The 114,441-nt window shown below is 60.2% G+C and carries 103 protein-coding genes (2 of these 103 cut by a window edge); 52 read left to right on the top strand and 51 right to left on the bottom strand.

What is annotated here, in order from left to right:
• Window positions 1–1,035 carry the 3' portion of a 4-aminobutyrate--2-oxoglutarate transaminase gene (gene gabT, locus ACNQ62_RS02595; protein ID WP_197145863.1) on the top strand. Its footprint begins 360 nt before the window's first position, so 1,035 of the gene's 1,395 nt are visible here — the last part of the coding sequence; the start codon falls outside the window, past its left edge; the stop codon is at window positions 1,033–1,035.
• A 70-nt stretch (window positions 1,036–1,105) separates the two neighbouring features.
• On the opposite strand, the gene ACNQ62_RS02590 is transcribed toward gabT, so the two are convergent.
• Complete coding sequence (locus tag ACNQ62_RS02590; protein ID WP_418094129.1) at window positions 1,106–2,722, bottom strand: FMN-binding glutamate synthase family protein; 1,617 nt, start codon at window positions 2,720–2,722, stop codon at window positions 1,106–1,108.
• 445 nt (window positions 2,723–3,167) lie between these two features.
• On the opposite strand from ACNQ62_RS02590, the gene ACNQ62_RS02585 reads away from it, so the two are divergent.
• From ACNQ62_RS02585 to ACNQ62_RS02560, 6 genes are all read left to right on the top strand, one after another.
• The gene (locus ACNQ62_RS02585) at window positions 3,168–4,127 is read left to right on the top strand and encodes a TAXI family TRAP transporter solute-binding subunit (RefSeq protein WP_005850616.1); all 960 of its coding nucleotides are present in this window, start codon (window positions 3,168–3,170) and stop codon (window positions 4,125–4,127) included.
• Between the two features lie 123 nt (window positions 4,128–4,250).
• Window positions 4,251–7,019 carry a TRAP transporter permease gene (locus tag ACNQ62_RS02580; RefSeq protein WP_418094128.1) on the top strand — a complete coding sequence of 923 codons (2,769 nt, stop codon included), beginning with the start codon at window positions 4,251–4,253 and terminating at the stop codon, window positions 7,017–7,019.
• Between the two features lie 167 nt (window positions 7,020–7,186).
• On the top strand, window positions 7,187–8,293 hold the full coding sequence (locus tag ACNQ62_RS02575) for a carbon-nitrogen hydrolase family protein (RefSeq protein ID WP_009825643.1): 1,107 nt from the start codon (window positions 7,187–7,189) through the stop codon (window positions 8,291–8,293).
• Window positions 8,294–8,376: 83 nt separating this feature from the next.
• Entirely contained in the window at window positions 8,377–11,115 is a 2,739-nt protein-coding gene (locus ACNQ62_RS02570) for an aminotransferase class I/II-fold pyridoxal phosphate-dependent enzyme (protein WP_005850610.1), read from the top strand.
• Between the two features lie 23 nt (window positions 11,116–11,138).
• Window positions 11,139–12,599 carry a biotin carboxylase gene (locus ACNQ62_RS02565; RefSeq protein WP_005850608.1) on the top strand — a complete coding sequence of 487 codons (1,461 nt, stop codon included), beginning with the start codon at window positions 11,139–11,141 and terminating at the stop codon, window positions 12,597–12,599.
• A gap of 18 nt (window positions 12,600–12,617) precedes the next feature.
• The gene (locus ACNQ62_RS02560; protein ID WP_074636581.1) at window positions 12,618–13,592 is read left to right on the top strand and encodes a C45 family autoproteolytic acyltransferase/hydolase; all 975 of its coding nucleotides are present in this window, start codon (window positions 12,618–12,620) and stop codon (window positions 13,590–13,592) included.
• Window positions 13,593–13,658: 66 nt separating this feature from the next.
• Here ACNQ62_RS02560 and ACNQ62_RS02555 read toward each other — a convergent pair whose 3' ends face one another.
• Window positions 13,659–14,219 carry a type 1 glutamine amidotransferase domain-containing protein gene (locus ACNQ62_RS02555; protein ID WP_064217270.1) on the bottom strand — a complete coding sequence of 187 codons (561 nt, stop codon included), beginning with the start codon at window positions 14,217–14,219 and terminating at the stop codon, window positions 13,659–13,661.
• Between the two features lie 166 nt (window positions 14,220–14,385).
• Here ACNQ62_RS02555 and ACNQ62_RS02550 point away from each other — a divergent pair, with 166 nt between their 5' ends.
• The 7 genes from ACNQ62_RS02550 (at window position 14,386) to ACNQ62_RS02520 (ending at window position 23,355) form a co-directional block, all read left to right on the top strand.
• Complete coding sequence (locus ACNQ62_RS02550; RefSeq protein ID WP_005850602.1) at window positions 14,386–15,033, top strand: paraquat-inducible protein A; 648 nt, start codon at window positions 14,386–14,388, stop codon at window positions 15,031–15,033.
• Between the two features lie 11 nt (window positions 15,034–15,044).
• Window positions 15,045–15,650 (top strand): paraquat-inducible protein A, encoded by a 606-nt coding sequence (locus ACNQ62_RS02545; RefSeq protein ID WP_009825638.1) that lies wholly within the window; start codon window positions 15,045–15,047, stop codon window positions 15,648–15,650.
• On the top strand, window positions 15,643–17,727 hold the full coding sequence (locus ACNQ62_RS02540) for an MlaD family protein (RefSeq protein WP_235208543.1): 2,085 nt from the start codon (window positions 15,643–15,645) through the stop codon (window positions 17,725–17,727). The genes ACNQ62_RS02545 and ACNQ62_RS02540 overlap by 8 nt, the downstream gene beginning before the upstream one ends.
• A 3-nt stretch (window positions 17,728–17,730) precedes the next feature.
• Window positions 17,731–18,294: a PqiC family protein gene (locus ACNQ62_RS02535; RefSeq protein ID WP_005850596.1), complete on the top strand. Its 564-nt coding sequence runs from the start codon at window positions 17,731–17,733 to the stop codon at window positions 18,292–18,294.
• 218 nt (window positions 18,295–18,512) lie between these two features.
• Window positions 18,513–20,648, top strand: a complete 2,136-nt coding sequence (locus ACNQ62_RS02530; protein ID WP_418094127.1) for a GumC family protein — start codon at window positions 18,513–18,515, stop codon at window positions 20,646–20,648.
• Between the two features lie 112 nt (window positions 20,649–20,760).
• Window positions 20,761–21,774, top strand: a complete 1,014-nt coding sequence (locus tag ACNQ62_RS02525; protein ID WP_418094126.1) for a hypothetical protein — start codon at window positions 20,761–20,763, stop codon at window positions 21,772–21,774.
• An 18-nt stretch (window positions 21,775–21,792) separates the two neighbouring features.
• Window positions 21,793–23,355: a substrate-binding domain-containing protein gene (locus tag ACNQ62_RS02520; protein WP_037965569.1), complete on the top strand. Its 1,563-nt coding sequence runs from the start codon at window positions 21,793–21,795 to the stop codon at window positions 23,353–23,355.
• 3 nt (window positions 23,356–23,358) lie between these two features.
• On the opposite strand, the gene ACNQ62_RS02515 is transcribed toward ACNQ62_RS02520, so the two are convergent.
• The 4 genes from ACNQ62_RS02515 to dnaK all read right to left on the bottom strand — a co-directional run bounded on the left by ACNQ62_RS02515 (window position 23,359) and on the right by dnaK (window position 28,021).
• Window positions 23,359–23,946, bottom strand: a complete 588-nt coding sequence (locus tag ACNQ62_RS02515; protein WP_418094125.1) for a hemerythrin domain-containing protein — start codon at window positions 23,944–23,946, stop codon at window positions 23,359–23,361.
• Window positions 23,947–24,010: 64 nt separating this feature from the next.
• Complete coding sequence (gene radC / locus ACNQ62_RS02510; protein ID WP_418094124.1) at window positions 24,011–24,772, bottom strand: RadC family protein; 762 nt, start codon at window positions 24,770–24,772, stop codon at window positions 24,011–24,013.
• 106 nt (window positions 24,773–24,878) lie between these two features.
• On the bottom strand, window positions 24,879–26,036 hold the full coding sequence (gene dnaJ / locus ACNQ62_RS02505) for a molecular chaperone DnaJ (RefSeq protein WP_005850586.1): 1,158 nt from the start codon (window positions 26,034–26,036) through the stop codon (window positions 24,879–24,881).
• 77 nt (window positions 26,037–26,113) lie between these two features.
• Window positions 26,114–28,021: a molecular chaperone DnaK gene (dnaK, locus tag ACNQ62_RS02500; RefSeq protein WP_005850585.1), complete on the bottom strand. Its 1,908-nt coding sequence runs from the start codon at window positions 28,019–28,021 to the stop codon at window positions 26,114–26,116.
• 208 nt (window positions 28,022–28,229) lie between these two features.
• Here dnaK and ACNQ62_RS02495 point away from each other — a divergent pair, with 208 nt between their 5' ends.
• On the top strand, window positions 28,230–28,832 hold the full coding sequence (locus ACNQ62_RS02495) for an alpha-ketoglutarate-dependent dioxygenase AlkB family protein (RefSeq protein ID WP_037942528.1): 603 nt from the start codon (window positions 28,230–28,232) through the stop codon (window positions 28,830–28,832).
• 2 nt (window positions 28,833–28,834) lie between these two features.
• On the opposite strand, the gene ACNQ62_RS02490 is transcribed toward ACNQ62_RS02495, so the two are convergent.
• Window positions 28,835–29,659 carry an ABC transporter permease gene (locus ACNQ62_RS02490; RefSeq protein ID WP_005850582.1) on the bottom strand — a complete coding sequence of 275 codons (825 nt, stop codon included), beginning with the start codon at window positions 29,657–29,659 and terminating at the stop codon, window positions 28,835–28,837.
• A 112-nt stretch (window positions 29,660–29,771) separates the two neighbouring features.
• On the opposite strand from ACNQ62_RS02490, the gene cysQ reads away from it, so the two are divergent.
• The 8 genes from cysQ to ACNQ62_RS02450 all read left to right on the top strand — a co-directional run bounded on the left by cysQ (window position 29,772) and on the right by ACNQ62_RS02450 (window position 38,874).
• The gene (gene cysQ, locus ACNQ62_RS02485; RefSeq protein ID WP_418094123.1) at window positions 29,772–30,569 is read left to right on the top strand and encodes a 3'(2'),5'-bisphosphate nucleotidase CysQ; all 798 of its coding nucleotides are present in this window, start codon (window positions 29,772–29,774) and stop codon (window positions 30,567–30,569) included.
• A complete protein-coding gene (locus ACNQ62_RS02480) occupies window positions 30,569–31,369 on the top strand; it encodes a 3-deoxy-manno-octulosonate cytidylyltransferase (RefSeq protein ID WP_418094122.1) in 801 nt (266 codons plus the stop codon). The genes cysQ and ACNQ62_RS02480 overlap by 1 nt, the downstream gene beginning before the upstream one ends.
• A 281-nt stretch (window positions 31,370–31,650) precedes the next feature.
• The gene (galU, locus tag ACNQ62_RS02475) at window positions 31,651–32,550 is read left to right on the top strand and encodes a UTP--glucose-1-phosphate uridylyltransferase GalU (protein WP_005850578.1); all 900 of its coding nucleotides are present in this window, start codon (window positions 31,651–31,653) and stop codon (window positions 32,548–32,550) included.
• 24 nt (window positions 32,551–32,574) lie between these two features.
• Entirely contained in the window at window positions 32,575–33,558 is a 984-nt protein-coding gene (galE, locus tag ACNQ62_RS02470; protein WP_009825625.1) for a UDP-glucose 4-epimerase GalE, read from the top strand.
• The gene (locus ACNQ62_RS02465) at window positions 33,555–34,592 is read left to right on the top strand and encodes a glycosyltransferase family 2 protein (RefSeq protein WP_418094121.1); all 1,038 of its coding nucleotides are present in this window, start codon (window positions 33,555–33,557) and stop codon (window positions 34,590–34,592) included. Before galE ends, ACNQ62_RS02465 begins: the two co-directional genes overlap by 4 nt.
• 171 nt (window positions 34,593–34,763) lie before the next feature.
• Window positions 34,764–35,750 (top strand): glycosyltransferase family 2 protein, encoded by a 987-nt coding sequence (locus ACNQ62_RS02460; protein ID WP_009825623.1) that lies wholly within the window; start codon window positions 34,764–34,766, stop codon window positions 35,748–35,750.
• Window positions 35,747–37,444: a beta-1,6-N-acetylglucosaminyltransferase gene (locus ACNQ62_RS02455; RefSeq protein WP_418094120.1), complete on the top strand. Its 1,698-nt coding sequence runs from the start codon at window positions 35,747–35,749 to the stop codon at window positions 37,442–37,444. Before ACNQ62_RS02460 ends, ACNQ62_RS02455 begins: the two co-directional genes overlap by 4 nt.
• Window positions 37,445–37,446: 2 nt before the next feature.
• Window positions 37,447–38,874 (top strand): sulfotransferase family 2 domain-containing protein, encoded by a 1,428-nt coding sequence (locus ACNQ62_RS02450; protein ID WP_418094119.1) that lies wholly within the window; start codon window positions 37,447–37,449, stop codon window positions 38,872–38,874.
• Window positions 38,875–38,880: 6 nt separating this feature from the next.
• Here ACNQ62_RS02450 and ACNQ62_RS02445 read toward each other — a convergent pair whose 3' ends face one another.
• The 15 genes from ACNQ62_RS02445 to pcaF all read right to left on the bottom strand — a co-directional run bounded on the left by ACNQ62_RS02445 (window position 38,881) and on the right by pcaF (window position 51,372).
• Window positions 38,881–39,345 carry a PTS sugar transporter subunit IIA gene (locus ACNQ62_RS02445; protein WP_005850566.1) on the bottom strand — a complete coding sequence of 155 codons (465 nt, stop codon included), beginning with the start codon at window positions 39,343–39,345 and terminating at the stop codon, window positions 38,881–38,883.
• 42 nt (window positions 39,346–39,387) lie between these two features.
• Window positions 39,388–39,954, bottom strand: coding sequence for a ribosome hibernation-promoting factor, HPF/YfiA family (hpf, locus tag ACNQ62_RS02440; protein ID WP_005850565.1), 567 nt, complete (start codon window positions 39,952–39,954; stop codon window positions 39,388–39,390).
• Between the two features lie 249 nt (window positions 39,955–40,203).
• Complete coding sequence (gene lptB / locus ACNQ62_RS02435) at window positions 40,204–40,962, bottom strand: LPS export ABC transporter ATP-binding protein (protein WP_005850564.1); 759 nt, start codon at window positions 40,960–40,962, stop codon at window positions 40,204–40,206.
• A complete protein-coding gene (locus ACNQ62_RS02430; RefSeq protein ID WP_289079532.1) occupies window positions 40,962–41,456 on the bottom strand; it encodes an LptA/OstA family protein in 495 nt (164 codons plus the stop codon). Before ACNQ62_RS02430 ends, lptB begins: the two co-directional genes overlap by 1 nt.
• The gene (gene lptC, locus ACNQ62_RS02425; RefSeq protein WP_304950846.1) at window positions 41,453–42,061 is read right to left on the bottom strand and encodes an LPS export ABC transporter periplasmic protein LptC; all 609 of its coding nucleotides are present in this window, start codon (window positions 42,059–42,061) and stop codon (window positions 41,453–41,455) included. The genes ACNQ62_RS02430 and lptC overlap by 4 nt, the downstream gene beginning before the upstream one ends.
• 6 nt (window positions 42,062–42,067) lie before the next feature.
• Entirely contained in the window at window positions 42,068–43,030 is a 963-nt protein-coding gene (locus ACNQ62_RS02420) for a KpsF/GutQ family sugar-phosphate isomerase (protein ID WP_037942545.1), read from the bottom strand.
• Window positions 43,027–43,641 carry a ribonuclease D gene (locus ACNQ62_RS02415; protein ID WP_005850559.1) on the bottom strand — a complete coding sequence of 205 codons (615 nt, stop codon included), beginning with the start codon at window positions 43,639–43,641 and terminating at the stop codon, window positions 43,027–43,029. Before ACNQ62_RS02415 ends, ACNQ62_RS02420 begins: the two co-directional genes overlap by 4 nt.
• A gap of 55 nt (window positions 43,642–43,696) precedes the next feature.
• Window positions 43,697–44,467, bottom strand: a complete 771-nt coding sequence (locus ACNQ62_RS02410) for a PaaX family transcriptional regulator C-terminal domain-containing protein (protein ID WP_184583613.1) — start codon at window positions 44,465–44,467, stop codon at window positions 43,697–43,699.
• Window positions 44,457–46,481: a phenylacetic acid degradation bifunctional protein PaaZ gene (gene paaZ, locus ACNQ62_RS02405; protein WP_418094118.1), complete on the bottom strand. Its 2,025-nt coding sequence runs from the start codon at window positions 46,479–46,481 to the stop codon at window positions 44,457–44,459. Before paaZ ends, ACNQ62_RS02410 begins: the two co-directional genes overlap by 11 nt.
• Window positions 46,482–46,491: 10 nt before the next feature.
• Window positions 46,492–47,556 (bottom strand): 2Fe-2S iron-sulfur cluster-binding protein, encoded by a 1,065-nt coding sequence (locus ACNQ62_RS02400; RefSeq protein WP_418094117.1) that lies wholly within the window; start codon window positions 47,554–47,556, stop codon window positions 46,492–46,494.
• Window positions 47,557–47,559: 3 nt separating this feature from the next.
• Window positions 47,560–48,027, bottom strand: a complete 468-nt coding sequence (paaD, locus tag ACNQ62_RS02395; RefSeq protein ID WP_418094116.1) for a 1,2-phenylacetyl-CoA epoxidase subunit PaaD — start codon at window positions 48,025–48,027, stop codon at window positions 47,560–47,562.
• On the bottom strand, window positions 48,021–48,743 hold the full coding sequence (gene paaC, locus ACNQ62_RS02390; RefSeq protein ID WP_418094207.1) for a 1,2-phenylacetyl-CoA epoxidase subunit PaaC: 723 nt from the start codon (window positions 48,741–48,743) through the stop codon (window positions 48,021–48,023). The genes paaD and paaC overlap by 7 nt, the downstream gene beginning before the upstream one ends.
• Window positions 48,744–48,796: 53 nt before the next feature.
• Window positions 48,797–49,141, bottom strand: a complete 345-nt coding sequence (gene paaB, locus ACNQ62_RS02385; protein WP_418094115.1) for a 1,2-phenylacetyl-CoA epoxidase subunit PaaB — start codon at window positions 49,139–49,141, stop codon at window positions 48,797–48,799.
• A gap of 5 nt (window positions 49,142–49,146) precedes the next feature.
• Entirely contained in the window at window positions 49,147–50,139 is a 993-nt protein-coding gene (gene paaA, locus ACNQ62_RS02380; RefSeq protein ID WP_037942555.1) for a 1,2-phenylacetyl-CoA epoxidase subunit PaaA, read from the bottom strand.
• Window positions 50,140–50,169: 30 nt separating this feature from the next.
• Window positions 50,170–51,372: a 3-oxoadipyl-CoA thiolase gene (pcaF, locus tag ACNQ62_RS02375; RefSeq protein ID WP_340270256.1), complete on the bottom strand. Its 1,203-nt coding sequence runs from the start codon at window positions 51,370–51,372 to the stop codon at window positions 50,170–50,172.
• A gap of 252 nt (window positions 51,373–51,624) precedes the next feature.
• On the opposite strand from pcaF, the gene serB reads away from it, so the two are divergent.
• Window positions 51,625–52,500 (top strand): phosphoserine phosphatase SerB, encoded by an 876-nt coding sequence (serB, locus tag ACNQ62_RS02370; RefSeq protein WP_005850546.1) that lies wholly within the window; start codon window positions 51,625–51,627, stop codon window positions 52,498–52,500.
• A 62-nt stretch (window positions 52,501–52,562) separates the two neighbouring features.
• Here the strand turns inward: serB and ACNQ62_RS02365 are convergent, their stop codons facing one another.
• Entirely contained in the window at window positions 52,563–53,543 is a 981-nt protein-coding gene (locus ACNQ62_RS02365; RefSeq protein ID WP_418094114.1) for an asparaginase, read from the bottom strand.
• Between the two features lie 179 nt (window positions 53,544–53,722).
• Between ACNQ62_RS02365 and ACNQ62_RS02360 the strand changes: the two genes are divergently transcribed.
• The 3 genes from ACNQ62_RS02360 (at window position 53,723) to ACNQ62_RS02350 (ending at window position 56,024) form a co-directional block, all read left to right on the top strand.
• The gene (locus ACNQ62_RS02360; RefSeq protein WP_005850544.1) at window positions 53,723–54,253 is read left to right on the top strand and encodes an invasion associated locus B family protein; all 531 of its coding nucleotides are present in this window, start codon (window positions 53,723–53,725) and stop codon (window positions 54,251–54,253) included.
• A gap of 192 nt (window positions 54,254–54,445) precedes the next feature.
• On the top strand, window positions 54,446–55,621 hold the full coding sequence (gene rlmN / locus ACNQ62_RS02355; protein WP_064217291.1) for a 23S rRNA (adenine(2503)-C(2))-methyltransferase RlmN: 1,176 nt from the start codon (window positions 54,446–54,448) through the stop codon (window positions 55,619–55,621).
• A gap of 190 nt (window positions 55,622–55,811) precedes the next feature.
• Window positions 55,812–56,024 (top strand): hypothetical protein, encoded by a 213-nt coding sequence (locus ACNQ62_RS02350; protein ID WP_005850541.1) that lies wholly within the window; start codon window positions 55,812–55,814, stop codon window positions 56,022–56,024.
• 14 nt (window positions 56,025–56,038) lie between these two features.
• Here the strand turns inward: ACNQ62_RS02350 and ACNQ62_RS02345 are convergent, their stop codons facing one another.
• Window positions 56,039–56,890, bottom strand: coding sequence for a TIGR00730 family Rossman fold protein (locus ACNQ62_RS02345; protein WP_168593084.1), 852 nt, complete (start codon window positions 56,888–56,890; stop codon window positions 56,039–56,041).
• Window positions 56,891–57,042: 152 nt separating this feature from the next.
• Between ACNQ62_RS02345 and dapD the strand changes: the two genes are divergently transcribed.
• The 8 genes from dapD (at window position 57,043) to ACNQ62_RS02305 (ending at window position 64,554) form a co-directional block, all read left to right on the top strand.
• Window positions 57,043–57,870 carry a 2,3,4,5-tetrahydropyridine-2,6-dicarboxylate N-succinyltransferase gene (gene dapD, locus ACNQ62_RS02340; RefSeq protein WP_005850539.1) on the top strand — a complete coding sequence of 276 codons (828 nt, stop codon included), beginning with the start codon at window positions 57,043–57,045 and terminating at the stop codon, window positions 57,868–57,870.
• A 61-nt stretch (window positions 57,871–57,931) separates the two neighbouring features.
• Complete coding sequence (locus ACNQ62_RS02335; RefSeq protein ID WP_005850538.1) at window positions 57,932–58,186, top strand: GlsB/YeaQ/YmgE family stress response membrane protein; 255 nt, start codon at window positions 57,932–57,934, stop codon at window positions 58,184–58,186.
• A 61-nt stretch (window positions 58,187–58,247) separates the two neighbouring features.
• The gene (locus ACNQ62_RS02330) at window positions 58,248–58,586 is read left to right on the top strand and encodes a hypothetical protein (protein WP_005850537.1); all 339 of its coding nucleotides are present in this window, start codon (window positions 58,248–58,250) and stop codon (window positions 58,584–58,586) included.
• A 139-nt stretch (window positions 58,587–58,725) separates the two neighbouring features.
• Window positions 58,726–59,871 (top strand): succinyl-diaminopimelate desuccinylase, encoded by a 1,146-nt coding sequence (gene dapE, locus ACNQ62_RS02325; RefSeq protein WP_037965521.1) that lies wholly within the window; start codon window positions 58,726–58,728, stop codon window positions 59,869–59,871.
• Window positions 59,868–60,290: a GNAT family N-acetyltransferase gene (locus ACNQ62_RS02320; protein ID WP_005850535.1), complete on the top strand. Its 423-nt coding sequence runs from the start codon at window positions 59,868–59,870 to the stop codon at window positions 60,288–60,290. Before dapE ends, ACNQ62_RS02320 begins: the two co-directional genes overlap by 4 nt.
• Window positions 60,287–60,889, top strand: a complete 603-nt coding sequence (locus tag ACNQ62_RS02315) for a TIGR04282 family arsenosugar biosynthesis glycosyltransferase (RefSeq protein ID WP_418094113.1) — start codon at window positions 60,287–60,289, stop codon at window positions 60,887–60,889. Before ACNQ62_RS02320 ends, ACNQ62_RS02315 begins: the two co-directional genes overlap by 4 nt.
• A gap of 3 nt (window positions 60,890–60,892) precedes the next feature.
• The gene (gene rnr, locus ACNQ62_RS02310; RefSeq protein ID WP_418094112.1) at window positions 60,893–63,172 is read left to right on the top strand and encodes a ribonuclease R; all 2,280 of its coding nucleotides are present in this window, start codon (window positions 60,893–60,895) and stop codon (window positions 63,170–63,172) included.
• A gap of 122 nt (window positions 63,173–63,294) precedes the next feature.
• A complete protein-coding gene (locus ACNQ62_RS02305; protein ID WP_418094111.1) occupies window positions 63,295–64,554 on the top strand; it encodes a lytic murein transglycosylase in 1,260 nt (419 codons plus the stop codon).
• A 79-nt stretch (window positions 64,555–64,633) separates the two neighbouring features.
• Here the strand turns inward: ACNQ62_RS02305 and ACNQ62_RS02300 are convergent, their stop codons facing one another.
• The 6 genes from ACNQ62_RS02300 to ACNQ62_RS02275 form a co-directional block, all read right to left on the bottom strand.
• A complete protein-coding gene (locus ACNQ62_RS02300; protein WP_168592350.1) occupies window positions 64,634–65,812 on the bottom strand; it encodes an ABC transporter permease in 1,179 nt (392 codons plus the stop codon).
• Between the two features lie 4 nt (window positions 65,813–65,816).
• Entirely contained in the window at window positions 65,817–67,484 is a 1,668-nt protein-coding gene (locus tag ACNQ62_RS02295) for an ABC transporter permease (RefSeq protein ID WP_005850527.1), read from the bottom strand.
• Between the two features lie 100 nt (window positions 67,485–67,584).
• A complete protein-coding gene (locus ACNQ62_RS02290) occupies window positions 67,585–68,700 on the bottom strand; it encodes an extracellular solute-binding protein (protein ID WP_009825599.1) in 1,116 nt (371 codons plus the stop codon).
• A gap of 111 nt (window positions 68,701–68,811) precedes the next feature.
• Window positions 68,812–69,912 (bottom strand): ABC transporter ATP-binding protein, encoded by a 1,101-nt coding sequence (locus ACNQ62_RS02285; protein ID WP_005850522.1) that lies wholly within the window; start codon window positions 69,910–69,912, stop codon window positions 68,812–68,814.
• Between the two features lie 360 nt (window positions 69,913–70,272).
• Window positions 70,273–71,703, bottom strand: coding sequence for an aspartate aminotransferase family protein (locus tag ACNQ62_RS02280; RefSeq protein ID WP_289081358.1), 1,431 nt, complete (start codon window positions 71,701–71,703; stop codon window positions 70,273–70,275).
• Between the two features lie 121 nt (window positions 71,704–71,824).
• A complete protein-coding gene (locus ACNQ62_RS02275; RefSeq protein WP_005850518.1) occupies window positions 71,825–72,505 on the bottom strand; it encodes a GntR family transcriptional regulator in 681 nt (226 codons plus the stop codon).
• 146 nt (window positions 72,506–72,651) lie between these two features.
• Here ACNQ62_RS02275 and ACNQ62_RS02270 point away from each other — a divergent pair, with 146 nt between their 5' ends.
• From ACNQ62_RS02270 to ACNQ62_RS02245, 6 genes are all read left to right on the top strand, one after another.
• A complete protein-coding gene (locus tag ACNQ62_RS02270; protein WP_418094110.1) occupies window positions 72,652–73,737 on the top strand; it encodes a polyamine ABC transporter substrate-binding protein in 1,086 nt (361 codons plus the stop codon).
• Window positions 73,738–73,829: 92 nt separating this feature from the next.
• The gene (locus ACNQ62_RS02265; protein ID WP_064217298.1) at window positions 73,830–74,957 is read left to right on the top strand and encodes an ABC transporter ATP-binding protein; all 1,128 of its coding nucleotides are present in this window, start codon (window positions 73,830–73,832) and stop codon (window positions 74,955–74,957) included.
• A 2-nt stretch (window positions 74,958–74,959) separates the two neighbouring features.
• Window positions 74,960–75,835 carry an ABC transporter permease subunit gene (locus tag ACNQ62_RS02260; protein WP_418094109.1) on the top strand — a complete coding sequence of 292 codons (876 nt, stop codon included), beginning with the start codon at window positions 74,960–74,962 and terminating at the stop codon, window positions 75,833–75,835.
• The gene (locus ACNQ62_RS02255; protein WP_009825592.1) at window positions 75,832–76,653 is read left to right on the top strand and encodes an ABC transporter permease; all 822 of its coding nucleotides are present in this window, start codon (window positions 75,832–75,834) and stop codon (window positions 76,651–76,653) included. The genes ACNQ62_RS02260 and ACNQ62_RS02255 overlap by 4 nt, the downstream gene beginning before the upstream one ends.
• Window positions 76,654–76,665: 12 nt before the next feature.
• Entirely contained in the window at window positions 76,666–77,994 is a 1,329-nt protein-coding gene (locus ACNQ62_RS02250) for an NAD(P)/FAD-dependent oxidoreductase (RefSeq protein WP_418094108.1), read from the top strand.
• A 60-nt stretch (window positions 77,995–78,054) separates the two neighbouring features.
• Window positions 78,055–79,374: a UDP-glucose dehydrogenase family protein gene (locus tag ACNQ62_RS02245; protein WP_418094107.1), complete on the top strand. Its 1,320-nt coding sequence runs from the start codon at window positions 78,055–78,057 to the stop codon at window positions 79,372–79,374.
• Window positions 79,375–79,421: 47 nt separating this feature from the next.
• Here the strand turns inward: ACNQ62_RS02245 and ACNQ62_RS02240 are convergent, their stop codons facing one another.
• Window positions 79,422–80,321 (bottom strand): rhodanese-related sulfurtransferase, encoded by a 900-nt coding sequence (locus ACNQ62_RS02240; protein WP_289081356.1) that lies wholly within the window; start codon window positions 80,319–80,321, stop codon window positions 79,422–79,424.
• Between the two features lie 102 nt (window positions 80,322–80,423).
• On the opposite strand from ACNQ62_RS02240, the gene pncA reads away from it, so the two are divergent.
• Window positions 80,424–81,020: a bifunctional nicotinamidase/pyrazinamidase gene (gene pncA, locus ACNQ62_RS02235; protein WP_418094206.1), complete on the top strand. Its 597-nt coding sequence runs from the start codon at window positions 80,424–80,426 to the stop codon at window positions 81,018–81,020.
• Here the strand turns inward: pncA and ACNQ62_RS02230 are convergent.
• Window positions 81,007–81,666 (bottom strand): MarC family protein, encoded by a 660-nt coding sequence (locus ACNQ62_RS02230; protein WP_005850509.1) that lies wholly within the window; start codon window positions 81,664–81,666, stop codon window positions 81,007–81,009. The genes pncA and ACNQ62_RS02230 overlap by 14 nt on opposite strands.
• 124 nt (window positions 81,667–81,790) lie before the next feature.
• Here ACNQ62_RS02230 and pncB point away from each other — a divergent pair, with 124 nt between their 5' ends.
• Window positions 81,791–83,083: a nicotinate phosphoribosyltransferase gene (gene pncB / locus ACNQ62_RS02225; RefSeq protein ID WP_009825586.1), complete on the top strand. Its 1,293-nt coding sequence runs from the start codon at window positions 81,791–81,793 to the stop codon at window positions 83,081–83,083.
• A gap of 87 nt (window positions 83,084–83,170) precedes the next feature.
• Here the strand turns inward: pncB and ACNQ62_RS02220 are convergent, their stop codons facing one another.
• From ACNQ62_RS02220 to ACNQ62_RS02195, 6 genes are all read right to left on the bottom strand, one after another.
• Window positions 83,171–83,716: a hypothetical protein gene (locus ACNQ62_RS02220; protein WP_037942593.1), complete on the bottom strand. Its 546-nt coding sequence runs from the start codon at window positions 83,714–83,716 to the stop codon at window positions 83,171–83,173.
• A 202-nt stretch (window positions 83,717–83,918) separates the two neighbouring features.
• On the bottom strand, window positions 83,919–84,341 hold the full coding sequence (gene arfB, locus ACNQ62_RS02215) for an alternative ribosome rescue aminoacyl-tRNA hydrolase ArfB (protein WP_005850506.1): 423 nt from the start codon (window positions 84,339–84,341) through the stop codon (window positions 83,919–83,921).
• Between the two features lie 332 nt (window positions 84,342–84,673).
• Entirely contained in the window at window positions 84,674–85,294 is a 621-nt protein-coding gene (locus ACNQ62_RS02210) for a queuosine precursor transporter (protein WP_037954002.1), read from the bottom strand.
• A 92-nt stretch (window positions 85,295–85,386) separates the two neighbouring features.
• Window positions 85,387–86,253 carry an esterase-like activity of phytase family protein gene (locus ACNQ62_RS02205; RefSeq protein WP_168592340.1) on the bottom strand — a complete coding sequence of 289 codons (867 nt, stop codon included), beginning with the start codon at window positions 86,251–86,253 and terminating at the stop codon, window positions 85,387–85,389.
• A 2-nt stretch (window positions 86,254–86,255) separates the two neighbouring features.
• Window positions 86,256–87,191, bottom strand: a complete 936-nt coding sequence (gene mepA / locus ACNQ62_RS02200) for a penicillin-insensitive murein endopeptidase (protein ID WP_418094106.1) — start codon at window positions 87,189–87,191, stop codon at window positions 86,256–86,258.
• Window positions 87,188–88,561: an MFS transporter gene (locus tag ACNQ62_RS02195; protein WP_418094105.1), complete on the bottom strand. Its 1,374-nt coding sequence runs from the start codon at window positions 88,559–88,561 to the stop codon at window positions 87,188–87,190. The genes mepA and ACNQ62_RS02195 overlap by 4 nt, the downstream gene beginning before the upstream one ends.
• A 201-nt stretch (window positions 88,562–88,762) precedes the next feature.
• On the opposite strand from ACNQ62_RS02195, the gene ACNQ62_RS02190 reads away from it, so the two are divergent.
• From ACNQ62_RS02190 to yaaA, 4 genes are all read left to right on the top strand, one after another.
• Window positions 88,763–89,089, top strand: a complete 327-nt coding sequence (locus tag ACNQ62_RS02190) for a BLUF domain-containing protein (protein ID WP_235183734.1) — start codon at window positions 88,763–88,765, stop codon at window positions 89,087–89,089.
• Window positions 89,090–89,191: 102 nt separating this feature from the next.
• Window positions 89,192–89,479, top strand: a complete 288-nt coding sequence (locus ACNQ62_RS02185; protein ID WP_005850500.1) for a YggT family protein — start codon at window positions 89,192–89,194, stop codon at window positions 89,477–89,479.
• 109 nt (window positions 89,480–89,588) lie between these two features.
• Window positions 89,589–91,634, top strand: coding sequence for a DNA helicase RecQ (recQ, locus tag ACNQ62_RS02180; protein ID WP_184583589.1), 2,046 nt, complete (start codon window positions 89,589–89,591; stop codon window positions 91,632–91,634).
• Between the two features lie 29 nt (window positions 91,635–91,663).
• Entirely contained in the window at window positions 91,664–92,443 is a 780-nt protein-coding gene (gene yaaA, locus ACNQ62_RS02175) for a peroxide stress protein YaaA (RefSeq protein WP_184583588.1), read from the top strand.
• Here the strand turns inward: yaaA and ACNQ62_RS02170 are convergent.
• From ACNQ62_RS02170 to ACNQ62_RS02150, 5 genes are all read right to left on the bottom strand, one after another.
• Window positions 92,428–94,569, bottom strand: a complete 2,142-nt coding sequence (locus ACNQ62_RS02170; protein WP_418094104.1) for a response regulator — start codon at window positions 94,567–94,569, stop codon at window positions 92,428–92,430. The two genes, yaaA and ACNQ62_RS02170, sit on opposite strands and share 16 nt — an antisense overlap.
• A gap of 103 nt (window positions 94,570–94,672) precedes the next feature.
• The gene (locus ACNQ62_RS02165; RefSeq protein ID WP_418094103.1) at window positions 94,673–96,715 is read right to left on the bottom strand and encodes a hypothetical protein; all 2,043 of its coding nucleotides are present in this window, start codon (window positions 96,713–96,715) and stop codon (window positions 94,673–94,675) included.
• Window positions 96,712–99,474 carry a DUF4159 domain-containing protein gene (locus ACNQ62_RS02160; RefSeq protein ID WP_418094102.1) on the bottom strand — a complete coding sequence of 921 codons (2,763 nt, stop codon included), beginning with the start codon at window positions 99,472–99,474 and terminating at the stop codon, window positions 96,712–96,714. The genes ACNQ62_RS02165 and ACNQ62_RS02160 overlap by 4 nt, the downstream gene beginning before the upstream one ends.
• Entirely contained in the window at window positions 99,471–100,355 is an 885-nt protein-coding gene (locus ACNQ62_RS02155; protein WP_418094101.1) for a DUF58 domain-containing protein, read from the bottom strand. Before ACNQ62_RS02155 ends, ACNQ62_RS02160 begins: the two co-directional genes overlap by 4 nt.
• On the bottom strand, window positions 100,352–101,359 hold the full coding sequence (locus ACNQ62_RS02150) for an AAA family ATPase (RefSeq protein ID WP_168592333.1): 1,008 nt from the start codon (window positions 101,357–101,359) through the stop codon (window positions 100,352–100,354). The genes ACNQ62_RS02155 and ACNQ62_RS02150 overlap by 4 nt, the downstream gene beginning before the upstream one ends.
• Before the next feature lie 70 nt (window positions 101,360–101,429).
• Between ACNQ62_RS02150 and ACNQ62_RS02145 the strand changes: the two genes are divergently transcribed.
• Both ACNQ62_RS02145 and ACNQ62_RS02140 read left to right on the top strand, forming a co-directional pair.
• Entirely contained in the window at window positions 101,430–102,008 is a 579-nt protein-coding gene (locus ACNQ62_RS02145; protein WP_418094100.1) for a DUF1285 domain-containing protein, read from the top strand.
• Window positions 102,009–102,057: 49 nt separating this feature from the next.
• Window positions 102,058–102,813: a hydroxypyruvate isomerase family protein gene (locus ACNQ62_RS02140; RefSeq protein ID WP_418094099.1), complete on the top strand. Its 756-nt coding sequence runs from the start codon at window positions 102,058–102,060 to the stop codon at window positions 102,811–102,813.
• A gap of 24 nt (window positions 102,814–102,837) precedes the next feature.
• On the opposite strand, the gene polA is transcribed toward ACNQ62_RS02140, so the two are convergent.
• The 3 genes from polA to ACNQ62_RS02125 all read right to left on the bottom strand — a co-directional run bounded on the left by polA (window position 102,838) and on the right by ACNQ62_RS02125 (window position 106,615).
• On the bottom strand, window positions 102,838–105,636 hold the full coding sequence (gene polA / locus ACNQ62_RS02135; protein ID WP_418094098.1) for a DNA polymerase I: 2,799 nt from the start codon (window positions 105,634–105,636) through the stop codon (window positions 102,838–102,840).
• Between the two features lie 119 nt (window positions 105,637–105,755).
• Window positions 105,756–106,385, bottom strand: coding sequence for a TIGR02117 family protein (locus ACNQ62_RS02130; protein ID WP_418094097.1), 630 nt, complete (start codon window positions 106,383–106,385; stop codon window positions 105,756–105,758).
• A gap of 50 nt (window positions 106,386–106,435) precedes the next feature.
• Complete coding sequence (locus ACNQ62_RS02125) at window positions 106,436–106,615, bottom strand: zinc-finger domain-containing protein (protein ID WP_005850479.1); 180 nt, start codon at window positions 106,613–106,615, stop codon at window positions 106,436–106,438.
• Window positions 106,616–106,800: 185 nt separating this feature from the next.
• Here ACNQ62_RS02125 and gpmI point away from each other — a divergent pair, with 185 nt between their 5' ends.
• From gpmI to ACNQ62_RS02110, 3 genes are read left to right on the top strand one after another with little or no spacing between them, the layout of a single operon-like run.
• Window positions 106,801–108,318, top strand: a complete 1,518-nt coding sequence (gpmI, locus tag ACNQ62_RS02120; RefSeq protein WP_418094096.1) for a 2,3-bisphosphoglycerate-independent phosphoglycerate mutase — start codon at window positions 106,801–106,803, stop codon at window positions 108,316–108,318.
• Window positions 108,315–109,445: a murein hydrolase activator EnvC family protein gene (locus tag ACNQ62_RS02115; protein ID WP_132997825.1), complete on the top strand. Its 1,131-nt coding sequence runs from the start codon at window positions 108,315–108,317 to the stop codon at window positions 109,443–109,445. Before gpmI ends, ACNQ62_RS02115 begins: the two co-directional genes overlap by 4 nt.
• A gap of 3 nt (window positions 109,446–109,448) precedes the next feature.
• Window positions 109,449–110,786, top strand: coding sequence for a S41 family peptidase (locus ACNQ62_RS02110; RefSeq protein WP_418094095.1), 1,338 nt, complete (start codon window positions 109,449–109,451; stop codon window positions 110,784–110,786).
• A gap of 81 nt (window positions 110,787–110,867) precedes the next feature.
• On the opposite strand, the gene ACNQ62_RS02105 is transcribed toward ACNQ62_RS02110, so the two are convergent.
• The 5 genes from ACNQ62_RS02105 to ACNQ62_RS02085 form a co-directional block, all read right to left on the bottom strand.
• Window positions 110,868–112,130 carry a TrkH family potassium uptake protein gene (locus tag ACNQ62_RS02105; RefSeq protein WP_418094205.1) on the bottom strand — a complete coding sequence of 421 codons (1,263 nt, stop codon included), beginning with the start codon at window positions 112,128–112,130 and terminating at the stop codon, window positions 110,868–110,870.
• 77 nt (window positions 112,131–112,207) lie between these two features.
• Window positions 112,208–112,870, bottom strand: a complete 663-nt coding sequence (locus tag ACNQ62_RS02100) for a potassium channel family protein (protein ID WP_005850470.1) — start codon at window positions 112,868–112,870, stop codon at window positions 112,208–112,210.
• A gap of 73 nt (window positions 112,871–112,943) precedes the next feature.
• A complete protein-coding gene (locus tag ACNQ62_RS02095) occupies window positions 112,944–113,315 on the bottom strand; it encodes a hypothetical protein (RefSeq protein ID WP_132997826.1) in 372 nt (123 codons plus the stop codon).
• Window positions 113,316–113,324: 9 nt separating this feature from the next.
• A complete protein-coding gene (locus ACNQ62_RS02090; RefSeq protein WP_037942621.1) occupies window positions 113,325–114,098 on the bottom strand; it encodes a DUF6478 family protein in 774 nt (257 codons plus the stop codon).
• Window positions 114,099–114,191: 93 nt separating this feature from the next.
• Window positions 114,192–114,441 carry the end of a hypothetical protein gene (locus tag ACNQ62_RS02085; protein WP_037965461.1) on the bottom strand. 347 nt of this gene lie beyond the right edge of the window, so 250 of the gene's 597 nt are visible here — the last part of the coding sequence; its start codon lies off the right edge, out of view; it ends in the stop codon at window positions 114,192–114,194.

Raw genomic sequence — 114,441 nt, 5'->3', positions numbered from 1 at the left:
CTGGCGGAAAAGCTGAACGCGCTGGCCCCCGGTGACGCGCCCAAGAAAACGCTGTTGGTGACAACCGGTGCCGAGGCGGTGGAAAACGCGGTCAAGATCGCGCGGGCTGCAACTGGCCGCCCCGGTGTGATCGCTTTTACCGGCGGCTACCACGGGCGCACGCTGCTGACGCTGGGGATGACGGGTAAAATCTCTCCTTACAAAAAAGACGTTGGTCCCTTCCCGTCCGATATCTTCCGCGCGCCTTTCCCATCGCCTCGCGACGGGATCACGGTCGAGGATGCGATCACCGGCCTGAAGAACCTGTTCCTGACCGATGCGCAGCCCGAACGTGTGGCCGCCATCATCATCGAGCCCGTCTTGGGCGAGGGTGGGTATACCCCTGTGCCGTTCGAGATGATGCACCAGCTGCGCGAAATCTGTGACCAGCACGGTATCATGCTGATCGCCGACGAAGTGCAGGCGGGCTTTGGCCGGACCGGCAAATGGTTTGCCATCGAACACTCCGGCGTTACCCCCGATCTGATCACCGTCGCAAAGTCGATGGCGGGTGGCTATCCACTGGCGGGTGTGATTGGCCGCGCTGATGTGATGGACGCGATGATCCCCGGCGGGTTGGGTGGCACCTACGGCGGCAACCCCGTCGCCTGTGCCGCAGCGCTTGCCGCGATCGAGGCGATTGAGGAAGAAGGCCTGCTGCAGCGGTCGCTGGACATGGGGGAACACCTCAAGGCGCGCTTTGCCGAGATCGGCGCACGCTCTGCGCCTTTCCGCATGTGGGATATCCGCGGTCTGGGTGCGATGGTCGCGGTCGAGTTTGTGACCGACTTTGACACCGCGACACCGGACGGTGATTTCACCAAACGTGTTATTGCCCACGCGCTCAAGCGCGGTCTGCTGCTGCTGAGCTGCGGCATGCAGGGCAACGCCGTGCGTGTGATGGTGCCGCTGACCGCGTCGGATGAGATCATCGAAGAGGGGCTCGGGATTTTCGAAGCCTCCGTCGCTGCCGCGGTCGCCGAAGAAGCAAAGTAAGCTCTGTAATCAAAATGAAAGGCGCGCCGGGAAACCTGCGCGCCTTTTGTGTTGCCGGTCTTGGGCGCGTTTAATCAAACGGTACAAAGCTGTCGGCCTGCGCCCGCGCCCAACGGGTTTTATTGCCGTTATAGTCGGGCGATTGATCATCCAGCAGATAGCCTTCGGGCAGGTAGCCATAGACCTGATCACCCTGCACCATGCTGTTATCGCTTTGCCGCATCATCATATGGCGGGGCAGGAAATCGCTGGGGTGCTCTAGGCCGGCGGCGCCTGTCATCTCGCCCAAGGCCATCAGCGTATTGCGGTGGAACCGCGCGACACGCTGGCTTTTGTCATCCACATCCAGGGCGCGTTGGCGCGTGGGGTCTTGGGTCGCGACGCCGACGGGGCAGTGATTGGTGTGGCACGCTTGCGCCTGGATACAGCCCACCGCAAACATGAACCCGCGGGCGGAATTGCACCAATCCGCGCCCAAAGCCAGCGCACGGGCGATATCAAAGGCTGATACGACCTTGCCCGCCGCGCCCAGTTTCACCTGATCGCGAATACCGGCACCGCGCAGGGTGTTGTGCACAAAGGTCAGCCCCTCGACCATCGGCATGCCGACGTGGTTGGCGAATTCAAGCGGGGCAGCGCCCGTGCCGCCTTCGGTGCCGTCGACGACGATAAAGTCAGGCACGATCCCGGTGTCCAGCATCGCCTTGACCATACACATGAATTCACGCTGGTGGCCGATGCACAGCTTGAACCCCACAGGCTTGCCGCCCGACAGATCGCGCAGCTTGCCCAGAAACTCCATCATCTGAACAGGAGAGGTGAACGCCGAATGGGCAGCGGGCGAGATACAGTCGTGCCCCATCGGGATGCCCCGTGCCGCCGCGATCTCGGCACTGATCTTCGACGCGGGCAGCATGCCACCATGACCGGGTTTGGCACCCTGGCTCAACTTAAGCTCGATCATCTTGATCTGGTCGCTTGCGGCCTGCTCCTTGAATTTGTCGGGGTCAAACTGCCCGTCTTCTGTGCGGCAGCCAAAATAGCCCGACCCGATTTCATAGATCAGATCGCCGCCCCCCTCGCGGTGATAGCGGCTGATCCCGCCTTCGCCGGTGTCATGGGCGAACTGGCCCATCTTGGCCCCCTTGTTCAGGGCGCTGATCGCATTGGCCGATAGCGACCCAAAGCTCATCGCCGAGATATTGTAGATCGACGCATCATAGGGCTGCTTGCAGTCCTTGTTGCCGATGGTCACGCGAAAATCCGTGTCGGTGATATGGACCGGCTGGACCGAATGGGTGACCCATGAATACCCCGCATCATAGACCCGCATCCGCGTGCCAAAAGGCCGCGCGTCTTCCACGCCTTTGGCGCGTTGATAGACCAGCGACCGGTCATCACGGCTGAAGGGTTCTTCGTCCTGATCGGATTCAATCAGATACTGCCTGATTTCCGGGCGGATACCTTCAAAGAAAAACCGCATGTGTCCCAGCACCGGATAATTGCGCAGGATCGAATGTTTGGTCTGGATCAGGTCGTACACCCCCATCACCGCGAGGACGCCGAAGATCACTGATGGAAGGACCATCCACCACGACCACAGCGCTGTGAGCATCGCGAAGGCGCCGAAAAGGACGATGACAGTCGCAAAAAGGCCAAAGCGGCCGAGGGATTTGAGTGCTTTCATGTGGGGCTCCTGCTGGCGCGTCTGGGTCGAAAATCGCTGCTTTTTCGGTTATATAGCACAAATAACCCGAAAGTACCGCGCGGCGAAGGCAGATGTCCGGCGCATATTCCGGCCCGCAGTTTTGATTTTGTGCCGCTGCGCGCTAGTATTTTTAGGCACGGGATTGGGGGAAGTGAAATAAATATGGAAAATCAGTTTATTACATCGTTTTTCGCGTTGCGATTTACCATACGCGTCCACTAAATGACGGGTGCCATGTGTACCGCATAGTGAAAATAATTCATGATTTCACGCCGCGATTCGCACAGGGTCAGAGCATTATTTCGGGGAAAAATCGCAATAAATCAGCTTGTTTTGCTTCGGAATATCTGCGCTCATTTCAACCATGACGGAGAGCATGCGCATCAATGACGTGTGTTCAGACAATTAAGTTGGGAGACTTCAAATGACTATTTTCAAGTCCATCGCCATCGCCTCTGCACTGGTCGCGGGTACCGCCGCCACCGCGCAGGAGAAATTCATCACCATCGGGACCGGCGGCCAGACCGGCGTCTACTTTGTCGTGGGTCAATCGATCTGCCGCTTGGTAAACCGTGACAGCGCCAAAACCGGCCTGAAATGTACCGCTCCGTCCACCGGCGGTTCCATCGCCAACATCAACGCCATCAAGGCGGGTGACATGGACATGGGTGTTGCCCAGTCCGACTGGCAGTTCCACGCGTACAACGGGTCTTCGCAGTTCGAAGGCGACAAGTTCGACAAAGAGCGCGCGGTCTTCTCTGTACACGCCGAACCCTTCAACGTCATCGCGCGTGCCGATTCCGGCATCGAAAGCTTTGACGACCTGAAAGGCAAACGCGTCAACGTCGGTAACCCCGGTTCCGGTCAGCGCGCCACGATGGAAGTCGTTCTGGATGCCAAAGGCTGGACCATGGATGACTTCGCGCTCGCATCCGAGCTGAAGCCAGCCGAGCAGGCCGCCGCTTTGGGCGATAACAAGGTCGACGCGATCATCTACACCGTGGGACACCCCAACGGGTCGATCCAGGAAGCCGTGTCCACCGTTGACGCCAAGCTGGTGCCGGTTGAAGGCGAAGCGATCGACAAGCTGGTCGCCGATAACCCCTTCTACGCATACTCCACCATCCCCGGTGGCATGTACAAAGGCACCGACGCGGATGTGAAAACATTCGGCGTGAAAGCGACCTTTGTGACCTCCGCTGATGTGGATGAAGAAGTCGTGTACGAAGTTGTAAAAGCTGTGTTCGACAACTTTGACCGCTTCAAAAAGCTGCACCCCGCGTTTGAGAACCTCAAAGAAGAAGAGATGATCAAAGACGGTCTGTCCGCCCCTCTGCATGATGGTGCGGCGAAGTACTACAAAGAGCGTGGCTGGATTGAATAAGCCCGCCGCTTGACCATTCGCGAACGCGAGGACAGCCTCGCGTTCGCATCCTGCGGCAACGACCGCAGTCGACCGACAATAAACGTGCACCCGTCCTGATACGGGGCCACCAAGGGGACGAAGATGTCACAGAACGATCAACACCAAGCCGCCGCTGTAGAAGCCGAAGCCGCCGGAAAAGGCGGGCTGAGCCAAAGCGAACTGGATGAACTTGTCGCGTCTTCGGACACGGGTGGCAGGTCAGCGACCGGAAGCGTTGGCGTCTTTCTGGCGTTGACTGCGCTGGCGTGGTCGCTGTTCCAGCTGTGGATCGCCTCCCCGCTTCCTTTTGTTTTCGGCTGGGGTGTTTTTAACGACACCGAAGCCCGGTCAATCCATCTGGCCTTTGCTATTTTCCTTGGCATCGCCGCCTTCCCCGCCGCGCGCACCAAGGTACAACTGGGGCTGGGGATTATCGTGCCCGTCGTGCTGGCCTATCTGTTCATGGTCGCGGCCAAAGACGGCACGCCGACCTGGTGGATCCCGCTGGTCGCCATCGCCATTGTCGCAACCGTTGTGCTTGGATCGCCCAAAGACCGTATCCCCTTGTGGGAATGGGCCTTGGCGCTGGTTGGCGCGGCGGCTGCGTTGTATCTGTTTGTGTATTATCGCGAAATCTCGGGCCGTGTCGGTGCGCCGAACATGCAAGACACGGTCGTTTTCGTGATCGGCATCATGATCCTGCTAGAGGCAACGCGCCGCGCCCTTGGACCTGCGCTGATGATCGTTGCGTCGGTCTTCCTTGTCTACAACGTCTTGGGCCCGATGATGCCGGATATCATCGCGCATAAGGGTAACTCGCTTTCCGAGATCGTGAACCACCAGTGGATCACCACCGAAGGTGTGTTCGGCATCGCGCTTGGTGTGTCGACGTCTTTCGTATTCCTCTTCGTCCTGTTCGGCGCGCTGCTGGATAAGGCCGGTGCCGGTAACTATTTCATCCAGGTCGCCTTCAGCATGATGGGTCACATGAAAGGCGGGCCTGCGAAGGCTGCTGTTGTGTCCTCTGCCATGACGGGGCTGATCTCTGGCTCATCCATCGCCAACGTCGTGACCACGGGGACATTTACCATTCCACTGATGAAAAAGGTGGGGTTCAGTTCTGAAAAGGCCGGCGCGGTCGAGGTTGCGTCTTCGGTCAATGGTCAGATCATGCCGCCCGTCATGGGGGCCGCGGCCTTCCTGATGGTTGAATATGTGGGCATCCCCTATTTCGATGTGGTGAAACACGCGTTTCTGCCCGCGGTGATCTCTTACATCGCGCTGGTGTATATTGTGCACCTCGAAGCGCTGAAGGCCGGTATGGTCGGGTTGGAACGCCCCTATACGCCCAAGCCGATTGTGCAGCGCTTGCTGGTGTCCGCCTTTATCATCGCCTGCATCTGCGCGCTGAGCTTTGCTGTCTACTATGGCATGGGCTGGCTGCGTCCTGCCTTCCCCAACAGCGCGGGCTATATCATCTTTGCCTCGCTGACCGCGGTTTATGCCGGTCTGCTGTATATCGGGTCGAAGGAAGAGCCGCTGGTACTGGATGATCCGAACGAGCCGGTGACGCGTCTGCCCTTGCCCGGTCCAACGGTGCGGTCGGGCCTGCACTTTATCCTGCCGATTGTCGTTCTGGTCTGGGCCTTGATGGTGGATCGTCTGTCCCCTGGCCTGTCGGCGTTCTGGGCCACGACCTACATGATCTTTATCCTCGTGACACAGCGCCCGCTGATGGCGATTTTCCGGGGCGAAAGCCAGTTTGCCAATGATGTGGTTGCGGGGGTGCGTGACCTGATCGACGGCTTGGTCGTCGGGGCGCGCAATATGATCGGTATCGGTATCGCCACGGCGACCGCCGGTATCATCGTGGGCGTTGTCAGCCAGACCGGCGTTGGCTCGGCGCTTGCCGATGTGGTCGAGGTTCTGTCGGGCGGCAATATCCTTGCGATCCTGTTCCTGACCGCGATCCTGTCGCTGATCCTTGGGATGGGGTTGCCGACAACGGCGAACTATATCGTTGTGTCGGCCCTGCTGGCACCTGTCATTGTGACACTGGGGCAGCAGAACGGTCTGATCGTGCCGCTGATCGCCGTTCACCTGTTCGTATTCTACTTTGGCATCATGGCTGATGTGACGCCTCCGGTCGGGCTGGCGAGCTTTGCCGCCGCGGCTGTGTCTGGTGGGGATCCGATCAAGACCGGTGTCGTCGCGTTCTTTTACAGCTTGCGGACGGCGGCGCTGCCGTTCCTGTTCATCTTCAACACCGAACTTCTGCTGATTGATGTGACGATGGTGCAGGGTATATTCGTCTTCATTGTCGCGACCTTTGCGATGCTGTTGTTTGCAGCGGCGACCCAGGGCTGGTTCCTTGCGCGGAACCGCTTCTACGAGACGATTGCCCTCTTGCTGATCGCCTTTACCCTGTTCCGGCCCGGTTTCTGGATGGATATGGTCTTTCCGCCTTATACCGAAGAAGCACCGGCCGAGATTGTGCAGGCCGCGGCCGACACACCGCTTGGGGAGGATCTGCGCCTGCGCGTCGCGGGTATCAATGATCTGGGTGATCCGATCGAATTTGTCGCCCTTCTGCCCATCAAAGAAGGCACCACGGGCGAAGAACGGCTGGAGGCTGCCGGCGTGATCACCCGTGTCGAGGGCGACCAGATGTTCATCGACGACGTTCTGTACAACTCTGCCGCGCAATCGGCGGGTCTGGATTGGGACCAAGAGGTGCTGCGCGTGCTCAAACCCGTCGCAACCCCAAGTAAATACTGGATGTTTATCCCTGCGCTGTTGTTGCTGGCCCTCGTGGTCGTCATGCAACGGGGCCGCAATGCACGTGCGGCCCGCAAAGCAGCGGTGGTGTAACAGATTAGTTTGTGCATGTTACGCATAGAAGCCATGCAAATGACGGTGGGTTCGCCATCACGTCACGTGTTTAATATTCCCAACAATGGGAGTATGGACTTGTCACCTTGGGCGTATGGGCGGAGTATTTCCGGCCCCTTCCGCCCGTTTGGACGGAGTGACAAGTTATGACACCTTTTGCGATTGCAGGCGTGCAGATGTACGTCAACGCGCTGGAGTCCAACGTCGATGGCATGATCCAACGGCTGGACATCCTGATGGCGCGTTTTCCCTGGACCCAGATGGTCCTGTTTTCCGAGCTGGCCCCCTTTGGCCCGCTTGACCGGTTTGCATTGCCCCCCGAGAATGAAACGCTCGAGGTGTTTCAGGCCGCTGCGCGCAAGCACCGTGTCTGGCTGATCCCCGGCTCCATGTTCCTCAAGAATCCCGAGGACGGGCGCGTGTACAACACCGCCGTGGTGATCAACCCCGAGGGCGAGATCATCCGCCGCTACGCCAAGATGTTCCCGTTCCGGCCCTATGAATCCGGCATCGCGGCGGGTACCGAATTCTGTGTCTTCGACGTGCCGGAAGTCGGGCGTTTCGGCTTGTCGATCTGCTATGACATGTGGTTCCCCGAAACCACGCGCCAGCTGACCAGCCAAGGCGTCGAGGTTCTGCTGACACCTGTTCTGACGGGCACCACCGACCGTGACGCAGAGCTGGCGATTGCCCGCGCGACCGCGGCGCAGTTCCAGTGCTATGTCTTTGCAGTCAACGGCTTGGGCGCAGGTGGCGTCGGCAAATCGCTGGTCGTCGATCCGACATCGATGGTCCTGCACCAGTCCGCCGGTCAGGAAGACATGTTCCCGATCGAAGTCGATCTGTCGATGGTGCGTCGTCAGCGCGAAACCGGCATGAAGGGTCTGGGGCAGGTGCTTAAATCCTTCCGCGACCGGTCTACCGACTTCTCGATCTATGACCGTTCCAGCGGGACGGACGCCTATCTGAACACGCTTGGTCCGCTTGAGGTGCCCCATCAGGGGACCCGCGCCGGTCTGCACGTCGATGTGCCCGCGCAGCGGGTACCGGACGCGCCTGTGTTTAAAGGGCATGAAACAACGACACCTGCGGTTCAGCCGGGCTTTGCCCCCGAACCGCTACCAAATCCAACGGCGGGGACTGCCAATATCACGGCCCCTGCCGAAACACCTGTGGCTCCGGCTGCAGCGACACCAAATCCACCCGTAAAGCCCGGTGATCTGCCGGGCAGCGGGCCGACATCTAGCGGCTAGGCTGCGGCGTTCAGGTCCGGCGCTTTTCAAAAGTGCCGGACACCGGGATGCAGCGGTCGACCGCCCAAAGCGGAGTACGATTGATGCATTCTATGAACGATTATTCGTCGGCAATTCAGCTGAGGTCCGACCGATGGAGCGCGCTGCGTGAAGCGGCGAGCGGCCTGACCCGCGCCACCACAGCCAAGGAAATCGAAGCCCTGCGCAGCAAATGCGCTGCGCTATTTGACTCCCTGTCGCTGATCGAACCCTATTGGGCCTTTCCGGGCATGGCGGCGTTCGAACACCTGCAACGGATGCTGAATAACAACAGCTTTGACGACATGGCCTTTGCGGTGAACCGCATCACGCGGGCGCTGACAACAGGGGCCTATCGCCGTCGCACCATCCCGCTGGAACGCGACAGCATCGATCACGACGAACATGACGACGAGGCGATGCTGTCCCCCGAGGCGCGGGCGCTGACCAAACCGTATTTCGAAGTGCTGATCGTCGATGATGTGAACGACCAGCAAGAGCGCTGGCTGAAATCCAACGTCAGCCGGATGCGCCGCCCCGAAGACCCGTTCCACTACGAAGCCGTGGTGGTCAAATCCATCGAAGACGCGCTGATCGCGGTGCTGTTCAACCACAACATCCAAGCCATCGTTGTGCGCCCGGGGCTGACGCTCAAGTCCAAGATGGACGAGACGATACTGGTCCGCTACCTCGCCCGCGCTGGTGGGCAGGAGGAGATCGACAAGCTCCAGCCCGAGAACTACGGCCCCGAGCTTTGCCGTATGATCGCCAAGGTCCGCCCCGAGCTCGACGCCTATCTGGTGACCGAACGGTCGGTCGAGGATATCGCGGGTCTGGATCTGGGGATCTGCCGTCGGGTCTTTTATAACCAAGAAGACTTTATGGAGCTGCATCTGAACATTTTGCGCGGGGTGCAGGCGCGGAACAAATCGCCCTTCTTCACGGCGCTTGTCGAATATTCCAAACAGCCCACGGGCGTTTTCCACGCGATGCCGATCAGCCGCGGCAAGTCGATCACGCGGTCGCATTGGATTCAGGACATGGGCGCGTTCTACGGGCCGAACATCTTTTTGGCCGAAACCTCTGCCACCTCGGGCGGGCTGGACAGCTTGCTTGAACCGCACGGGCCGATCAAAGAGGCGCAAGAGCTTGCCAGCCGCGCCTTCGGGTCCAAGCAGACGTTCTTCGCCACGAACGGGACATCGACTTGCAACAAGATCGTGGTGCAGGCGTTGGTGCGACCCGGTGACATCGTGCTGGTCGACCGCGACTGCCACAAATCCCACCACTACGGGATGGTGCTGGCGGGGGCGCAAGTGTGCTATCTTGATAGCTATCCGCTGAATGAATATTCGATGTACGGTGCTGTGCCCCTGCGCGAGATCAAGCATCAGCTTCTGGCGCTCAAGGCCGCGGGCAAGCTGGATCAGGTGCGCATGTTGCTGCTGACAAACTGCACCTTTGACGGGCTGGTCTATAACGTCGAACGGGTGATGGAGGAATGTCTGGCGATCAAGCCTGACCTCATTTTCCTGTGGGACGAGGCGTGGTTCGCTTTTGCCCGTTTCAACCCGACCTATCGCCAGCGTACGGGCATGAACGCCGCCAATACGCTGCGCGCGCGGTTCAAGTCGGACGACCACCGCATCGCCTATGAAAAGCAGCAGGCTGAACTAAAGGATGCCGACGACGAGACGCTGCTGAACACGCGTTTGATCCCTGCGCCGGATTCGCGGGTGCGGGTCTATACCACGCAATCGACCCATAAAACGCTGACCTCCCTGCGGCAGGGGTCGATGATTCACGTGAATGATCAGGACTTTAAGGGCGAGGTCGAACAAAGCTTCCACGAAGCCTATATGACCCATACCTCGACCTCGCCGAACTACCAGATCATCGCCTCGCTGGATGTGGGGCGACGACAGGTAGAGCTTGAAGGCTTCGAATTCGTGCAGCGCCAGATCGAGGCCGCTTTGTCCATGCGTCGTGCGATTGCAGACCACCCGCTGCTGAGCAAATACTTCAAGGTGCTGACAGCGGGCGACATGATCCCCGAGGAATACCGCGAAAGCGGGGTGACCAGCTATTACCATCAGGAACAGGGCTGGACCGATATGTGGGACTGCTGGGAGAAGGACCAATTCGTCCTTGATGCCAGCCGTGTGACGCTGCTGGTCGGCGGGACGGGCTGGGACGGTGACACGTTCAAGACCGATATCCTGATGGATAAATACGGCATCCAGATCAACAAGACCTCGCGCAACACGGTCTTGTTCATGACCAATATCGGCACCACGCGGTCCAGCGTCGCCTATCTGATCGAGGTGCTGGTCGAGATCGCGAAATCGCTGGATGACCGTCTGGATGACGCCAGCAAGATGGAGCGTCGGTCTTTCGACAACCGCGTCGCCAACCTGATGGAGAACTACCCGCCGCTGCCGGACTTCAGCCGCTTTCACGAGGCCTTCCGCAACGACGATGTCACCTCCGAAGGGGATATCCGCACGGCGTTCTTCCTCGCCTATGACGAGAAGAACACCGATTACCTGGAGCTGAACGGCACGCTGAAAGAGGCGATGGACGCCAACCAGACGGTCGTGTCCGCCAGCTTTATCATCCCCTATCCCCCCGGCTTTCCCATCCTTGTCCCCGGACAGGTGGTAAGCCAGGAAATCCTGTCGTTCATGCGGAATTTGGACGTCAGCGAAATCCACGGTTACCGCCCCGATCTGGGGCTGCGCGTCTTTACGGATGCGGCGCTGAAACGGGTGCGCAAGAAAAACCTGTCGTCTTCACCTGACTAAGATTAAGCAAAGGACCAAATATCATGACAACGACTGTTCTCAAGAATATCTCGGAAATTCGCCGGTTCTTTCACCGTAACGAAGACCCTGTTTACTTTATCTCGGCCACGAACTTTAACCTTCTTGGTCTCGATGAGTGGGTGAAAAACTTTAAGTATATCTGCTACATCGACTGCTACGGCGGCAAGCACCCCAATGTGTTCTGCCCCTCGGAACAGCCCCACGCTGAATTCCAGAGCATCGAAGACATCAACAACTATCTGTTGCAGCACAAAGAAGTCATCGATTTCGTCAAGCGGCGCGGTGGCAAGCCCAAGTTCGTGTTCCTGATGTTCGACGAGGAAACCGAACGCCTGTCGAAAGAGCTGGGGGCGGATGTCTGGTTCCCCAAGGCCAAGCTGCGCCAAAAGATGGACAACAAGATCGAAACCGTGCGTATCGGCAACAAGGCCGGTGTGCCGTCGGTGCCGAACGTGCTGGCCGAGGTCAAGGATTACGAAGACCTCAAGAAGACCTGCGAGAAGGCCGGGATTGGCCACGATCTGGTGCTGCAATCCGCCTTTGGCGACAGCGGCCACACGACGTTCTTTATCAAGTCCGAAGCAGACTTCCGCCGTCATGAATCCGAAATCGTAGGCGAGGGCGAGATCAAGATCATGAAGCGGATCGACTGTCGCGGTTCCGCGATTGAGGCTTGTGCCACCAAGGAAGGCACGATCGTTGGCCCCTTGATGACCGAATTGGTCGGGTTCAAGGATCTGACGCCCTATCGCGGGGGCTGGTGTGGCAATGAAATCCTGTCGACCGCCTTCCCGCCCAAGGTCCGCCAGAAAGCGCGCGAGCTGACCTATAAGTTCGGCGAACAGCTGCGCAAGGAAGGCTATCGCGGTTATTTCGAGCTCGACTTCCTGATCGACAAAAAGACCGGTGACATCTGGCTGGGCGAGCTGAACCCGCGCATCACGGGCGCGTCGTCGATGACAAACCACGCCGCCTTTGCCCACGCGGATGCGCCCTTGTTCCTGTTCCACCTGCTGGAATTCAGCAAGAAGAAGTTCAATCTGGATGTAGAAGAGTTGAATAACCGTTGGGCCGACCCCGAGATGATCGACGGTTGGAGCCAGATGGTGATCAAACATACCGAAGACAGCGTCGATATCTGCACCGAAGCGCCCGAAACGGGCATTTACAAGATGCTGGAAGATGGCCGCGTTGTGTTCGACCGTTTCGATTATCACCGTCGCGCCGTGGAATCCGAGAACGAAGCGTTCTTCCTGCGCATCCTGCAACCGGGTGATTACCGCTATGAAGGGGCCGATATTGGCATCCTTGTGACCCGCGGTCGGTCGATGACGAAGTCTTTCCAGTTGAATGAGCGCGCGAAAAAGTGGATTCACGGGATCAAGCAATCGGTGAACGGTCGTCCTCTGCCCGTTGCAGAGGCGGGTCCGGCGATGTCTGATCCGGCGTTCAAAATCCTCTAAGCACCGAAAGGGCAGCACATGCTGTGGCGTGCCATTTCAGAAGAATTGCCCGGTCCCAAATGGGCCGGGCTTTTCGCCGAATATTGGCCCTTCTACCGTAAATGGTGGCTGAAGGAGGGCGAGCCCGCGCGCCCGACCTATGCCGAATGTCGTCGTGCGCTCAAGGCGCATATGCCTGACCTTATCCCGCTGTACGAAGATCTATGTGATCAGGCGGGCGGGGGTGATCTGGCGGCAAGGTTCCTGAGCTTTTACTGCCCGCCGCCCTATCTGTCGGGATGCAGTCAGGCGGTTTGGGGCGGCAAGGAACCTGTCATGGTGCGCAACTATGACTATAACACCAACGCTTTCGACAGTCTGGTGCTGCACACCGGCTGGAAGGGGCGCCGCGTGATGGGCACCTCTGACGGGTTGTTCGGGCTGGTGGACGGGGTGAACGACGCGGGGCTGTCTATATCGCTTACCTTTGGGGGCCGTCGTGTGGTGGGGGTGGGCTTTGGCGTGCCGCTGATCCTGCGCTATGTGCTGCAAACCTGCGAGACTGCCGAGCAAGCGGGCGAAATTCTGGCACGTGTGCCGACCCACATGAGCTATAACGTCACCGTGCTGGACCGCAAACGCAAGTATCTGACGGCGCTGATGGCACCGGACCGGCCTGCAATCATCACCAAGGCAGCGGTGGCGACCAACCATCAGGAAAACGTCGAATGGATCAGCCATGCGCGCTTTACGGCGACGGTTGAACGCGAAAGATATCTGCTGCAACGGTTGCGGTTTCACCGTGATCCGGAAGAGAAATTCATCAACACGTTCCTGAAACCGCCGCTGTATTCGCACCAGTTCAACGCAGGTTTCGGAACGCTTTATACCGCTGTCTATCGACCCCGCAAACGCGAGATGGAGCATCGCTGGCCCGGAACCGTCTGGCATCAGAAGCTGGACGCGTTCGAGGAAGGGTCGCGCAACGTCCTGATGCCGGGGGTTGTGGCGTAACTCTATCCCTGCGCACGAAAAAAGGCGGGACACATGCCCCGCCTTTGTGGTTCGCTGTCGCCGGATTTAAGCGGCTTTGCGGTTGTGTTCACCTTCTTCGACTTCCTCGACGATCTTGGCGATAAACGCATCCAGATCTTCCGGGGAGCGGCTGGTGATGATGCCTTGGTCCACGACGACTTCGCTGTCCTCGTAATGCGCACCGGCGTTTTTCACATCCGTCGCGATCGAGGCGTAGGAGGTTGCGGCGCGGCCCTTGATGATGCCAGCTTCGATCAGCAGCCAAGGGGCGTGGCAGATCGCGGCAACGGTCTTGCCTGCGTCAGCAAAGCTTTTGATCAGCGATACGGCGTCCTTGTTGGCGCGCAGCAGGTCGGGGTTGATCTGACCGCCGGGCAGGACAATCGCGTCATAGTCATCAACAGTGACATCCGACAGGGCTTTATCGGCAGCAACTGTGTTGCCCCAGTCGTCCTTGTCCCAGCCCTTGATGTCTTTGCCATCAGGGGTGGCAACATGCACCGTGGCCCCTTTGGCTTTGAGGTCATTCAACGGGCGCTCCAGCTCGGATTGCTCGAAACCATTGGTGGATAGGATCAGAATTTTCGCGTCTGTGATCTGTGTCATTAGAAAGCTCCTTTCATCTTCGCTATCTTCACCGACACAACAAAGACACCGCGCGAATGTTCCAGCGCTGGAACCTGCATTGACGGGATTCCGCCGATACCCAGAATGAATTTTTCGTGTCCAGAATTCGATACACACGGTTTGTGATCTCCTTTATACCAAGGGGATGAAAGACACTGTCGACCCTGCACCATCCGTCAATCTGGAGGAGATCATCGTCTGCCCCCAATGCGACGCCGTGTATCACCTCAAGGTGCCCAAGGTCGGCGAGAAGGCGGTGTGCGAACGGTGCCATACCGTGTTGATCGAACCGCGCAAAAAAGCGGGGCTGAAGATCATTGCCATCGCCATTGCCACCTTTGTTCTGATCCTTGGCGCGACGTTCTTTCCGTTTCTGGATATTGATGCGGCGGGCAACAAGAACTCTGTCTCTGTGATGGACGCGGCGCTGGCGTTTTCCAGCGGGCCGCTTTTGCTGCTGTCGCTGGCGACGGCTGCCTTGATCATGCTGGTGCCCTTGGCGCGGGTGATGCTGACGCTTTATGTGCTGGTGCCCATCGTGCTGGACCTGCCGCCCGCACGCCACGCAATGCAGGCGTTCCGCCTGTCGCAAGCGTTGCAACCGTGGTCGATGGCCGAGATTTTCGCGCTTGGCTGTGCCGTGGCGCTGGTGAAGATTGCCGATCTGGCAACTGTGGGGTTTGGGCCAGCTTTCTGGATGTTTTGTGGTTTGGTTGTTCTGATTGTGGCGCAGGACAAATTCATGTGTAAATGGTCGGTATGGAATTCGCTGGAAAATCCCAAAAAATCCTAAGCGCCCGCGAAATGGGGTTGGTGGCCTGCACACGGTGTACCCGTGCGTGGCCTATCGGCACGCCTGTCTGCCAACGCTGCGGCCACAAGATGCTGTCGCGCGACTTTGGCAGTATGCAGCGGGTCTGGGCGTTCTGGGTCGTGGGGCTGATGTGCTATATCCCCGCCAATATGTACCCGATGCTGAAAACGCGGACCCTGTTTCAGGTGGATGAAAGCACCATCGTCGGCGGTGCGGTCGAACTGGCGCATCACGGCTCCTACGGTATTGCCTTTATCATCCTGCTCGCGTCGGTCGCGATCCCGCTGGCCAAGTTCTGGGCAATCGCCTATCTGGCGGTCAGCGTTAAGACGCGTAATGCCGCGGCACATCGGTCGCGCCATGTGATGTATGAAATTGTCGAGTATATCGGCCGCTGGTCTATGATCGATATCTTTGTGGTTGCGATCCTCTCGTCGCTGGTGCAACTCAAAACCCTTGCGACCATTAACCCCGGCCCTGCGAGCATGTTTTTCGCCTTGTCGGTCATTTTTACCATGCTTTCTGCACAGGCCTTCGACTCCAGACTGATCTGGGACACGAATGCTTTCGATGGGGACCCCGATCAACATGTCTGACACGCCACCCGAGGTTAAGGTTAAATCCGCGCGCAAACTGTTCCTGAGCAGCGCGTCGATCGTCTGGATCATTCCGATCCTGGCGTTGGTTGCGGCTTTGGGCGTTGCGTTCAGCAGCTATAATTCCCGCGGTCCTGTGATTTTTGTCGAATTTGACAAAGGCGCCGGCATCAAGGCGGGCGAGACCGAATTGCGTTACCGTGACGTGACCGTTGGCCGGGTCGAGGAAGTCGGCTTTACCACCGGTCTGGGCAAGGTCGTCGCGTCGATCCGCGTGGACAAGAATGTGGCCCCCTTTATCGACGCCAGCGCGTCCTTCTGGATCGTCCAGCCCGAGGTTTCGGCGCAGGGGATCTCGGGGTTGGGTACGGTGCTCAGCGGCGTCTATATCGAGGGCAGCTGGAATGACGAAGTGGGCGATTTTGCCGAACGGTTCGTCGGGTCGGATTCGCCACCGCTGATCCGCGCCGGGCAATCCGGTCTGCAAATCGCCTTCCGCACCGTTGGCAACGGCACCCTGACCGATGATGCCCCGATCCTGTATCGTGGGATCGAGGTTGGCCGTTTGGGCAAGGCAGAGATCGCCCCACGCGGGAACTTTGCCATCGTAGAGGCGCTGATTTACGAAGAGCACCGCAACCTGATCAACAGCAGCACACGCTTCTGGGACAGCTCTGGTTTCAGCCTCTCCCTTGGGCCAGGTGGTGCCGAGATCGACTTTCAGTCCATTGCGACGCTTATCGGGGGCGGGGTGACGTTTGATACATTCGTTTCCGGCGGCGACCGCGTGCAAGACGGCACCGTCTTCGACATTTTCCCAAGCAAGGAAGACGCCCGCAGCGCGGTTTTCAACGCCTCGGAAGTCGAGCCGCTGCTGATCAACGTGATCTTTGACGAAAACGTTTCCGGACTGGCCGTCGGCGCCCCTGTCGAGCTGAGCGGTCTGAACATCGGCGAGGTCGACTCCCTTGCCGGTATCGTGGATTACGACCAGTTTGGTGACAGCCGCGTGCGGTTGAACGTGACGCTGGCCATCCAGCCCGCGCGGCTTGGCCTGCCGGGGGATGTATCTGCCGAAAGCGCGCTGGCGTTCTTGCAGGACCGTGTTGTGAACGGTTTGCGCGCGCGGCTTGCCTCTGCCAGCCTGTTGACTGGTGGTTTGAAGGTTGAACTGGTGGTGGTCGAAGACGCGCCAAGCGGGCGTCTGGTGGCCGCGGGCGAAAACTTTCCTGTTATGCCGACGACCAAGAACGAAACATCAGATGCCGCTGCCACTGTCGAAGGTGTCTTTAGCCGTATCAACAACCTGCCCATCGAAGAGCTGTTGAACAGCGCCATCGGTCTGATGAATTCGCTACAGGCTTTTGTTGGCAGTGACGAGCTGCAACAGACCCCGCGCGATGTCCGCACGTTGATCAACGAGGTCACGGGGCTGGTATCGTCGGACTCGGTGCAGAATATCCCCGTATCGCTGAACGCCACGCTGCTGCGTGTCGAGACGCTGGTCGCGACACTCGAGGAAGAGCAGATGGCGAAACGTCTGCTGGATGCGGTCGACTCCGTCTCGGAAGCCGCCACATCCTTCAGCACCTCGACCGAGGGCGTGCCCGAACTGGTCGAAGAGATGCAGGCCGTCGCCGCCAAGGCAAGCGAGCTGGAACTGCAACAGCTGGTGGACGAGTTGACCGCGCTGACCCGCTCTGCCGATCAGGTGATTGGTACACCGGACGCCGTGGCGCTGCCCGGATCGCTGAAAAACGCCCTGGACGAGCTGAACTATACACTGCAAGAACTGCGCGAAGGCGGCGCGGTCGAGAACGTGAACCAGACGCTGGCATCCGCGCGTAACGCGGCGGATAATATCGCGGTGTCGGCACAAGACCTGCCACAGATCGTGAACCGTCTGTCGACCCTGTTCACGCAGGCAGAGCGTACAATTGAAGGGTACAACAAGGGTGATCAGATCAGCCGTACCGCACAAGAAACCATGCGCGATATCCAAAAAGCGGCCGATGCGCTTGCATCCTTGGCGCGCACCATTGAACGTAACCCCAATTCATTGTTGCTGGGACGGTAAAATATGAACGTTGTAAAAAGTATCGCAAGCCTTGGTCTCGTGGCCTTTCTTGCCGCTTGTGGATCCGCAGATCGCTATGCCGTGGACATGCCCCCGGTCACAGAGCAGGTGAGCATCCGCTTCAACTCGGTCGAAGTGCGTGACGTATCGCTGCCCAGCTATGCGGCTGCCGATGAAATCCACGTACGCAAATCGAACGGCACGTTGGTGAGCTCTTCCGACGAACTTTGGGCGGATTCACCCGAACGGGCCGTCGCCTTGGAATTGAGCGAGAACCTGTCGCGCCTCACCAACCGCCGGATCGCATCCGAGCCTTGGCCATTCGAAGCCTATCCCGATGCCCGGCTTGAGCTGCGGTTCAGCGAATTGCTGGCCGCTGAAACAGGCCAGTTCCGCGCTTCGGGCCAGTATTTCGTAGCCGTATCCACCGGTGGAAGCGAACGATCGGGGTTGTTTGACCTGACCGTGGCTTTCGACCCCAAGGGGGGTCCGGCTGCCATAGCGGCGGCACGGGGGCAACTGATCCTTGATTTGGCCAGCTATATCGCCAAGAATGGACTAAAGTGACGTAATTCCAGCGCGATTTCCCGATAGGGGAAAATTTTATACGACTTTTGATTGAATTTTTTTCATAAGGATTTAGCAAGGCCGCCATCACCCTTTGGGCGCAATCGCATAACAGGCAGACCTTCTTCATCTCATGCCCGTTGACGCTACCTGCGATACCGCGGGCATCTTGCCTGATACATTACTTTTGCCAGTTCTGGCCATGATCAACGGACCACATGCATATGATGAACCAAAGCCAATCGAACTTTTCCGGGCCCAGGGACGAAGATGACGACACCATCGATCTTGGCGCGCTGATTGGTACGTTGTGGCGCGGCAAACTGATTATCGCTGCTGTCACACTGATTTTCATGCTGCTGGCGGGGTACTATGCCTATGGCGTGGCTGTGCCGACCTATCGATCCACCGCGGTTGTGGTGCTGGACACCAAAGAAGACAGTATCGTGGACCTGCAGGCCGTGGTTGGCGGGTTCTCGGGCGATAGCACCGAGGTCAATACAGAGGTTGAGGTACTGCGGTCCCGTGGGTTGGCGGGCAAAGTTGTCGACCGGCTGAACCTGATTGATGACCCCGAGTTCAACGGCGAACTGCGCGAACCATCCATGATCGGTGGCATGGTCTCTGGCCTCAAGGGGATGCTTTCTTCGGGGCCACCCGAAGAAGAGTTGGACCCTGAACTTCAGAAAGCCAAAACCCGCGATGCGGTTGTGCAGGCTTTGCTGGACAAGGTCTCGGTTTCTAACATCCGCCAAAGCCTTGTGTTCAACGTCACGGCTGAAACGGAATCTCCGGTTAAATCTGCCCAGATCGCGAATACGATTGTTGAACTGTACATCTTGAACCAAATCGAAGTGAAATTCGAGGCGACGGAAAAAGCGACTGAATGGCTAAGCAACCGTGTGTCCGAGCTTCAGATCGAGCTTGAGAATGCCGAGAAGAAAGTATCCGAATTTACAGCGCGCACCCAACTGGTTTCGATCGAGGGCCTGCAAGCGCTCGAGCGTCAGATTAAAGAGCTGCGTGACCGCATTGATGGTGCCGCCTTGACCCGCGAGGCGCTTGAAACACGCCTTGCTGACCTAGAGGCCGCGCAGACGCCGGATGAAAAGCTCGACGCGGCGCAAGACGCCGCACTGACGCGTATCTTTAGCAACGGGCTGTCGTCGGAAACGAACCAGACGGCATTTGACCTGCGGTTTGACACGGTGATGACACGGGTTCGGGCTGATCTTGTGCGCAGCACGCAACAGCTCGAGGCGCTGCGCAACTCGGAAAAAGAGCTTGGGGAGCAGCTGGCCTCGCAAGGGCAAGACCTGATTGAGCTGCAACAGCTGACCCGTGAATCCGAAGCAACGCGTCTGCTGTATGAATATTTCCTGACCCGCCTCAAAGAGACCTCTGCCCAAGAAGGCATCCAGAAGGCCGACAGCCGCATGCTGTCGAGCTCGGTCGTGCCAAATTCACCAAGCGCGCCGAAGAAATCGCAGATCATTGCGCTGGCGATGATCCTCGGGGCGATGGTCGGCTCGGGGCTCGTACTGCTGCGCGAATTCAAAACCCGCACGTTTCGCACCGCGAACGAGCTTGAGCAACACACCGGCTATACCGTGATCGGGCAGATCCCGCTGATCCCTTCGCGTCACCGCAAGGACACGCTCAAGTATCTGTCGGACAAGCCGACGTCTGCCGCCGCCGAAGCGATCCGCAACCTGCGCACCTCGCTGATGCTGTCGAACCTCGACAAAAAGCCGCAGGTCATCGTATCGACCTCGTCCATCCCGGGGGAGGGTAAAACCACCGTCTCGCTGTCGCTGGCGAAATTCCTGTCCGGTCTGGGCAAATCCGTCCTGCTGGTCGAAGGCGATATCCGCCGCCGCACGCTGAATGAATACTTCCCCGATATGCCGCGCAATGGTATCGCGTCTGTCCTGAACGGCGATGTGAAATTTGCCGATGCCATCCATACGCCTGACGGTTTTGGCGCGGATGTTCTGGGCGGCGAAAAGACCAATGTGAACGCGGCGGATATCTTCTCCTCCGATCGGTTCAAATCCTTCATCTCCGAGATGCGCGATCAGTATGACTTCATCATCATCGACACGCCGCCTGTGTTGGTTGTGCCGGATGCACGTATCATCTCGCAGAATGCCGACGCGATCCTGTTCTCTGTGAAATGGGACAGCACGAACAAGGGGCTGGTCGAGGAATCCATGCGCTTCTTCCACAACTCGAACCAGCGGATCACTGGTCTTGTGCTCAGCCAGATCGATGAGAAGGGCATGAAGCGCTATGGCTATGGCGGCGAATACGGTGCCTATGGGGCCTACGGCAAGGGCTATTACGACAGTTAAGCAAGGCTTGGGCATGCCTCAAAACTGCCCAAATCTTTCCCCTCAAGGGACATAACAGGGCCGCTCTGCTAGGCGATATTCATTGGGAAGTTATCCCAGTGAGGACCCTCAGATGGCACGTATGAAAGAGATCGCGACAGCTGCTGGCACGCTCGCCTGCGCTTTGGGCATCGGCTACGTGATGCAAAGCTCTGACGCTGCGACAGCCCGCTATGGCTCTGACGCCGCTGTGAAAGAGCAAGAGCTGCGCCGGCTAAGCAACGAGAATGCCGTGCTCGAGGTCGAAGACATCGTCCTCACCTCGGCCGAGTTCAATGCAGCCCCGCTGGAGCCCACGGTGGAGCTGCCCGATTCTGCTCCCGTCATGTTGGCCGCTGCAAGCGCGGACGAACCGATCTCTCGCCCAGTTTCCGCCCCAATTGCGACGGAACCAGCGGCCACACAGACCTGCGATATCACCGCGAACGCGCGCCCCGTCGCGGCAGCTATGGTGAACCTGACACTGGCGGCACCCTGCATGCCAAACGAACGGATCACAGTGCATCACAGCGGCATGATCTTTACCCAAACCACATCTGACACCGGCGCGCTGGACATTACCGTTCCGGCGCTTGCGCAGGATGCGACCTTCGTCATTGCTTTCGGAAACGGCGAAGGCGCGATTGCGGATGCGAAGATCGACGATCTGGCCGAATTTGACCGCGTGGTTCTGCAATGGAAGGGCGACACCGGTTTCCAGATGCACGCCCGCGAATTCGGGTCCGACTACGATGGTTCGGGCCATGTCTGGGCTGGCAAGCCGCGCAGCGTTGCCTCCGCGATCACCGGTGAAGGCGGATTTATGACTGTGAACGGCGACCTCAGCGCGGCAGAGCCACTGGTGGCCGAGGTGTACACATTCCCCGCTGCGATGGAAAACGCCGATGCCCGCGTTGCGCTGACGGTGGAAGCCGAAGTGATCCAGGCGAACTGCGGCCAGGAGATAGAGGCGCAATCGATCGAACTGCTTGGCGATGCCACGCTTAGAACGCGCGACCTAAGCGTCGCAGTGCCGGATTGTGATGCGATCGGCAGCTTTCTTGTGTTGAATAATCTGCTCCAAGACATGAAGGTTGCGGGACACTAACGCAACGCTTGGGGTCTTATGATCACGATTATACGTGCGGCGGTTCTCGCCGCACTTTTCTTATGTTCGGCGACGCTGTCCGCAGGGGCGCAGGATGTCGCGCTGTCCTCTCGTGATGGCAAGATTGAACTAAGCGGCACCTTGCTGGGCTTTGATGGCGAGTTCTACCGCGTCGAAACCGAATATGGCGAGCTGACGGTCGACAGCACCGGCGTTCAATGCGAAGGGCCGGGCTGCCCCAATCTGGACCCTTTCGTCGCCGAGCTGCAGCTTTCGGGTTCGGCCACGATGGGCGAAGTGTTGATGCCTGCCTTGATCGACGGGTTTGCGCAGCGCAACGGCTATACCGCTGTGCGCGAGGATGAAGACGAACACCGCTTTACCTACCGGTTGATCGACGAAAAAAGTGAACAAACCGTTGCACTGTTCATGTTTCGGGCCAGCAACAGCGACGAAGGCTTTGCCGATCTTCTGGCCGATGAGGCGGATATCGTGATGTCCCTGCGCGAAATGCGCCCTGAAGAGCGGGTCCGCGCGCGCGAGGCGGGGTTGGGTGATATGACGGGCCTGAACCGCAGTCGCGTGCTGTCGCTTGATGCTGTCGTGCCGGTGGTGTCGGCCTCGAACCCGGTTAAGCAGATTTCTCCGTTGATGTTGGCGCGGGCCTTTGCGGGGAAGGTGACCAACTGGCAGGCGCTTGGCGGGCCGGACGCACCCATTGATCTGCATCTGCCCGATACCAGCAGCGGGCTGGCACAAGCGATCAGTGATCAGGTGATGCGGCCCGCGACGCTGAAGTTCACCGACAATATCACCCGCCATGCCCGCCCTGCCGATCTGGCGGAAGCGGTGGCAAACGACAGTTTCGCGCTTGGCATCACCAGCTATGCAGAACAGCGTGACACCGATGTGTTGACGCTCTCTGGCAGCTGTGGCTTTGCGCTCGATGCCTCGCGCCGCACCATCAAGACCGAAGATTACCCGCTGACCGCGCCGATGTTTCTGTATTTTCCGGCCCGCCGTCTGCCACAGGTGGCGCGAGAATTTCTGGCCTTTACCCGCAGCCCTGCTGCGCAGATCGTGATCCGGCGCGCGGGGTTTGTGGATCAGACGCCCGAGGAGATCCCCGTCGAGGATCAGGGCAACCGATTTACAAACGCGATTGCTGTCGCGGGGCCCGAAATCACGCTTGAGGAACTACAGCGGATGAATGCAGCGTTGAAGCCCATGGCGCGGCTGTCGACCTCTTTCCGGTTCGAGGCGGGATCGGTGCGTCTGGATGCACAATCGCGGTCAAACGTGCAGCAACTCGCCCGCGCGCTCGAGGTGGGGCAGTACGACGCGCGCCGTTTGTTGTTCGTGGGGTTCAGTGACGGGCAGGGCGCGTCTTTCGCCAACCGTGACATCGCGCTGCGTCGGGCAGAAGCCGTGCGGCAAGCGGTGATTACCGCGGCGGTGACCGCCAATCTGGAACGTGTGACGCTGGATCTGGACGCCTTTGGCGAGGCGATGCCAATGGCCTGTGATGATACCGCATGGGGGCGTCAGGCCAACCGGCGGGTAGAGGTCTGGGTGCGCTAAACCCTAGCGAAACTGGGGCGGGGCGTATTTCAGCAGCACCGGCACGACCAGTTCTTCCTCGTCGATCAGATGGCGTTTCAGCATGGGTTTGAACGCATCCAGCCGCTGTTTCATGGCCGCGGTACTGTCGAGGAAACCTGCCGCGTCCCCCTCATGGCGCAGGACGGTATTCGCTGTCTCGGCTAGATCGTTCAAAATACCATCAAGACTGTGGTGGTCGCGATCCAAAATCTCGAACCCCTGCGCCGCACCTTGGTCAAGCTGCGCCATCACCGGAAAATACTGGGCATCCTCGATATGGTGGTGACCGTGCAGCTCGTTGATCAGCATCCCGCCGAAACGCGACAGTTTGCGTTTGTAGGTCTCGGGCGGCTCGACGCGGTCCATCGCCAGTTGCGCGTCCCCCTCCATCTGGTCCAGCAGACGGCGGAACATCATATGACGATCCAACCAGAACGCGATCAGGCGGGAGTAATTCGGGTTCTCCTCCCAACCGTCGCGCGGGAAGGCTTTGATCAACGCACGCAGCGGATCGGGCAAGCCATCGCGCTGCATCAGGGAAAGCGGGTCGGGGGGCGGCGTATTGGACATAGGCCAAAGCTAGTGCCGAGGGGTGATCCGGTAAACTGCGCAAATTCGAACACGACAGTTGCGCTTATAAGTACCCTTCGCTGCGAAAACTAAGCTCGCGTGATTTGCCGATGATCAGATGGTCATGCAGGGTCAGCCCAAGGGCGCTGCAGGCTGCGAAAATCTGCTGCGTCATGTCGATGTCGGCTTGCGATGGGGTAGGGTCGCCCGAGGGGTGGTTATGCACCAGAATAAGCGCGCTGGCGTTCAGCTCAAGCGCGCGTTTGGCGACCTCTCGCGGGTAGACGGGGACGTGATCGACAGTGCCCTTGCCCTGTTCCTCATCGCCGATGACGACGTTCTTGCGGTCCAGATAAATGACGCGGAACTGTTCGGTTTCGCGGTACGCCATCGTGGTGTGGCAATAATCAAGCAGAGCGTCCCAGCCTGAGAGCACATGCTGCCGCATCACCCTTGAACGCGCCATACGGTGGGCTGCGGCTTCAATCACCTTAAGCTCGACAATCACCGCGTCGCCCACGCCCGAGATATCCTTAAGCCGTGGTTCAGGCGCGGTGATCACGCGGTTGAAGTCGCCGAACCTGTCCATCAGCGCACGGGCCAGCGGTTTGACATCACGGCGCGGGATGGCGCGGAAAAGCACCAGTTCAAGCAGTTCATAGTCCGGGATCGCTGCGGCACCGCCCTGCATAAAGCGTGCGCGCAAACGTTGTCGGTGATCCGCTATATACGAAGGCTGTTTGCCCGATGCGGGCGGTGCGGGCACCGCTTCGTCCCCCAGAAAGGGCAGGCGCGGGTCGGAGAAGTGAGCGTTGTTGCGTCCCATTGGCCCAGCTTGCGGCCAAAGAGGTTATCATCCCGTTAACGTGGGCAGGGGCAAAAACAAAAAGGGCGGAGCCTGCGCCCCGCCCGATGCTTTGTATGCTCAGGTGTTACCCTTTCATCGAATCCCAGAAGGATTTCACCGACGAAAAGAAGCTGCTGCTTTCAGGATTGTTGTTGGAGGATTCCTTTTCGAACTCCTGCAACAATTCCTTTTGGCGGCTGGTCAGGTTCACCGGCGTCTCGACTGCCAGTTCGATGATCATATCGCCCGTACCACCCCCACGCAGCGGGGGCATGCCCTTGCCGCGCAGGCGCATCTGGCGACCGGACTGGCTGCCCGCCGGGATTTGCACGCGGCCACGGCCACCGTCGATCGTTGGCACCTCGATGCTGCCCCCAAGGGCGGCGGTGCTCATCGACACGGGAACGCGGCAGAACAGGTTTGGCCCGTCGCGTTCGAACAGCTTGTGGTCCTGCACCTCGATAAAGATGTACAGATCACCCGACGGCCCGCCGCGCATGCCTGCTTCGCCTTCGCCGGCCAGACGGATACGTGTGCCGGTTTCAACGCCCGCAGGGATGTTGACCGACAGCGCACGGTCTTTTTCAACACGCCCGGCACCGCGGCAGGATTTACAGGGGTTCTTGACGATCTGACCCATGCCCGAACAGGTCGGACAGGTGCGTTCGACCGTGAAAAAGCCCTGTTGAGCACGAACCTTGCCCATACCGGAACAGGTGGGGCAGGTGGTCGGCTCTGCGCCGCCTTCTGACCCGGAACCGTTACAGGAATCGCAGGCCACAGAGGTGGGCACGTTGATCGACTTCTGCATGCCCCGATACGCATCTTCGAGCGTAATCCCGAGGTTATAGCGCAGATCGGCGCCGCGCGCGGCACGGCGTCCGCCGCCGCCCCGCTGGCCACCCATGAAGTCGCCGAACAGGTCGTCAAACACGTCAGAGAACGCCGAAGAGAAGTCGCCCTGACCGCCGCCGCCAAAGCCGCCGCCACGATGGCCACCGCCACCGCCCATACCCCCTTCAAAGGCCGCATGACCATACCGGTCATAGGCGGCTTTCTTTTCGGGGTCTTTCAGGACTTCGTAAGCTTCGTTCGCTTCTTTGAACTGGGCTTCGGCATTGGGGTTGTCGGCATTGCGATCGGGGTGCAATTCCTTGGCTTTGGTGCGGTAGCCCTTTTTGATCTCGTCGGCAGAGGCACCTTTAGCGACGCCGAGCGTCTCGTAGTAATCACGTTTGGCCATGAATTAGCTCCTACGCTGGAACGTGACGGGCCGGCCCGGCAAGCGGACCGGCCCCTTCAGTGGTTCCGTGGGCGTGCTTACGCGCGCTTGTTATCGTCCAGATCTTCGAAATCGGCATCGACGATATCGTCGTCACCTTCGGGTGCATCCGCAGCCGGGGCAACGTCTTCGTTTTCGTCCTGAGCCGCCTTGTAGATGGCTTCGCCCAGTTTCATCGCCGCTTCGGTGACGTTCTGGATACCGTTGTTGATCTTATCAACATTGTCGGTCGCCAGTTCGTCGTTCAGTGCAGCAATGGCCAGTTCGATCGCTTCGACGGTGGTCGGGTCAACCTTGTCAGAATGCTCTTCCAGCGACTTCTCGGTCGAGTGGATCAGCGATTCCGCCTGGTTTTTCGCCTCGATCAATGCGCGGCGCTCTTTGTCGGCGTCGGCATTTTCTTCGGCGTCTTTCACCATCTTTTCGATATCCGCATCGGACAGACCGCCGGACGCCTGGATCGTGATCTTCTGCTCTTTGCCTGTGCCTTTATCCAGCGCGCCTACGGCAACAATACCGTTTGCGTCGATGTCAAAGGTCACTTCGATCTGGGGCATGCCGCGGGGTGCGGGTGGGATGCTTTCCAGATTGAACGCACCAAGGATCTTGTTGTCCGCAGCCATTTCACGCTCCCCTTGGAAGACGCGGATGGTCACGGCGCTTTGGTTATCCTCGGCGGTCGAGAAGACCTGCGACTTCTTCGTCGGGATCGTGGTGTTGCGGTCGATCAGACGGGTGAACACGCCACCCAGCGTTTCGATACCAAGGCTCAGCGGTGTCACGTCCAGCAGAACAACGTCTTTGACGTCGCCTTGCAGAACACCGGCCTGAATGGCCGCACCCAAGGCAACAACCTCGTCAGGGTTCACACCCTTATGGGGCTCTTTGCCGAAGAACTTGGTCACTTCCTCGATGACGCGCGGCATACGTGTCATACCGCCGACCAGAACGACTTCGTCGATCTCGGATGCGGATACACCGGCATCTTTCAACGCGGCTGCGCAGGGCTTCATCGACGCTTTGATCAGGTCACCAACCAATTGCTCCAGCTTGGAGCGGGTCAGCTTCATCACCATGTGCAGTGGCGAGCCATCTTTGCCCATCGAGATGAACGGCTGGTTGATCTCTGTCTGGCTTGCGCTGGACAGTTCGATCTTGGCCTTCTCTGCCGCTTCTTTCAGACGCTGAAGCGCCATCTTGTCTTGGGTCAGGTCGACGCCGTTGGTCTTTTTGAATTCATCCGCAAGGTAGTTCACGATGCGCATGTCGAAGTCTTCACCACCCAGGAACGTGTCACCGTTGGTGGATTTCACTTCGAACAGGCCATCGTCGATCTCAAGGATGGTCACGTCGAATGTACCGCCGCCAAGGTCATAGACCGCGATGGTTTGCGTGTCTTTCTTGTCCAGACCATACGCCAAGGCCGCCGCTGTCGGTTCGTTGATGATCCGCAGTACTTCCAGACCGGCAATCTTGCCCGCATCTTTGGTCGCCTGACGCTGAGCGTCGTTAAAGTAGGCAGGCACAGTGATCACGGCCTGGGTGACTTCTTCGCCCAGATAGGATTCCGCTGTTTCCTTCATTTTGCCAAGGATGAACGCAGAGATTTGCGAGGGGGAGTATTTCTCGCCCTTGGCTTGTACCCATGCGTCACCATTCCCACCGTCCATGACGGTGAAGGGCAGGTTCTTTTTGTCCTTGGCCAGATCCGCGTCGTCATTGCGACGGCCGATCAGGCGTTTCACGCCGAAAATTGTGTTGTCTGGGTTGGTAACCGCTTGCCGTTTGGCAGGCTGCCCAACCAGACGTTCGTCGTCTGTGAACGCAACGATGGAGGGCGTGGTGCGCGCGCCTTCGGCGTTTTCGATAACGCGAGGCTGGCTGCCGTCCATGATGGCGATACAGCTGTTTGTCGTTCCTAGGTCGATACCAATAACTTTGGCCATGTTTGATCCCTCTTTTACTCAAGGCGATGACACGAAGCGCAGGCCCGTTGTGGCACCTTTGCCCCGATCTTTTTCACCAAAGGCCGGATGCCTTTAGCGGTTCTCGGCGTATATAAGGAGCAGATATGGACCCTGCAACCGTTGCATGAGAAAGGAGAGGCGGATTCTGCGTGGATTTTTCGCGAAAGCAGGCAAGAAGGGCGTTTAGATGACGATATTGCGGTTACGCGGCTTCGAAATTCACAAATCATACCTTACGTTGTCGGCGCAGCGCGGGCTGCTGGATGCTGTGCGCGGCGTGGTCAAACAGGTGCCGTTCTTCCGCCCCGTCATGCCAAGCGGGCAGCAGATGTCGGTGCGTATGACCTCCGCGGGGGACTACGGCTGGCTGTCCGATACGCAGGGCTATCGCTATGCGCCAACCCACCCCAACGGCACCCCGTGGCCTGCGATCCCGCCCGAGGTATTGGCGATCTGGAATGACCTGACGGGGCTAGAGCGGCAGCCGGAGTCCTGCCTTATCAACTATTACGCGTCAGACGCGAAGATGGGCCTGCATCAGGACAAGAACGAGACGGATTTCCGCTGGCCGGTCGTGTCCATCTCGCTTGGCGACGAAGGAATGTTGCGCGTCGGCGGTCAGAAGCGCGGTGGCAAAACCGACAGCCTTTGGCTGCAATCGGGCGATGTCGTTGTCATGGGCGGTGAGGCACGGCTGAACTATCACGGGATCGACCGCATTCGTGCGGGGTCTTCGACGCTGTTGCCCAAGGGCGGGCGGATCAACATCACACTGCGGGTCGTGACCTGAGCCTAGCGTCGCGCGCTCCAGCTCGCGGAGGCGTGTTTACGGGTGTAGAATTCACCCATCAGCCCGATCACCATCAGGACCACACCGACCCAAACCGCATATTCCCAGTTACTGTAGCGCGGGTTGTAGTTGATAAACGCATAACCGCGCGCCTGGTCGATGACGTGGAACAAGGGGTTCCAGTCAAACATGGCCAGCATGAAGGAGGGCAGCGAATTGGCCAGAAACATCTTGCCCGAAGCGATCATATTCGCCCGCTGGTAAATCGTCGTGAAGATCTGTGTAAAGGCCGGTGCCCAGGGTTTGATCGCTAGCAGCACCATCCCCACGGCCACGCCCGTAAACCACGCGATCATCAGCATGAACATCACGCCCGACGGGTCGTAGATCACCACCGGGTTGAAGGCCAGGTGATAGACCGACATGATCAGGATCAGCGATAGCATCTGAATATACAGCGCGCCCAAGGCCGCCGCAGCCAGTGCGATCATCGTGGTCATCGGCGCGTGTTTCATCATCGCACTCGCCGGTCCCTCGGCAGCGGCGACGGCGGCAACCGTTTTGGTGTGCACCATGAACAGAAAGATGCCGGTCATGATGTAGATCACGAAATCGCCCCGAATGGCCGCCCCGCGCATCCCCAGAACCGAGAACATGACATAGAACACGCCAACAAAGATCACCGCTTGCAGGATGTTGATCCCGATGGCGGCAAAGGCATTGTTGTGCTGCTTGCGCACAGAGCGCACGACGGAGTGGTAGACGAGTTCAAAGAAGTTAACGGCCGAGCGGAAATTGCCCGTGTTGGTGCGCCTTGGTTGAAACATCGTAAAGCCTCTTTGTGACGTACCCTCGCACGGAATTCTTGCTGTTCCGTCAAGGCGCAATCATAAGGGGTTTGCGCAAAGTAATCAACGAAACTGAAAAGGCCGCGACATTATGGATTATGAGCAACTGGTAACGGTGATGCGCCGTTTGTCGATCGAAGCAGGCGACAAGATCATGGAGATTTACGGCGCGGATGATTTCGAGGTCAAAACCAAATCCGACGAAAGCCCTGTGACCATTGCCGACGAAGCGGCGGACAAGATCATCTCGGAGGGGCTGCGCGCGGCGTTCCCTGATGTGATGCTTGTCACGGAAGAGCAGTCGGCCACCCATTCGGCATCGGGCGATACATTCCTGATCGTGGACCCGCTGGACGGCACGAAAGAGTTCATCAACCGTCGGGGCGATTTCACCGTGAACATCGCGCTGGTCGAAGGCGGCGTGCCGACACGCGGTGTGGTCTATGCCCCCGCCCGTTCGCGCATGTTTTTCACGCTGGCCGATGGCAGCGCGGTCGAGGAAACCGGCGATTTCCCCAAAGACAGCATGGGCCCTGTGCAGCCGATATCAGTCTCTACGCCGGATAATGCCGCGCTGATGGTCGTCGCGTCCAAGTCGCACCGCGATCAGGCGACCGATGACTACATCGCGAAATACAATGTGCGCGACATGAAAAGCGCGGGCTCGTCGCTGAAGTTCTGCCTGATCGCCACGGGCGAGGCGGATCTTTACCCTCGGGTCGGGCGCACGATGGAATGGGACACGGCTGCAGGCCACGCGGTTCTGACCGGCGCTGGTGGGGCCGTTGTGCGCTTTGACGACCTGACCCCGCTGACCTACGGCAAAGCCGATTTTGCCAACCCCTTCTTTATCGCCCATGCACCGGGCGTTGATCTGAAAGCCTCCTGATGTCGGTCCTTATTGTCATTCCCGCCCGCTATGCCTCCACCCGCTATCCGGCGAAACCGCTGGCGCTGTTGACAGGGGCGAGCGGTACGGCACGCAGCCTGATCGAACGCAGCTGGCGTGCTGCCTGCGAGATTCAGGGCGTCGACAAGGTCGTTGTGGCCACCGATGATGATCGCATCAAGGACGCCGCCGAAGCCTTCGGGGCCGAGGTGGTGATGACCTCGGTCGACTGTGCCAACGGGACAGAGCGTTGCGCCGAAGCCCATGCGGTTCTGGGCGGTGGCTATGACATCGTGGTGAACCTGCAAGGCGACGCGCCGCTGACACCACATTGGTTTGTCGAAAGCCTTGTGCAGGGTCTGCAAGGCGACCCTGATGCCGGTATCGCGACGCCGGTATTGCGCTGCGATGGCACGGCGTTGAACGGGCTGCTGGCCGACCGCAAAGCGGGTCGGGTGGGGGGCACCACCGCCGTTTTCGCTGCGGATCATGCGGCCATGTATTTTTCAAAGGAAGTCGTGCCGTTCACGTCGAAAACCTATGAGGATACCGATGCCACGCCGGTGTTTCACCACGTGGGCGTCTATGCCTATCGCCCCGACGCGCTGGCGGCCTATCCGTCATGGAAGGTCGGCCCGCTTGAACAGCTTGAAGGGTTGGAGCAGCTGCGCTTCATGGAAAACAGCCACAAGGTGCTCTGCGTCGAGGTCGAGGCCAAGGGCCGCCAGTTCTGGGAGCTGAACAACCCCGAAGATGTGCCAAAGATCGAAGCGATGATGGCCGAGATGGGGTTGGCGTAATCGCACCGCCCCACCGCCATCGCCAATATTGCGGCGGGGCGTGCAACCTGTAATGAATAAAGCCACAGCGATCCGGCGTTCTGATTTATTTAACGAAAACGACGGATAAGGCGCAAAGATGTGCAAGCTGCGGCATAAAGGAGCTTTTGACCGCAAAATCAGCAAGAAGCCGCCATATTTTAGGCGCTGCCCATATTTAGGGCTGGCAGCATGGTGGTTTGCAATTCAATGAGCGCTAACTCGGTTATCCGCACGTAAATGTATAAAGGCGACGATTTCACATGGCTAAGAAAGTAACAAAAGCGATTTTTCCGGTGGCAGGTTTGGGAACGCGGTTTTTGCCCGCGACAAAGTCTGTCCCCAAAGAGATCATGACCCTGGTCGATCGCCCGCTGGTGCAATACGCCATCGACGAGGCCCGCGCGGCGGGCATCAAGGAATTCATCTTTGTCACCTCCCGCGGCAAGGGCGCGCTGGAAGATTACTTTGATCACTCTCCCGTGCTGGAGCAGGAACTGCGCTCCAAGGGCAAGACAGAGCTGATGGAGATCCTGAAAAGCACCAATATGGACAGCGGTGCCATCGCCTATATCCGCCAACACAAAGCGCTTGGTCTGGGCCACGCGGTATGGTGCGCCCGTCGTCTGATCGGCAATGAACCCTTTGCGGTGATGCTGCCCGATGACGTGATTGCTGCCGATAAGCCCTGCCTGCAGCAGATGATCGAAGCCTATAACGAGACCGGCGGCAACATGGTTGCGGCGATGGAAGTGAACCCTGAAAAATCCTCCTCCTACGGGATGCTGGACATCGACGAGGGCCAAACCGATGGCGAGCTGGTCAAGGTGAAGGGCATGGTCGAAAAGCCCAAAGCCGAAGACGCGCCGTCGAACCTTGCCGTAATCGGCCGCTATATCCTGTCGCCGAACGTGCTGAAGAACCTGAACCAGCTGAAGTCCGGCTCGGGCGGGGAAATCCAGCTGACCGACGCCATCGCAGCAGAGCTGACCCAAGGCAATGATGTCTATGGTTACCGCTTCAAGGGCCAGCGTTTCGACTGCGGTTCCAAGTCCGGTTTCCTGCAGGCGACCGTGTCCTTCGGGCTGGCACGTGAAGAGCTGCGCGATGATCTGCGTGCGTATCTGCAAGACATCATGCAGGGTGAAACCGCAGCGCAATAAGCGCAGGACGATAGGGACGGGCGTATGGCGAATATCTTGGTCACCGGCGGCGCGGGCTATATCGGGTCGCACGCGTGCAAGGCGCTGGCCGCCGCAGGGCATACCCCCGTCACCTTCGATAATCTGGTCACCGGCTGGCGTGACGCAGTAAAATTCGGCCCGTTCGTGCAGGGTGACCTGCTGAACCGCGCCGAGATTGACGCCGCGTTTGAACAATACCAGCCGGTCGCCGTCATGCATTTTGCCGCGCTTAGCCAAGTGGGCGATAGCATGAAACAGCCCGGCACCTATTGGCGCAACAACGTCGAAGGGTCGCTGAACCTGATCGAGGCGACGGTCGCCGCAGGCTGCAAACACTTCGTCTTTTCGTCCACCTGTGCGACCTATGGCGATCAGGACAATGTCGTGCTGGATGAAAATAGCGCGCAGCACCCGATCAATGCCTACGGGGCCTCCAAGCGCGCGATCGAAGATATCCTGCGCGATTTCGAGGCGGCTTATGGCCTGCAAAGCGTGATCTTCCGCTATTTCAACGTAGCCGGTGCCGACCCCGAGGGGGAGGTGGGCGAATTCCACCAGCCCGAGACACATTTGATCCCGCTGATGCTGGACGCCATCGACGGCAAACGGGATGCGCTGACGATCTTTGGCACCGATTACGATACGCCCGATGGCACCTGCATTCGTGATTATGTGCATGTCTGCGATCTGGTGGATGCCCATGTTCTGGGGCTGAACTGGCTGCGAGAGGATAAGGGCAGTCGCGTGTTCAATCTGGGCACCGGCACCGGGTTTTCCGTGCGCGAGGTTGTGGAACACAGCCGCGAGGTCACCAACCGCGCCGTCCCCATGACCGAAGGCGACCGGCGACCGGGCGATTGCACCAAACTGGTCTCGGGCTCGGTCCGCGCCGAGACAGAGCTGGGCTGGCGGCCCACACGGTCGACCCTGCAGCAGATGATCACCGACGCGTGGAGATGGCACCAGACCGGCCACTATAGCGCATGACCGACAGCGCCGCTGTTCCCGCGTCGCGAGGGGCCCGGCTATGGGGTGCCTATCGGATGCGGTTGAAACGGCGGCGGCTGCTGTGGCGTGCTTTGCGGTCGCGGAATCAGTTGAAAGCGCCAACGCGGCCCGCCATTCCGCGCGATGGCGTGCTCGCCTTTGTCGTGCTGCGCAACGAGGCCGCGCGGCTTCCGTATTTTCTGGATCACTACCGCGATCTTGGCGTCGCGCATTTTCTGATGATCGACAATGGCAGTGACGATGGCAGTACCGAAATGCTGGCGGCACAGCCCGATGTGACCCTGTGGCAAACCTCTGCCAGCTATCGCGCGTCGCGGTTCGGGCTGGATTGGCTGAACTGGCTGCTGTGGCGGCATGGGCACGGGCGCTGGTGTCTGACCGTCGATGCGGACGAGCTGCTGGTCTATGACCAGATGGAGACGCGGAAGCTGCCCGCATTGACCGATCAACTTGAACGTAAAGCGCGCAAAGGGTTCGGCACGCTGATGCTGGATATGTTTCCGAAGGGCCCATTGGGCGCGCAGTTTTATGCCCCCGGCCAAGACCCGGCGCAGGTGCTGGATTGGTTCGACCCCGCCCCCTATCGGGCAGTACGTCAGTGGCCGCTGAACAACCTTTGGGTGCAGGGTGGTGCCCGCGAACGGGTTTTCTTTGCCGATCGTCCCAGCCAGTCACCGACGTTGAACAAGATACCGCTGATCCGCTGGCATCGGCGCTATGTCTATGTGAATTCGACCCACTCCCTCCTGCCGCCCGCGCTGAATGACATCTACGATGGGCCGGGGGGGGGGGAGGCCTCGGGGGTGTTGCTGCACAGTAAGTTCCTGCCAGAGATCATTGCGAAGTCCCGTCAGGAAAAGGCACGGGGGCAGCATTTTCACAACCCAGCACAGTTTGACGGTTACTATGACCAGATCGCTGACGCCCCCGATCTGTGGCATGCAGACGCGCGGCGCTATACCGGGCCGGCGGATCTGGAAGACTGCAACCTGATGCGCAGCCCCTGGGCCTGAATTTCCCGGCCTGCCCGTCATTCCGGCAACGCGTAACTGTTTCAAAGTACGTTGTTTATGAACACGGCCCATGACATATTGGCTTGGAACCTGATGGAATGAAGGCCCTAGGCCGGCAGGGCATTCCGCGCAGGGTATGGAGAACACGTGAGCCTTTGGGATTCTTACAAGATGCGCGTGCGGCGCAAGCGGCGGTTGATCCGGGCGCTGCGCAAGTCGTCCGAGCTGACACATGTTCAGGACAACACCAGCGCCATCCGTCCCGATGATGTCTTGCTTGTCTGCACCATGCGGAACGAGAAAATCCGGCTCCCGTATTTCCTGGAGTATTATCGAGAGCTGGGGATCAACCACTTTCTCTTTGTCGATAACGGGTCCGACGACGGCAGTGCCGATTACCTGCGCGGGATGAAGGATGTCTCTGTCTGGCATACGGATGCCAGCTATCGGCGGTCGGGGTTCGGTGTCGACTGGATGAACTACCTCAAACGCAAATACGCGCACGGGCATTGGGTGCTGGTGGTCGATCCGGATGAATTCTTTGTCTATCCGTTTTGCGATACGCGGCCGGTTCAGGCGCTGACCGACTGGCTGGATAACTGCGAGATCCGCAGCTTTGGCGCGATGCTGCTGGATGTCTACCCCAAGGGACGGCTGGGGGATGAACCCTATCAAGAGGGGCAGAACCCGATGGAGATCGCATCGTGGTTCGACAGCGGCAACTACGCGATCTCGCGCAATGCCAAATATGGAAACCTGTGGATACAGGGCGGGCCGCGTGCGCGGGTATTTTTCAAACACAAGCCCGCCAAGGCCCCCGCGCTGAACAAGGTGCCCTTGGTCAAATGGGACCGGCGCTATGCCTATGTCAGTTCCACCCATATGCTGCTGCCGCGCGGGTTGAACCGTGTCTATGACGAATGGGGCGGAGAGAAAGCATCAGGCGTGCTGCTACATGCCAAATTCCTGGATACCTTTAGCGCCAAGGCGGCAGAGGAGCTTGTGCGCGGCCAGCACTATGCCAAATCCATCGAATACAAGACCTATGCCAACAACCCCGACCAGAACCCGCAGCTGTGGGGCAAGTGGTCCGAGAAATATATCAACTGGCGCCAGCTCGAGATTCTGGGGCTCATGTCCAAGGGGAACTGGGCATGAGCGTCGGGATCGTCATGCTGGTGCACACCGCCCTTGGCCGCGCTGAACAGGTCGCGCGACATTGGGCGGCGGCGGGCTGTCCGGTGGTGATCCACGTCGATAAATCGGTGCCACGCCAGACCCATGATGCTTTTGTGCAAGCGTTGGCGGATGTGCCCGCGCTGGTGTTCAGCAAAAGATACCGTTGCGAATGGGGGACATGGGGGCTGGTGGCCGCCTCGCAAACCGCGTCCGAGATGATGCTGAACCGCTTTCCGGATGTGCGCCATGTATATCTGGCATCGGGGTCATGCCTGCCGCTGCGTCCGGTGAAAGAGCTGATCGACTATCTTGCCGCCCGCCCGCGCACCGATTTTATCGAAAGCGCCACTACAGCCGATGTGCCCTGGACCGTCGGCGGGCTGGACGAAGAACGTTTTACCATGCGTTTTCCCTTTTCGTGGAAACGGCGGCGCTATCTGTTCGACAAGGCGGTGGCTGTGCAGCGCTTTATCGGGCTCAAGCGGCGTATCCCCAAGGGGGTCGTGCCGCATATGGGGTCGCAATGGTGGTGCCTGACGCGGCAAACCCTGTCGGCGATCCTGCAAGACCCGAAACGCACCGCCTACGACGCCTATTTCCGCCACGTCTGGATACCGGATGAAAGCTACTTCCAGACGCTCGCGCGGCTGTATTCGACCCAGATCGAAAGCCGGTCGCTGACCCTGTCCAAGTTCGATTTTCAGGGCAAGCCGCATATCTTTTACGACGATCACCTCCAGCTTCTGCGGCGGTCCGATTGCTTTGTCGCGCGCAAGATATGGCCCAAAGCGGACAGGCTCTACGAGGCGTTCCTCACCGATGAGGCGGGTGCCATGAAGCGGACAGAGCCGAACCCCGGCAAGATTGACCGTGTCTTTGCCAAAGCGGTTGAACGGCGTACGCGGGGGCGGGCGGGGCTCTATATGCAAAGCCGCTTCCCCAATGAAGATTGGGAAAATGGCGTCACCGCCGCGCCCTATTCCGTGTTTCAGGGATTTGTCGAGCTGTTCGAGAACTTTGAACCCTGGCTCACCAAATCCACCGGCGCGCGGGTGCATGGCCATCTGTTCGCACCGGATCGCGTGCATTTTGCCGATGGGCAGAACTCGATCAACGGGGCGCTGAGTAATAGCGCTAAGATACGCGACTATGACCCCAAGGCGTTTCTGACCAATCTGATCTGGAACACCCGTGGCGAACGTCAATGCTTCCAGTTCGGCCCGCAGGACAATCAGGATATCGTCTGGAACATCGCCAAGGATCCGAATGCGCAGGTGTCGGTGATCACCGGGGCTTGGGCCGTGCCGCTATTCCGGTCCAATCAGGATTTCGCCGACATTCGCCGCACCGCCGCCGCGCTGCAAAAGATCGAAAGCGAACATATGAAGGTGCTGCGGTCGCATTACGCCAAGGCGCGGGTGCGTATCTGGACGATGGCCGAATTCATCGAAGCCCCGATGGAGCCGCTGCAAAGCATTCTGGACGAGATCGGGCAGGTCAAAACAGGTCGTCTGTCCGAGGTGCCAAAGATGGCGGATCTCACCGGCTTTGGCCAATTCCTGCAGAACCTCAAGAACCAGGGGATGCACCCCTATCTGATGGGCGACTTTCCTGTTGAACGTGGCATGTTGGCCCCCCAGAAACCGCCGCGCAAACCCTATCTGGTGCAATAAATATGAGTTCTAAATTCAAAAGCTTTGTCGTCTTTGCCGAAATGCGCACGGGCTCCAACTTTCTGGAGAGTAACCTGAACGCCTTTGACGGGATCACCTGCCACGGCGAGGCCTTCAACCCGCATTTTATCGGCTACCCCAAAAGCACCGAGATTTTGGGCATAGACCAGCAAACACGGGACGACGACCCGACAAAGCTGCTGGTTGCGATACGCGACAAGACCAAGGGCATCGGCGGGTTTCGCTATTTCCACAACCACGACCCGCGCGTTCTGGATCCGCTGCTGGAAGACGACACCTGCGCCAAGATCATCCTGACGCGCAACCCTGTCGAAAGCTACGTCAGCTGGAAGATCGCGCGCAGCACCGGTCAGTGGAAATTGACGGATGTGAAAGCGCGGAAAAAGGCGCAAGCCGTCTTTGACGAAGAAGAATTCTCGGACCACCTAGAGGCGCTTCAGGCGTTCCAGCTGACACTGTTGAACCGGTTGCAGAAGCTGGGGCAGACGGCGTTTTACGTGGCCTATGAGGATCTGCAAAGCGTCGAGGTGATGAACGGTCTGGCGCGGTATCTGGGCGTGGATCACCCGCTAGAGGCGTTGGATAAAAGTCTGAAAAAGCAGAACCCCGACCCGATCTCGGCCAAGGTCAGCAATTATGACGATATGCTGGATGCGCTTGGCCGGATGGATCGCTTCGACCTGACCCGCACCCCGAATTTCGAACCCCGCCGCGGGCCGGTGGTGCCGTCCTATGTCGCGGCGGCCGAAGCTCCGTTGCTTTATTTGCCCTTGCGCAGCGGGCCAGAGCCGCAGGTGCTGGACTGGATGGCGGCGCTGGATGGTGTCGGGCGGGACAAGCTGCAAACCAAGTTGAACCAGAAACAGTTACGCCAATGGAAGCGCCGGCATCCCGGTCACCGCAGTTTCACTGTGCTGCGGCATCCGGTGGACCGTGCGCATGACGCGTTCTGCCGGCACATCGTGACCACGGACAAAGGCAGCTACCCGCAGCTGCGCACGACGTTGATCAACCGCTACAAGCTGCCGCTGCCGAAAGGCGAACCGGACAACAGCTATGACGCCGAAGCGCATCGCGCGGCGTTCAAGGCGTTTCTGACTTTCCTCAAAGGGAATCTGAACGGGCAGACAGCAATTCGTGTGGATCAGGCGTGGTGCACGCAGGCGCAGGCGGTACAGGGTTTCGGCGAATTCGCCTTGCCCGACCGGATCATCCGCGAGGATGAGCTAGCCGCAGAGCTGTCAGCCTTGGCGCAAAGCGTCGGGGTGCAACCGCCCGCAGCCTTGCCCGCACGACCCGCAACCCACCCCTATGCGCTGGCCGACATCTATGATGACGACATCGAAAAACGCGCATCCGACGCATACCAGCGGGACTATATGATGTTCGGGTTCAAAAGCTGGGGGTAGCGCCGCTTAGGCGGCCTGCGTTGCCTGTGCTTCGGTCAGGATCGCGTAAAGCGTGGCAGGGTCCGGGTTGGCCCGCAGCTTAGAGCAGACAGAGGCATTGCGCAGTGTACGCGACACCAGCGCCAGCGCCTTGAGGTGTTCGACACCCGCGCTTTCAGGGGCAAACAGGGCAAAGGCGATATCGACCGGCTGGCGGTCGACCGCGTTGAAATCGATCGGCTTGTCGAGAAGCACAAAGGCGCCCAGCACATTGTCCAGACCTTCAAGCCGCGCGTGGGGCAGCGCGACCCCGTGGCCCACGCCTGTCGGACCAAGGGATTCGCGCGTCATCAAGGCTTCGACCACCGCGGCGGCTTTCAAGCCGTAAGCATTATGCGCCAGCTCCCCGATATCGTGGAGCAGGCGTTTCTTGCTTGAGGCCGATGTGAGGACTTTGACAGCCCCCGGCTTTAGGAGTTTCGCAAAATTCATTCTGCTCGCTCTGTTCTCGGCCGCTGATGGGTCCGGTTTGTGTTACGACGGATCGATCCAGCCGATGTTGCCGTCATCGCGACGGTAGACAACGTTTACGCCTTCTTGACCGTCTTTGCGGAAGACCACGACAGGCGTTCCCGAAATTTCCATCTGCATCACAGCTTCACCCACAGACAAGGTCGCGATCTTGGTCTGCATTTCCGCGATGATCATGGGTTGGAGTGTTTCGGGTTCCTGCGCGTCTGAATCGCTTTCTGAGGCGAGGATATACGAGGATGCACCGAAAAGTTCAACCGGTTGCGCACGCTCGCGATGGTGATCTTTCAACCGTCGCTTGTAGCGCCTTAGCTGCTTTTCCATCTTTGCTGCACATGAATCGAAAGATCCATAGATATCAGTAGCATGCGCTTTCGCTGACGCCGTAAGGCCAGTCGATAGGTGCACCGTCGTTTCGCAGACGAACTCGTGACCGGATTTGGAAAAGATGACATTCGCGTCCGTCGGACGCTCAGCATACTTCTGGACAGCTTCGCCCAATTCCGTTTTCACATGCGTTTGCAGGGCTTCGCCGATGTCGATTTGTTTGCCACTGATTTGGTACCGCATAAATTCTCCTTGTTCTTATGATCCGGACAACACCATAGGCCGCATAAAATGCGGTAAAGGCGGGGTCAGATGCGGGTGAATGACGATGCGACGAGTTTGAGAGACACCATCCCTTTGGGAAGGGGGGGATGCAGCACAAACATGATACGCCGTCTCGCCATAGTCCTATTGAGCGCGTGATTGGGCCGCGTTGTCAAATGAATCCGGCGCATGGATGTGCGGAAACTAGCGCAATATGTCTGTAGTTGATTAGGAAATGCGGAAGTTATCGCCCAGGTAGACCCGGCGCACATTCTCGTTCTGCACGACCTCTTCGGGGGTGCCGGACATCAACACAGTACCTTCGTGCAAGATGTAAGCACGGTCCACAATATCCAATGTTTCCCGAACGTTATGGTCGGTGATCAGCACGCCGATGCCGCGCTTTTTCAGATCGGCAACCAGATGGCGGATGTCATCCACCGAAATCGGGTCCACGCCCGCAAAGGGCTCGTCGAGCAGCAGGTATTTGGGATCGGCCGCCAGACAACGGGCGATTTCCACGCGGCGACGCTCCCCGCCTGACAGGGCCAAGGCCGGCGCACGGCGCAGGTGTTCGATGGAAAATTCCGACAGCAAGGCTTCAAGCCGTTCACGCCGCCCGCGCGCGTCAGAGATAGAGATATCCAGAATCGCCGAGATATTGTCTTGCACGCTGAGCCCGCGAAAGATGCTCATCTCTTGCGGGAGGTAGCCGATGCCAAGCTGTGCGCGGCGATACATCGGCAGGGTGGTGACGTTCTTGCCATCAATCGTGACAGTGCCGCCCTCGGGCATGACCAGCCCGGCCACGGCGTAAAACGTGGTCGTCTTGCCGGACCCGTTCGGCCCCAGCAGGGCAACAACCTCGCCCCGGTTCAGCTCCATCGAGAAGTCGCGGATGACAGTTTTCTTGCGGTAGGATTTACGCAGGTGTTCGATACGCAGACCGCTTGCGCCATCCGTGACCGTCAAATTCGGGGAAGACATCAGTTGTTGCTGCCCGTTTGCAGGATCGTTTTCACGCGGCCGGACATCTGCGCCGTGCCGTCCGACAGCTTGACGCTCATCGTGTCAGAGCTGAGCGCATTGCGCCCTTGGGTCAGCAGCACGTTCCCCGACATCACGATCGTGCCCGTGTCGATGTCGTAATCCGCGCGCTCTGATTCGGCGGCGTCCTTGCCCGAGACAAGGGTCACACCTCCTGTCGCTTCAAGCCGCGCGATGCCTTCGGCCTCTGCACGGTACACAACCAGAACGCGTGCGGCGGACAGGCGCATCTCGCCCTGACCGATCAGCACATTCCCAGTGAAAACAGCCGATCCATCCCCTTGATCGACGGACAGGTTGTCGGCGGTCACCTCGACGGGCAGGCCGGTATCCTGACGGATCGACCCAAAGGCCACATTGGTCCCTTGTGCGGCGATTGGCATCGCGGAAAGGAGCAGGAAAACGGGCAGCAGTAGGTGTTTCACGTACGTCACTCTGATTTGGATTTCGGTTTGTATATCAGCTTCACCCGGTTTGTGAAAACCAATTGGGGGGCGGTTTGATCATCTGTTTGCGTTATCGACATGGCACCAGCCTCCAGCGTACCACCTGGGGTAGTGCCGTGGACCGCGCCCGGCGACTGGATATTCAGCCCCGACAGGTCTGACGTGATCTTTTCGCTTTGCAGCCGGTATCCGGTCGAGGTCGTCAGGATCACCTTGCCCAGCAGATCGGCCACGTCCTCGGCGATGTCAAAATCGGCGAGATCCGATTGCAGGCGAAAGGTCGATCCCTCGGGGGTGTTGATCGTCGCACGCAGGTTTTCGGCGTGGTTCATGCCGGTCTGCCCGTCGGGGCGGGTGAGCACATCGGCATAGAACGACAGCTCGTCCCCCTCTGACGTTGCGCCGGTAAAGAAGGGGCCGGTAATCTGCTGGTCGCGCAGGCGATCTTGCACCTCTTTCTCGGCAAAGGGGATGGCCTGCCCGGGATCAATCGCGCGCGACAGCAGGAACAGGGTCGACAGCAGGCCAAGCGCTGCCAAGGGGAACAGCACCTTGAGCCAAGAGATCAGCCTTGTGTAACGGTCCCCCTGCATCGCGCGCTAGCCCAGACCGACGCGTAGGCAGTCGTGGATATGCAGCAGACCTGCGGGGATGTCCCCTTGGGCGGGGTCCAGCACCAGCAGACAGGTGATCTTGCGGGCGTTCATGATGCCCACAGCCTTTTCCGCCAGCGCGTCGGGTGCGACGGTGACAGGGGTCGGCGTCATGACCTCGCGCGCAGTTTTGGACATCAGCCCGTCCAGGTGACGCCCCAAATCGCCGCTGGTGATGATACCGGCCAGCGCGCCGTTGCTGTCGGTGACAATCACCACGCCAAAGGATTTACTGCTCATCGCCATCAGCGCGTCGGACATCGGGGCATCGACCTGCACCAGCGGAAGCGCATCGCCCGTGTGCATCAGATCAGCGACGCGGCTAAGCCGTGCGCCAAGTTTGCCACCGGGGTGGAATTCGCGGAAATGTTCGGCGGTGAAGGCGCGGTTTTCCATCAGGGCAATCGCCACAGCATCCCCCATCGCCAGTGTCATCGTGGTCGATGTCGACGGCACCACGCCGGTCCCGCAGGCCTCTGCCAATTGCGGCAGTTCCAGCACCACGTCGCATTGCGCGCCAAGGCTGCTTTGCGCGCGGCTGGTGATGCCGATCAGCGGGATGGAAAAGCGCCGCGAATAGGCGATCAGATTGGCCAGCTCCGGCGCTTCGCCCGAGTTCGAGATCGCAAGCACCACATCATCGCCAGTGATCATCCCCAGATCGCCGTGGCTTGCCTCGGCAGGGTGGACGAACTGCGCGGGCGTGCCCGTGCTTGCCAGCGTCGCGGCGATCTTTTTGGCGATATGGCCGGACTTGCCGATGCCGGTGACAATCACCCGCCCACGGGTCGCGACCAGCAGGTCGATCGCCTGACGAAAACGGTCGTCCAGACTGTCGGCCAGTTGTTCAAGCGCTTGTGCTTCGGTGCGGATGACGCGGCGGGCGGTATCTAGGAAAGGTGTGGTCATGCGTGTGCAAAAATATCCGTTTCGGGCCAGCCGTCCAAATCGAGTTGGGCACGGGTTGGCAAAAATTCAAAGCACGCTTGCGCGAGCTCGATGCGTCCTTCGCGGATCAACATCTGGTTCAGCACGTCCCGCAGCTTGTGCAGGTGCAGCACGTCCGAGGCGGCATAGTCGATCTGCGCTTTGGTCAGCGTCTCGGCACCCCAATCGCTGGATTGCTGCTGTTTGGAGATATCGACGCTCAGCAGTTCTTGGCAGAGTTTGGCAAGCCCGTGGCGGTCGGTATAGGTGCGCACAAGTCGGCTGGCGATCTTGGTGCAATAGACCGGCGCGGCCTTGGCCCCAAAGGTGTTCAGCAAAGCCGCGATGTCAAACCGGCCATAGTGGAACAGCTTGAGCACATGCGGGTCTTCAAGCAGGGCACAAAGATTAGGGGCCTCGGTCTGGCCCTTGGCGATCTGGACCAGATGCGCGTTCCCGTCACCGCCGGACAACTGCACCACACACAGCCGGTCACGGTGCGGATGCAGCCCCATGGTTTCGCAATCTATCGCGACCATCGGTCCAAGGTTCAGCCCGTCGGGCAGGTCATTTTGGTAAACTGTATTTGTCATGCCCTCCCTATATCCCGACGGCGCGCGTTGGGAAAGCATCGCTTTCTGCGCGGCCTCAGGCGGTGGCGATTTCCGGCAGGTCGGGGCGTGGGTAGGCCGCGAGCAGGGCAGCAACCCTTTGATGCGCGACCAGACCGGCCCAATCATCGCGGATCAGCGGACGCGGCAGCGCGGGGTGCTTCAGCGCAAGGCGGCGCCAATTATGCACGATCAGGCAGCGCAGGGTCGCAATTTGCAACGGCGTCAGCGTGTCGGCACCGGCAAGGTCGCGCGTGACATGGTGCAAGGCGTCTGACAGCTGCGCATAGCTTTCGGCAAGGGAGGCAGGCTCTAGCTGGCGCTTCATCCAGTCGGGGGCAGCCTGACCGGGCAGCATGGCCGCGTCTTTGGGCACAGGCAGGGAGGCGTCCCCGACATATAGGCGCGGCATCAACGTGGTGAATCCCGCCTTTTCCAGCGCGCCGGTCTCGGCGTCATCTGTCACGACCATTTGCCAGTGCTCGGGCAGATCGTCAGGGGTGGCGTAGATCCGGCCACTGGCCGCCTGACTCTGGGCGCGGCCTTCGGGGGTCAGGCTGTGATGGCTGATCCGCCCGTGTTTCTCGGACGCGATCCATTTGTCCTTGCGCAAACGATGCAGAGCCACGCGCGCGGCCTCGGGACGGACGTCCATCGCCGACATGATCGCCGACAGCACCGGCCCGCCGATGATCTGCCCTTCCTGTCGGGCCAGATCACCAAAGAGACTGATCATCAAAGACCAGACGCGCTGGCCGCCAAGGTCTTTCAGTGGGGCGATCGCAAGGTCAAAGTCGTCAATAGGCATTCATCGTCAGCAATTCATACTCGGCCACGGCGGCATCATCCTGATTGGTCAGGGTCACGTGCCAGCGTACCTCACCGTATTCGTCATTGCGAGGCGTCTTTGCCTTGACACTGAGCCGGACCTTGATGCTGTCGCCCGCCTGCACCGGTGCCATAAAGCGCAGGTTGTCCAGCCCGGTATTCGCCAGCACAGGGCCGGGGTCAGGCTGCACGAACAGCCCTGCGGCAAAGCTCAGCAGCAGATAGCCATGGGCAACACGGCCCGGAAAGAACGGGTTCGCCTTGGCGGCGGCGTCATCCATATGCGCGTAAAACGTATCACCGGTGAAATGAGCGAACGTCTCGATATCCTCCAGCGACACGGTGCGGCTGGCAGAATTGAACGTCTCGCCCAAATCCAGCGCGCCAAAGCGGCGGGTGAACGGGTGGTCGCGGTCCGAAATCTCGGTCGCGCCGGGCACCCATTGCTTGCCGATGGCGGTCAGAATATCGGGGCTGCCCTGAATGGCGGTGCGCTGCATGTAATGCATGACACCGCGCACGCCGCCCAGTTCCTCGCCGCCGCCTGCACGCCCCGGCCCCCCGTGGACCATATGGGGCAGGGGGGCACCGTGACCCGTCGCCTCGGCCATCGAGTCGCGGTTGTTGAAATAGAGCCGCCCGTGAAACGCGCCTGCGCCCATGACCATGTCGCGTGCGGTCTCGCCGTCGCGGGTGATGATGGAGGCGACCAGCGACCCTTTGCCTTTGTTCAGCAGCGCGATGGCGTGATCGGTGTCGCGGTAGGGCATGATGGTGGATACAGGGCCAAAAGCCTCGGTGTCGTGCACATGCGTGGCGGCATCGGGATCGGCGCAGTGGAACAGCATCGGCGGGACAAAGGCACCTTTCTGCGCATCCGCACCCTCGACAGCAAAGGCGTCGGGGTCGCCAAAGACACGCGTCGCCTCTGTCCCGATCAGGGCGGCTTTCTCCATCACATCACGGCGCTGCGATTGCGAAACAAGCGCGCCCATTTTCGTGCCTTCAAGACGGGGATCGCCGATGGTGACTTTGGCCAGCCGGTCCGACAGCGCGGCGATCAGCGCATCCACATGGGGTTGCGGTACCATGATCCGGCGGATGGCGGTACATTTCTGCCCCGCCTTGGCCGTCATCTCGCGCTGGACCTCTTTCACAAACAGATCAAACTCGGGCGTGCCGGGGCCCGCATCAGACCCTAACACAGAGGCATTGAGACTATCCTGTTCAGACGCAAAGCGAACCGAGCGTTCGACCAACGCAGGGGTGCTGCGCAGTTTCAGTGCCGTTTCAGCAGAGCCGGTAAAGCTAACTACATCCTGACAATCGAGGTGGTCCAGCATATCGCCCAAGCCCCCCGTCACCAATTGGATCGCGCCGTCTGGCAGAATACCGGATTGGATCATCAGGCGGAAACAGGCCTCGGTCACCTGACAGGTGGTGGTGGCGGGTTTGACGATGGCAGGCACCCCGGCCAGCAGCGTCGGGGCGAGCTTTTCCAACATGCCCCAAACGGGGAAGTTGAAAGCGTTGATATGCACCGCAACGCCCTGCAGCGGCGTGCAGATGTGGCGGCCCATGAACTGACCCGCGCGGCCCAGCTGTTCGACGGGACCGTCAAGATAAACCTGATCATCCGGCATTTCGCGTCGACCCTTGGCGGCGTAGACCTGCATCGTACCGATCCCGCCATCCACGTCGATCATGTGGTCAGCCTGCGTGCCGCCTGTGTCGAACGACAGCTCGTACAGGCTCTGTTTATGGTCATTGAGGTAGAGCGCGACGGACTTGAGCATCCGGGCACGGTCGTGAAAGGTCAGCTTGCGTAGGGCAGGGCCGCCGATGTCACGGGCATAGGCCAGCATCGTCTGAACCTGCAGCGCTTCATTGCCGGCTTGGGCGATCACATCGCCGGTGATAGCACTTGCGATGTTGCGTGCACCGGCACCGGGGTTTATCCATTGTCCGGCGGCAAAGCTTTGGATATCGCGCATATTGGGCCCCTTAGTGATGGTCGTAGTCAATGAAAAGCGTGTCGCTCAGCGGATAGCTTTGGCAGCTCAGCCGGTATCCGCGTTCAACTTCGTAGTCCTCCAGCGCGTGGTTCGACAGCATCTCGACCTCGCCTTCGGTGACCTTGCACATGCAGGTCGAACAGACCCCCGCCTTGCAGGCAAAGGGCGCATCAAGGTTATTCTCTAGCGCGGCATCTAGCACCGACTGCCCCTTGGCCATGGTAAAGCTGTGCTGCGCGCCGTCGATTGTCACGGTCACCTGCGTTTGCGCCTGACCTTCGTTGCGCTTGGCCATTTCCTGTTTCGCCAGACGGCCCTGTTGGCTTTCGTTGAACAGCTCGAACTTGATCTGGTCAGGCTCTAACCCGTGGGTTTTCAGGGCATCCGCGATGGCCAACATCATCGGCTCCGGCCCGCAGATAAAGGCCATGTCCATGTCCGACACGTCGATCCACGTCTTGAACAACTCGGCGCATTTATTCTGGTCTACACGGCCGGTGAACAGGTCGATGTCCTGCCCGCTTTCCAGCATGTGGATGACGCTCAACCGGCCCATATAGCGGTTCTTGAGATCCTCCAGCTCTTCGCGGAACATGATCGTGTTCACAGCGCGGTTGGCATAGACCAGCGTAAAGGTCGATTTGGGCTCGCGTTTCAGCACCGTCTTGAGGATCGACAGCACGGGCGTGATCCCCGACCCGCCTGCAAAGCCAAGGTAATTCCGCGCGCGATCAGGCTCTAACCCGGCGGAAAACGTGCCTTGGGGGGGCATGGCATGCAGCGTATCCCCGACCTTCAACACCTCGTTCGCAAAGGTAGAGAAGGCGCCGCCATCGACCCGCTTGATCCCCACTTGCAGCACGCCGTCGTCCAGACCGGCGCAAATCGAATAGTTGCGGCGCAGCTCGGTCCCGTCGAAATCCTGTTTGAAGGTCAGATACTGACCCTGTTTAAAGGCAAACGCCTGCGGGTCTTCGGGTTGCAGGGTCAAGACCACCGCGTCGCGGATGGTGCGGTGAATATCAGTCACTAATAAGGGGAGGAATTGGCTCATGGGTCAGATACACTTAAAATAATCGAAGGGTTCCAGACAGTCGGTGCAGCGCCATTGCGCCTTGCAGGGGGTCGATCCGAACTGGCTGATCTTTTCCAGATGCGTCGATTGGCACCGGGGGCAGCGTTCGGGGCCACCTGCGGGTTGGGGCGGGGCGATGCCGTAGCTTTCCAGCTTGGCGCGGCCCGCGTCGGTCATCCAGTCAGAGGTCCAGGCAGGCGAAAGTTGCCGCTTTAGAGACAGTTTTTCGATCCCGTGCCCGCGCAATGCCGTTTCGATATCAAGGTTGATGATCGTCGTGGCAGGGCAGCCGGAGTAAGTCGGCGTCACCGTGACCTCTAGCGTGTCATCCTGCCATTGCACATCGCGGATGATCCCCAGGTCGGTCAGCGAGATTACCGGAATCTCGGGGTCCGGCACGGCGTGGAGCCAGCCCCAAATCGTCTCTAACGAAGGCTTTTCGACTACCATGTCGCATCCGGGTAGGCGCGTTGCAGCCATTGCATCTGCGTCAGCATATGCCCCAGATGTTCCGAATGGCGTTTACCGGATTTGCCGCCGCGATGGCCGAAATCGCTTTTGGGCCGTGTTAGCGTGGCGGCGGTGAAGACATCGTTCACCAAGGTATCATAGGCGGCGCGCAGGGACGCAGGGTCGGGCGCGATGCCCGCTGAGACCATAGCCTCGTCCACAGCGTCCGCGACGAACATTTCCCCGACATAGGGCCACAACAGGTCCAGCGCGTTCTGCATGCGGCGGTGGCTTTCCTCGGTGCCGTCGCCAAGGCCGATCACTGTGTCTGTCGCGCGCTCCAGATGGTAGGTCACCTCTTTGCTCGACTTTTCCGCGATGGCCGCGATCTGTGCATCGCTGCTTTCCATCAGGGCGGTCAGCTGCGACAGGTGCCATGCGTCAAACAGGAACTGGCGCATGATCGTCTGGCCGAAATCGCCGTTGGGCTGTTCGACCAACAACAGATTGCGGAAATCCCAGACGTCACGGTGAAAGGCCAGCCGATCTGCATCGCGACCGGCATCTTCGACCTTACCCGCCAGATCCAGCCAAAGCGTGGTCTGGCCGATCAGATCCAGCGCGGTATTCGCCAGCGCGATGTCTTCCTCCAGCACAGGGGCGTGGCCGCACCATTCCGAGACGCGGTGTCCCAGAACAAGGGTGTTATCCCCCATCCGGCATAGAAATTCGAACAAATCGCCTTTGTTAGGGTCTACATTCGCCGTGCTCACATCGCCCCCACTTCGTCTGGAATGTCAAAGAAGGTGGGGTGGCGGTAGACCTTGTCGTTGGCGGGCTCGTACAGCGGGCCTTTTTCCTCGGGCGAGGAGGCGGCGATATGGGCGGCCTCGACGACCCAGATGCTCACGCCTTCGTTGCGGCGGGTATAAACATCGCGGGCATTCTTGATCGCCATTTCGGCGTCAGCGGCGTGAAGCGACCCGACGTGGCGATGGCTCAGCCCGTGCTGACCGCGAATGAAAATCTCGAACAGGGGCCATTCATCGGCGCGCGCCTTGCCGTGGTCGACCGCTTGGGTGCCGGGGTAGGGTCTTGCTTCTGGGCTGCTCATCTTGCTTACTCCGCTGCCAGTTTCGCGGCGCGTTTCTTCGCCGCATGTGCCATCAAACCGTCCCGCACCCACGCGCCGTCGTCCCACGCCTTGTTGCGCGCGGCGAGCCGTTCGGTATTGCAGGGGCCATTGCCCTTGAGCACGTCAAAGAATTCGTCCCAATCGGGTTGGGTAAAGTCGTAATGCCCGCGTTCCTCGTTCCATTTCAGATCGGGGTCGGGAACGCTGAGGCCCAGATATTCGGCCTGCGGGACACATTCATCGACAAACTTCTGACGCAGCTCGTCGTTGGAGTTCATCTTGATCTTCCACGCCATCGATTGCGCCGAATGGACAGAGTTTTCGTCCGACGGGCCAAACATCATCAGCGCGGGGCCCCAGAAGCGGTTGAGCGCGTCCTGCGCCATCTTGCGCTGCGCGTCTGTGCCCTTCGCCATCTTCATCATGATGTCGTAGCCTTGGCGCTGGTGGAACGATTCCTCTTTGCAGATACGCACCATCGCGCGGGCATAGGGGCCGTAGGATGTGCGTTGCAACGGCACCTGATTCATGATCGCGGCCCCATCCACGAGCCAGCCGACAGCCCCCATATCGGCCCATGTCAGGGTCGGATAATTGAAGATAGAGCTGTATTTCATTTTGCCCGACAGAAGGTCGCGGGTCAGCTGGTCACGGCTGACCCCCAGTGTTTCGGCAGCACAATAGAGATACAGACCGTGGCCTGCCTCGTCCTGCACCTTGGCGAGCAGGATCGCCTTACGCTCCAACGTCGGGGCGCGGGTGATCCAGTTGCCTTCTGGCAACTGGCCCACGATTTCCGAATGCGCGTGCTGGCCGATCTGCCGGATCAGGTTCTTGCGATACCCCTCTGGCATCCAGTCTTTCGGTTCGATCTTGCCGCCCGCATTTATCCGTTCCTGAAAGGCGCGTTCCTGCGGATCCATCTCTTCGAGAGATTTGACACCTTGGCCGGTGGATTTGATCATCTGTGCATACATCGTTCAGATCCTTTCAGGGGGATAATTGCGTTAAGCGCGTTCGAGGATGATAGCGACGCCTTGGCCGACGCCGACACACATGGTGCACAGCGCATAGCGGCCGCCTGTGCGTTTCAACTGCAGGGCTGCGGTCATGACCAGACGGGCACCGGACATCCCCAGCGGGTGACCGATGGCAATCGCGCCGCCGTTGGCATTCACATGAGGCGCATCATCCGCCACGCCAAGCGCGCGCAATGTGGCGATCCCTTGCGACGCAAATGCTTCGTTCAGCTCGATCACATCCATCTGGTCGATGGTCAGACCTGCGCGGGCCAGGACTTTCTGGCTGGCAGGAACAGGGCCGATGCCCATGACGCGCGGTTCAACACCGGCGGCAGAAATACCGACAACGCGTGCAATCGGGGTCAGCCCGTGCTGCGACGCCGCCGCCTCAGAAGCCATCAGCATCGCCGCCGCGCCGTCGTTGACGCCAGAGGCATTGCCCGCGGTCACGGTCAGGTCGGGGCCGTTGATCGGGCGCAGCTTGGTCAGCGCGTCAATCGTGGTGCCGGGGCGCGGGTGTTCGTCGCGGTCAAAGACAATCGGGTCGCCCTTGCGCTGCGGGATCGACACGGGGGTGATCTCGTCGGCGAAAACACCGGCCTTGTCCGCCGCTTCCCAGCGGTCCTGACTGCGCTTGGCAAAGGCGTCCTGATCTTCGCGGCTGACATCATAATCCGTTGCCACGTTGTCGCCGGTTTCGGGCATGGATTCGACGCCGTATTGCGCCTTCATCTTGGGGTTCACAAAGCGCCAGCCAATGGTGGTGTCATAGACAGCGTTGTTGCGCGAGAAGGCGGTTTCCGCCTTGGGCATCACGAAAGGCGCGCGGGTCATGCTTTCGACACCGCCGGCAATCGCCAGATCCATGTCGCCGGCCTTGATCGCACGGGCCGCGACGCCGACCGCATCCATGCCAGAGGCACACAGACGGTTGATCGTTGCACCGGGCACATCGACCGGCAGGCCGGCCAGCAGGGCCGCCATACGGGCCACGTTACGGTTGTCTTCGCCGGCCTGGTTGGCACAGCCAAAGATCACGTCATCGATTTTGGACCAATCCAGATCAGGATTGCGGGCCATCAGTGCGGCAATCGGTGCCGCTGCCAGATCATCGGCGCGGACCGATGACAATGCGCCGCCAAAGCGGCCGATGGGTGTGCGCTGCGCGTCACAAATAAAAGCGTCCATGAAAGTCTCCCTTGGTTGACGAGCGTAGGGATAGTCGCGATTCGACGCAACTTAAATGTTACCTGACATTTTTCAGTTTGCATATTTTGTAACATAAAGGCGGACAGGATAACGCGCAAGGCGGTCTGTTCGGGCCGCTTGGGCAAGGCGCGCAACCTTCCCCCGCAGGAGCGCTGGAACAGGGGTGGAAACCCCGTTAAAACAATGCGCAAGATGCGCCCCAGACTGATTTGACCCGAACGGACCTGACCCATGCATAGTGTGACCCTTCTAACCTCTCCTCAACGCCCGCAGCTTGAGGCGTCTCTGGTCGATGCGGTGCGCAACGCATGGGGCGGCGGGGATGCGGTCTGGCTTGCTCCGGACGAGGCGGCGGGCTTTGACATGAAGCGGATGCCGGGCAATCGCTGGGATGTCTGGGCCGAATGTCAGGGGATGGGGGTCGATCTGGTGATCACCCCGTCGGAAGGCCGCCGCAAGAAGATGCTGCTGGCGGATATGGACAGCACCATGATCCAGCAGGAGTGTATCGACGAGCTGGCAGATGAAGCCGGGGTCGGGGACCGCGTGAAAGATATCACCGCCCGCGCCATGAACGGAGAGCTTGATTTCAACGCCGCCCTGCGCGAACGGGTTGGTCTGTTAAAAGGGTTGGACGAGGCGGTGATCACCCGCGTGCTGGCCGAACGGATCACCCATATGCCCGGCGGCAAGACCCTGATCGCCACGATGAAGGCAAATGGTGCCTATGCGGCGCTTGTGTCGGGTGGTTTCACGGCGTTCACCGCCGCCGTGGCAGAGGCGCTTGGCTTTGACGAGAACCGCGCGAATACGCTGATCGCATCGGATGGCGTGCTGACGGGCGACGTCGGCGTGCCGATCCTGGGCAAACAGGCCAAGGTCGATGCGCTGGAACAGATCACCGCGCGCCTGGGGCTGTCAGAGGACGACGTGATTGCCGTGGGCGACGGGGCAAACGATCTGGGCATGCTGGCGCGCGCGGGCATGGGCGTGGCGCTGCACGCCAAGCCCGCCGTGGCGGCGGAATGTGATGTGCGGATCAACTTTGGCGATCTGACGGCGCTGCTTTATGTGCAGGGGTACGCCAAGGACGAATTCGTCATCTAGGCGCGGAAGCTGCATGGGGCGCTGCCCCATACCCCGGGATTTTTAACCATTTGGAAGCGATGTTACGCAAAGCCAGCGGCAGGCTTGAGCGTGCCCGTGATGATGCCGCGCCGGTTTTCTATCGGGGCATTGCGGTATTTCAACGCTTCGGGGTGGTTCGGGTCGAGCGCGCCGAGTTTGACCAGGATCGAGGTGATCGCGCATTCGGCCGCGCGTTTGGTGCCACAGGCCGCCTTGAGTGCCACGCCGGTGTTCTGATCCGGCAGGATCGCGATGAAGAACCCCTCGGCCCCGGTCTTGAGCGCGACCTTGCCGTTCATCGCGCGCATCAGATTGGTGCAGGCGCGGGTCTCGCCGGCGACAAGGTCGGGGTGCAGGCGCATGGCCTGATGCAGCCGAGCCTCGGCCGACCCATCGGGAGCAGCGGCGAAATGCGCCATGGCGCGGGCCATACCGTGTAGCGTAGTTGCAAAATTCGGGACAGAGCAGCCGTCGATCCCGAAGCCGGGCGAGGTGGTGCCGGTCACACGCTCGAACGCCTCGAGACAGGCGCGTTGCACGGGGTGGTCCGGCTTTTCGTAATCCGCGCCGCCGCCCATATGGGCGTTGACCGACAAGAAGCCCGCGTGTTTGCCGGAACATTCATGGTGGATCTGGCAAGGCTGCGTGCCGGAACACACCAGTGCATTGCGCGCGGCCTCGTCCCCGGGAAGTGCCGTGCCGCAGCGAAAGGCGCTGTCGTCCAGCCCCAACGTCTTGAGCCAGTCAGAGATGATGCCCACATGCAAATCCGCCGCCTGATGGGACGCGCAGGCCAGCGCCAGATGTTGGGGCCCAAGGCCATAGGCATCGGCGGCACCGGACTGGATCAGGGGCAGCGCCTGGATCATCTTGGCAGAGGAGCGCGGCAGGATCACCGTGTCGGGATCGCCCCAAGTCTGCAGGATCTGACCGCTGCTGTCACAGACCACCGCATGACCCGAATGCACGCTTTCCAGAAACGGACCACGCCAGATTTCGGCAAAGGGGGCTGCTTGGGTCATGAATTATCCTTTTCGTTGGCGAATTCCTGCCAATCAGGGTTTCGTGTGTCGCCTGTTTGCCGTTATTATGCTTGTTGACGAGAGAAATACAGTTCCTTTGATCAAGAGCGCCTCCCGAAGGGCTGCCATTGGGGAATTGTTGTGATGTTGAGGTTAATGGCGGCTGGAGGCCCAGGTAGATGATGAACTTTAGGACGATTGGTTTTGCGGCGGCGCTGGCGGGTCTGAGCGCAGGCAGCGTTTTCGCGCAAGCGCAAAGCACGAACCGCGTGGCAGCAGAGACGGACTGGAGCGTATTCGTCGAGGACAACCCGACCGAATGCTGGGGCGTGTCCACGCCGAAAGAATCCGTAAACTCCCGCGATGGTCGCGTTGTGGCGGTGAACCGTGGCCAGACCCTGCTGATGGTCTTTTACCGTCCAAGCGCGGGGGCCAAGGGGCAGGTGGCCTTTACCGGCGGCTATCCCTTTGCTTCGGGGTCGACGGTCAACATGAACATCGGCGGCACCACGTTCGAGCTGTTCACCGAAGGCGAATGGGCCTGGCCTGCGACCACCGAGGACGACAACAAGATCATCGCCGCGATGAAACGTGGCGCGGATGCAAAGCTGACGGGCCGTTCCGGGCGTGGGACGCAGACCGAGGACACGTTCTCGCTTCTGGGGTTCACGGCTGCGGTTGAAGATGCGGCCAAACGCTGCGGCGGCTAGGTTTTTCCGCCTGAACTGATCGCGAAGCCCTGCCATTGGCGGGGCTTTTTCATACCAAGGGTTTGGTCGATAAAGCGGCCATGACGGGCGAAGCTATGCACTCAGCCCGGCCCAGCAATGCGGCGTTTCCTTTTGATTTAGGGAAAAATCCCTATATAGAGCGCTCAAACCCCTGCACACCGGAGAATCCCCATGTCTGCGACCGCGCCGATTACTCAAGATGTCATGACCATTCCGCGTAAGCAGGCGGAGGGGCCGGTGAACCTTGTCGGGTTGACCCGTGATGCCATGCGCGCCGCGTTGATCGCGGAAGGCACGCCGGAGAAACAGGCGAAGATGCGTGTGGGACAGATCTGGCAGTGGATCTATCAATGGGGCACCCGCGATTTTGCCGATATGACCAATCTGTCGAAAGCCTTCCGAGCCGAGCTGGCCGAGAAGTTCGTGATCGAGGTGCCCGAGGTCGTGACCAAACAGGTGTCCGAAGACGGCACGCGCAAATATCTGGTGCGCATTGCGGGCGGCCATGAGGTCGAGGTGGTGTATATCCCCGAAGAGGGGCGCGGCACCTTGTGCGTCAGCTCTCAGGTCGGCTGCACGTTGACCTGTTCCTTCTGTCACACTGGCACGCAAAAGCTGGTGCGCAACCTGACCGCGGCCGAGATTATCGGGCAGGTGATGGTGGCGCGGGATGATCTGGGCGAATGGCCCGTGCCCGGTGCGCTGACCGATGCGCCGCGGCTATTGTCCAACATCGTGCTGATGGGCATGGGCGAGCCGCTTTATAACTTTGAAAACGTGCGCGACGCGATGAAGATCGCGATGGACCCCGAGGGGATCCAGCTGTCGCGCCGCCGGATCACCTTGTCGACCTCCGGTGTTGTGCCGGAGATCGCGCGCACCGCCGAAGAGATTGGCTGCCAACTGGCTGTATCTTTCCACGCCACCACGGACGAGGTGCGCAACAAGTTGGTGCCGATCAACAAACGCTGGAACATCGCCGAGCTGATCGAGGCGCTGCGGGCCTATCCCAAGGTCAGCAACTCCGAACGGATCACGTTTGAATATGTCATGCTGGATGGTGTGAACGATTCAGACGCTGATGCGCATCGTCTGATTGAATTGATCCGCGGTATCCCCGCCAAGATCAACCTGATCCCTTTCAACGAATGGCCCGGCGCGCCGTATAAGCGGTCGTCGAACAACCGCATCCGCGCGTTCTCCGAGATCGTGTATCAGGCAGGCTACGCCTCGCCCGTGCGTAAACCGCGGGGTGAAGATATCATGGCGGCCTGCGGTCAGTTGAAATCGGCGACAGAGCGTGAACGCAAGTCCCGCAAGCAGATCGAGGCTGACGCGGGGATGTAACTGCCCTTAATTCAACGTGAAATCCACGATGCAGCCGTCCCGATTGGGGCGGCTGTTTGCATTTCAAGGCGTTTGATTGTGGCGGGGTCACCCTGAAATGACCTTGGGCCCGCCACATTTAAGCAGAAATTAAGTCATGATCGCCCAGAATATTGTTTCCATCGACAACACAATCAGGAGCGATACTGCGATGACTGTTATTATCAAGAACGACGCCTTTATCACTGCCGATGTACTGGCGCTTGTGACCCGCGAACGCGAAAGCGCCTTGTCCTACCGCGAATGGAAACATCGTCTGGCCGGGTATGGCTATGGGGTACGTGATACGGACCACGGGTCCGTTCTGGAAACGCTGCCGCATCACGTTGAGGTCTGTGTGCTTCCGGCCGATCTTTGCGCCTGATCTGACCGGGGTCTTTATTTTGAACGCCCGGGGACTTCCTTTCGGGCGGGGGCTGTATCCCAGTTCTCGATCAGCTTCATCGCCTCGTCGGCGGTTTCAACGAATTGGAACAGGTCCAGATCCTGATCAGAGATCGTGCCCGCGTCTGCCAGCGCATCCCAGTTGATGATCTTTTCCCAGAAGGCACGGCCGAACAGCAGGAACGGCACACGGCTCATCCGGCCTGTCTGGATCAGGGTCAGCGTCTCGAACATCTCGTCCAGCGTGCCAAAGCCGCCGGGGAAGACACAGATCGCCCGTGCGCGCATCAGGAAATGCATCTTGCGGATCGCGAAGTAGTGAAAGTTAAAGCACAGCTCCGGTGTGACATATTCATTCGGGGCCTGTTCGAAGGGTAGAACGATGTTCAGCCCGATAGATTGCCCGCCGGCGTCGACGGCACCGCGGTTGCCAGCCTCCATCACGCCGGGGCCACCGCCAGTGACGATCACGTTGTCTTGCCCGTCACTCTCCATCGATTTCAGCGTCATCAGCCGCGCGAATTCGCGGGCCTCGTCATAGAAATGGGACAGATCGGCCAGTGTCTTGGTGCGGGCCTTGTCTTTGTGGGCAGGGGCGGGAATACGCGCGCCGCCGAACAGGACGATGGTGGATTTCACACCATGGGCGTCCAGCTCCATCTCGGGCTTGAGCAATTCCAGTTGCAGCCGGACGGGGCGCAACTCCTGACGGCACATGAAGTCGTCATCGGTAAAGGCCAGCCGGTATGCCGGGGCGCGCGTTTGCGGCGTGTCGGGTACATCCTGCGCGGTGGCGCGGTCGTCGCCGGCCTTGCGCAAGGGGTGGCGTTTGGATTCGGTCATCATACTCTCCGGTCTGTGCGGGCGACGGGTGCCCTTTGCTGCAACATGCCTGCCTTTGCCGCAAATGACCACGCCATCCGACGTCATTGCACCACAGCCCCGACGACTGTATAGCCAAGCGCAACATTTGACCCTCATTCGCCGGAGCTACACCCATGTCGAACGCCCAACTTGAAACCGCCATCGAAGCCGCCTGGGACGCCCGTGACACGATCACTTCGGCCACCACCGGCGAAACACGAGACGCGATCGAAGACACGCTGGCCGCGCTGGACAGCGGCAAGCTGCGCGTTGCCGAAAAGATGGAGAACGGCGACTGGCATGTGAACCAATGGGCCAAGAAAGCGGTCCTGCTGGGCTTCCGCATCAAGGATATGGAACAGCAAGACGGCGGCCCGCAGGGCAGCGGCTGGTGGGACAAGGTCGATAGCAAGTTCAAAGGCTGGAACGACGCCGACTGGAAAGAGGCAGGCTTTCGCGCCGTGCCCAACTGTGTCGTGCGCAAATCGGCCTATATCGCGCCGGGCGTCGTGCTGATGCCGTCCTTTGTGAACATTGGTGCCTATGTCGACAGCGGCACAATGGTTGACACATGGGCGACCGTCGGGTCCTGCGCGCAGATCGGCAAGAACGTCCACCTGTCGGGTGGCGTTGGCATCGGTGGCGTGCTCGAGCCCATGCAGGCTGGCCCGACAATCATCGAAGACAACTGCTTTATCGGTGCGCGTTCCGAGGTGGTCGAAGGCTGCATCGTCCGCGAAGGCTCCGTTCTGGGGATGGGGGTCTACATCGGCCAGTCGACCAAGATCCTCGACCGTGAAACCGGCGAAGTCTTCTATGGCGAAGTGCCCGCGGGGTCGGTCGTTGTGGCGGGGTCCATGCCGTCGAAGAACGGTGTGCACCTTTATTGCGCCGTGATCGTGAAGCGCGTCGACGAAAAGACCCGCTCCAAAACCTCGATCAACGAGCTGCTGCGCGACTAAGGGAACCTTTTCACAGACCTGTGAGTTCACTCTATGAAACAAGATTTATGGAGAATTTGAAATGACAGGTCTGGGTTGGTTCGCAGCAATAATCGTCGGTGGTCTGGCCGGTTGGATCGCGGAAAAGATCATGAAGTCCGATATGGGGCTGATCATGAACATTATTCTGGGGATCATTGGCGCGATCGTTGCCAACTTCCTGCTGATGACAATCGTCGGTGCGACCTTGGGTGGCTGGATTGGTCAGCTGGTCGTCGGTGTCATCGGGGCCTGCCTGTTGATTTGGGTCACACGTTTGGTACGCGGACGTAGCTGACCCTTTTCAGACGACACAGAACACGATAGGGCTGCCGCATCTTAATGCGGTGGCCCTTTTTATGTCTGACCAGAAGAAACCCAAGAAACCGTCGCGCCAGCAGGTCTATACGCTGCTGGTCGAGATCGGCCGCAAAGAGGGCGACGGCCTGCCGGACAAGGCGACGGGCGCTGCGCTGATGTGCTTTGCCTCGGGTATCGACGAAGCCGAAGCCGTGCGCGAGACGGTCGCCATCCTGAAACAGGCCGATACCAACCCGCTGGACGTGACCGGATATGGCACGATTGCGGACCGCGAGGCTGAAGGCCACGAGATTGACGAAGACGAACGGGCCTTGATGGCGCGGGCGCTGGACGAAAACTCTGTCATTATTGCGCAGATGACGCCTTTCTTCGACTAAGGTTCCTGCGCGGCTTTGCAGCGCTGGCGTGGGCTATGTGGCTCACCGCTTTGTGTATTTCCGCGCTGCCCCTTGGCTTTGGGGCATTTTCCCCACAAATGTAGGGCAACACCGCGACACACGCCGAAGGAGCCCTCATATGTCCAGCATCGATCCCGTAGACCTGACCGCCAAACTGGTGCGTTGCCCGTCGGTCACCCCCGCAGACGGGGGCGCGCAAGAGGTGCTGTTCGATCTGCTGACCGAGGCGGGGTTTGACTGTGCCTGGGCGGACCGTGGAGGGATCAAGAACCTCTTTGCGCGTTGGGGCAACAAGGGCAACACCCGCAGCTTTGGCTTTAACGGTCACACCGATGTCGTGCCCATCGGGAACGAGGCCGACTGGACGATGCCGCCCTTTGGCGCAGAGATCAAAGACGGCATCATGTACGGGCGCGGCACCACCGATATGAAATCCGGTGTGGCAGCTTTCACCGCCGCGGCCATCGACTTTGTCCGCGACACGCCCCCGGATGGGTCCATCGTGCTGGCAATCACCGGTGACGAGGAAGCCGAAGGCATCGACGGCACCCGCGCCTTGCTGGATTACATGCAAGAGGCGGGCGAACGGATGGATGTTTGTCTTGTCGGAGAGCCGACATGTCCGAACAAAATGGGCGAGATGATCAAGATCGGGCGACGCGGGTCGCTGAACGCGCATTTTCGCGTGATCGGCAAACAGGGCCATGCGGCCTATCCTCACCGCGCCAATAACCCGATGCCTGCGATGATGCGGCTGATGGATCAGCTTGCCTCGCATCAGCTGGACGAGGGGACGGACCATTTCGATCCCTCCACGCTGGCGATTGTCACCGTCGATACCGGCAACCCTGCGACCAATGTGATCCCGGCTGAAACCCGCGCGACGGTGAACATCCGTTTTAACGACAAGCATTCGGGCGCTAGCCTGACCACTTGGCTGGAGGAACAGGCCGCCGCGATCCGCGACAGTTTTGGCGTGCAGGTCGAGCTCAAGGTCAAGATTTCGGGCGAGAGCTTTATCACGCCACCGGGTGAGCTGTCTGATCTGGTGTCCAAAGCGGTGCAGGCAGAGACGGGGGTGACGCCTGAGCTGTCCACCTCTGGCGGGACGTCGGATGCGCGGTTCATGAAGCACCATTGCCCTGTGGTTGAATTCGGGCTGGTTGGTCAGTCCATGCACGAGGTCGACGAAAACGTCGAGGTGGCGCAGATCCACCAGCTCAAATCCATCTATACCCGCATCCTGAAGGACTATTTCGCATGACCGCCCATATCGCCGTGACCGAAGACCTCGCCAGCTGTCACCTGCTGCGCCGGATCGTCTTTATCGAAGAGCAGAACGTGTCGGAAGCCGATGAAATGGACGACCGCGACGATGACGCGACGCATTTCCTTGCCACCGAAGAAGAGCTGCCGATCGGCTCTGCGCGGATGCATATCAAGGGTGATACGGCCAAGATCGGGCGCGTATGTGTGATCAAATCCCACCGCGGTACGGGGCTTGGCGCGGCGCTGATCCGCGCGGCGGTAGACGAGGCGCGCAAGGATCCTGCCGTGCGCTTCGTGAAGCTCGGCGCGCAGCTGCATGCTTTGGGGTTCTACGAAAAGCTGGGGTTCGTGGCGCAGGGGCCGGTCTTTGACGACGCCGGCATTGATCATCGCGAGATGGTGCTGTCGCTTTGAACCGCACGCTGGTCATTATGGTGAAAGAGCCGCTGCCGGGGCGGGTCAAGACGCGGCTTGGCCGTGATCTGGGCATGACCGCTGCCGCGTGGTGGTTCCGGCATCAGACCCGCGCGTTGATCCGCCGTGTGCAAGACCCGCGCTGGCAGGTGGTGCTGGCGGTCGCGCCGGATCGGGCGGGGCTGTCCAGCCGTGTCTGGCCCGCGCATCTACCGCGCTGGCCGCAGGGGCGCGGTGATCTGGGGGATCGTATGGGCCGTATGCTGCGTGCTGCGTCCCCGAGGCCGGTCTGTGTCATCGGGGCGGATATTCCGGGTGTGACCGCGGCGCGGGTGGCCGATGCGTTTCGCGCGCTCGGGTCGCATGACGCGGTGTTCGGGCCTGCACCGGACGGGGGCTATTGGCTGGTCGGGCTGAAACGCGCCCGCCCCGTGCCGCCGCGCCTGTTTGAAAACGTCCGCTGGTCCACGGAGCATGCGCTGGCCGATACCGTCGCCACGCTGCCCGATCACCGCATCGCACAGGTCGCCACATTGCGGGACGTGGATACAATCGACGATTTGCCCATGACGAAGCGGGGTGCGCGTGCTACCTCGTGAAGCATGAGCAAAATACCTTCAAAGCCCGAGATCCTTGACTGGATCGCCGAAAACCCCACTCTGACCGCCAAGCGTGACATCGCCAAGGCGTTCGGCATCAAGGGGGCGGCCCGGATCGATCTGAAACGCGTGCTGAAAGAGCTGGAGGCCGAAGGCCATCTGGAAAAGCGCAAGCGCAGCTATCAGGACCCTGACCGCTTGCCGCCGGTGTCTGTGTTGCAGGTCACGGGGCCGGACAAGGATGGCGATCTGTTTGCCAAACCGATGGAGTGGCAGGGCGAAGGCGTGGAGCCCGTGGTGCTGGTGATCCCCCGTGCCTCTGACCCGGCCTTGGGTGCCGGCGACCGTATTCTGGCGCGGTTGACGCTGGTACAGGCGCAAGACCACCACTACGAGGCGCGGCTGATCCGCCGCATTGGCGCGAACCCGCAGCGGGTCTTGGGCATCTTCCGCAAGACCACAGAGGGCGGGCGCATTGTGCCCATCGACAAAGGGTCCGACAAGGAATGGTGGGTGCCCGGAGACGCGACCCACGGGGCCAAGGATGGCGAGCTGGTCGAGGCGGAACAAGCCGGACCAAAGGCGCGCATGGGATCGCCACGGGCGCGTATCGTTGAACGGCTGGGGGACCCGTCGGCACCCAAGGCCGTGTCCCTGATCGCGATCCACCAGCATGGTATCCCCGACGACTTTCCTGACGACGTGATGGCGCAGGCCGATGCCGCGAAACCCGTGGGCCTGAAAGGGCGCGAGGATCTGCGCGACCTGCCCCTGATCACCATCGACCCGTCGGACGCGCGGGACCATGATGACGCATGCTATGCCCATGCTGACGAAGACCCCAAGAACGAGGGCGGCCATGTCGTCTGGGTCGCGATTGCCGATGTGGCGGCCTATGTCACCCCCGGCTCTGCGCTGGACCGCGAGGCGCGCAAACGGGGCAATTCCACCTATTTCCCTGACCGTGTGGTGCCGATGCTGCCCGACCGTCTGTCGGGGGATCTGTGTTCGTTGCACGAAGGCGTGCCGCGGGCCTGTATCGCTGTCCGCATGGTGCTGGATGCGGCGGGCAACAAGATCGGCCATAGCTTCCATCGTGGGCTGATGCGCTCTCCCGCCTCGCTGCACTACGAAGAGGTGCAGGACGCGATTGACGGTGCCCCCAATGACCGCACCGGCCCGTTGCTGGACCCTGTGCTGAAACCGATCTACGCCGCCTATGCCGCCTTGAAAGCTGCCCGCGCCGAACGTCAGCCGCTGGACCTTGACCTGCCCGAGCGGCGGATCGAGCTGGACAAGGACGGCACCGTGAAGTCGGTGAACTTCAAGGACCGGCTGGATGCGCACCGCTTGATCGAAGAGTTCATGGTGCTGGCCAATGTCGCCGCCGCCGAAACACTGCTGTCCAAGAAAACGCCGCTGCTGTATCGCATCCACGAAGAACCCTCTCCCGCCAAGCTGGACGCCTTGCGCGAAACCGCGCAGGCGGCGGGCTATACGCTGGCCAAGGGACAGGTGCTGCATACGCGCCATCTGAACAAGCTGCTGAACGATGCGGCGGGCACGGATGACGCCGAGCTGATCAACCTGTCGACCCTGCGGTCGATGACGCAAGCCTATTACGGGCCCGCGCACATCGGGCACTTTGGTCTGGCGCTGCGGTCCTACGCGCATTTCACCTCTCCGATCCGGCGCTACGCGGATTTGATCGTGCACCGCGCGTTGATCACTGCCCATGGCTGGGGCAATGACGGGCTAAGCCAGCATGATATCGAGGATATCGAACAGACCGGCGCGCATATCTCGGACACGGAACGCCGGTCGATGATGGCGGAGCGTGACACCACTGATCGCTATCTCGCGTCCTATCTGTCGGAACGTGTGGGCAATGAATTCTCGGGCCGGATCAGCGGCGTGGCGCGATTTGGAGCCTTTGTGAAGCTGGACGAAACCGGGGCCGACGGGCTGCTGCCCATGCGGTCGCTGGGGCGCGAGTATTTCCATTTCGACCAAGAGGCCGGCACGCTGATGGGGTCGGATACGGGCATGATCATCTCTGTCGGGCAGCGTGTCACCGTGCGCCTGTCAGAGGCGGTCCCGGTCACCGGGGGCATCGCGCTGGAGCTGGTGACGCTTGAGGGGGATGCCCTGCCCAAGGGCGGCCAAGGGGCGCGGCGCGGACGCGGTGGCCCTGCGGGCCGCACCAACCCCAAGCGCAAAGGTGTCAAAGCCAAGCGCAAGGCGGATAAGGTAAAACGCAAGGTCAAACGCACTCGACGCTGACCCCGGAGCTGGAACACGAGGCAGGAACAGGCAGGCAGTAACACGCACAGCGGGCAACTCCGCCTTTCTGGGCGCGGCGTTTGACGCTAGGCTTGTAGCGTGATGCTGGGAAGGGCGTGGGAATGGAACTGCTGAAAATTGGCGCATTGGTTGGCGGGGTGACACTCTCGGTGACGGCTGCCACAGGTGTGATCGCTGCGGGGGCCGAGGGTACTGCGCGCCCGCCCGCGGCTGTGCAAAAGCCGGGCAGCGCGGCGGGGTTGCAGGACTGGGTGACCGCCTTCCGTGCGCGTGCCTTGGCCGCAGGGATCGACGGTGCGGTCTTTGACCGCGTGATGCAGACCGTGCGCTATGACCCGGAGGTCATCCGCCGCGACCGCAACCAATCCGAATTCACCAAAACAATCTGGGCCTATCTGGAGACCGCGACCTCTGATCTACGGGTCACCAACGGGAAGAAGGCGCTGGCCGAACAGGCCGACGCGCTGTCACAAATCGAAACGCGCTATGGCGTCGAGAAAGAGATCGTCACCGCGATCTGGGGGCTCGAAAGCGCCTATGGCACCTTCAGGGGCAGCGATCCGGTGCTCAGCTCGCTGACGACATTGGCCTATGACGGGCGGCGGCGGGCGTTCTTTGAAGGGGAACTGCTGGACGCGCTGCGGATCTTGCAGGCGGGCGATACCACGCCCGCGAGGATGCAGGGCAGTTGGGCTGGTGCGATGGGTCACACGCAGTTCATGCCCTCGTCTTTCCAGCAATATGCCGAGGATTTCACCGGCGATGGCAAACGCGATATCTGGAGCGATGATCCACGTGACGCGCTTGCCTCTACCGCGGCGTATCTCAAGCATTTCGGATGGGTCCAGGGGCAGCCTTGGGGCGTCGAGGTACGGCTGCCCGAGGGGTTCGACTATCTTCTGGCGGGGCGGGATATCCTGAAAACGGCAGCGGAATGGCGTGCGCTTGGGGTGCGCCCTGTGACAGGGTCGCTGGGGGATCACGGCCCTGCGTCACTACTTTTGCCCGCTGGGGCAGAGGGCGCGGCGTTTCTGATCTATGCCAATTTCGCGGTGATCGAACGCTATAATTCGGCCGATGCCTATGTGATCGGCGTGGGGCATCTGGCAGATCGTATCGCCGGGGGCGGGCCGATCGAGGCCAGCTGGCCGGTGCAAGACCGCGCGCTGACCTATGACGAACGGATCGAGCTTCAGACGCAGTTGACGGCGCAGGGGTTTGATACGGTCCAGATCGACGCCAAGATCGGCCCGCTGACCATCAATGCGGTGCGCGATTTCCAATTGTCGCAGGGGCTTGTGCCTGACGGCTATGCCTCCCCCCGTCTGTTGGAGACGCTGCGCGCAGCCGCGGCGGAATAATCTGGCGTAAATGAAACGCGCCGGACCTTTGGGTCCGGCGCGTGCCTTCGGCGAGGATTTTAAACCATTTGGAAGCGGTTTAGCCGGGTGACATCCCGCGCAGCCGTTCGGAGCGGCGGCGCAGCAGTTCGACCACGGTCAGCAGGCAGATCGAGATGACCACGAGGATCGTCGCCACGGCAAGGATCGTGGGGCTGATCTGTTCGCGCAGGCCGGTGAACATCTGCCACGGGAGCGTTTTCTGACCGGCAGAGCCGACAAAGAGCACCACGACGACTTCGTCAAACGAGGTGATGAAGGCGAACAAACCGCCCGAGATCACGCCCGGCAGGATCAACGGCATTTGCACGCGGAAGAAGGTCGTGACCGGATTGGCCCCCATATTCGCCGCTGCGCGGGTCAGAGAGCGGTCAAAGCCTACCAGTGTCGCGGTGACGGTGATGATGACGAAGGGGATGCCCAAGGCCGCGTGGGCCAGAACAACGCCGACATATGTGCCCTGCAGGCCGACGCGGCTGTAGAAGAAGTACATGCCCGCCGCCGAGATGATCAGTGGGACGATCATGGGCGAGATCAGGATCGCCATGATCGCGCGCCGGAACGGCACGTGCTGCTGGCTTAGGCCAATGGCCGCGAGGGTACCGAAGCTGACCGACAGAAGGGTCGCGGCCGGGGCGATCTTGATCGAGTTCCAGACGGCACCTTGCCATGCGGAGCTGCTGAAAAAGTCCTTGTAGTGGCGCAGCGAATACCCTTCGGGATCGAAACGCAGCATTTCAGGGGTGAAGGTAAAGAAGTTCTCGGCGTTGAAGCTAAGTGGCATGACCACGAGGATCGGTGTGATCAGGAACACAAGGATCGCGCCGCAAATGATGCGGAAGGCAAAGTGCCAGAGCACCTGACCCGGGGTCAGATAGGGCGCGACCTTGGCGCGGTAGCGTCCCTCGTAGAGCCAGAAGCTGAACCAGCCGAAGAACCAGCCGAAGATCGTCCCCAGTACGAGCATGGGCACGCCGCCCAGAATAAAGCCGATCACCGCCAGCAGAATGACAGAGGTCCAGCGGGCGATGGTTTCGTTCTTGATCAGCTGCGTCAGCACAAAGGCCAGCGCCCCCATGGACAGCGCTCCGATCAGGATGCCCAGCAGTCCGCTGCCTTGGGCGGTGCCGACAAAGAGCCCGGCAAAGGCGCCTGCTGCGGCGACAACCGGTACATAGAAACCGACGGGTTTGCGGGAGATAGGTGTGAGTGCGACCATGATATCAGCCTCCCAGTTTCACGTTGTCGATGCCGACGATCTTGTCGTAGGCCCAGTAAAGCCCAAGCACCACGGCCAGCAGGATCGCCCCAAGCGCGGCCGCGAGGCCCCAGTTGAGCGAGCTGGAGATGTGGTAGGCAATCCGGTTGGAGATGAATGTCCCCGTGGTGCCGCCGACGATTTCCGGCGTGATGTAGTAGCCGATCGACAGGATGAACACGAGGATCGACCCCGCGCCGATGCCGGGCACTGATTGCGGGAAATACACGCGCCAGAAGGCTGTCCAGTTCGTGGCCCCCAGTGACTTTGCCGCACGTAGATAGCTGGGCGGTACTGTTTGCATCACGGAATAGAGCGGCAGGATCATGAAGGGCAGCAGGATGTGCGTCATCGCGATGATCGTGCCGGTTTGGTTGTTGATCAGCGCAAGACGGCTGTCATCGGCCACCAGGCCCAGCCACACCAGTGTATCGTTGATCACACCCTGTTGTTGCAGCATGACCTTCCACGCCGATGTCCGCACCAGAAGCGAGGTCCAGAAGGGCAGCAGCACGAGGATCATCAGCAGGTTCGCGGTACGCGCGGGCAGGTTGGCGAGGATCCACGCCACCGGATAGCCCAGCAGGATACAGCTGAGGGTGATGCATACCGACATGAACAGCGTGCGCAGGAACAGCGTGCCGTAGATGCGTTCGTTGTCGGGGCGGAATTCGGGACCGTCAGCCGTTTTCTGCATGTCTACGGCATTCAGGAAATAGCCGTTGGTCAGCGCGGGGCTGTAGGCGCGGATGGTGCTCCAGATCGGGGTTTTGCCCCAATCGTCGTCGATCTCGGTGAAGGCTGTTTTGTAATCGACTGCGTCGAATGTAGGGGCGGCTGCGGCTGCCTCGGTCAGTTCGGCTGATGCCGGGCCTGAATAGCTGGCGATTTGCGATGCCGTGGGGCCTGTCAGGTCGTCATAGAGTGCCGAGTAGATCAGCGCCCATGGGTCTTCCTTGTACAGGTTGTCTTCGTCGTCGTTCTGAACGAAGTCGGCGAAAATTTCGTAGTATTCGGCGGTCTCGGGCAGAAGCTCTGCCATGCCTTCGCGCATTTCAAACGCGGGTTGGTCGTCGCCGGAGGATTTTTTCCAGTCGGAAATCTCTGCCAGCCATGCGTCGGAGCCAAGCAGAGCGTTCCAGTTTTCGCCCTTCTTCCAGAAGTCGTTCAGATCCTCGAACTGGTCCTGAAACACTTCGCCAATGTCATCCACGCCGCGGCCGGATTTGCGGAACAGGGACGATGCACCGGTCAGCTCGTAGTTGAGCCTTGAGCCCAGACGGGTGTGCAATTTGCGTTCCTGCGCGATGAACAGGTCTTCGTAGAGCGCCTTGTAGACGGGGGCACCGGGGGTTTCACCGCTTTCGCTGTCCCAGTCGGACAGGGTTTGCGTGGTGCGGGGCAGCGTGTCGCTGACGATCTGGTTCTCGACAGAGCGGAACAGCATATCGGCGATCGGGGCGATAAAGGTGATCAGGATAAAGATCAGCAGAGGGGCGATCAGCAAAAGCGCGCTGAGCTTCTGACGACGGAGCGCACGGTTCAGGCTGCGTTTCAGCGGTGTGCCGTCCGCGGCCAGCATCGGGCCGGTCTGTTCAGGTGTGTCGTTCGTCGCGTCGGCGGTATCGCTCATATCGGCCCCATGGGGTTAGGTCGCTGGAAGGTCGGGAAAATGGAAAAACAAATAAGGGGTGGAGGAGGCCAAAGCGGCCTCCTCCGAATGGTTCAGGCGATTATTGCGCCAACCATGCCTGGAACTTCGCGTCGATGTCGTCGCGGTAGTCAGCCCAGAACTCGTAGTTGTAGAGGAACGTGTTCTTTGCGTTGGCCGGGTCGGTTGGCATGTGTGGTGCCATGTCGATGCCCAGTTCTGCGTGCTTGCCAACCATAGGAGCGGAGGACAAACGGGCAGGGCCGTAGCTGATGTACTGCGATTGATCCGCCAGACGCTGGGTGTCTGTCGCGAATTTCACGAAGTCTTTGACGCGCGCCAGACGGTCGTCAGGCAGACCTGCTGGGATGATCCAACCGTCAAGGTCGAACACCTGCGCGTCCCACAGCATTGCAACGGGCTGGTCTTGCTCTTCGATAACGCTGAACAGACGGCCGTTGTAGGTGGAACCCATGACGACTTCGCCATCGGCCAGCAGCTGTGGCGTGTCGGCACCGGCGGACCACCAGATCACGTCGTCCTTGATGGTGTCGAGCTTGGCCAGAGCCTGTTCCTGACCTTCTGGAGTTGCCAGAACGTCATAGACTTCGTCCTTTGCAACGCCGTCACAGAGCAGCGCCCATTCCATGTTGTTGATCGGACGCTTTTCAAGCGCGCGCTTGCCTGGGTAGGCTTCGGTGTCGAAGACGTCGCAGATTTTGGTTGGAGGCGTGTCACCAACCATGTCTGTGCGATACCCGAACGTGGTCGAATACACGATTTGCGGGATAAAGCAGTCGCTGACCAGCAGGTCGCCAAAGTCGTCTTCAGCGGATGTCCCGTCGGGGGCTTCTGCCAGCATCTCGTCCGCGTCGATTTCCATCGCCAGACCTTCGTCGCACAGGCGGATGGCGTCAGCGGCAACCACGTCGACCAGATCCCAGGTCACGTTGCCGGCTTCGTTCATCGCGCGCAGCTTTGCCACGGCTTCGTTGGAGCTTTCATCCCAAACAGCAGAGAGTTCAGGGTGCATTTCCAGATAGGGCTGCAGATACGCTTTGTCTTGGCTGGCTTGGTAAGCGCCACCCCAGGAAACAAGCGTCATCTCTTTGGCCATGTCCGCATGCGCATCGGCGAATGCCAATGTGCCAGCGCCAATGATCGCGGAGGATGCGAGTAGCGTTGTCGTAAACTTCATTAGATAGTCTCCCATTATATGCCCGTTAGGGTCTTGAGGGTGTGATATCGGGCTTAACCACAGCCTCGTGCGACGCCGTCGAACGTTGGACGGCCGGCCGCGTCCTGACGCTTATGCGTCGAGGGCGCGGCAATCCTCTGCCAACCAGCCAATCTCGATCTGCTGGCCTGGCTTCAAACGTACCTGATCGGGTGCGTTTCGTGTCTTGATGATAAAGTTGTCGGTCCCGGCAACCCGCAGGCGGGTGCGGAAGATGTCGCCCATATAGACGAATTCAAGCACTTCGGCTTTCAGGGTATGTGCCCCTTCCTGCATCCGGTCCTTGTTGAATTCGACGCGTTCGGGGCGGATCGATACGCGGGTGCGTTCGCCGGCGCGGGTCACGTTGATCGGCTTTGCCTCGATCAGGCCGCCGCCGTCCAGCTGCACAAGGCAAGTGCCGCCCTTGATCTCGGTCACGACGCCTTCAAGAGTGTTATTCTCGCCGATGAACTGCGCAACAAAGCTGTTTTCGGGCTCTTCATACAGCAGATCGGGCGGGGCCAACTGTTGGATGCGCCCGTTTTCAAACACGGCCACGCGGTCGGACATCGTCAGCGCTTCGGTCTGGTCGTGGGTCACGTAGACCACGGTGATGCCCAGTTCATGCGCCAGATGCGTGATTTCAAACTGCAATGTTTCGCGCAGCTGTTTGTCCAACGCGCCCAGCGGTTCGTCCATCAACACCAGTTCAGGTTCGAAGACCAAAGCACGGGCCAAGGCAACACGTTGCTGCTGACCGCCGGAAAGCTGTGCCGGACGGCGGCCGCCGAAGTCGCCCATCTGAACACGGTCCAGCGCGATCTTCACTTTCTCTTCACGCTCGGACTTGCCGATCTTGCGCACCTCAAGCGGGAAGGCGAGGTTTTCGGCAACGGTCATATGCGGGAAAAGCGCGTAGTTCTGGAACACCATGCCAATGCCGCGTTTGTGCGGCGGGATGTTGTTGATCGATTTACCATCAAGCCGGATGTCGCCATGCGTGGCCGTTTCGAAACCTGCCAGCATCATCAGGCAGGTGGTCTTGCCGGACCCCGATGGCCCGAGCATTGTCAGAAACTCGCCTTTCGGCATCGACAGGTTGAGGTCTTTTACGACGAGATTTTCGCCGTCATAGCTTTTCTGCACGCGTTCAAATTCTACGAACGCATTCGTTGCTGAAGTATCTGCCAAAGCTGGCTCCCCGTTTATTGTGACGTTCAAGCGCCCTTGTTGACAGGAAGTTAAAACTGGCTGGTTTCCGCTTTGCAACCAATTAACGACACTTTTGGGCAGAAAGCGTCAATTGCGGGAAGATCGACGGTTATTTGACAAGAAACAGTTCTTTTGCCTGCGGAATTACTGTGCAGCCTGCTTGAAATAAGGGAAATTTGTTAATATCTGCCATAGGTTAAGCATCAGCGGCTCGCCCCGAACCCGGCGATTTTGAGCGCTTGTCAGCCTCTGCCGATGTCGCAAACAGACAAGTCCTTGCAGGGCTTCCAGCGGCGGGACGGGCGACCTTTGCGCCTCGTCCCGAATGTATGTCACGCCTTAGCCGAGCGGCGATTCAGCGTCTTGCGCGTGGTCTTCGGCTGCCTTGAGCAGGCCGCCTTCTTTGACCGCGGTATAGGTTTCATCCAGCGCTTTGGTGGCGCGCGTCATGAATACTTTGATCTCTTCTGGGGTGATCACCAGCGGTGGCGAGATGATCATCCGATCGCCGACGTGGCGCATCACCAGATTATTTGCAAAGCAGCGTTCACGACACATATAACCGACGGTTCCTGCATCGCCTGCGAACTTCGACCGCGTTTCTTTGCGCGGGGACAGGGGCAGCGACGCCATAAGACCCGCGACGTTGACGGTGCCGACCAAAGGATGCTCTGCCAGTTTGGCCAAGCCTTCCTTCAGGGCGGGGGCGGCAACATTGTTCACGTGATCCAGAATGTTTTCGTCCTGCATAATCCGCAGGTTTTCCAGTGCCACGGCCGAGCAAACGGGGTGCCCCGAATAGGTATAGCCGTGATTGAACTCCCCAGACCCGATGGTCTGCGCGATCTCTTCACACACAATGGACCCGCCAATCGGCTGGTAGCCAGAGCTCAGGCCCTTGGCGATGGTCATGATATGCGGCTTTATCCCCATGGTCTCGGACCCGAACCAGCTGCCTGTCCGGCCAAAGCCACAGATCACCTCGTCCGCGATGATCAATACGTCGTACTTGTCACAAATACGCTGGATTTCGGGCCAGTAGGTGCTTGGCGGCACGATAACCCCGCCCGCGCCCTGAATGGGTTCACCGATGAAAGCCGCGACATTATCTGCCCCAAGCTCTAGGATCTTGGCCTCAAGCTCTTGCGCGCGGGCAAGGCCGAAGGCCTCGGGCGTGAGGTCGCCGCCTTCCACCCACCAGTCGGGCTGGTTGATGTGGTGAATACCGGGGATCGGCATGCCGCCCTGTTCGTGCATATAGCTCATGCCACCAAGGGAGCCGGACCCCATCGACGATCCGTGGTAGGCATTCTTGCGGCTGATGATGTGGGATTTCTCTGGCTTCCCTTTCATGGCCCAATAGGTGCGCACCATCCGGATGTTGGTGTCATTCGCTTCGGACCCCGACCCGGCAAAGAACACATGGTTCAGATCGCCGGGGGCCAGTGACGCGATCTCTTTTGCAAGGGCGATGGCGGGCACGTGCGAGGTCATGAAGAAGGTGTTGTAGTAGTTCAGCTCGAGCATCTGGCGCGCGGCGACGTCGGCCATTTCCTGACGGCCATAACCGATGTTGACGCACCAAAGTCCCGCCATCCCGTCAAGGATCTCGTTCCCCTCGCTGTCGGTCAGGTAGACGCCCTTGGCACGGGTGATAATCCGCGCGCCCTTCTCGGCAAGTTCGTCATTGGTGGTGAACGGGTGCATGTGATGCGCGGCGTCAAGTGCTTGCAGCTCGGCGGTGGGCATGTGGTTGGTGATATGGGCCATAAAGAACACCTCTGGGAATGGGGAGGGAAGATTGGGCTCAGAATATGATCAAATTATGCAGAGTCAATCGAATCGCTCTGCTGTGGTGACGATAAACGGCTATCAGCCGATCAGATTTTAATCAAAGAGAGGCGCGAATCTGGACCATGCCCTGAGAAACATCCTCTGCCATGGCCTGCGCAGCCTTTGCCGCATCGCCTTCGCGAAAAGCCGCCAGCAAGTCGGCATGTTTATCTGGCAGGTTCGACGTGCCAAACCGACCGCAGACCACGCGCAGCGACGGGCCGAACATCAGCCATAAACGGTCGACGGTCGCGGCCAGAATAGGGGCCTCGGCACAGGTGTTGACGATGGTGTGAAAGCGGTAGTTCTGGGTCAGGTATTCGCCGATATCCCCACGATCAATCGCGTGGTTCAGCGCGTCGTCCACCTGTGCGAGTTCGCTTAAAACAGTCTCTGACATGCGGCTTGTGGCCCGTTGAGCAAGCTCTGCTTCAAGGGTTTTTCGCATGAATTCCAGCTCGTTAACCCCTTCTAGGTCCAGCACAGGGACCGATACGCGCCGATTGCCCTGATGCACCAGCGCGCCTTCGGCGATCAAACGGCGCAGCGCTTCGCGCACCGGGGTCATGCCCGCATCAAGGGTTTCTGCAAGGCCTTGAATGGTGACCGCCTGACCGGGGGCAAGATCGCCGAATAGGATCAGCTTGCGCACGCGTTCATAGACATGCTGATGGGCCGGCACCTTGGCCGGGCTTTCCAAAGGCTTTTGCGACGCAAGGTCAGCGGAATTTACGTTCATCAAATTTGCCTAAATTGTACTCAACCACATTTTGAACCACGGCATGCACCTGCGTAAAATTATAAATGATCTTGTCGCATGACGCAAAACTTGATCAAATTGACGAAAGGTTCGGAACAACTGAGCCTACACAACGGGAGATGACAATGAAATATAGCTTGCTCAGTTCAATCGCAGCAACGGCATTGATCGCCACCAGCGCCTTGGGTGAAGAGGTGCGGGTCTATAACTGGTCCGACTACATCGACGAAGACCTGTTGCAGAAATTTGAAAAAGAAACCGGCATCGACCTGATCTATGACGTGTTTGATAGTAACGAAGTGCTTGAAACCAAGATGCTTGCAGGCGGGTCCGGCTATGACGTGGTTGTCCCGACCGGTACCTTCCTTGAACGCCAGATCACGGCGGGGGTTTTCCAGAAGCTCGACAAAGACAAGCTGCCGAACATCACCAACATGTGGGACGTGATCGAGGACCGCGTATCGAAATACGACCCCGGTAATGAATATGCAGTTAACTATATGTGGGGCACCACCGGGCTTGGCGTGAACATGACCAAGGTTAAGGAAGTGCTGGGCGAAGATGCCCCTGTTGATTCGCTTGACCTCGTATTCAAGCCCGAAAATATGGAAAAGCTGGCCGAATGTGGCGTGCATTTCCTTGACGCTCCGACAGAAATGATCCCCGCGGCGCTGAAGTTTCTGGGCGAAGAGCCTCAATCCCAGGACCCCGACGTGATCGCGAAGGCAGAGCCTGTTTTGACGGCGGTTGCCCCCCACGTTCAAAAGTTCCACAGCTCGGAGTATATTAACGCACTGGCCAACGGTGATATCTGCGTTGCCTTCGGTTGGTCGGGTGACATCCTGCAATCGCGTGACCGCGCGGCCGAGGCGGATAACGGTGTCGAAATCGCCTATTACGCGCCAAAAGAAGGGGCGCTGATGTGGTTCGACAATATGGCTATTCCAGCGGATGCGCCAAACCCGGATGGGGCGCATAAGTTCTTGAATTTCATGATGAAACCAGAGAATATGGCCGCCGCGTCGAACTACGTTTACTATGCGAATGGCAACAAGGCGAGCCAAGAGTTCCTTGCCGAAGACGTGATCGGGGACACAGCGATTTACCCAGACGAAGCCACGCTGGAAAACCTGTATACCATTTCTTCATATTCACCCAAGGTACAGCGTGTCCTCACGCGTATGTGGACGAAGATCAAATCTGGTATCTAAAATCGCATCGGGTCAAAGCCTTACCGGCTTTGACCCGATCTACCGAACCCTTCCACCCGGAGGGATAAACGCTGTGCAAAGGATAGATCAAAGTGAGCCAACCCGTTTTCGCCCCGTGGGATGACCCGAACGAAAAGCCGCTTATCCGCTTCGAGAATGTGACAAAGCGTTTTGGCGATTTCGTTGCGATCGATGATCTGTCTTTGAGTATTTATGAAAGCGAGTTCTTTGCTCTGCTGGGGCCTTCGGGCTGCGGTAAAACAACGATGATGCGCATGCTTGCCGGGTTTGAAAACCCAAGCGCGGGCAAGATCGAATTGGCGGGTAAGAATATCGCGGGCATCCCGCCGAACAAGCGGGCGGTGAACATGATGTTCCAGTCCTATGCCCTGTTCCCACATCTGTCTGTCTGGGAGAATATCGCCTTTGGGTTGAAACGAGGGGATATGTCCAAGGCAGATATCGCCGCACGCGTTGAAGAGATGCTCAAGCTGACGCGCCTTACCAAATTTGCCAAACGCAAACCCCACCAGATCTCGGGGGGGCAACGTCAACGGGTCGCGCTTGCGCGGTCCCTCGCCAAAGCGCCGAAGCTTTTGCTACTGGACGAACCGCTTGGCGCGCTGGACAAAAAGCTGCGTCAGGACACCCAGTTTGAACTAATGGATATCCAGGAAAGCACAGGGACCACCTTTGTTATCGTGACCCACGATCAAGAGGAAGCGATGACCGTCGCGAGCCGTGTGGCTGTGATGGATGAAGGGCAGATCATCCAGGTCGCGACGCCAGGAGGTATCTACGAAGCACCTAATTCCGTCTACGTCGCAGACTTCATCGGTGACGTGAACATTATCTCTGGCACGGTGAAGCCCGCGGGCGAGAATATGTACCACCTTGATTGGGTCGCGAATGAGGCCCCCTTGCTTGCGGCATCAGAACGCCCCTTTAGCGATGGGCAGGAAGCTCATCTTGCGATCCGACCGGAGAAGATCGCCATTTCTACCGAGAAGCCGACAGAAATGAAGAACGCTGTTCAGGGCACCGTTCTGGACATCGCATATCTTGGCAATCTCAGCACCTACCATGTCCAGCTGGCTGGTGGTCAAGTGATCAAGGCGCAGACCGCAAACACGCGTCGGCTGTCGCGCCGCACGATCACGTGGGAGGATAAGGTCTGGATTTCGTGGAGCGCCACCGCCGGCGTCCTGTTGGAGCGATGAATATGCGTCGCTTTTTCCTTATCGCGGTGCCCTATGCCTGGTTGCTCGCGCTGTTTCTCATTCCTTTCATCATTGTTTTTAAAATTTCTCTCTCTGATCTGGCTTTGTCGATTCCTCCTTACTCCCCGACGGCAAAGGACGGGATCTGGGCGATGTTCGCGGCATTCGATCTGGAAAACTTTACCTTTCTTGCTTCAGACGATCTCTACTGGAAGGCTTACCTAAGCAGTTTGAAGATTGCGTTAATATCTACAGTTTTAGCGGTTTTGGTGGGCTACCCCATGGCCTACGGCATGGCCCGCGCGCCCGAGGAATGGCGTCCGACCCTTATGATGCTGGTGATCTTGCCCTTTTGGACCAGCTTCCTGATCCGCGTTTACGCGTGGGTCGGTATTCTGAGTAATGAGGGGCTTTTGAATCAATTCCTGCTGTGGTTGGGCATCATCGAAACGCCTTTGACGATCATGAACACGACGACCGCGGTCTATATAGGAATTGTTTACACTTATCTGCCATTCATGATTCTACCGATTTATGCCGCGCTGGATCGGTTGGACGAATCCTTGATCGAGGCCGCCGAAGATCTGGGATGTTCACGGTTAAAGGCATTCTGGCTGGTCACGATACCTTTGTCTCGCAACGGGATCATTGCGGGGTGTTTCCTGGTCTTTATCCCCGCGCTGGGCGAATTCGTTATCCCGTCTTTGTTGGGGGGTTCAGGGACGTTGATGATCGGCAAGGTCTTGTTCGAGGAGTTCTTTAACAACCGCGACTGGCCCGTCGCGAGCGCGGTGGCGGTGATCCTGCTGCTGATACTGATCGTTCCAATCGTTCTGTTCCAACGCAACCAGCAACGTCAGGCCGAGGTGGAGTCATGAGACGCGCAAGCTGGTTCAATATTACGTCGCTCACCCTCGGGTTTGCTTTTCTTTATCTGCCGATGATCCTGCTGGTCATCTACAGTTTTAACAGTTCGAAACTGGTGACTGTCTGGGCCGGTTTCTCGACGAAATGGTACGGCGAGCTGCTTCAGAATGAGGCATTTCTGAATGCTGCGATGGTAACGCTAAAGGTCGCGGTGGCATCCTCTACGCTGGCAACGGTGTTGGGGACGATGGCGGCATATATCCTTGTGCGCGGAGGGCGGTTTGCTGGGCGTACGCTCTTCTCGGGTATGATCTACGCGCCGCTGGTCATGCCGGAGGTGATTACCGGCCTGTCGCTGTTGCTTCTGTTTATCGGGATCGGGCTGGACCGGGGGACGCTGACTATCGTGCTGGCACACACGACCTTTTCGATGTGCTACGTGTCAGTGGTCGTGTCATCAAGGCTGGTGACTTTTGACCGGTCGCTGGAGGAAGCGGCGCTGGACCTTGGGTGTTCGCCTTTCGACGCCTTCCGTTTGGTGACCTTGCCGATCATCGCGCCGGCGGTCATTTCGGGATGGTTGCTGGCGTTCACGCTCTCGCTGGACGACCTCGTTATCGCTTCGTTTACCACGGGCCCGTCCTCCACAACCCTGCCGATCAAGATCTGGAGCGCGGTGCGTCTTGGCGTCTCGCCCGAGATTAACGCATTATCCACCATCATGATCGGTATCGTGACTTTCGGGGTAATCACGGCGTCACTGATATCGAAGCGCAAGGCGATCAAGGCGCAACGCGATGTGCAGGCGGCGGAACGCGCCGTGGCATGAAAGAGCGGCGGCATGAAACGAATATTTAACGATTTTGCCTATACAGATGCGCCTAGGGAAGATTGTTGGTGGGATCAAACCTGCGCCGCTACCGACAGGTCTGCGTTGGAAGGTGACGTATCCTGTGACGTGGCGATTGTGGGCGGCGGCTTTACCGGGCTCTCTGCTGCGTTGCGCCTTGCGGAGGCTGGATATTCGGCGGTTGTGCTGGAAAACCGATACGTCGGCTGGGGCGCGTCGGGCCGCAACGGGGGCTTTTGCTGCCTTGGGGGCGGGCGGCTAAGTGATGCCGCGCTGGACAAGCTTGCAGGGCGCGAGGATCGGTTGCGCTTTCGCGCGGCTGAGCTGGCGGCGATCAACTTTGTTGACGCGTTGATCACGCGGCATGGGATCGAGGTTGACCGCCACTCCGACGGGGAGATCGAGCTGGCGCATCGGCCCAAGGATATGGACGATTTTCGCACGCGCGCCCGCGAGGTGCGAGAAAACTACGGGCTAGAGGCGCGGCTGATTGATCCCGCGGATTTCGCGGCGCATGGGCTTTCGGGGCCGTTCCACGGGGCGCTGCATATTCCGGCGGGCTTTGCGCTGAACCCGCGGAAATACGTGACCGGCCTTGCTGCAGCGGCGGAAAAAGCGGGTGCGGTCATTTACCATGGTACGCCTGCGCTTGAGGTGCGGCAGGCGACGCAGGGTCACGACGTTCGAACGCCCAAGGGCAGGGTGCGTGCACAAAAAGTGATTGTCGCCACGAACGGGTATTCGTCGGAAGATTTGGTGCCGGGGCTGTCTGCGCGCTATATGCCCACGCAGTCGACGGTCCTTGTGACCCGCCCCCTGACCGAGGCAGAGCTAGATGCCGCGGGATGGAAGAGCGATTATATGTCCGCAGATACGCGCAATTTGCTGCATTATTTCAGGCTGATGCCGGACCGCCGGATGTTGTTCGGCATGCGCGGCGGTTTGGTGACGGGCAAAGCGGCAGAGGCGCGCGCCATTGCGCGTGTACGCCGCGATTTTGAAAAGTTTTTCCCGGCGTGGAAAGACGTTGAGACACCCTACCAATGGTCCGGTATGGTATGTCTGTCGCGCGCGCAAATGCCCTTTGTCGGCAAGCTCCCTGACCCCGGTGCTGTCTATGCAAGTCTTTGTTATCATGGGAATGGTGTTGCAATGGGCAGCTATTCGGGCGGGCTGGTCGCGGATCTGGTGATGGGCAAACCCATCGACCGGCCCTACCCTCAGGTCATGCAAAAGCGGCTGCGAAAGTTCGAACTGGGGCGCTGGCGTCGGCTTCTGATGCCATTTGCCTATCTTGGTTTTGCGCTGTCAGATCACTAGATGTGGGTGCACCGGCTGGCTTGGCTTGCTGACTGTCAAATTGATTTAGGATAAAGTTTCATGAAGATTGCGATGATTGGCACCGGCTATGTCGGTTTGGTCTCGGGTGTTTGTTTCTCGGATTTCGGGCATGAAGTTGCCTGTGTCGACAAAGACCCGTCTAAAATCGAGAAGTTGGAAAAGGGCATCGTCCCGATCTACGAACCCGGTCTTGATGATTTGATGGCCAAGAACGTTGCAGCGGGTCGTCTGTCTTTCACCGGGGATCTTGCCAGTGCAGTGGATGGTGCGGATGCCGTGTTTATCGCGGTTGGGACGCCGACCCGGCGCGGGGACGGGCATGCGGATCTGACCTATGTCATGGCCGCCGCAGAAGAGATCGCCTCTGTCCTGACGGGTTATGCGGTGATCGTCACCAAATCGACTGTGCCCGTGGGCACCAACCGTCAGGTCAAACAGGTCGTCGCCAAGGCCAATCCCAAGGCTGAATTCGACGTTGCCTCGAACCCGGAATTCCTGCGTGAAGGGGCCGCGATTGACGACTTTATGCGCCCCGACCGCGTGGTTGTAGGAACGCAGAATGAACGCGCCGAACAGGTGATGAAGGACATCTACCGCCCGCTCTCGCTGCGCGAGTTTTCGATCATGTCGACGGATCTGGAAAGCGCAGAGATGATCAAATACGCCGCCAACGCGTTTTTGGCGACCAAGATTACCTTTATCAACGAAATCGCGGCCCTGTGTGAACGCACTGGTGCGGATGTCAAAATGGTGTCGAAAGGCATGGGGCTGGATAACCGGATCGGGTCCAAGTTCCTGCACGCGGGCCCGGGCTATGGCGGCAGCTGCTTCCCGAAAGACACGCAGGCCTTGGCGCGGATGGGGCAGGATCATTCGGTGCCGATGCAGCTGACCGAAACCGTGATCAAGGTGAACGACGAGGTCAAACGCCGGATGATCGACAAGGTGGTCGACATCTGTGGCGGGTCGGTAAACGGCAAGACCATCGCGGTGCTGGGGGTAACGTTCAAGCCCAACACCGACGATATGCGCGACTCTCCCAGCTTGACGATTGTGCCATCGCTGGTGGGCAACGGGGCCAAGGTGCGTGTGGTTGATCCGCAGGGCAAACGCGAGGGCGAAGCCTTGCTGCCGGGCGTGTCGTGGCTGGAGGATGCCTATAAGGCCGCGCAAAATGCGGATGCGCTGGTCATTCTGACGGAGTGGAACGAATTCCGCGCGCTGGACCTCAAGCGGATGGCCAAGCGGATGACGACCCCTGCGATGGCAGATCTGCGCAATATCTACAGCCCCAAAGATGCCAAACGCGCCGGTTTCTCGGCCTATGTCTCTATCGGGCGCGAAGGGTTCGGGGCTTAACCTGCACCACAGGCCCGCGCTTGGAACAGGGCGGGCCGACAGCGTGATCAACTGCGGTGGGTTTCGCCACGTGCTTTGGCAAGCGTCATCTGCCGCTGGCGCTCACGGAACCGCGCCTTATCCGCGTCAGAGGTTTCATTGACGCACTGCGGGCAGCTGACGCCGGCCTCGTATCCGGGCTTTGCGGTATCTTCGGGTAGGATCGGGCGACGGCAACCGTGGCACAGCATATGCGGCCCTTCTTTCAACCCGTGACCAACGCTGACCCGGTTATCAAAGACAAAGCAATCGCCTTTCCAGCTGCTTTGCTCTTCGGGGACGTCTTCAAGGTACTTGAGGATGCCCCCCTTAAGGTGGAACACGTCCTCCACCCCTTGGCCGATCAGGTAGTTCGTCGATTTCTCACACCGGATACCGCCGGTGCAGAACATCGCGATTTTCTTGTTGTGGAACCGGTCCTTATTCGCCTCCCACCAGGCGGGGAACTCGCCAAAGCTCTGGGTTTCCGGGTCGATGGCCCCGTCGAAGGTGCCGATCGCGACCTCATAATCATTGCGCGTGTCGATCACGGCAACATCGTCGCGGCCGATCAGATCGTTCCAGTCGGCGGGATCGACGTAATGCCCGACCTTGGCCAGCGGATCGACATCGGGCTGACCCATGGTCACGATCTCGCGCTTCAGGCGGACCTTCATCTTGCCGAAGGGCGGCGTCGTGGCGGTGCTTTCCTTCCACTCAAGATCGGTGCAGCCGGGCAGGGCACGGATATGCGCGATGACCGCGTCTATCCCCGCACGGGGGCCGGCGATGGTGCCGTTGATGCCTTCGGCGGCGACAAGCAGCGTGCCTTTGACGTCATGTTGCGCACAAAGCGCAATCAACGGCGGGCGCAGGGCGTCAGGCGCGTCAAAACGGCTGAAATGATAGAGGGCGGCAATGGTATACATGCGCGCTGAGATACGCCCATGCGGCGGTTCAGGCAAGGGGGTGCCGTGCCGCACCCGCCGTGCTATGTCCCTTGGCACAAGCTGGCCCATGAGGAACCCGATATGACCCACGCCCTGATCGTGATTGATGTGCAAAATGATTTCTGCCCCGGCGGAGCCCTTGCGGTGACAGACGGCGACGCCATCGTCGACGGGATCAACGCGCTGATGGGGCAGGCGGATGCGGTGGTTCTAACGCAGGACTGGCATCCGGCGGGCCATTCTTCCTTTGCGTCGTCCCATGCGGATATGGTGCCGTTCGAGGTGACGCAGATGCCCTATGGCGCGCAGGTGCTGTGGCCGGATCATTGTGTCCAAGGCAGCAACGGGGCCGCGTTCCACCCGCGGCTGGATCAAACCCGTGCCGACATGATCATTCGTAAAGGGTACAACCCCGCCATAGACAGCTATTCTGCGTTCTTCGAAAATGATCACAAAACGCCTACCGGGCTTGAAGGGTATTTGCGGACACGCGGCATAACCAAGCTGACGATGATAGGTCTGGCACTTGATTTCTGCGTTAACTTTTCCGCCGTGGACGCGGCGAAGCTGGGCTTTGATGTCGAGGTCCGTTTGGACCTGTGTCGTGCGATCGATCTGGACGGGTCGCTTTCTGCCGCGCGCGAGGCGATGACGACGGCGGGGGTTACTCTGCGCTAAGCGGGGCGTCTTCGACGGGGGCGATGTTGAGGATATCCAGCGCATCCAGCCCGCCAAGCGTGGCATCTACCGCGACGGTCGCCAGAATGATCCCCATGACGCGGCTGATCACGCTGGCGCCCGTGGTCCCCATCAGGTGACCGATCCGCCCTGCGAGCAACAGAAGCACAAGCGTGAACAGCAGCACGACAACCAGCAGGCCCGCCGTGACCAGCTGGTCTGATATCTGGTTGGTGTGGTTGTCCGTCAGGATCACAATCGCCAGCATCGCCCCCGGAGAGGCGATAGACGGCATGGCGAGCGGAAAGACCGCACCGGCGAGATGATCCCGCTCTGCTGCCTCGATTTCCTGCGTCGGTTTCGGGTCGCCGAAAATCATGCTGAGCGCGAAGAGGAACAGGATAATCCCGCCCGCGACCTGAAACGACCCTAGCCGCAGCCCAAGGTTCTCAAGCAGATATTGCCCGCCCACGAGGAACCCGAGCAAGACCAGACCGGCCACCAGTACGGCCCGCAGCGCAAAGCTTTTGTGCAGGTGTTGCGGGACGTTGGCTGTCGCGAAAAGAAAGACGGGAAGGCTGCCAATAGGGTCGATCACGACAAACAAGGTAATCAACTCTCGCAAGAGATTGGGCCATTCCAGCATCTAGCAGCGCTCCTTAGGGGTTAAGTCGGTGGATTACCACAGGTTTTGCACTGTGTCAGCGGCAATTCCCTTGCCCGTACAAGATGGATGGGCCACAAACACACCGCTTAAGGGAGCTTTGAACATGGTCGACATTGCAAGCCGCGTCTGGAACCACAAGTGGAAGATCGACCCTATCGTGCGGTCCCTGATCGATACGGATTTCTATAAGCTGTTGATGTGCCAGTCGGTTTTTCGCAACAAGCCGGAAACACAGGTCACATTCAGCCTGATCAACCGTTCCAAGCATATCCCGCTGGCCGATCTCATTGACGAAGGCGAGCTGCGCGAACAGCTTGATCACATCCGATCGCTGTCACTCAGCCGCGGGGAAAGCACTTGGCTGCGTGGGAATACTTTTTACGGCAAGCGTCAGATGTTCCGCCCCGACTTCATGGAGTGGTTCGAGGGCCTGCGCCTGCCGCCCTATCATCTTGAGCGGAAGGGCGACCAATACGAGCTGACATTCGAAGGGTCGTGGCCCGAAGTCATGCTGTGGGAGATCCCCGCCCTCGCCGTCCTGATGGAGCTGCGCAGCCGCGCCGTGCTGGACCGTATGGGCCGGTTCGAACTGCAGGTGCTCTATGCGCGCGGCATGACCCGTGTCTGGGAAAAGATCGAAGCCCTGCGGGAAATCCCCGATCTGTCCATCGCCGATTTCGGCACCCGTCGCCGCCATTCGTTCCTGTGGCAGGATTGGTGCGTGCAGGCCATGCAGGAAGGCTTGGGCGACGCCTTTACCGGCACGTCAAACTGCAAAATCGCCATGAGCCGAGAGGTAGAGGCGATCGGCACCAACGCGCATGAACTGCCGATGGTCTATGCCGCATTGGCCAAGGACGACGCCGCACTTGCGCAAGCGCCCTATGACGTTCTGCAAGACTGGCACGATGAACACGAAGGCAACCTGCGTATCATTCTGCCTGATACTTATGGCACGAAAGGCTTTCTAGATAACGCGCCCGACTGGCTGGCGGGCTGGACCGGCATCCGCGTCGACAGTGGTGATCCGGCGGTGGCGGCACAGACCGCGATCGACTGGTGGAAGTCCCGCGGTGAAGACCCTAGTGAAAAGCGGGTTATTTTCAGCGACGGTCTGGATGTCGCCAAGATCAAGGAACTGCATCAACAGTTCGCGGGCAAGGTCAAAGCCTCCTTTGGGTGGGGCACCTTGCTGACAAACGATTTCCGCGGGCTGGTGCCTGACGACGCGCTCGCCCCGTTTTCGTTGGTGTGCAAAGCGGTCAAGGCGAACGGCAGCCCGACGGTTAAGCTGTCGGATAACCCTAACAAAGCAATGGGCCCGCAGTCAGAGATTGACCGTTACAAACGTGTCTTTGGCGTCGGCGATCAGGCGGCTCAGAAAGTTATCGTCTGATCCGACGGCAAAAGGGGCCAGTGGTTTCCCACCGGCCCCTCTGCTTTATGCCGCCTGCGTGGGGTGCGGGGCATAACTGCAAATCGCTTAGCCGCGGTCGTCGACGATCAGGGTCAGACCGCCCATACCGTTACCGCGCACGGCCACGACCTCTTCCGAGGTGAAGCCTTCGGCTTCCAGCTCTGCGCTCAGGTCGGCATTGGCGTCAACAGAGGCGCGCATGTCATCAACGGCCTCGGCTTGTGCGTCCAGCGCGTCGTCCAGCGCGGTTGTGGTCCCCTGTTTGGATGCCTTCAGCTCCGACACGGTTACGACGTCCAGCTTGGCGTCGGCATCGAACGCATCAATTTCCGCTTGGGTCTGCGTGTCGGTTTCGGCACCGGCGCGCAGTTCCTGGATCAACTGACCATAGTTTTCCTGCGCGGTATCGCCGGTGTCGGTCACGGCACCCTTGGCTTGTTTCAGTGTGGAATCGGTGGATAGTGAACCGGATGCGCCAACGTCAGCGCTGATGCCCGAGCCTACGTCCGCTGCGCCGCCAACGGCACCATCAACAGAGGTTTGCGCCATCGCTGCGGTGGAAACGCCGGTGGCCATCAGGGTCGCGATCAGTGTTGTGGTCGTAAGTTTCATCTGAGTTCTCCTTAGATTTACTACCAGACATCGCTTGTATGTCTGCGAGGGGAACACGGGGCCGCGGCGATCCGTTCCGGCGCGGATTCGTCCCTCTGGCGGCGATTTGCCGATAGGGGGCGCATACCGGCAAAAAACGGCGAGATAGGGGCGCTGCAATAGAAGTGATGGAACGGGGGCGCAGGGCAGGCCGCACGGCAGGCTATTCCGGCGGATCAACCCGCCCGCGCAGCGCCTTCACCTCGCCCCGCGTCTTTTTCGCCTTCAGCCGGCGTTTCTTCGAACCGAGCGTCGGGCGTGTCGGGATACGCTTTTTGGGCGGCTTCAACGCGGCGGTGATCAGTTCCTTCAGGCGCTCGCGGATAATCTCGCGGTTGCGGACCTGACTTCGGGTTTCGTCACATTGCAGCACCAACGCGCCCTCGGTCGTCCAACGACGGCCCGCCAGTCTGCGCAGACGGTTTTTGACCGGCGTCGGAATAGAAGGGGAGGTCGCGGCCTCGAACCGCAGTTCCACGGCGCTTGAGACCTTGTTCACATTCTGACCGCCGGGCCCGGAGGCACGCATGAAGCTTTCCGTCAGCTCCCAGTCCTGAATGGCAATCTCGTCCGTGATCCGCAGCATCAAACTCTCCTTCATGGCGACTATCGCATCGCGCAGACCCAAGGGAAAGGGGAACGCCCAGATACGAAAAGGGCCGCCCCGGTGCGGAGCGGCCCAATCGAATGGTTTAAGGAGGTGGGATCGGTTAGATCGGCGATCCACCCGGGTTGTTTCAACCGTCAGGGGCTGCCCTAACGGGATACCTCCCAAGCTGTTCCGACACCTCGCTCCAATACCGTTCTTGACACTGGATCACCTCCTTTACATTTGTTGAACTCACTTGAAGACTGGCACAGTAATCTGAAAACGCAAAACGTTTTCTGCACCCGTCACGGTTCACAAAAGGGTGCCTATCAACTGCGGGTCAAAAGTTGTGCAGTGATGATGCGGAAGGGGATCAGGGCAATCAGCGCAATCCCGAGTTTCACAGACCAGTCTGCAACGGCCAGCGATACCCAAAGCGGCGCGAGCGGGCCGCTGCCGAGCAATGGCAACATTTCGGCCGCCCAGGACACATCGGTTGCAGGATGCAGGAACGACAGGGCACCAGAAAATGAGATCGAGAAAAACAGCAACGTATCAAGCGTGCTGCTGACCAGCGTGCTGGCCAAAGGCGCACGCCACCACGTGCCATCGCGCAGCGCAGAAAAGATAGCAACATCGACCAATTGCGCCACGAGGAATGCCACACCGGACCCGATCGCGATGCGCAGGGTCACCAGCGGCCCGAATTCACCCATGATCTGTGTCCCGATCAGCGAACAGACCAGCCCGACGACAAAGCCTACCAGCACGACACGGCGCGCGGCATCCTTGCCGTAGACGCGGTTCATCACGTCGGTGACCAGAAACGCCAGCGGATAGGTGAACGCGCCCCAGGTCAGCCATTGGCCAAAGAGGAACTGAACAAGAATGTTGGAGGCCACAACGATGGCGGCCATGGCAAGAATGCCGGGAAGGTAGGTGCGTGTCATATTTGAAACCGTTTTTTGCAAGGGTGCGGCGACTTGGCCTGCGGGGATCGCAGACGTCATGCGTTGTAGGGAAGGCGGGGCACCCGCGCAAGCTATTGCGTTATCGTCAGCTCGATCACCTGGGTTTCCTGCACGGAGAGGAAATTATCGTCTGATATCATCATCACCCGCGTGCGCCCGATGGCGTCGCGCCAAACGGTCAGCGCCTCTAGGTTGTCGTATCGCGCGGGCAGGGTTTGCAGCAGCGTCACCGCGCTTGCCTGATCCCCAGAGAGTTCGATCCGCCGCAGGCGCGTGCGAAACCCCAGTGGGGTGACCGTACGCTCAAGCAGATACAGCCGCCCTTCGTCGTCGAAATCCGCCCCCACGGGGACAAAGGGGCTGTCATTCTCGAGGTAGGCCGCGATGCGCCACGTGCCGTCTTGGTATTTGTACAGCGGGATCTGATCGCCGCGGTTATCCTCGGGCAAGGCATAAAGCGCGCCTGCTGCATCAACGGCCAAAGCTTCAAACCCGGCATTGTCGCGCAGCACTGCGCCCTCGGGCGGGGCGATGAACTGCAATGGGGTGCCGTCGGCAAGGTTGGTACGCGCGATGCGATGATCGCCTTCGTAGCTGATAAAGATGCTGCCATCCGGCGCAATCGCCAGACCTTCGGCGTCGGCCTCGGGTTTGTCCATCACCGCGCCGTTCTTATCGCGCAGCGCGACGGAATGGATGATCTCCATCCCCGTCAGCGTGCCAAGCGCGTCGCGCGACAGATCGGCCACGATGATCCGCCCGCGGTCACTGATCGCGGTAAGCTGTTTGCCATCCGCGCGCATCTCGACACCTGACAGGCCACCGAACCAGGGGGCGTCATGCTCCCACGTCAACTGCTGATGCTGCGCAATAGGGCCATTTGCACCCGCCGCAAAAGCAGCGGAGGCAAAGCCGAGGGCAAAAAGGATCTGTAGCAAACTTAGTTCGAATCCAGCACGGATTGGCATTGCGCTGGCAGGTCAGCAAGCAGCAGTTCGCGCTTTGGCTTGCGCTTGGGCGCATTGGGGTTTGGTGGGGGCGGGTTCAGGATATTCGCCTGCCACTGACGCGCATCGGCGCAGCCGTCGCCCGCAGGGGGCGGATCCTGGTTGACGCAGCCCCTCGCCCCTTTGGGGCAGCTCAGCCGGACGTGGAAATGATAGTGGTGCCCGTACCAAGGACGGATTTTGCGCAGCCAGCTGCGGTCGCCCTTTTCGTCGGCACACATCTGCACCTTGGCCCCGGGGAAAACAAAGATGCGCGCCACGCGGGGGTCAGATGCCGCGGCCTTGAGCACCTGATGGTGCTGCGGGGTCCAGCTGCTGTTCACATAGGCACCGCTGGCCCGACGCATGGAGATAGAGGAAATACTTTCACGCTCTGCCCGGCTGAGCGACAGCGACTTGGGCGGAAGCATCCAGAAATCGGCGTCCAGACCCATCTGGTGGCTGGCGTGCCCTGTCAGCATCGGGCCGCCACGGGGCTGGCTGATATCGCCGACATACAGCCCTTCCCAGCCGGGTTGCTGTGCGGCCTTCGCGCTGAGCGTTTTAATGTAATCGATCATCTCCGGGTGGCCCCAGTTGCGGTTGCGCGACAGGCGCATGGCTTGCCAGGTCGGCCCCGTTTCCGCCAGTTGTTGTGCCCCCGCGACACAGCCCTTTGAATAGCTGCCGTAAGCGGCGGAAGACTGCCGTGACCCGTCGGCTTTCGCGCCAAAAAGCTTCTTGGCCTGAATGTTGCTGCGCGCGCCCCCCGACGACCCGATGGTCGGCAGGATTTTGGACGCTTCCGCATTCGGCTTGGACGGTGACCCGCCGCAGGCCGCCAGCGTGAGGGCCAGCGCGCTACATGTGAGGATTCGTGTCAGGATCATTTCGCGAAATCTCCGTTCGGTTTCACCCAGACTAACAGAACCAGGCCGATGATGAACAGCCCTACGACAGGGGCGATCCCGATCCGTTGGCTGCCGGATACGTCGCTTGCGATGGCGATCAGGGCAGGGGCCAGAAACGAGGTCGCTTTGCCCGACAGCGCGTAAAGGCCAAACGCCTCTGTCATGCGGTCGGGGTTGCCCTGACGGGTCAGCATATTGCGCGACGATGCCTGCAGCGCCCCGCCCGCCGCCCCGATCAAAGCACCAGCGATGTAAAAGGCGATGTCGGGCGCGGAGGATCCTTCGGCCAGCGTGATGCCCATAATCGAGTTGGGCGTCAGCGAGATGATCAGCACGGCCGTTGCAATCAGGATGAGACAGCATGTTACGATCACAGGCATCGGCCCGATCGCACGATCCACACGCCCGCCCACCCAGCAGAACACCGCGCCTGAAATCGCGGCAAGTATCCCGAAGACGCCGATATCAATAATGCTCCAGTTCAATACGCCAAGCGCGTATATCCCGCCGAATGTGTACATTCCGTTAAGCGCATCGCGGTAAAACATGGATGACCCCAAATAGGCCAGCAGCGACGGGTGGCGGGGTAGGTTCTTGAGCGTGACCCAAAGATCAGAAAGCCCTTGCCCCACGCGGTACCGCGCCGCGCAGGTCACCGGCGTATCGCGCACATACAGAAAGAAGGGGATCATGAAGACCGCGTACCAGATTGCGGTCAGTGGCCCGACGATGCGCGTATCGGCTTTGGTCGCGGGGTCCAGCCCGAAGAGCGGGCTTAGCCCCGCCATTGTGCGCCCATTGCTGCCCGCCTGAAACAGCGCGATCATCACGATCAGCGCCACGACACCGCCCACATAGCCAAAAGCCCAGCCTGACCCCGACAGCCGCCCGCGCTCTCCCGGGTCGGGGTGCAGCTCTGGTAGATAGGAGTTGGTGAAAATTGTCGCGAATTCCATCCCGATCAGGCCAATGCCAAAGAAGAAGAGCGCCCACAGGACCGAGAAATCTTGCGGGGCGGTCCACCACAGCGCGGCTGATCCCACCACATAAAGCCCTGAAAACAGCCAGATCCACGGCATCCGCTTGCCCGATGAATCAGCCACCGCCCCAAGGGTCGGGGCCAGTATCGCGATCATGATCCCCGCAACCGTCAGCCCGTAGCCCCAATAGGCCTGTGCCTGCGCCTTGGCCGCATCCAGCGCCATGCCGCTATCCACAAGATTTGCCGTTGCAGTTTGCGCGAAATAGGGGCCGAAAATAAACGTCAGAAGAAGCGTGTTATAGGGTTGGCTGGCCCAGTCAAAGAAATACCAGCCCCAGATTTTCTTGCGCGCTGACGTGGCTGCCATGACTGCTTTCTCCTGTTTTGACGGACGGTAGTGCAGCAGCCCTACGCGGCGCAAGAGCGGTGTTGGGCGCAACGCCAGCGTGAACTGCCCATCAGTATGTCATATGACATCTCAAAAGGGTCGCTTTTCAAATCCTTTTTGCCTACACAGGGTGCCAACGTTAAGAATGTTTTGGATAATTTTACGAGGCTCCGTATGTCGATGATCCGGCTTTTGTACTTCAGCACCGCAGTTCCTTCGGTCTCTAAGGCGGATGTTGCCGACATATTTACCGTCGCTGTGCGCGAGAATGAAAAACACGGTGTCACCGGTGCCTTGGCCTACAACGGACGCAACTTTTGTCAGGTGCTTGAGGGCGAAGAAGCCGCCATCCGCCAGTTGATCGAAAACATCCAGAAAGACAGTCGTCACAGCGGCTTCAAAATCCTCGACGAAAAGCCGATCGAGACACGGCATTTCGCCGATTGGTCGATGCTTCAGGTCGATAGTCTGGATTTTTCTGTCGTCATTAACGCGATGCAAGCGTGATGTGATGCGATTTTACCAAGAGCGGCGGTGCCAAGGCGCTGCCGCTCTTGTTCTTTGTTGCCAGCGCACCTACTTTCGCGCTGTGCAACGAAAGGCCCCCTTATGACATCCCTGTTTCAGATCCTGATGCTTCTGCTGAACATCGTTTGGTTCATCATCATCGCGCATGTCATCATGAGCTGGCTGATTAATTTTCAGGTTTTAAATCTTCGTCAACCTTTGGTGGCGCAAGTTTGGGATGGGCTGAATCGCTTGTTGGAGCCTGTTTACGGCCGGGTCCGCAGCTTTCTGCCGCAAATGGGCGGGCTTGATCTGGCACCGCTGGTCGTTCTGATCGCCGTTGCCGTTTTGCGTATCCTGCTGATCAACAACGCCGCGCTGTTCTACTGATCGGGTGGCTGCTGGGGCAAAGACCCCGCCGGACGCACGGGCAGGGATTGTTCCCCGCCCGCGACTATGAGATTCTGCAAACTGCAGGTTAGATACAGTTGGGTTTTTCATGTCAGGCGCTGCCACGCTACTTCGTGATGTCTTTGGATTTGACGGGTTCCGCCCCGGCCAACAAGAGATCGTAGAGGCCGTTACCGCCGGCGAAAACACATTGGCCATCATGCCCACGGGTGGTGGTAAATCTCTTTGTTTCCAAATGCCTGCACTTTTGCGCGACGGGGTGACGGTGGTGATATCGCCGTTGATTGCGCTGATGCGCGATCAGGTCCGCGCGCTGCAAGAGCTTGGCGTCGGGGCGGGGGCACTGACCTCTGGCAATACGCCAGAGGAAACCGATGCCGTGTGGGAAGGGCTTGAGGCCGGAACGCTCAAGCTGCTCTACATGGCCCCCGAACGGCTCGCTGCCGGGTCGGTTACGGGCATGCTCAAACGGGTTGGCGTATCGCTCATCGCCGTGGACGAGGCGCATTGCGTCAGCCAGTGGGGCCATGATTTCCGCCCCGATTACCTGCGCATCGGCGAATTGCGTCGCACGCTTGACGTTCCGCTGGCCGCGTTCACCGCAACGGCGGACACGGAAACCCAAGCCGAGATCGTTCAGAAACTATTCGATGGTGTCCCCCCGCGCGCCTTCCTGCGCGGGTTCGACCGGCCCAATATCCATCTGGCTTTTGCGGCCAAAAACGGGCCGCGCGCGCAGATACTGAACTTTGCGTCAGGGCGTAGGGGGCAGTCGGGCATCGTCTATTGCGGAACGCGGGCCAAGACCGAAGGGCTGGCCAAAGCGTTGCGCGACGACGGACATCTGGCACTGCATTATCATGGCGGGATGGAGGCGGACGACCGCCGCACCGCCGAACGCCGTTTCCAGCAGGAAGACGGGCTGATTGTAGTGGCGACAGTGGCCTTTGGCATGGGCATCGACAAGCCGGATATCCGCTGGGTGGCCCACGCCGATCTGCCCAAATCCATCGAAGCCTACTATCAAGAAATCGGGCGGGCGGGTCGCGATGGTGCGCCGGCCGAGACGCTGACGTTGTTCGGCCCTGATGATATCCGTTTGCGCCGCAGCCAGATCGACGAAGGGCTCGCCCCGCCCGAACGGCGCGCCGCTGATCATGCACGGCTGAACGCGCTGCTGGGGCTGGCCGAAGCATTGGCGTGTCGCCGTGCGAACCTGTTGAAATACTTTGATGAAACCGATGTCACCTGTGGCAATTGCGACCTTTGTGATACGCCTGTCGATGTGTTTGACGGGACCACCGCCGTGCGCAAGGCGCTGTCGGCGATGCTGCGCACCGAGGAATGGTTTGGCGCAGGCCATCTGATCGACATCCTGCTGGGCAATGAAACCGATAAAATCCGTGAACGCGGGCACAGCGATTTACCGACCTATGGCGTGGGCAAGGAATATGACAAACGCGAATGGCAGGCGGTGTTCCGGCAAATGATGGGGCACGATCTGGTGCGCCCCGATGCCGCGCGTCACGGTGCGCTGCGCATGACCGATGCCGCATTGCCAATCCTGCGCGGTGAGGCGTCGATCTCTCTGCGCCGGGACAGTATCCGCGCCGCCGCATCGCAGCGCCGTCCTGCGGTCAAGGCGATGGTCAGCGACGAGGACGCGCCGCTGCTCTCTGCGCTCAAGGCGAAGCGACGCGGGCTGGCAGAAGCCGCCAAAGTGCCCGCCTATATCATCTTTAATGACCGCACCCTGATCGAGATGGCCGAGAAACGCCCGGATACACTGGACGCCATGGCCCGTATCGGCGGGGTGGGGGCCAAAAAGCTCGAGAACTTTGGCGATGCGTTTCTAGAGGTGATCAACGGGGCCGCCGCCGAGATGCACCCGACGCGGCGCAAGCTGGCGGGGCGCGCGGCAGGATCGGTGTTCGATCAACTCCGCGAAGTGCAAACCACCTTGTCTCGTGGGGCGGATGGCGGCGAAAAACCGTTGAGCTGCTCGACCTCGCTGCTGGCAAAAGTGGCGCAGCTGCACGCGCCGAACCTTGATGCCATCGAACGCATTTTGGGCGAGAAACGCGCCGAAAGGTTTGGCCCCGCATTTCTGGACGTTTTGCAACAAGCGGGCTAGCTCTTGCTGCGACCAAAAAAGGAAAATCCATGCTGACCGTTATCTCTCCCGCCAAGAAAATGGACTGGACCCCACGCGACGTCGCTATGACGACGCCCGACCTGCAGGAAGATGCGGTCGCCTTGGTCAAGGTGGCCCGCGAGCTGAGCGTTGGTGATTTGCAATCATTGATGCACCTGAGCGAGAAACTGGCCAAGCTGAACCGCGACCGTTTCACCGCGTTCAAGGAAAATCCGTCCCCCGATGTTGTGCGCCCCGCTGCCTTTGCCTTTGCTGGTGACACCTATCAGGGGCTGGAAGCGACCAGCCTGGACCCTGATGAACTGGACTATGCCCAAGATCACCTGCGCATTCTGTCGGGACTTTATGGTGTGCTGCGACCCTTGGATGCCATTCAGGCCTACCGGCTTGAGATGGGCAGCCGATTGAAAACCCCGCGGGGCAAATCGCTGTACGACTATTGGGGCGCGCGTCTGTCCGAAGCGTTGAACGAACAGGCGGAACAGACCAACAGCAAGGCGTTGGTGAATTGTGCCAGTCAGGAATATTTCGGCGCGGTCGATCTTAAGGCGCTGGTGCCGACGGTTGTGACACCACAGTTTATGGAAGATAAATCGGACGGCAAAGGGCCCAAGATTGTCAGCTTTTACGCCAAGAAAGCCCGTGGCGCGATGGCGCGTTTCGTGGTGCAGAACCGCCTTACCGACGCCGAGGCGATCAAGGATTTCGATGTTGGCGGGTACGCATGGCAGAAAGAGCTGTCGACGCCGGAAAAACCCGTATTTGTGCGGCCCTATCCCACCAGCTGACCCTCTAGCGGGAAAGCCGCGTTGGGGCAGTAACGGTTAAGGAGCGCCACAAGCTCAGCCTTGCGCAGGGGTTTGGTGAGGAAATGATCCAGCCCGGCGGCGAGTATTCTTTCCTTTTCGTCCTGAATGGCATGCGCTGTCAGCGCGACAATCGGGCAGCTGCTTGCCCCGTCTTCCAGCGCACGAATGGCGGCGGCGGCATCTTTGCCGTTCATCTTGGGCATAGAGATGTCCATGAACACCAGATCGGGCCGGAAGGTTTCAAACAGCGCAACTGCCTCTTGCCCGTTGGTGGCAAGTTGCAGGTCGATGTTCAGCCGTTGCAGCATCTTTCGAAGCACCAGACGATTGGTCTTATTGTCCTCGGCCGCCAAGACCCGCATCGGACGGGTACCAACGGGCACCGGCTGCATCGTTGACACCTCGGCCAGCAGCTCGGTGACACTAATCGGGTTCTTCATGATCCGGCGCACGCTCGTATCATCCATACTATCGCGAATCTTGTCGGGCGTCTGACTGTACAGGATTACCTCGGTCGCGGGGTCGGAGCCATGTACAGCGCGGGCAAATTCGATCCCGTCCATATCGGGCAGCGTGTCGTCGACAAGCAGCAGATCAATACTTCCGTCCAGCGCGGCCAGCCCCGCTTCACCGGTGCCACAGGAAGTCACGCGCACACCGATATGTTCCAGATTGCGCTGCAAGATTGATCGGCAGATCGTTTCCCTTTCGACAATCAGGACATGGCGCAGGAAGGGGGGGGGCTTAAGCGGTGGCGCGGCACTGTCCTCTTGGGCCTTCAGGGGCAGTTCGAAGCCGAAGCACGACCCAACCCCATGCTCTGACGTGACCCAAATCTCGCCCCCCATCAGTTGTACCAGACGTTGGCAGATGGCGAGCCCCAGTCCCGTCCCCTCTGCATTGGGGCTGGGGTCACTGCTGGCTTGGGTAAATTCCCCCATGATATGTTCAATCATGTCCGGCGCGATGCCGATGCCCGTATCCTCGATAGAGATTTTGATCAGCACGTTGCCAGAGCCCGCGTCGGGAAGCCCCGTGGCGCGGATCAGGATATGCCCATTTTGCGTAAACTTAACAGCATTTCCCACCAGGTTGGTAAGCACTTGCCGGATACGCCCTGCATCGCCGACCAGTTTGCGCGGCAGGAACAGGTCGTAATCCAGCGCGAGGTCCAGCCCCTTTTGCACCGCAAGGGGCTGTAAAAGCAGCAGTACCTCTTGGAAGACACGTTCCAGATCAAATGGGGCGGGGTGGATGCTCAGGCGGTTTGCCTCGATGCGCGAGAAATCCAGAACGTCGTTGATGATGACCAGCAACGCTTCACCAGAGGTCTTTATGGTGTCGACATATAGGCGTTGGTCTTGGGTCAGCGCGGTATCGCCAAGCACCTCCGTCATGCCTACGATCCCGTTCATCGGTGTGCGGATTTCGTGGCTCATCTTGGCAAGGAAAAGGGATTTCGCGCTGTTGGCTGCTTCGGCCGTGGCGCGGGCATCGACAAGCTTGCGTTGATATTCCACGGTTTCGGTAATGTCGCGGGCGAGTGATACGATATCACCGCCTTTTCCCCTTTGATCGACAATCTTGATATATGCGCCATTCCAAAGCTTTATGATGATGGGTGCCGGAGCCTTTTGCTGCGATCGCAGAAGCATCTTGGCGCGCCATTCCTCTGGCGTACGGCGCCCGATGTTAACGATCCCCTCATCGGTGAGCACGCGAAGGATGGTAGAATAGCTGACACCCGGGCGGATGGCATCAATACCGTCGAACACGGCCAGATAAGACCGATTGGCCATGATCATTTCATTGTCTTTGTTGAAAAAGGCAAAGCCGTCGTGGATGGTTTCGACCGAATGCCACAGCCGGCGTTGGGTTAGTTCGATCTGTTCGCGCGCGGCACAAAGATCGGACATCACCCGTTTGTTTTCGCCGCGGATGTTTTCAACCTCCGCCCGTGTTTCAGAAATCTCGACAGAGACATTTTGCGCGTGGTCATCCAGCTTGCGATAAGCGGCACAAAGCTCTGCCTGGGTTTGTTCAAGCAGCGCTTCCACCTCTGCGCGGCGGCGTTGTTCACGGGCAAGCTGGTCAGCTGGTTTCATCCAAAGCTCCGAATCCCTCCTATCGGGGGGATCATGGGGGGCTCGGGGTGAACAACTGCTTAATCGTTACGTGATTTATCGGGCGGTGGCGTTGTTTTTAAGGTTAACGCCGCCCTTCGCGCAGCCATGCTGCAAGGATCAGGGCGCTGCCCAGCAACAGGACGAGCCACGCGGGCAAGATAGGCATCTGCCGCACGTCACGTGTTTCATAGGCGTTGCGAGGGGTCAGACCGATCCATCCACGTCCGGCTGCGGGGCGCCCGACACGTATGTCGCGGAGGCGAGGCAGGCCGTCCTCGATCCGCGCGACACCACCGCGCAGGGGCGCAAGTACGGGGGCGAGGGTTTCGTCGCTGGCAATCGTTTCCACAAACTCCCGCGGGGCGGCGGGTCCCAAACCGATCACCGCGCTTTGGTCGCCATTTTCCAGCCGGTAAAGGCCAATCTCGGGGCCTTCGTAAACCCCTTCGAAGACACCCGGCGTGGCTGGCGAAAGCGTGATCTCTGCCGTGCTGCCATCGGGGTTGGTCAGGGTGACAGGCGGGATGTCATCCCCCAGCGTGCGACGGGTGATGCGCATGGTCTGGCCTTCGGCTGTGGCGGTCAGGGCCTCTTCCTCAAGCTCGGGTTCTTTCATCATCCAGTGGGCCAGCCGCCGCAACAGCTCTAGCTGCGGGCCGCCACCTTCATAGCCACGGTTCCAAAGCCACGCATGATCAGACGCCATGAGCGCAACGCGCCCTTCCTCCACACGGTTCAGGATCAGCAGCGGCCGGTCATCTTCGCCGGTCATCACCACATGGCCCAAGGGATCGGCCACATCGATCTGCCGCAGCCAGCGTCCCCATGTTTCCTGTTCGGGCAAGCCGCTGGTTACCGGATGGCGGTGCCCCAGCTCGGACACCAGCGGGCGGTAGGGCTGTTCGATCACCCGCGCGGTCGGCGTGGCGGGCAAGACCTCTCCGAGGGGGGAGCGGTAGATGCTGTCGGCGCTCGCGAAATCCGCCCCGGCAGCGACCAGCACAGCACCCCCGCCGCGCACATAATTGGCGACGTTTTCAAGATATAGCGACGGTAGGATGCCGCGGCGTTTGTAGCGGTCAAAGATGATCAGATCGAAATCCTCGATCTTTTCCATGAACAACTCGCGGGTGGGAAAGGCGATCAGCGAAAGTTCGTCCACCGGCACGCCATCCTGTTTTTCCGGCGGGCGCAGGATCGTGAAATGCACCAGATCGACAGAGCTGTCTGATTTCAGCAAATTGCGCCACGTACGCCCGCCCTGATGCGGCTCCCCGCTGACGAGAAGCACCCGCAGGCGGTCGCGCACCCCGTTGATCTGGATCAGCGCGGCATTGTTGCGGTCGGTCAGCTCTCCTTCGGCCTCGGGCAGCGAGAACCGGATCACATTGCGCCCGCCGTGGGGCAGGGTGACGGGAAGTTCCAGATCTTGCCCCACGGGGACGCGGAAGGTCTGCGGCGGCTCCCCATCGACCGAAATTTCAAGCGGGGCCAGCGCGTCTTTTTGCGGGGCGGCCCCGAGGTCGTCGATGCGCAGGGTCAGGGTCACGGGTTCGCCGATGATGGCAAAGGCAGGGGCGTTGCGGACGGACAGGCGGCGATCCCAATCGCTTTGCTTCCCGGTCATCAACAGATGCATCGGTGCGGGCAGATCGACTGGCAGGTCGGCGTCGTGAATGCGCCCGTCGCTGAGCGCAAGGATGCCAGCGATCCGGGCGCGCGGCTCTTCGGCAAGCACCTCTGACAGGGCGGTCATCAGCTGCGTGCCGCTATCGCCTTCTCCATCGGGCACGGTCACGCGGCGCAGTTCCGTATTCTCGCGCGCGGTGATCTGTGCCGCCAACGTCTCGGCGGCGGCGGCGGTTTGTGCGGGCCGGTCTGCGAGGGATTGGCTGGCGCTTTCGTCTTCCAGCATCACGACGATATCGGTCAGCGGCGCGCGGTCTTCCTGCTGCACGGAGGGGCCAGATAGCGCCGCCAGAACGACGAGCATCGCTGCCCCCCGCAGCGCCCAGCCTTGCAACCCGCGCAGCACCGCCAAGGCAACGGCCACCAGCGCCAGTGCGGCAACGCCCCATAGCATCGGCAGCGGGATCAGCGGGTCGAAGATGATGGTCGATGTCATTGGCCCAACCTGTCCAGCAGCGCAGGCACATGCACCTGATCGGATTTATAGTTGCCGGTCAGCACATGCATGACCAGATTGACGCCGAAGCGGTAGGCCAGCTCGCGCTGACGTTCCCCGGCGAAACCGCGCCCGATCGGTACCATCGGCGCGCCGTTCGAGGATACGGCCCAGGCCGCGGCCCAGTCATTGCCACCGATGACAACCGGGCTCACCCCGTCATTCAGATTGCGAAACGGCATCCCCTCTACCTGTTCGGCGTCGGGGGGCGATGCCTCTACCCACAGATCGCGCCCGCTGTGCCGTCCGGGGAAGTCCTGCAGCAGATAGAACGTGCGGGTCAGCACGTGATCCGCAGGCAAGGGTTCAAGCGGAGGGATGTCCAGCGGCGCGGCGAGGTCTTGTAGCTTGCGCCCATTGGGGCTGGCGGCTCCGAAGCCCGCGATATTCGCGTCACGTGTGTCGAACAGGATCATCCCGCCGGAGCGCAGATAGTCGTTCAGCTTGCGATAGGCCGCATCCGAAGGGCGGGGCTGATCGGGGGTGATGGGCCAGTATAGCATGGGGAAGAAAGCAAGCTCATCCCGCTCCAGATCTACCCCGATGGGGTTGGCAGGTTCGACCGAGGTGCGGAAATAAAGCGTATCCGACAACCCGCGCAATCCGGCATCCGACATCTCGTCAACCGACGCGTTGCCGGTGATCACATAGGCCAGCGTCATCTCCGCCGTGGCATTCAGGGCAAAGCTGTCGTCCGCCTGCGCATCGGCCTGCGTCGGTGCATAGATCAGCGCCGCAAGGATCAGCCCTGCGGCATTGCTTTGCCTGAGCAGCCGCCCCGACAAGGACAGCGACGCGATGACATCAGCGAGCAGCAGTAGAATCGACAGGGACAACAGCCAACCGGCAAGCGGCTGTTCATCGGCCACATCAAGCCCACGTACTGGCATATCCGCTGGCCATGCCGCGGGGGTCAATGTGGTATCTGCAACCACCACATTGCGCGCAATGCGCCGATCGCCAGAGGCATAGACCCCCGGTTGCAGGTCTGGGCCCGCAGGCGCGGCCATCAGATCAGCCCCGTCCACACCGGGCAGCGTACCCGCGTCAGACAATGTGCCAAACCCGTCCATCACGCGCAGGGGCGTCCACGTCGTGCCTTGTAGGTCCGAAGCCTCGATACCGGCGGAAGATGAAGAAATCGCTAACCGTTCCATCATCTGCACAAACAGCCCCGACAGCGGCAACGTCGACCACTCGGCCGTGGCTGTCACGTGAAACAATACGATCTGCCCCTGTCCTACCTGCTTGCGGGTGACCAGCGGGGTGCCATCGCTCAGCGACGCGATCACACGCTCTGCCAGTGTCGGGTCGGGCTGCGCGACGACCTGGGCCGAGACGGTCACATCCTGCGGTATCTCCAGACCGTAGAAAGGAGAGGACTCGCGGAAGCTGTCCAGCGTTTTCGGGGCGCCCCAGCTCATTGCGCCGCCGACACTGCGGCCACCGGCCCGCAGGCGCACAGGCATCAGAGGGTCTTCGGTATCTCGGCTGATGTCGCTGGCAGCGATGCGTGGACCGGCGAAACGCACCAACATGCCACCGGCTTCGATCCAGTCGATCAAGGGGGCCTGCTCTGCCTCCGATAGGGTCGCGATATCGGCCAGTACGATCACATCGGGGTTTGCGGGCAGCACATCGCCAATTCCCCCCTCAATCAGATCGGCGGCGGGGGCCAAGGCCTGTTCGATGTAGTGCAGGGGGGACAGCAGCTCCAGCCCCTCGCGGTTTTCCCGCCCGGCGATCAGCCCAACCTCGCGTCGCCGCAGCGCATCATCCACCAGCGTCGTCGCCCCGGCGGAGCGTTGGCCCGCGATGTCGAAACGCGTGATCCGCGCGCGCAGCTCTGCGGGCAGGGACAGGGCCGCGCTGGCCTGCGTTGATCCTGCGTCGAATGTGGCCGGAACGCTGGCAAGGACGCGGATATTCCCCGCCGGATCACGGCCCTGCGCCGTGATGGTCACTGACCGCTCAGCACCAGCGAGGGCGCGCTTGGCGGTCAGGGTAATCGCCCCGTCCTCATAGGTCGCGGGGGCCAGTGCCAGTACGTCTGCACCAGTCTGATAGACCTCGACGCTGCCCTTGCCCTGAAGCGCATCAAGCACCGCGTCGCGCCCGGCATAGGCCAGCCCGTCGCTGAACCACAGGGTATCGAAACCGCCAAGCGTGTCCGCGATCTCTATCGCGCGGTCAATGTCGGCGGGGGAGGGCTGCCAAGGGGCGGGATCAAACCCGGCCAGGCGGCTGCGCCATGCGTCAGCGGATTGAAAGGCGGGTGCTTCTGGTCGGGTGAGGGCAAGAAAACCGACAGTGCGACCAGCGCGTGCCGCACGGGTCAACTGCGCTTCTAGCGCTTCGGTTTGCTGAGGCCAACGCGTGGCTCCCGCCCAAGACCCGTCGAGCACGATCAGCAGCGGGCCGGTGCCTTGGGTCTGTTCCTCCTGCGGGTTCAGGATCGGTCCGGCCAGCCCGATGATCAACGCGGCCACCGCCAGCATGCGCAGCAGCAGCAACCACCACGGCGTGCGGTCCGACACGCTTTCATCATCGCTCAGCCCAAGCAGCAGTGCCACGCCGGGAAAGCGGCGGCGGATCGGCGCAGGTGGCACCGCGCGAAGGATCAGCCACAGGATCGGCAACGCCAGAAGCGCCAGCAGCATCCACGGCGCGGTAAAGCCGATGCCCCCTAGAACGGTCATGCTGCCCCCCCGCTGCGCGTATCCAGCGCCGCATAGAGCCACAAAAGCGCCGATTGTGCGGTGCTGTCGGTGTGGTGCAGCCCGTACTGCCAGCCGGTCAGGGCACAAAGATGCCGCAGCTCTGCCTTGCGCGCGGCGAGCCGTTCCAGATAGCGGTCTTTCAGGTCGTTCGCTTTCAAGGTCTCGTGGCGCAGCGTGCCGCCGACGCTTTCAAAGATGGTGCGGCCGGTGAAGGGGAAGGCCTCCTCCGAGGGGTCCAGCACATGATATAACACGCCGCGCACCCCGCGGTCCGCCGCTTTGGTCAGCGCGGTGGTCACCCCCGCAAGATCACCCATGAAGTCAGAGATGAACACAGCCCGTGCATGGGGGATCATGGCGCGATGTTCCGGCGGGGCGTAGTCGGCGGCGTCGTCCTGACACAGGGCTTCGGCAAGGCGCAGGATCTGCGGCCTGCCGGATCGCGGGGGCAGGGCGCTGCCGGTCAGCCCGACCCGTTCACCGCCCCGTTGCAGCAGGATCGCCAGCGCCAACCCGATCAGCCGCGCGCGGTCGCCCTTCTGTTCCAACGCAGCCGTCGAGGCAAAGCGCATGGACGCCCCCTGATCGACCCAAAGCATGACCGACTGCGCGATCTGCCATTCGCGTTCGCGCACGAACTCATGGTCCCCCATTGCCGAACGCCGGTGATCGATGCTGCGACGGCTATCCCCGGCCTGTGCCGGACGGTATTGCCAGAAATCATCCCCCACCCCTGCGCGTCGACGCCCATGAGCACCCAGCAGGACTGCACCGGCCAGATGCTCTGCACGGGCCAGCAGCGCGGGCAAACGGGCGGCTTGCTCCTCTGATCGGATGCGAAGGGTGTCGGGGCTGTTCACGCCGCGGCCTTTTTCCCGATCAGGCTGGCAGCAGTTGTGTCAATCAGCGCAGATAGGCTGTCGCCTCGGGCGCGCGCCGCGAAGTTCAGCGCCATACGGTGCAGCAACACAGGACGGGCCATATCGATGACATCCTCCGCCGACGGTGCCAGACGCCCCTGCAACAAAGCGCGGGCCCGCACGGTCAGCATCAACGCTTGCGCGGCGCGGGGGCCGGGGCCCCACGCCACGGTATCGCGCACTTGCGGGCTGGCATCAGGCCCGTCAGGGCGGAAGGCGCGGACCAGATCAAGGATCAGCTCGACCACCGATTCACCCACGGGCATCTGCCGCAGCAGCGTTTGCGCGGCCAGTAGCTCTGCCGTGGTAAAGACGGATGCGGCCTGCGCATCGGTATCCCCTGTGGTGGCCAGCAGAATATCCCGCTCTGTCTCCCGGTCGGGGTAGGCCACATCGATCTGCACCAAAAAGCGGTCAAGCTGGGCCTCGGGCAGCGGGTAGGTGCCTTCTTGTTCAATGGGGTTCTGGGTGGCGAGCACGTGAAACGGATGCCCCAAGGCGCGGTCCTGTCCGGCGACGGTCACGGTCTTTTCCTGCATCGCCTGCAGCAAGGCCGACTGGGTGCGCGGCGAGGCGCGGTTGATCTCGTCCGCCATCAGCAACTGACAAAAGATCGGCCCCTCGACAAAGCGGAACGCGCGGGTGCCATCGGCGGCGGTGTCCAGCACCTCTGACCCCAGAATATCGGCAGGCATCAAATCGGGCGTGAACTGAACCCGATTGCCATCCAGCCCCATTACCGTGCTCAGCGTTTCGACCAGCCGCGTCTTGCCCAGACCCGGTAAACCGATCAGCAGCCCGTGGCCACCGCACAGCAGGGCCGTCAGCGTCAGGTCAACGACCCGTTGCTGCCCGATGAAACGCCGGTTGATCGAGGCCTTCGCCTCGGCCAGCTTTTCGCCAAGCGTCTCGATTTCTGCTACCATATCGCGGGCTTGGGTCATGACTTTTGCGTCCTCGGGGTTATATCAGTTAGATGTAAGTGTATCGTGTGAACAGGAAATGGCAAAAGCAATGAGTGGACAAAAAACCGTGACCCCGACAGCAGAAAGCCTTGCCGCCTCTGTTTCCGCCGCCAAAACACGCGGATTGCCGCCGGTTGAAAAGTGGAACCCCCCGTTTTGTGGCGATCTGGACATGGAGATCAGACGCGACGGCATTTGGTTCTACCAAGGCACCCCCATCGGACGCATCGGGCTGGTAAAGCTGTTCGCATCGATTCTGATCCGCGAAGAGGATGATTATTTCCTTGTGACGCCGGTTGAAAAGGTCGGCATCAAGGTCGAGGACGCCCCCTTTGTCGCCATCGATTTCGAGGCCGAAGGCAGTGGCACCGACCAGAGGCTGACCTTCCAGACCAATCTGGAAGACATCGCCGTCGCAGGCCCCGATCTGCCGATCCGAGTTGAGCGCGACCCCGAAGATGGTGAACCCGCGCCCTACGTCCGTGTCCGCCGCAACCTGGAGGCGCTGATCGACCGCAAAAGCTTTTACCGGTTGGTCGAGCTTGGCGTGCATCACGACGGCTGGTTCGGCGTATGGTCGGGCGGCAGCTTCTTTGGTATTATCCCCTCGGACGAACTGCCCGATTGATCCTGCCTGCCAAAGCGCGACAATAGCGGCCCGAACCGGATGATCCTTCATGAAGCCAGCCGCGAACCTTACTCTGCTGTGGCCCGAGCTGCCCTATCTTGACCGTTTTGCCGTCGCCGCAAAGGCAGGATTTACCGCCGTAGAGGTGCTTTTCCCCTATGATCTGGCCGCCAAAGAGACGCTGCGCGCCTGTGTCGCCAACGGCTTGCAGCTGATCCTGATCAACGCCCCGCCGCCCAATTACACCGGCGGCGCACAGGGCTTTGCCGCGGTGCCCGAACAGGCGGCCCGTTTCCGCGCCGATATCCAGCGGTCGTTTCGATATGCCACCGCGCTCAAGGTCCGCTATCTGCATGTCATGGCGGGCAATGGGCAAGGCGCGCTGGCGCGGCAAACCTTCATCGACAATCTGATCTGGGCGGCTGATATCGCGCCCAAGGGGCTTACCCTGACGGTCGAACCGCTGAACCCCGTCGCGATGCCGGGGTATTTCATGAACGACTACGCGCTTGCCGCCGATGTGCTGCGTGCTGTGAACCGGCCGAACGTCCGGCTGCAGTATGACAGCTACCACGCGCAGATGATCCACGGCGACGCGGTGGCGGTGTTCGATCAATACAAAGACCTGATCGCACATGTGCAGCTTGGCGACGCGCCCGATCGCAGCGCGCCCGGTACGGGTACGGTTGATTTCCCCGCGCTCTTCGCCGCCCTGCGTCGCGCGGGGTATCGCGGCTGGGTCAGTGGCGAATATATCCCCGGCCCACGGACCGAGGACAGCCTCGGCTGGATGACACTCAGCTAGCCGCAGGGGGTACTTCAGAGGCGATTAATGCGCCTCCGCCCAACTCGCCCCGACGCCCGCATCCACGTCGAGCTTCACGTCCAGTTTGACCACCGGATCGGCTGCATTCTCCATCACCTGGCGCGCGGCGGCGATCAGATCGTCCTCGGCCCCTTTCTCCACCTCGAACAGCAATTCATCGTGGACCTGCAACAACATGGTGGCAGGCAGATCCTTGATCGCATGGGGCATGCGGATCATCGCGCGGCGGATCACATCGGCGGCGGTGCCCTGAATTGGCGCGTTGATGGCCGCCCGTTGGGCAAAACCGGCGCGGGGGCCCTTGGCGCTGATCTCGGGCGTGTGGATCTTGCGCCCGAACAGCGTCTGCACAAAGCCATGCTCTTTGGCGAAAGCCTTGGTGTCATTCATATAGGTACGGATGCCGGGGAAACGTTCGAAATAGCGGTCGATGAACCCCTGTGCTTCGGCGCGCGGGATACGCAGGTTGCGCGCCAGACCAAAGCCCGAGATGCCATAGATCACGCCAAAGTTGATCGCCTTGGCCTGACGACGCACGTCCGAGGTCATCTCGTCCAGCGGCACGCCGAACATTTCCGAAGCGGTCAGCGCGTGAATGTCGATGCCGTCCTGAAACGCCTGCTTAAGCTCGGGGATATTTGCGATATGCGCCAGTATCCGCAGCTCGATCTGGGAATAGTCAAGCGCGACCAGCGCCTTGCCCGGCTCTGCGACAAAGGCCTCGCGGATGCGGCGCCCTTCTTCGGACCGGATCGGGATGTTTTGCAGGTTCGGATCGGTCGAGGCCAGCCGCCCGGTCGACGCCCCCGCGATGGAATAGGACGTATGCACACGGCCTGTGTCGGGGTTGATGTGATCCTGCAGCGCGTCGGTATAGGTCGATTTCAGCTTGGACAGCTGCCGCCAGTCCAGCACCCGCGCAGGTAGGTCATGCTCTGTCGCGAGGTCCTCAAGCACATCGGCACCGGTGGCATAGGCCCCCGTCTTGCCTTTCTTGCCGCCTTCCAGCCCCATCTCGTCGAACAGGATTTCCCCCAACTGCTTGGGCGAGCCGACGTTGAATTTGCGCCCGGCGAGCTCATAGATCTCGTCCTCAAGCCCTGCCATCTTCTGGGCAAAGGCGTTGGACATCCGGCTCAGCGTATCGCGGTCCACCTTCACGCCAGAGCGTTCCATTGCCGCCAACACAGGCACAAGCGGGCGTTCAAGCGTTTCATAAACCTTCGTTACCCCGACGCGGTGGAGCTGGGGTTTGAACAATTGCCACAGCCGCAGAGTGATATCCGCATCCTCGGCGGCATATTTCACCGCATCGGCGAGCGGCACCTTATCAAAGGTGATGGCGGATTTGCCTGTCCCCAGCAGCGGCTTGATCGGGATCGGTGTGTGCGACAGATAGCGTTCAGACAGCGTGTCCATGCCGTGGCCGTGCAGCCCGGCGTGCATCGCGTAGGACAGCAGCATCGTGTCGTCGATGGGCGCGACGTTGATCCCAAGCTGAGCGAAAATCTTGCTGTCGTATTTCATGTTCTGCCCGATCTTGAGGATGGAGGGATCCTCCAGCATCGGGGTCAGCAGGCGCAGCGCCTCTTCGGTAGGGATCTGCCCCTCGGCGAGATCATCACTCCCGAACAGATCATCGCTGCCGCGCGCCTTGTGAATGAGCGGGATGTAGCAGGCCTTGCCCGGTTCGACACAAAGCGAAACCCCGACAAGCTGCGCGACCATATCGTCCAGCCCGGTGGTCTCTGTATCGACGGCGACATAGCCGAATTCGTAGATGCGGTCGATCCAGGCCTGTAGCGCCGCTGTGTCACTGACGTGTTCATAGAGCTCTGCGTCAAAGGGCACATCCGCCGCACCCGGGGCATCTGCAGCGACCGGTGCCTCGGCGATGGTGGGGGCCTCTTTCCCCAGCACCTCGGCCACACGTTTGGACAGGGTGCGAAACTCCATCTCGGCCAGAAAGCCCAGCAGTTGATCTGCATCAGGGTCGCGCACCTCAAGATCCTCAAGAGTGAAGTCCAGCGGCGTGTTCTCGTCCAGCTTGACCAGATCACGGGACAGGCGGATCTGGTCGGCATGGTCGATCAGGGTCTGGCGACGCTTGGGCTGCTTGATCTCGCTCGCGCGCTCCAGCAGCGCATCCAGATCACCATATTCGTTGATCAGCAAAGCGGCCGTCTTGATCCCGATCCCGGGTGCCCCGGGGACGTTATCGACAGAGTCGCCCGCCAGCGCCTGCACATCCACCACACGATCGGGATAGACGCCGAATTTCTCGAACACACCGTCGCGGTCGATGCTCTTGTTTTTCATCGCATCCAGCATTTCGACGCCGCCGCCGACCAGCTGCATCAGATCCTTGTCCGAACTGATGATGGTGCAGCGCCCGCCCGCGGCCCGTGCCTGCACGGCGAGCGTGGCAATGATGTCGTCCGCCTCGAAACCTTCCTTTTCCTTGCACGCGATGTTGAACGCTTCGGTGGCGGTACGGGTCAGCGGGATCTGCGGACGCAGGTCTTCGGGCATGGCCTCGCGGTTGGCTTTGTATTTGTCATACATGTCATTGCGGAAAGTATGGCTGCCCTTGTCAAAGATCACGGCCACATGGGTCGGTGCATCCGGCCCTGTGTTGCCTTCGACATAGCGGTGCAACATGTTGCAAAAACCCGCCACCGCACCAATCGGCAGCCCGTCCGACTTGCGCGTCAGCGGTGGCAGCGCGTGATAGGCGCGGAAAATAAACGCCGACCCGTCGATCAGATGCAGATGGTGACCTTTGCCAAATGTGCCGGACATGTCGGTGCTCCTCTTTCAGACAAGCTTTCTTGTGCCACGAAGCCGGCAAACTCTCCAGCGGCCAATTGCCCGCGACCGGCTTCATTTTGCCAAATAAACTCCCCGCGGAGCGTCCCTGCCTAGCGGGGCTCGCTTTGGTAAAGGCGCCAGGAGAGGCTCACTGACAAGGGGAGCGGCGTCCAGCGTCCGAACCGCAGCCCTGCCGCACGAAGTTGGTCGCCGATCCAGACGTTGCAGGTGCGCAGGATGCTAAAGCGTCCCTTGGCGGCAAAGAATCCATCGGTGGCGGTATACCCATCCACATCCACACGTTGAGGCAGCCCGTCAGGGCCGAGGTCAAGCGCCGACCAGACATTCGCGACCAGCCTGCGGTACGCGCCTTCGGTCATCGTCACGGTCCGGCGTTTGGCGGTCGGGACGATGGGGCCAATGACATCAATCCGCAGCACCGCGTCGTCGCCGATAATCCCGCGCCAGACATTGCCGGGTTTCAATTCGCGATAGGTGGGGGTTTCCGTATAAAACTTGCGCGCCCCCCATCCGATGACAAGCCACCGCGCATCGGGGTGCGATAGCGGCAGACCCAGCGTCTCGAGCGCGGCAAACCGCGGGCCCGAGATATCATCAATCGGGATCAGCAGATCATAGTGGATGGGTCCGTGGACCAGCAGCACCTCGCGCGTTGGCACCGCGTGCGGTTCATCAGAGGCAGGAGCGGCCCAGAGGGCACCGATCACTGCGGCAAGCACAAAGCACGCGGGCAAAAGCGCAAGCGCGCCCAGCCATCGTAGCGCTTTGGTCAGACCTTGCCCTCAAACTCGGCGTGGATGAACTTGCAGTCGCAGTACCCGCATTCGACCCAGCCCTTGTCTTGCGGGATTTGCAGCCAGACGCGCGGGTGCCCCAAGGCGCCTTCGCTGCCGTCACAGGCGACGCGCCAGGTGTTCACAATGCGGGTTTCCGGTGCTTGGGATGTCATGCTGTCGTCCTTGGCTTTGATGCGCCCATCTTATGACCAAACCGCGCAGGCAGGGCAAGGGTGCGCCGTGTGATTTGGCCGCCCTCTGCTTACAAGTTTGTAAACTGCGTTGAATTAGGTTCACCATCGGCGACAGAGCCGCTAAAAGACGGAAAACCACTGTAAACCTGCGGAGCGGTCTCAGGATGAACACCCCAAAACCTGTCGTATTGTGCATTCTGGATGGGTGGGGCCTGCGCGATGACCCTCAGGGCAACGCGCCTCTTCTGGCAAAGACCCCGCATGTCGACCGGATCATGCAAAGCTGCCCTTCGGCGACGCTGACCACTTTCGGGCCTGATGTGGGGCTGCCACAGGGGCAGATGGGCAACTCAGAGGTGGGGCATACCAATATCGGGGCTGGTCGTGTCGTCGCGATGGATCTCGGACAGATCGATCTTGCGATCGAGGAAGGCGCGTTTGCCACCCATCAACCGTTGCTGGACTTTGCCGAGACGCTGAAACAGACCGGCGGCACGGCGCATGTGATGGGGCTTGTCTCTGATGGCGGGGTGCATGGGCACCTGACACATATGATTGCCGCGGTGCGTGCGCTGCGGGCGCAAGGTATTCCGGTGGTTATCCATGCGCTGACCGACGGGCGCGATGTCGCGCCGCGCTCGGCCTTGGGGTATTTCGAGACGCTGCAAGCCGCCTTGCCCGACGGGGCGAGCATCGCGACCGTCTCGGGGCGTTATTACGCGATGGACCGTGACAACCGCTGGGACCGCGTTGCCAAAGCCTATGAGGCGATCGTGCAGGGCAAGGGCAGTGCCGCCCCAACCGCCCGCGATGCGGTGAATGATGCCTATGGTTTGGACGAAAACGATGAATTTATCACGCCCACGGTGCTGGATGGCTACACCGGCGTGCAGGACGGCGATGGGATCTTCTGCCTGAATTTCCGCGCCGATCGCGCGCGCGAAATCATGTCGGCGCTTGCGGATCCGGAGTTTGATGCCTTCGACACAGGTGCGCGGCCAACGTGGTCTGCGGTGATGGGCATGGCGGAATACTCCGACGCGCATGGGGCGTTCATGACCACCATGTACCCCAAGCCCGAGATCGTGAATACGCTTGGCGCATGGGTCGCACAGCACGGCCTGCGACAGTTCCGCTTGGCCGAGACAGAGAAATACCCGCATGTGACGTTCTTTCTGAACGGGGGCGAGGAAACACCCACAACGGGCGAGGACCGCTATATGCCCAAGTCGCCGAATGTGGCGACCTATGATTTGCAGCCAGAGATGTCTTGCGCGGAAGTCACCGACTGTTTCGTGCAAGCGATCAAGGACCGCTACGACCTGATTGTGGTGAATTACGCGAACCCCGATATGGTGGGGCATACCGGTGATCTTGATGCCGCCATCGCGGCCTGCGAGGCGGTGGATACCGGCCTTGGGCGCGTGCTTGAGGCGCTAGAGGATGTCGGCGGCGCGATGATAGTCACTGCGGACCACGGCAATTGCGAAACGATGATCGATCCCGAAACCGGTGGGGCGCATACGGCGCATACGCTCAACCCCGTGCCCGTGGCGGTTGTCGGCGGGCCCGATGGGGCCAGCCTGCGCAGCGGTCGTCTGGCCGATCTGGCGCCGACAGTGTTGCAGTTGATGGGGCTGGATCAACCGGCCGAGATGACGGGAAAGTCGCTGCTCGAATGATCCGCCTTTGCGCCCTTGCCCTGATGTTCTGGCCCGTCGGCGTTTTTGCGCAGACCGAGGCGGCAGAACAGGCGCGTCGCGCGATGGCCGACCTTGAAGCGGCCTCTGCCCAGTTGGACGCCGCAGATGGGGCGCGGGACCGCGTGCAGGCGCTGACCCAGACGATTCAGGCGTTTGAAACCGGCCTTGGGGCCATGCGCGAGGGGCTGCGTCAGGCAGCCATCAACGAGGCGCAGCTGAGCAAGAAGCTACAGGCCCGCGATGGCGAGGTCGCGCAGTTGCTGGGCGTGTTGCAAAGCATCGGCGGTAACCCGTCGCCCACCTTGTTCCTGCATCCTGAAGGGCCCGTTGGCACGGCGCGCGCGGGTATGCTGCTGGCAGAGCTGACACCGGCGCTGAACACCCGCGCCGATGTCTTGCGGCAGGATCTTGAAGACGTGCAGACCCTGCGCGCGCTTCAGACCGATGCGGCACAGCGCTTGCAGGACGGGCTGACGGAAATCCAGCGCGCCCGGACAGAGCTTAATCAGGCGATGGCCAACCGGACCGATCTGCCCAAACGCTTCAACGAAGACCCGGTGCGCACCGCGATCCTGATCTCGACCTCGGAGACGCTATCGGGGTTCGCCAGCGGCCTGTCCGAGATGACCTCGGACCCGATTGCGGATGCGCCCGCCGATTTCGAAGGGCAGAAGGGCGACCTGACCTTGCCGGTACAGGGCGTGATCCTGCGCCGCGCCAATGAAACCGATGCGGCGGGGGTGACGCGCCCCGGGATTATCCTCGCGACCCGCCCGCGTGCCATCGTGACATCGCCCACGGCGGCGACAATCCGCTACACCGGCCCGCTGCTGGACCTTGGAAACGTGGTCATTCTTGAACCTCGGGCCGGGGCGTTGTTTGTATTGGCAGGGCTGGATGTGGTTTATGGCGAGGCAGGGCAGGTGATCGGGGCAGAGACGCCGATTGGCCTTATGGGCGGCCCGGCCGGCGTAAATCAACAGGCGCTGTCACCAAATGGTGATGGGGCTGGCGTGGAGCGTTCAGAAACGCTCTATATAGAAGTAAGAGAGAACAATGTTCCGCAGGACCCGTCAGACTGGTTCCGAACTGATAAGGATGGATAAACGATGAAGAAGTTCGTGATGGCTGCCGTGGGCGGTACGCTGGCAGGGGTAATTGCCACGACGCAGATTGCGGGCCCCTTGCTGGCACAGGAAACTGAAAAGAACAGCAACGTTTATGAACAGCTTGATCTGTTCGGCGACATCTTTGAGCGCATCCGCGCGCAATACGTCGAAGAGGTCGACACCGAAGAGCTGGTAGAGGCCGCGATCAACGGTATGCTTACCTCGCTTGATCCACACTCCAGCTACCTGTCGCCGAAAGACGCGCTGAAGATGCGCGACCAAACCCGTGGTGAATTCGGCGGTCTCGGCATCGAGGTGACGCAGGAAGAGGGTTTCGTCAAAGTCGTTTCCCCTATTGATGGTACGCCTGCCTCTGAGGCGGGTATCGAAGCGGGCGATTTCATCACCCATGTGGACGGCGAAAGCCTGCTGGGGCTGACGTTGGATGACGCGGTCGAGCTGATGCGCGGGCCGGTGGGATCAGAGATCGAGATTACCGTGGTGCGAGAAGGCGAGACCGAACCCTTCGACGTGTCGCTGGTGCGCGATACCATCCAGCTGACCGCGGTGCGCGCCCGTACCGAAGGCAACGCGGTTGTGCTGCGGGTCACCACCTTTAACGAACAGACCTACCCCAAGCTGAAAGAGGGGCTGGAAGAGCAGGTCGAGGCCGCTGGCGGCATCGAGAATGTCAGCGGCTTTGTCGTGGATCTGCGCAACAACCCCGGTGGTCTGCTGAATCAGGCTATCGCCGTGTCGGATGCTTTCCTTGAAGAAGGCGAGATCGTCAGCACCCGTGGCCGTGATGCCGCGGATGGCGACCGCACCAACGCCACCCCCGGCGATCTGGCCGAAGGCAAGCCGATTGTGGTGCTGATCAACGGCGGCTCTGCCTCGGCTTCCGAGATCGTTGCCGGTGCCCTGCAAGACCACCGTCGCGCGATTGTCGTCGGGACCAAAAGCTTTGGCAAAGGGTCGGTGCAGACGATCATGCCGCTGCGCGGTGAAGGGGCGATGCGCCTGACCACAGCGCGGTACTACACGCCGTCGGGCCGCTCCATTCAGGCACTTGGCGTGTCCCCCGACATCATCGTCGCCCAGCCACCCGCACAGCCTGCGGACACCGAGGAAGAGGATGCAACAGCACGCCCCCTGCGGTCCGAAGCAGACCTGCGCGGCAGCCTGAACAATGACAGCCTGACCGACGATCAGGTCGACCAGATCATGGAAGACCGCGCCAAGGCCGAAAAAGCTGCGTCCTTGCGGGAAGAGGATTACCAGCTGGCCTATGCCATCGACATCCTCAAGGGTCTGTCCGCATTGGGCCCGAAGAAGTAAGCGCGGCGATCACGCCTTCGCATTAAGGACCGGTCCGCAGATAGGCGGGCCGGTCTTTTTTGTTGGGCCAAGGGCGGGTGTTCAGCCCAGATAGACCTTGCCTTCGGGGTAGCGCACGCGGGGCACCGATTGCGTCGCCAGAAAGAACCCGATGGTCAGCGGGCCGACGCGGCCCAGAAACATCATCAGCATGATCATCGCGCGGCCGGTGCTATCAAGCTCTGCCGTGGCACCGCGCGACAGGCCGACGGTGCCAAAGGCCGATGTTGCCTCGAACGCGAGGTCGATGAACTCTCCGTCATGTTTGATCGACATGATGAAGATGCCCGTCAGGACCAGAAGGATGCTGATCGTGGTCAGCGCCATGACCTTGAACACTTCATCCGGCCCCATCGACCGACCAAAAGCATGCAGGCTGGTGCTGCGCCGGAAGAAGGCCACGGTGGCGAGGATCAGCACGATAAGCGTGGTCACCTTGATGCCGCCCGCCGTCGACGTGCTGCCGCCGCCGACCAGCATCAGCGTCATGGTCATCAACGCAGTACTCTCGTGGACCTCTGCGTAATCAAGCGTATTAAAGCCCGCTGTCCGTGGGGTGACGGCCTGAAACCAACTGGCCCAAAGCTTGCTGCCAAGGCTGCCGAACTGGCCCAAGGTCGCGGGGTTGCGCCATTCCAGTGCTGCAAACAGCGCCCAAGCCAGCAGGATCAGCACCACCGTGCCCGTAAGCATCAGCTTGCTGTGCAGGCTGAGCCGTCGCCAGCTGCGTTTTTCCCAGATATCGGCCAGCACGATGAACCCGATGCCGCCGATGATGAACAGGGCGGGGATCACAACGTTGATAATCGGATCGCTGACCCAGTTACTTAGGCTGTCGGGGAACAGCGCGAACCCCGCATTGTTGAATGCAGAAATGCTTAGGAACACCGAATGCCAGAGCCCCTGCGCCAGCCCGAATTCGGGCACGAAGACAAAGGCCATCAAGGCAGCGCCGATAAGCTCTGCCATAATGGCGATCTTCAGGATCGCCATCACCAGCGAGGTCAGATTGTAGATGCTGGGCTGGTTCAGGTCCTCGCGCAGGATAATCCGCTGCGGCATCCCCAAAGGGATACCAAGCGCGGACAGCACCAGAACGGCAAAGGTCATCAACCCCAAACCGCCCATCTGGATCAAAAGTGCGATGACCGCCTGCCCGAAGCCGGTAAAGGCGGTGCCGGTATCGACCACCGCCAGCCCCGTCACCGTAACAGCAGAGGTAGAGGTGAACAGCGCGTCCGACAGGCTGATCCCCGCAGTATTCGCCAGCGGAGTCCACAGGATCAATCCGCCCAGAACCACCATCGTCAGATAGATCAACACAAGCACGGCGGGCGGGGGCAGAAGCCGCCACGCGCTTTTCTGTGACCTTGAAAAGAGCTTCAAAGGCTTGCCGCAAAGCTGCGCAGGTCGGTGCGCTGCCCGAGCAGGATCAATAGATCGTCCCGTTGCAACGTGCAGTCCAGCCCGTCGCGCCCGATATATTCGGTGCCCCGCATCACGCCCAGACAGCGCAGGTCGAACTTCTTGCCGTATGACAACGTCTCGAGCGATTTGCCTTCAAGCGCTTCGGGGATGCGGAAGTTGACCACGTGGTACCCGTTCCCGAGGCTGACATAGTCGCGCACCAAGGGATTGTGGATCACCTGCGCGATATGCTGGCCGACTTCGACTTCGGGGTGGATCACGCGGTCGACACCCAGTTTCGACAAGATGCGGTGGTGCGTTTTTGTCTTGGCCTTGGCCCAGATCGTCTCGACGCCCAGCAGTTTCAGGTTGATGGCCGACAGGATGCTTGATTCAAGATCACTGCCCATGGCGACCAGCGCCATCGAACAGTCGCCCAACCCGGCCTCGCGCAGGGCGGCATCATCGCGGGCGTCCACGATCACGGCTTGGCTCAGCTTTTCGACATGGTTGCTGACGCGTTGGTCGTTCAGGTCCACGCCGATCACGTAGTTGCCAAAACGCTGCAGTTCGGTTGCGACCGTAGAGCCAAAGTTGCCAAGGCCGATCACGCCGATAGTCCGTCTTTTCACTGCCATCACGAGGGTCCTCTGAAGGGCTCAGTCTTGCCAAGGGATACATCGCGTCACAGGGGCAAGCAAGCAAGCGCCGTCAGGTCGTTTCGACGCAGTGCCGCCGGAACGCACGTTTCAGCATATCAAGCTCGGCGCGCAGCAAATCCACCTCGGCGCGCAAATCGGGGCCGGTGACCTCGTCCCCGATCAGGGTGATGCTGGCCAATGTCGCGCCAGACGCGCGGTCGACCACCAGCAATGTATGCAGCCCATCGGCGATTGCGGCTGCGGGCACAGGGATGCTGAGCACCCAGTGATCCGATGACGCGTCATGTTCCAACTGCACCCCCGCGACATCGGCATCGGCGTGGGTGACCGCAAGATCGGGTTTGGTATCGTCCGCGCCGGTCACGATCCCTTGCCAGGTGCCGTCGCGCATCTGGGTTTTGGTGAGGGTCAGGTTGCTCATGCGGGGCTCCTACAACTGGGCGCGGGGGCGGCGCGAAAAGGTCAGGTCACGCAGCATGATCTGGTTCATTTCGGGCCCTTCAAAAATCAGGTCGATCCAGGCTTTCTCGACGCGTTTTTCGTTCAGGTTGGAATAGGCGAGGTCGAATTCTGCCGTGACCTCGGATTTGTTCACCGGCAGTTCCTGCACCATCTGTTCGGTGTTGGGCCCGTGGCGGATGTTCAGGCGGGCGAAAATCTCGATCGGTTTCTCCATCTCGATTACGGCGTCCACGCGCAGGACATGCGTGCGCTTCATCCCGTCAACGCAATCATCCTGCAGGTCCAGCACCAGCGACAGGAAAGACCCGTCGAAACGGTAGACCTCAAGCCGAAGCCCATAGGGTGCCAGATGGTTTTCTTCGAGGTTGCGGATTTGCCGGATGCCGAGTTCGGACAGGGTGCAGTCGTGGAAAATCGTGACCTCATCGCCCATGGTCGCCTTGGATTGCACCGACGACAGCCCCGATTTGGTCAAGGGCGCGCGCCAAAGCTGCGGGCGCCAGGACCAATCGGTGTTATGGGGCCGAGAGAACTTGTTAGAGCCGATGCGGGGCAGGGCAAGCCGGTCTTCGGCGGTGTAGATCAGCTTGTCCAGATGCCGACGCAAGGCGCGTGCTTGACCTGCTTGTTTGCGCAGCACGGACAGTTCTGTCTGGGGGGCACGGTCGGCTTTGGCGGACCAGCGGCGGGTAAACCGCGCGATCAAGGCGCTGTCGATCAGCTTTTTCCCGAGTTTGCGCATGTGCCTGTTGCCCCGATTACGAATGGGTTGTTGGTCGTACCCTACCGCCTGTGGCTTGGGGGCACAAATGAAATGGGCCAAGGGGCCGGCGCGCTAGTTGCGTTGCGCGACGGTAGTTTTTGCAGGTGCACTGGCGTCGATGCTGCGGGTGATCAACTGTGTCAGCACCCTTCGGCCAGAGGCGCTGACGATCTCGCCGCGTTCGGGGCCGTAGACGGCGATACCGGCGGTTTGCGTGCCCATCCGTGCGACGCCGCGCCATTGGTTGGGGGAAAGCCCACCCACAGGAATACGCCCCTGCGCGCGGAAGGTGACGCTTTGGTCGCCTTTCTCCACATCGCTC

The organism is Sulfitobacter sp. SBS6, assembly GCF_048285585.1.
Classification (GTDB): domain Bacteria; phylum Pseudomonadota; class Alphaproteobacteria; order Rhodobacterales; family Rhodobacteraceae; genus Sulfitobacter; species Sulfitobacter pontiacus.
This window is presented reverse-complemented; position numbering and strand designations above follow the sequence as displayed.

Bases quoted from the DNA above. Each gene is read 5' to 3' on its own strand.
- ACNQ62_RS02365 (WP_418094114.1), bottom strand. From the start codon at position 53,543: ATGACCCAAGCAGCCCCCTTTGCCGAAATCTGGCGTGGTCCGTTTCTG.
- pcaF (WP_340270256.1), bottom strand. From the start codon at position 51,372: ATGGACGCTTTTATTTGTGACGCGCAGCGCACACCCATCGGCCGCTTT.
- hpf (WP_005850565.1), bottom strand. From the start codon at position 39,954: ATGCGGTACCAAATCAGTGGCAAACAAATCGACATCGGCGAAGCCCTG.
- ACNQ62_RS02240 (WP_289081356.1), bottom strand. From the start codon at position 80,321: ATGTATACCATTGCCGCCCTCTATCATTTCAGCCGTTTTGACGCGCCT.
- recQ (WP_184583589.1), top strand. From the start codon at position 89,589: ATGTCAGGCGCTGCCACGCTACTTCGTGATGTCTTTGGATTTGACGGG.
- ACNQ62_RS02480 (WP_418094122.1), top strand. From the start codon at position 30,569: ATGTCGGTCCTTATTGTCATTCCCGCCCGCTATGCCTCCACCCGCTAT.
- ACNQ62_RS02525 (WP_418094126.1), top strand. From the start codon at position 20,761: ATGGCACGTATGAAAGAGATCGCGACAGCTGCTGGCACGCTCGCCTGC.
- gpmI (WP_418094096.1), top strand. From the start codon at position 106,801: ATGAACACCCCAAAACCTGTCGTATTGTGCATTCTGGATGGGTGGGGC.
- paaC (WP_418094207.1), bottom strand. From the start codon at position 48,743: ATGGGGGATAACACCCTTGTTCTGGGACACCGCGTCTCGGAATGGTGC.
- ACNQ62_RS02245 (WP_418094107.1), top strand. From the start codon at position 78,055: ATGAAGATTGCGATGATTGGCACCGGCTATGTCGGTTTGGTCTCGGGT.
- dapE (WP_037965521.1), top strand. From the start codon at position 58,726: ATGTCCAGCATCGATCCCGTAGACCTGACCGCCAAACTGGTGCGTTGC.
- dnaJ (WP_005850586.1), bottom strand. From the start codon at position 26,036: ATGGCCAAACGTGATTACTACGAGACGCTCGGCGTCGCTAAAGGTGCC.
- ACNQ62_RS02590 (WP_418094129.1), bottom strand. From the start codon at position 2,722: ATGAAAGCACTCAAATCCCTCGGCCGCTTTGGCCTTTTTGCGACTGTC.
- ACNQ62_RS02460 (WP_009825623.1), top strand. From the start codon at position 34,764: ATGCGCGTGCGGCGCAAGCGGCGGTTGATCCGGGCGCTGCGCAAGTCG.
- ACNQ62_RS02420 (WP_037942545.1), bottom strand. From the start codon at position 43,030: ATGACCACACCTTTCCTAGATACCGCCCGCCGCGTCATCCGCACCGAA.
- ACNQ62_RS02515 (WP_418094125.1), bottom strand. From the start codon at position 23,946: ATGTCCAATACGCCGCCCCCCGACCCGCTTTCCCTGATGCAGCGCGAT.
- ACNQ62_RS02520 (WP_037965569.1), top strand. From the start codon at position 21,793: ATGATCACGATTATACGTGCGGCGGTTCTCGCCGCACTTTTCTTATGT.
- ACNQ62_RS02290 (WP_009825599.1), bottom strand. From the start codon at position 68,700: ATGAAGTTTACGACAACGCTACTCGCATCCTCCGCGATCATTGGCGCT.
- ACNQ62_RS02270 (WP_418094110.1), top strand. From the start codon at position 72,652: ATGAAATATAGCTTGCTCAGTTCAATCGCAGCAACGGCATTGATCGCC.
- galU (WP_005850578.1), top strand. From the start codon at position 31,651: ATGGCTAAGAAAGTAACAAAAGCGATTTTTCCGGTGGCAGGTTTGGGA.
- ACNQ62_RS02230 (WP_005850509.1), bottom strand. From the start codon at position 81,666: ATGCTGGAATGGCCCAATCTCTTGCGAGAGTTGATTACCTTGTTTGTC.
- ACNQ62_RS02165 (WP_418094103.1), bottom strand. From the start codon at position 96,715: ATGACATCGACCATCATCTTCGACCCGCTGATCCCGCTGCCGATGCTA.
- ACNQ62_RS02185 (WP_005850500.1), top strand. From the start codon at position 89,192: ATGACATCCCTGTTTCAGATCCTGATGCTTCTGCTGAACATCGTTTGG.
- ACNQ62_RS02195 (WP_418094105.1), bottom strand. From the start codon at position 88,561: ATGGCAGCCACGTCAGCGCGCAAGAAAATCTGGGGCTGGTATTTCTTT.
- dapD (WP_005850539.1), top strand. From the start codon at position 57,043: ATGTCGAACGCCCAACTTGAAACCGCCATCGAAGCCGCCTGGGACGCC.
- ACNQ62_RS02360 (WP_005850544.1), top strand. From the start codon at position 53,723: ATGATGAACTTTAGGACGATTGGTTTTGCGGCGGCGCTGGCGGGTCTG.
- ACNQ62_RS02575 (WP_009825643.1), top strand. From the start codon at position 7,187: ATGACACCTTTTGCGATTGCAGGCGTGCAGATGTACGTCAACGCGCTG.
- ACNQ62_RS02100 (WP_005850470.1), bottom strand. From the start codon at position 112,870: ATGGCAGTGAAAAGACGGACTATCGGCGTGATCGGCCTTGGCAACTTT.
- ACNQ62_RS02250 (WP_418094108.1), top strand. From the start codon at position 76,666: ATGAAACGAATATTTAACGATTTTGCCTATACAGATGCGCCTAGGGAA.
- arfB (WP_005850506.1), bottom strand. From the start codon at position 84,341: ATGCTGCGGATCACGGACGAGATTGCCATTCAGGACTGGGAGCTGACG.
- ACNQ62_RS02530 (WP_418094127.1), top strand. From the start codon at position 18,513: ATGCATATGATGAACCAAAGCCAATCGAACTTTTCCGGGCCCAGGGAC.
- pncA (WP_418094206.1), top strand. From the start codon at position 80,424: ATGACCCACGCCCTGATCGTGATTGATGTGCAAAATGATTTCTGCCCC.
- ACNQ62_RS02170 (WP_418094104.1), bottom strand. From the start codon at position 94,569: ATGAAACCAGCTGACCAGCTTGCCCGTGAACAACGCCGCCGCGCAGAG.
- ACNQ62_RS02560 (WP_074636581.1), top strand. From the start codon at position 12,618: ATGCTGTGGCGTGCCATTTCAGAAGAATTGCCCGGTCCCAAATGGGCC.
- paaZ (WP_418094118.1), bottom strand. From the start codon at position 46,481: ATGCGCGATATCCAAAGCTTTGCCGCCGGACAATGGATAAACCCCGGT.
- ACNQ62_RS02580 (WP_418094128.1), top strand. From the start codon at position 4,251: ATGTCACAGAACGATCAACACCAAGCCGCCGCTGTAGAAGCCGAAGCC.
- ACNQ62_RS02490 (WP_005850582.1), bottom strand. From the start codon at position 29,659: ATGTTTCAACCAAGGCGCACCAACACGGGCAATTTCCGCTCGGCCGTT.
- ACNQ62_RS02455 (WP_418094120.1), top strand. From the start codon at position 35,747: ATGAGCGTCGGGATCGTCATGCTGGTGCACACCGCCCTTGGCCGCGCT.
- ACNQ62_RS02110 (WP_418094095.1), top strand. From the start codon at position 109,449: ATGAAGAAGTTCGTGATGGCTGCCGTGGGCGGTACGCTGGCAGGGGTA.
- ACNQ62_RS02330 (WP_005850537.1), top strand. From the start codon at position 58,248: ATGTCTGACCAGAAGAAACCCAAGAAACCGTCGCGCCAGCAGGTCTAT.
- polA (WP_418094098.1), bottom strand. From the start codon at position 105,636: ATGTCCGGCACATTTGGCAAAGGTCACCATCTGCATCTGATCGACGGG.
- mepA (WP_418094106.1), bottom strand. From the start codon at position 87,191: ATGATCCTGACACGAATCCTCACATGTAGCGCGCTGGCCCTCACGCTG.
- ACNQ62_RS02295 (WP_005850527.1), bottom strand. From the start codon at position 67,484: ATGAGCGATACCGCCGACGCGACGAACGACACACCTGAACAGACCGGC.
- paaA (WP_037942555.1), bottom strand. From the start codon at position 50,139: ATGTATGCACAGATGATCAAATCCACCGGCCAAGGTGTCAAATCTCTC.
- dnaK (WP_005850585.1), bottom strand. From the start codon at position 28,021: ATGGCCAAAGTTATTGGTATCGACCTAGGAACGACAAACAGCTGTATC.
- ACNQ62_RS02555 (WP_064217270.1), bottom strand. From the start codon at position 14,219: ATGACACAGATCACAGACGCGAAAATTCTGATCCTATCCACCAATGGT.
- ACNQ62_RS02465 (WP_418094121.1), top strand. From the start codon at position 33,555: ATGACCGACAGCGCCGCTGTTCCCGCGTCGCGAGGGGCCCGGCTATGG.
- ACNQ62_RS02305 (WP_418094111.1), top strand. From the start codon at position 63,295: ATGGAACTGCTGAAAATTGGCGCATTGGTTGGCGGGGTGACACTCTCG.
- ACNQ62_RS02415 (WP_005850559.1), bottom strand. From the start codon at position 43,641: ATGACAAATACAGTTTACCAAAATGACCTGCCCGACGGGCTGAACCTT.
- paaB (WP_418094115.1), bottom strand. From the start codon at position 49,141: ATGAGCAGCCCAGAAGCAAGACCCTACCCCGGCACCCAAGCGGTCGAC.
- ACNQ62_RS02570 (WP_005850610.1), top strand. From the start codon at position 8,377: ATGCATTCTATGAACGATTATTCGTCGGCAATTCAGCTGAGGTCCGAC.
- galE (WP_009825625.1), top strand. From the start codon at position 32,575: ATGGCGAATATCTTGGTCACCGGCGGCGCGGGCTATATCGGGTCGCAC.
- ACNQ62_RS02445 (WP_005850566.1), bottom strand. From the start codon at position 39,345: ATGAATTTTGCGAAACTCCTAAAGCCGGGGGCTGTCAAAGTCCTCACA.
- paaD (WP_418094116.1), bottom strand. From the start codon at position 48,027: ATGGTAGTCGAAAAGCCTTCGTTAGAGACGATTTGGGGCTGGCTCCAC.
- serB (WP_005850546.1), top strand. From the start codon at position 51,625: ATGCATAGTGTGACCCTTCTAACCTCTCCTCAACGCCCGCAGCTTGAG.
- lptB (WP_005850564.1), bottom strand. From the start codon at position 40,962: ATGTCTTCCCCGAATTTGACGGTCACGGATGGCGCAAGCGGTCTGCGT.
- rlmN (WP_064217291.1), top strand. From the start codon at position 54,446: ATGTCTGCGACCGCGCCGATTACTCAAGATGTCATGACCATTCCGCGT.
- ACNQ62_RS02450 (WP_418094119.1), top strand. From the start codon at position 37,447: ATGAGTTCTAAATTCAAAAGCTTTGTCGTCTTTGCCGAAATGCGCACG.
- ACNQ62_RS02105 (WP_418094205.1), bottom strand. From the start codon at position 112,130: ATGGTGGTTCTGGGCGGATTGATCCTGTGGACTCCGCTGGCGAATACT.
- ACNQ62_RS02260 (WP_418094109.1), top strand. From the start codon at position 74,960: ATGCGTCGCTTTTTCCTTATCGCGGTGCCCTATGCCTGGTTGCTCGCG.
- ACNQ62_RS02410 (WP_184583613.1), bottom strand. From the start codon at position 44,467: ATGCCTATTGACGACTTTGACCTTGCGATCGCCCCACTGAAAGACCTT.
- radC (WP_418094124.1), bottom strand. From the start codon at position 24,772: ATGGGACGCAACAACGCTCACTTCTCCGACCCGCGCCTGCCCTTTCTG.
- ACNQ62_RS02115 (WP_132997825.1), top strand. From the start codon at position 108,315: ATGATCCGCCTTTGCGCCCTTGCCCTGATGTTCTGGCCCGTCGGCGTT.
- rnr (WP_418094112.1), top strand. From the start codon at position 60,893: ATGAGCAAAATACCTTCAAAGCCCGAGATCCTTGACTGGATCGCCGAA.
- cysQ (WP_418094123.1), top strand. From the start codon at position 29,772: ATGGATTATGAGCAACTGGTAACGGTGATGCGCCGTTTGTCGATCGAA.
- ACNQ62_RS02320 (WP_005850535.1), top strand. From the start codon at position 59,868: ATGACCGCCCATATCGCCGTGACCGAAGACCTCGCCAGCTGTCACCTG.
- ACNQ62_RS02585 (WP_005850616.1), top strand. From the start codon at position 3,168: ATGACTATTTTCAAGTCCATCGCCATCGCCTCTGCACTGGTCGCGGGT.
- ACNQ62_RS02350 (WP_005850541.1), top strand. From the start codon at position 55,812: ATGACTGTTATTATCAAGAACGACGCCTTTATCACTGCCGATGTACTG.
- ACNQ62_RS02210 (WP_037954002.1), bottom strand. From the start codon at position 85,294: ATGACACGCACCTACCTTCCCGGCATTCTTGCCATGGCCGCCATCGTT.
- ACNQ62_RS02095 (WP_132997826.1), bottom strand. From the start codon at position 113,315: ATGAGCAACCTGACCCTCACCAAAACCCAGATGCGCGACGGCACCTGG.
- pncB (WP_009825586.1), top strand. From the start codon at position 81,791: ATGGTCGACATTGCAAGCCGCGTCTGGAACCACAAGTGGAAGATCGAC.
- ACNQ62_RS02125 (WP_005850479.1), bottom strand. From the start codon at position 106,615: ATGACATCCCAAGCACCGGAAACCCGCATTGTGAACACCTGGCGCGTC.
- ACNQ62_RS02220 (WP_037942593.1), bottom strand. From the start codon at position 83,716: ATGAAACTTACGACCACAACACTGATCGCGACCCTGATGGCCACCGGC.
- ACNQ62_RS02090 (WP_037942621.1), bottom strand. From the start codon at position 114,098: ATGCGCAAACTCGGGAAAAAGCTGATCGACAGCGCCTTGATCGCGCGG.
- ACNQ62_RS02345 (WP_168593084.1), bottom strand. From the start codon at position 56,890: ATGATGACCGAATCCAAACGCCACCCCTTGCGCAAGGCCGGCGACGAC.
- ACNQ62_RS02255 (WP_009825592.1), top strand. From the start codon at position 75,832: ATGAGACGCGCAAGCTGGTTCAATATTACGTCGCTCACCCTCGGGTTT.
- ACNQ62_RS02495 (WP_037942528.1), top strand. From the start codon at position 28,230: ATGACGATATTGCGGTTACGCGGCTTCGAAATTCACAAATCATACCTT.
- ACNQ62_RS02190 (WP_235183734.1), top strand. From the start codon at position 88,763: ATGATCCGGCTTTTGTACTTCAGCACCGCAGTTCCTTCGGTCTCTAAG.
- ACNQ62_RS02275 (WP_005850518.1), bottom strand. From the start codon at position 72,505: ATGAACGTAAATTCCGCTGACCTTGCGTCGCAAAAGCCTTTGGAAAGC.
- ACNQ62_RS02400 (WP_418094117.1), bottom strand. From the start codon at position 47,556: ATGAGCCAATTCCTCCCCTTATTAGTGACTGATATTCACCGCACCATC.
- ACNQ62_RS02335 (WP_005850538.1), top strand. From the start codon at position 57,932: ATGACAGGTCTGGGTTGGTTCGCAGCAATAATCGTCGGTGGTCTGGCC.
- yaaA (WP_184583588.1), top strand. From the start codon at position 91,664: ATGCTGACCGTTATCTCTCCCGCCAAGAAAATGGACTGGACCCCACGC.
- ACNQ62_RS02160 (WP_418094102.1), bottom strand. From the start codon at position 99,474: ATGACCGTTCTAGGGGGCATCGGCTTTACCGCGCCGTGGATGCTGCTG.
- ACNQ62_RS02535 (WP_005850596.1), top strand. From the start codon at position 17,731: ATGAACGTTGTAAAAAGTATCGCAAGCCTTGGTCTCGTGGCCTTTCTT.
- ACNQ62_RS02150 (WP_168592333.1), bottom strand. From the start codon at position 101,359: ATGACCCAAGCCCGCGATATGGTAGCAGAAATCGAGACGCTTGGCGAA.
- ACNQ62_RS02550 (WP_005850602.1), top strand. From the start codon at position 14,386: ATGAAAGACACTGTCGACCCTGCACCATCCGTCAATCTGGAGGAGATC.
- ACNQ62_RS02565 (WP_005850608.1), top strand. From the start codon at position 11,139: ATGACAACGACTGTTCTCAAGAATATCTCGGAAATTCGCCGGTTCTTT.
- ACNQ62_RS02300 (WP_168592350.1), bottom strand. From the start codon at position 65,812: ATGGTCGCACTCACACCTATCTCCCGCAAACCCGTCGGTTTCTATGTA.
- ACNQ62_RS02545 (WP_009825638.1), top strand. From the start codon at position 15,045: ATGGGGTTGGTGGCCTGCACACGGTGTACCCGTGCGTGGCCTATCGGC.
- ACNQ62_RS02145 (WP_418094100.1), top strand. From the start codon at position 101,430: ATGAGTGGACAAAAAACCGTGACCCCGACAGCAGAAAGCCTTGCCGCC.
- ACNQ62_RS02280 (WP_289081358.1), bottom strand. From the start codon at position 71,703: ATGGCCCATATCACCAACCACATGCCCACCGCCGAGCTGCAAGCACTT.
- lptC (WP_304950846.1), bottom strand. From the start codon at position 42,061: ATGCAGGGGGACCGTTACACAAGGCTGATCTCTTGGCTCAAGGTGCTG.
- ACNQ62_RS02540 (WP_235208543.1), top strand. From the start codon at position 15,643: ATGTCTGACACGCCACCCGAGGTTAAGGTTAAATCCGCGCGCAAACTG.
- ACNQ62_RS02140 (WP_418094099.1), top strand. From the start codon at position 102,058: ATGAAGCCAGCCGCGAACCTTACTCTGCTGTGGCCCGAGCTGCCCTAT.